Consider the following 115,343-nt stretch of genomic DNA (forward strand, 5'->3'; position numbering starts at 1 on the left):
AAGATCGAGTGCGAGAGGAGATGAGACGTGAGAGCATTTCCGAAGACGAAGCACGAACCCTCCTCAAGAAAGACGATGAGGAGCGACGCAAATGGGCCCTGAGCATATATGGCTGTGACACGGCGGATTCATCGCTCTATGACATAGTCTTGAATATCAAGACTCTCACTCAGGACATTGCCGTGGAAACCATAGTTGATATGGTGAGTCTTCCATCATTTCAAACGACTCCAGAATCACAAAGCCTTCTGGGCGACCTAGCCCTTGCAGCCCAAGTAGAATCAGCCCTGATAGACGAGTTCCCTGAGATCCGAGTGACGGCAAAGAACCATATAGTTTTCATCCATGTCAAGGTGTCGCTCAGTATGATGGGAGATGCCTTCAAGCAAAAGCATGTCATTCGCCGGATTGAAGATATTGCCCAGACCATTCAGGGGGTGAAAGAAGTAAAGGTAACTCTGGGATCAGCCGTTTAGAGGGAGGGCAGATCGGAGCCTTTGCTCCGACCGGCGTCAGGTCACCTTTGGATAGCATCATGAGACGAAGTATGGAACGGTAGAACAATGAAGGTGTGTGCCGGGTCTGGAACATGAGGTGGAATGGCCTTCCCTCATTTTCTTCGTCGGGCTTTTCGTGGTCATTGCAGCCGCGGAATCCACGGGACTTATCCAGGAGATCGCCAACGTAGTGCTTCAGGCATCACAGGGTAACCTCACCATCGCTGTAATCATGATCCTCTGGGTTTCGGCCATTGCCTCCGCGTTCATCGACAACATCCCTTTCACTGCGACCATGCTGCCCATCGTGCTGTTCCTGAGCGAGAGCTTCGGCCTGCCCAAGGACAACGTGCTGTGGTGGTCTCTATCCCTCGGGGCGTGCCTGGGCGGCAACGGCACTGTGATCGGTGCAAGCGCTAATGTGGTCACGGTGGGTGTGGCGGAAAAGGCGGGCTTCAGAATCTCATTCGTGGAATATATGAAGATGTGCTGGTGGCCCATGATGATCACTGTCACCATGTGCATGGTTTACTTGCTCATCGCGTATTGATCAAAATGCCATGCGTTGAGATTGTGTCTCTTCGGATAGTCTGTTTCCGGGAAATGAGGCAACCAGCTCAACTCATTTCTTCAGGAGTAATCATGGGATACAAAAGCGTTAGATTACTCCCATTTTACGCGAGTACCATTAGGAATCCTGTTTTTGCCGCTTCCTGCAGATTTCCGCAGCGCAATCATCGCTTTGAAGACCTAGTGTTCGGTACGGAGGTATCTGGTAGGACGGCATTGCTCAATTTAGCTTCTTTGACCACGCACATTCTTGTGGCAGCGTCTTCATGAACGTCAACAAGGATGTCTGAAGACTGAGGTAAGGGACCATGACGAGAAACCAAAAAAAGCAGAAGCCTCAACCGATTGGCCTCATCACAGGTGCAGAGTCTTTCGCTGCTCCAGCGCTCATTAAGCAACTGGCAACGCAGATGGAGACGGAACCCTTCGATCAGATAACAGCTGTAACCCTCAAAGAACTCTCGAGGATGTTTGAAAGAAAAGATGGAATTGAAGTCTTCAGGGGCACACGATCCTCGTTTGAAGAGGCACTGTCACTCGTGGCGGATATACTGGTTGACAAGACGTTGTATGAGAGGCTTGGGGACTCCTATGTCTGTCACAAAGAGCTTTTCAGCAGGCTCCTTTTCCGCGCGGCGGAAATTGCCGGGGAATTGTGTGAGCGCTGGGCTGGAGAACTGATCTCCGAATTGGATGAATTGGAGGCGCAGTATATTGAGGACATGAAGTCCCCCAACGAATGAGCGACGGCGTGCAGATTACTGTCGTTCTCAAAGTTGATCGCAATAGGAATATGGCTTCCGAGAACTTCCATCGTGAGAATTTCATAGCGTCCGGACTACCGCATGCATTCCAGTTTCCTAACGGAGAGTGGCGTACTCTGCGACCAGCAATTGATGGCACATCGACTGGTACGTCCGACAATTTTATTCTCGGAGCCTCTCGTCAACCTCCGCCCGAGAGGCAAAGGACTTCTGATTTGAGCTCGGTTTGCCCCTTATCTGACCGCACGCCTATCTGATACTTTCTCTACCTTTAGAGAACAACTAGGGCACGCCCTGTGCCTCCGGCTTGGACGGGTCCGCTCGACCCCGATCGAAGGCGATTCCGATTCCTACAGATAATACAAGTCATCAATGAAAAAGGCTCTCAGGCTTAGCCAAATCAATTCTTCCTCCCTCATATCACGAGGTTTAGCCTTTCACGTACATACTGGAAAAGTGTGAGTGACCGTCTTCTCTCAAGCTTGGGATCCCCGGACCGCCAGAAACTGTAAAAATATCTTGACAACTTCGAAACAGTAATATTACGATCATATGAAAAGTGCCACCTGATAACCAGATAGTTACGATCTGTCAAATATCTCAATGAATCACTTTGTGTTCGAAAGTGGGTATTCGGCAGGTTCCCAGGGGGAATGCTGAGGAGGATCCCCTTGACTTCCGCGGCAACGGAAGCCAAGGGCAGGCGGGAACAAGGTCTACCATCCCCGTTTCCTGCCATTTTCCATCTTCCCATAGTTCCCGTCAAGAGGTTTTTCCGGCAAACAGACTGTCCGCTGCTAAGGACGCAGCTACAAGTTAGGCCGTCTTTTGAATACGTTTGACATTTCGATCTTCCGGATCGATTGATGAAGGAGTATGTTATGATTCGTTGCGCGTTCTTTCTCTGCTTCTTCCTTCTTATAGCGAGTGCGACTGCTGGTTTTTCCCAGGGAATGCAGGGGTGTTATCCATTACCCGTTCCGGTGGTCAATCCCCGTGTTCCTCAGAGACCCGCGCCTCCCATAACGCGGACGGTGCAAGTCGATGTTCCCGTGCCCTGTGCACCCGTATATTGCGGTCCGCCGATGCCTTGTCCGCCGAATCCGTGTGCTCCACCCGTTTGTGCACCTCCGCCATGTCCGACAAGACCCGTGCAGGTGAGAGTTGATGTGGTTGTCCGCCCTGAGAATACTCAGCCGTGCGTACCACAGAGATTCTGCTGCGAAAATCCTCCTGTTTTCGAGCCATTCTTCTGTAAGGCTGCCGGGATGATCCAATCCTTGATCGCTGCACCGCTCTGTATCGGTGAGAGGTTTATGGGGCACCCAGTACCTGCCGCTTTGCCCCCGGCCACTCCCATACCTTGCTGGCGTATGTGTGCACCGATCAATCCTGCGTGTGTTCAGCCGCCGCCGGCTACTCGATGCATGCCGGTCTGCCCCCCGGTCGGCTGTGCCCCAGCAGGACCGCCAGCTAAGGTTCGACCATCATGTGTTCCGATATCGGCTCGGACGTATCCGCTGAACTATCCTTATCCAAAATGATCCTGCTGATTGGCAGAAATAAATCCCGAAGAAGAGTTTTTGGGCCACTATGATAGCTTCAAGCTTTTCAAAGATGTGGCGACGAATACTTATAAGGAACTTTTGTCATGAGAGCTTTTTCTCTTCCATATAAGAGGTTTATGATTGCGGTCTTTGCAGTCTTCGCACTAGCCGCCTCTGGGAATATCACCGCATTAGCTCAGGGAACGGAAAGCTCACGGGAGCTTGAACGCGTTGATATAAATCCCCCCGACCGTCGGCCTGCAGCCAGAGCTACATCGGAGGCGGCCCCCCGCTACACTGGGGACCAGACCAATTCTCCGGATTCGTCGTCCTCCAGTGGCCCTGAGAGTGCTGCGGTATTCGGCAATGGAAACAGCGCAGCAGCATCTACCCTTTCCTTGGTGACCGGTAAATCTACAGTGTCCATCGGTGCGCCCGCCCTGCCTGCACAGGTTCAAACGATTACTCCCCAGGACATTCAGCAGCTCAATATCTGGGGCAGAGAACCTGCGGACCTATTTATTAGGACCGCAGGAATAAATGCTTATTATTACAACCAGGGAACCTTGGGTCTGGGCATCGGCATGAGAGGTTTTGCCACTGCCAATGACATTGGGTTTTGGGTAGACGGCGTGCCACAGAACTATCCGTCGGAGGTCGGTCAAGGTAGAGTCGTGCTCCAATGGCTAACCCCTGAGGCGATCGAAAGAATCGAGGTCATCAAAGGTCCCTTTTCCGCTATGTACGGTAACTTTGCCGAGGCAGGTGTGATCAATATTGTGACCAAGAAGAGCGCCCCTTCCTCCAGCGTAACAGCGGAAGGGGGCAGTTTCGGCGCTTTTCGGGGGCTTGCAATTCTGAGTAGCCAGAACTTGGTCCCCACTCCGTTCCTGGTTCAAGACTATTATGACATTAATGGATACCGGGAAAATTCCCAGCTTAAACAGGGGACTACTTTCGATAAGTTTTCCGTCCCAATCGTGGGTGGTATTCTCTCTTTGCGATACAGCTACTTTCAGTCGGACTGGGGTGGCGCTGGATATGTGCCCGTCAATCAGGTAAAGAGTGGACAATGGCCCAGAAAACAAGCCCTCGATCCCTGGGATGGTGGTTGGGTGAGGCGATCCGAATTGGTTGCGAATTATGCTCCAGCATGCGGAGAGCGCGGGCTTTATGCTGATCTCTATATGCATAGATACGACGGTATACGGTGGAGGAAGCTTTGGCCGACCACGAACTCAGAATACGCTGTGTATGAAGGCAGGCCGTACTGGGGTGGACGAGCCTACTACAACCTTGTCTTTGGGGATGTAGCCTCGCTTACGGTAGGTGGGGATACCAGACAGGATACCGGTTCCGAACAGCGATACAACACGATCAGGAGAGTAAGATCCGCTCCCGACACGTTCGGGTACGAGCTGTCATTAACCAATTGGGGGATGTTTTTGCAAGGCCAAATCAAACCCCATGAAAAGGCGAAGATCGTCGGAGGACTCCGATGGGATTACTTTACGCAGCAGTTCGACAATCAGACTCGGCCTCAGAACTCCGGCAAACAACAGCTTTGGGTCAGTTCTCCAAAAGTCGGGTTCGTCATGACTCCGACAGAGAATTTCAACATATTCGGAAACGCGGGTATGGGATTCCGAACGCCGGCTTTTACCGAGGTTTCGCCATACCAGGCAGGAAAGAATGCGAACTTCGGATTGGAGTGTCCAGCGGTTCGAACATACGATATTGGCGCAAATGCGACACTGTTCGGTAGTTTGTACCTCGCTGCCGATTACTATCACACGTACATGGAGCGAGAACTAGTGACTATTGCTAGTGAATCGTTCAACGTCGGCAACACGGTGCGAAAGGGCTATGAACTGGAAGCGAAATATTACCCCAGCAAGAACCTTGACTTTTTCGCAAGTTATGCATGGGTGGATGCCAAGGTAGTTGACCCGACCAATCCAGGACAATTCCTCGTACCCTATATCCCGGAACACCTCATAAAGGCAGGAGTGACGATAGGAAGGGACTTCGGTCCGTACGGAAACATTCTTGCTGACCTGTACTATCAATACTTCAGTGGCCCCCCTTTATACAACGGAACTGTGACGACTCCTCTCTACGCGCCGGACTACGATGTGTACAATTTTAAGCTTCGATACACAGGAAACGGGTGGTCCTCCTTCTTTTCCGCGAGATGTCAACCGAGGGAATACTCCGCGTCGTATTTCTCGAACACTGGAGCGCTTCTGACGTACGATCCCCCACCCCAATGGGAGCTTAATGCAGGTCTCATGTACTCGTTTTATTGACAAAGCACATGCGTAAGCTGCGTGCAAAAGCACGCAGCAAGATTGCATAGGATAGCCCAACACGTGACCTTGTTGCATACGACAAATGAAAACTTTTTCTCTTCTGAGGGGTAAGTCTTTTCATTGAAGATTGCATCCGTTATGAGAGAAATAGCACCTATTGATACGACCCGGGCGATTGACCAATTGCTCGTTCACTGACTCTATGGAATACTATGGATCGATCAACTGACAAACCCATACTTGAAACGATCAATCTCTGCAAACGATTCGGTGAAACACATGCCCTTCATGAAGTTAACCTTCTCGTAAAACCGGGCGAAATTTACTGTCTTCTCGGAGCCAACGGAGCGGGCAAGACGACTCTTGTCAATGTCTTCCTTGGCTTCTTGGAACCAACCTCCGGAACAGCCTATGTCAATGGCCGCAATGTCACTCGGCATGGTCTCGAATGCAAACGGGAAATCGCCTATATTCCCGAGCAGGTAATGCTTTACGGAGTACTCTCCGGCATAGAAAATCTGGAATATTTCGCGGAGCTGGCGACAGGCGAGCGGCAGAATCGTTCGCTTCTTTTAACTCACCTGGAAGAGGTAGGGCTGGATAGGCAGGCAGCGGTACGAAGGGTTTCGACCTACTCCAAAGGGATGCGTCAGAAAGTCGGCATCGCCATTGCGTTAGCCAAGCGCGCTCGCGCCCTGCTCCTCGACGAACCGACCTCGGGGCTTGACCCCAAAGCCGCAAGTGAATTCTCCCAGCTCCTTCGAGAGGCTCGCGACAGGGGAGTGGAGATATTGACCACTACCCACGACCTGTTTCATGCAAAACAAACCAGTTCTCGGATCGGGATTATGAATCAGGGACGGCTGGTGGCAGAATTGGACAGCCACGAACTCGGCAATGCCGATCTCGAAGCTCTGTACCTCCAACACATGAGGGCCTGATCGTGATACGGAGAATTGCTTGGCGCGAATTCATCGAATTTATCCGCGACGGTCGATTGCCCTTGGTTGGCGGTTTGTTTGCAGTGCTTCTGGTAGTATTACTCGCTGTCGGCTGGCGGCAGCAGAGCAACTTGAATATGGAGCGAACCGCTGCCCAGGGCATGGACTACAACGATTGGCTCCACCAGAAAGATCGCCATCCTCATGACGCAGCCCATCAGGGGATGCATGTATTCAAACCGATACCAAGACTTTCTTTGATCGATCCCGGGATCGATCCATATGTCGGTTCGACCATCTGGCTGCGATCCCATCGCCAAAGCGAGGTCAAATTCCGTCCCGCCCAAGACGCCACGGGTCTCCAGCGTTTCGGCACCCTTTCGACTGCCTGGATGCTGCAAGTACTTGGCCCGCTATTTGTGATTGTTTTAGGGTTCAGCGCGTTTTCCGGCGAACGGGAACAAGGTACTCTTCGCCAAACGTTAAGCCTGGGGGTGGCCCCACGGCAAATCCTGTGGGGCAAAGCAACGGCACTAGCCGGAAGCCTGGCACTCTTGCTCCTTCCGGCACTGTTGCTGGCTTTGATTGGAGCCGGATCGGCATTTGAACAAGATCGTCTTGACCTCCTGATCCGTTTGATGTTGCTCGGTCTTGGATATGCCTTGTATTTAGGGATCGCAATCTTTCTCACGCTTGCCGTATCGGCTATTGCCCCCTCGTCACGGGTCTCCCTGGTGCTGTTGATCGGCCTGTGGATTACCGGTGTAATAGTGGCACCACGTATCGCCTCCGATCTGTCCAAAGACTGGCACCCCAATCCCACGGGAGTGGAGTTCAAGACCAGGTTGGACAATGAACTTGAGGATCGGTATCGACAAGTGTGGAAAGAGAAGCTCGGCACCGAAAAGCGGTGGGGCCAGGAATTGCCGCTCAACCGCTGGGGAGAGGCGCTGAAGGTGGACGACCAAGCCGGCTATGAGGTAACCGACGAGCATTTTTCCCGTCTCTGGGACACCTTTGCCCTGCAGCAACGAAGCCAGGAATGGATCGGCCTTGCCGTACCTGTGCTGGCCATCCGCGGATTCTCCATGGGAATGGCGGGCACCGATTTCTCCCATCACAGAGAATTCGCCCAGGCGGCTGAACGTCAGCGGCGGCTGATCCAGGACACGATGAGCAAAGACTTGATTGAACACGCCGATCCCTTGGGAAACCAGCACTTTGCCTACAAGGCAAGTCCCGATTTATGGGCGCGAGTACCGCCGTTTGAGTATTCGCTGCCAAAGGTGGGCTTTGCCCTGCGACAGAACAAGACAAGTTTGTCTGTTCTTCTTGCCGGATTGTTGATATGGATGGGTATTGCCCATCTGGCTATGCCGCGCCGCGCCTGATCGAGGAGATACCCCTTTGACCGATACATTTCGCACTTTCTTATTGATATTCCGACACGAGGGTCGGGTAATCCTCGCTGACCGCAGTCTGTGGCTGGTAACCGCAATTCTTGCCTCACTGATTTTCTATGCCTTGTACAACGGATTCAACGCCACAACAAGTCGCGAGCGAACGATCGCCAATCTGCGCGAGCTGCAGCAGGAGAAACAACGCAGCAATATTGCCCAGCTGGCCAGAATCATGGAAGGAAAGGAGTTACCCGACCCATTTGCCAACCCCGCCGACCCGGCATCCATCGGCAGCGACATGGGAGGTCCTTTTGCGGTCATGCCGATCCTGCCGCTTGCCCCGCTGGCATTTGGCCAGTCGGATATCCAGCCCGACTATTACCAGATAACCTATCGCAGTAAGGCAAATTTCATGTACGATACCGAGATAGAGAACCCGTGGAACCTCCTCACCGGGCACTTCGAACCATCTTTTGTGATCGTCTATGTATTGCCGCTGTTAATATTCTCACTCAGTTACAATCTGCTTTCCGCCGAGCGCGAGCATGGTACCTTGAAGATGCTGCTCTCACAGCCTGTCGACCTCTCCACGATAGTTGCCGGAAAAATTGCGGTGCGTGCATTGCCGGTTTTGGCGTGTGTGACCTTGCTGCCAGCCATGGTGCTTCTTGTTTTGCGGCCAGAACTTCTCCATATCAAAAACCTCTCCTTGCTGCTCTTGTTTATCGCGGAGACAATGGCTTATGGCTTGTTCTGGTTTGTTCTTGCTTTATTGGTCAATGCCTGGGGAGGCTCATCAGCAGCAAACGCACTTGTCCTTATCACCAGTTGGGTATTTCTGGTGTTAATTCTACCGATTATTCTCAATGTCATGGTGTCGACCCTCCAACCGGCGCCTTCCCGGATTGAACTCGCTACTCGCACCAGACTAATCGCCATCCACACTTTGAACCATTATAATGACCTTCTCTCCGCCGATTACCGTTACACCACGCAACCGGAGATATTGCTACCTAAAGACGGCAAAATTGACGTCCCCAAACGGCGTAGAGGGCTCTTTTTTCTCCAACGCGACCAGGATCAAGAACTTCAGGAGATGCTTAATCGATTCGAGACCCAGCTTGCTGCGCAACAGGCACTGGTCGATCGATTCAGCTTCCTCTCTCCGGCAATTGTCCTCAGCGAAGGCCTTACCGCGCTTGCCGGAAGCGGAACCCACCGTCACCTGCATTTCCGGGGACTCGTCGATCGTTTCCACCGTGAATGGAAGGCATATTTCGAACCTCGAATACTTAGGGGCGTGGCGATAAAGGAGGCAGATTTCCAGACGATGCCGGCCTTTACCTGGAAAGAGCAATCGTTTTCGGCTGTCGTTATCGATGCACTTGTCCGACTGTTGCAGATTCTGATTCCGACTTTTATCATGGTCTGGCTGACAAGACGTTTACTGTTCAACTATCGGGTAATTTGATTGAAAGAGCTGAGCTGTAAAGGAACTATGAAGGAATGACAAGAACCTGTGCGTTCTTCCTGGTCTGGTGCTCGGTTTATTCTCATTTGGCAGCTCTTACTAGGGAGAGTTCCGCTTGGAGCCTTCCGGACCATTTCGTATATGTTGAGGATGTTATACCCAACGTCAAGGTGGATCTCCGCTATTTTACGGACAGAAATTTCTTGGGTCGACGTGTCGATGGATATCTCAAACCTAGGCTCATACTCACAAGAGAAGCGGCTGAAGCGCTCGGCAAGGTCCGGGAGGAGCTGAATGGCTTTGGACTGGACTTAAAAATCTTCGATGGTTACCGCCCGCAAAGGGCGTTGAACGACTTCGTACGGTGGGCTAAGGATCCCAGCGATATGAAGACGCAGACGGAATATTACCCCAAGTTTGAGAAAAAGGAGGACTTGTTCAAAGAGCAGTACCTCGTCGAGAGATCGAGCCATTCCCGAGGAAGCGCTGTTGATTTGACTATTGTATTTTCCGACAGACAAGGGGGAACATCCGAGCTGGAAATGGGAACCCCGTTCGATTTTTTTGGACCAGAATCACACCCCGCTAGTGCTCTGGTGTCGGCCGAATGTCGAGCCCATCGCATGCTCCTGCAAGTAATTATAATGGGGCCAACTCTTTGACAGTTACCCTGAATAGCCGCCTTTCGAGAATTTCTCCAGTTCTTAGTGAGCAGGGAGGCGCCATGCATTCTTCCAAAACGAAATTCTTTAACTCTCAAGTCGAAGAAGAGTGGGCCGCTGTTGATTACAGTGATGAGAAAATAGTCAGGATAGACAGGATGCTGCGCTTGGCTCAGGTCCGGATGGGGATGAAGATTTTGGAACCCGGCTGTGGGACAGGGCGTCTGACTCGCATTCTGGCTGATCGAGTAGGCACAGGTGGACATATAGTGGCCATTGATATAAGCGAGAAGATGGTCGAAGCATGCCTCCGAAAGGCCAATTGGAAGGCCCATGTCGAGGTAGTGTGTGCCTCAGTGGAGGAGTATCCGCTTCCTCCACGAGAATTTGATGCGGTCATTTGCCATCAGGTGTTTCCCCATTTCAACGATAAGCTTACGGCTCTTAATGTTTTTTCCACAATTCTCAAGCCATACGGACGGTTAGCCATATTCCACTTCATCAACTCCGCTCAAATAAACGATCTGCACAGAATAGCTCATGAAGCAGTCATGGAGGACCTCATGCCGGCTGAGGATGCCATGACGAGCATGCTCGATTCAGTCGGCTTCCAAATAGATATTTTCGAGGATGACGAAAACGGTTACTTGCTGATTTCACATCTCGTTCATTGACGCAGAAATGGTGCTATCACGCGATCCAGAACTCCTTGCACTTTGGAGATTGCTATGCCGTAATTGGTGATAGCAACAGCGCGTCGCTTGCACTCGTTTATACGTCTGATCATTTCCGTGCGGTTAAGCATGCAGGCACCACAATGCACCACAAGTCGATATTTCTCCAGATCCTCGGGAAAATCGTGACCGGAAACAACATAAAAAGCTAATTCTTTTCCTGTGTACTGAGTTATCCATCGCGGGATTTTCACTCTTCCAATGTCGTCTGACTGAACATGATGCGAGCAACCCTCGCTCATGAGAATTCTGTCTCCATCCTGCAATATGTCTATCGTTGCGGCTCCCTGAAGCACTTGGGTCAAATCTCCTTTGAATCGAGCAAAAAGAGTCGAAAAGGTTGTCAGTGGCGTGTCTTTGGCCACATCGGCAGCGACTTTCAATATTACTTGGGAATCAGTTATGACTAGAGAAGGCTTTTGTTTCAGGTTTAAGAGCGCTTGTTCCAATTCCCTTTCTTTTGCGATCACGCCTACCCCATCGCAGTCCAGGATTTCTCTCAGTACCTGCACTTGAGGCAGTATCAAACGGCCTTTGGGGGCTGCCAAATCAATTGGAACCACACAGACCACCGTGTCCCCCTCACGTATCAAATCGCCGACGAGCATGGGGTCTCGTTTTAATTCAGGAGGCGTCATTGAGATCAAAGCTTCTCTCAGATCAGAGATCCCGTAGTTTGTCTTGGCTGAGATTTCGATGAATCCGATATTGTGAGAAGCGCAATACTCTTTGTCTTCGAGTCTTGGAGTCTCTAAATCAGTCTTGTTGAAGACTACGAGCAGCGGAATTTCGAGACGCTTAATTTCCCGGACAAGCTCTTTTTCCGCTTCTGTGAGCCCCTGCTCGTCAGTCACCAGCACCGCTATATCTGCCCGCCACAGAATCTTCCTGCTGGCCTTTACCCTCATTCGACCCAGTTCTCCAAAATCGTCCAGACCTGCCGTGTCGTAAAACGTCGCAGGGCCTATCGGCAATAGTTCGTAATGTTTGGCCACCGGATCTGTGGTGGTTCCGGGAACATCGGAGACTATGGACACCTCTTCTCCGATAATCGCGTTGATCAGAGAGGATTTTCCAGCATTTCTGCGTCCCAAAATGGCAATAACAAGTCTGACTCCTCTGGGGGCTTCGTTCATGATTCATTCCTTTGGCAAAAACCTTTTGAAGAAGAAGGAACGAGGCCGCATTGGTATATGATTGCCCTGACTGCTTCCACTTCTTCTCTGGCTTTAGAGAAGTTCGTGTTCTTTCCGGGATATATGGTGTAGCATGCTCTCACGGCCTCGGGAGTGATCGATGGCATGACCACATTTGCACCGGACCTAAGAGCCGTGGCTTTTCCTTCAGGATTAAGAACCGCGAGAGAACTGGTTGCAGGAATATTGGCACACGGATTTATAATTCTGAGGAGCGCAACGGTCCTGTATGAAGTCATGAGATCGCCAGGCAACTCTTTGCCCAGCGGAGTATCAGGGTGCGGAACAAAAGGACCCACTGCTATCATGTCCAATTCCAGCCGGCTAAGAGCCAGTATGTCCACAGCCAAAATATTCGTATCCATTCCCGGTAAACCGACTATAGCTCCGGACCCGATCTCATAACCGAGTTTTCTGAGACGGTACAGCCTGTCTAACCGGTCCTCGATTATTTGGCCTGATCTCATTTTTTCATGCAGCCCTTTGTCGAAAGTCTCAATCTTGAGAAGATACCGATCAGCTCCACAATCTCTCCAGTAGCGGTATTCGTCCTCCCGCCGATCTCCCAGAGACAAGGTCACTGCAACATCACAACGGCTCTTTATCTCTTGAATAATCTGTCCGATAAACTCCTTTCCATATGAGTAGTCGTCGCCGGACTGGAGAACCACCGTTCCGATGCCAAATTCGGGTAAAAGGGCTGTGGCTTTCAGGATTTCCTCTTTGGTTAGTCGATAGCGTCTCACTGCGGAATTGGGATTGCGCAGTCCGCAATAGGCACACTTCTTTACACAGTGATTCGAGAATTCGATTACTCCTCTGAGGTAAACACAGTCACCTAAGCTGGACTTTCTGATCTCGTCCGCTCGTGAAAACAAAAATCGGTCGTCAGCACCCTCGAGAAGGTCCTCGATCTCAGCCAAAAGCATCGTGTTCATGACGTTCAAACCCTAATTTGTGGAGGCGCTTGGGAGAAAAGATTCTGCTGGCCTGGTCCGCTGACAAGAAGCCTTCATCGATGGCGGCCTGAACGATTGTCTTGTCCTCAGCTTCAGCCTTTTTCACAATCCTTTCAACATTCTCATAGCCGATCAACGGGACAAGGACGGTAGCTGCTATCTTGCTGTTTTGAACTAGTCGTGTGCAGCGATCGATGACGGGTTCGATCCCCTGAACACATTTTTCTGCGAACGACCTCGTGGCTCCGCAGAGAATTGCGACGGATTCCAGCAAGCTATGGGCGAGAAGGGGCAAGAACTGATTGAGCTCCAACTGGCCCATTGCAGCCACGAGACATATGGCCTGATCGTTGGCCATCACTCTTAGCGCCACTTGAGACACCATCTCCGGGATTACCGGGTTTATTTTTCCGGCCATTATCGAAGACCCAGCCTGTCTCGCAGGCAGCTTGATTTCTCCAAATCCAGCATTCGGCCCACAACTCAGCAGCCTTATGTCAGAGGCTATCTTAAAGAGATTGCTTGCGTATGCCTTGAGCATTCCTGCAGATTCAACGAAAGAGTCCATATTCTGTGTTGCGTCCACAAGGTTTTCTGCCCGGGCAACATTCAGGCCGGTGATGTGCCGTAGGTTTTCAGCCACGCGAAAGATATAGTCTCTCGGAGCTCCCAGACCGGTTCCCACAGCAGTACCGCCAAGGTTGATCTGCTTGATCCTCTCCCGAGATTTGAAGATTCTCCACCGATCCCTGGAGAGAGCCTCCGCATAGGAGCCAAATTCCATTCCTAGCGTAATCGGAACAGCATCTTGAAGCTGAGTTCTACCCACTTTTACGACATCTCTGAATTGCTGCTCCTTAACCTGAAAGCTTTGTTGAAGGGCCGATATCTCTACCTCCAGTGTTTGTAAATCGGAGAGAGCTGCGACTCTCAAAGCAGTCGGATACACATCGTTGGTAGACTGATGCATGTTGACATCATCCAGAGGATGCACAACGGAATAATCACCTCTATGGCCTCCAAGAACTTCTATGGCTCTATTGGCTATTACTTCGTTGAGATTCATGTTGGTGGACGTTCCCGCTCCTCCTTGAAAAGCATCGACGACCACATGTTCATGGAGTCTGCCGGCCATGATCTCATCACATGCTTTAAGAATCGCGCTCCCTTTTCGTTGCTCGAGATACCCTAACTCCAGGTTGGTTAAAGCACAGGCTTTTTTGACCGCGGCAAAGGAGATGATGAACGATCGAGGAACCCTGCACCCGGACACGTCGAAGTTGCGCAAAGCCCGTAACGTATGTATTCCGTAATAAGCTTCATCGTCTATCTCCAGTTGCCCCAGTCCGTCACTTTCCCATCTCATGAAGTCTATTCCTTATCTGATCCGCGAGTGTTATCAAATCACCTACAAGGTGGTCAGGAAACTCAATGGATTCAAGAAACAGGGCAAAATTTCCGTCGAGCTCTATTCGCCATGTTGGCAGTTCCTTGCCCACCTTGTCTCCTGCAACGTACTTACGATTGTTCCCGAACAGCCTCACCAGGCGTACAGGTATCTTGTTTTTCTCCCCAAATTCTTTTAGCAGCCCGTCAATTTGCCTAGAAGTAGAGATCTCGTTCGCCATCATCAATTCTTTTCAACCTCGCCTCCACTGCGGCACACCTGGAATTATCTTCAAACCGCAGTAGCTCTCGTGATATGAGCGGTTGGCCTGATGCTCTCGTCCGGTCAGATGCATAATCATTCAAATATTCTTTAAAAGTGAGCAAAGCATTTGGTTGACAGAACTTGTTGATGAAGGAACTCTTGGCCAATCCCATGAAATGATCTCCAGTTCTCCCCAGGCGATAGCATGCGGTGCAGAAAGAAGGAATGTAGGCAAGATTTTCGGAAAGATCGAAGATAACCTCATCAAGCGATCTGGTGTCTCCAATGGTGAATTGCTGCTTGTCTGGAAGGTTGGCTCTGGAATCCCGATATGCTCCCGGATAGGTTCTGCTCCCTGCACTCATTTGAGAGACCCCGATCTTCAGCAGCTCTTTTCGGAAATCCGCGTTCTCGCGAGTAGTTAAGATGAGACCGGTATAAGGGGTCATAATCCGCAGGATGGCGACGACTTTCTTGAAATTGTAATTATCCACCGGGTTGGGGGGGGTGTAAGATATGGCAGCGCCCAATGCAGGTTCTATTCTCGGAAAAGATATGGTATGCGGACCGACGCCGAAATCCTTCTCGAGCTGTTGGGCATGCATCAGCAGTGCAAGGACTTCGAATTTGTGGTTGAACAATCCGAAGAGTGCTCCCATGGCCACGTCATCTATCCCGGCTTCCTGAGCTCTATGCAGAGCATAGAGCCGCCATAGAAAGTCCTTCTTGCGGCCTGACAGGTGTACCTTTTCATATGTGTCCCTGTGATACGTTTCCTGGAAACACTGATACGTGCCGATGCCCGAACCTTTAAGAATCCTGAAATCCTCAACGCTCAGCGGCGCGAGGTTCACATTGAGTCTCCTTATTTCACCGCTCTTGCCGGATTTGACCGAGTAAACGGTTTCCACGTCCTTGGCATAATGCTCTCCATTGAAATCGCTACGCTCACCGTACACGAGGAGCAGCCTCTTGTGTCCCAGTTCCTCAAGTGTTTGCACTTCCTCACGAATTTCCGTAGCGTTCAAGGTTTTGCGGTGTAGTTCTTTGTTACGGGCAGCGAATCCGCAGTATGAGCAAGAATTCCCGCATTCGTTACTGATGTACAGAGGAGCAAACAGGACGATTCGGTTGCCATAAATCTCCAGTTTAATCTGTCGAGCCACTTCGAATATAGCTTCATCAAGTTCTTTATCTTCGTTCTGGAGGAGAACCGCAGTCTCAAGAGTGGTAAGTCCTTTCTTCTCTCTGGCTCTTTCAAGAACCTCTTCAACCTGTTTTGCTACTGGATGTTGCGCTTGGGAGAGCTCGGACCAGATGCGGTATTCATCGATGAAACTAAACTGTTCTTTCTTCAAAGCTAATTCTGCCATGACACACCTCGCAGTATATGTGTGCATCTACACGATTTCCGAATCGTCTCTCGACAATCCAGTGCCGTCGGATGCAGTTTTTTCACGTTTACACAAGTATCGACTTGACGCGGACCTTTGGCAGCATTCCGAGTTTCCCGGTTAACGCCCCCAATTGATCCGTAGATGCTTCAACGATCAAGCCGATGACACTGATACCTCGTTCCTTGTGTGGCACTCCCATGCGGCCCACGATCAAGTCACCGAACTGACTGAGGAGTGCATTCACTCTGGCCGCACTCTCTTTTCTGTCTTCAATGATAATCCCTATGACACCGAGCCTCTGGTCCATACGTTCACCTTCGAGTTTCAACGTAGATTCCAGTCTTGTCTTCATTTCAGTAAAGGCGACCGAAAAATCCACCTCATGAGAAAAAGACAAAACTCGCTTACGCTTGCTTTTTCGTAGCGGGAGAAGCAGGACTGATTCTGTCGTCTGGCTCAGAATGGCAAGTTCTCGGGAGGCTCTGTAGAGATGGTAACGGCATGTCCTGCAGGGTAGCGGCAGAGTTCTCGTGAGAACTGGCCCTCTGGTTCAGATCGAATCCTCCCCGCAGGCTAACGAAGATTCAGTTTTCAGGGTACAGTGCCAGTTTCACACCACGCTCCTTGAGGATTTTCACTCTGGCCGAGCGGTCTGTGTAATGAGTATGCAATAATCGATGCGCCATATGTGAATTGGGATGATCCAGAAACTCAGTGTAAAGTTGTTTTACACTAGGATTGTCCTGAGATTTGCGGAACTTCATCTCTTTGTCGTGCTTGTAGATCGAACCAAGTCTGTCGGTGAGATAGGATTGGACTTTTTCCGCTGCAGCCTTGGCTTCCGAGTAAGCTGATCTTGCGAATCCCAATCCTGATACAAAAAGCCCCGTAGCAAGACCGGTAATTTGCACAAATCGACGCCTTGTGAATCTTTCCATGATTATGCGTCCTCCTCTGCCTACGCTCTCTTGAATCCGTTGAATCGATTGAATACCATTCTCAAGTGTTTCATGATGCTGGACTGCAGAGTTCCAGGAGGAAGAGGTTGTCCGCCTCCGTTCACACAGCCTCCCGGACAAGTCATCACTTCGATGAAATGGTAGGGAGACTTTTTGGCTCTGATTGCATCACACACCGGCTTGGCGTTGGCCAATCCCCAGATGACAGCGACTTTCACGTCAGTGTCGCCCACCTTGATTGTGGCTTCCTTGAAGTTTTTCTCACCCCGAACTGCCGTGAAATCGACCTTGTCGAGCTTCTTCTTGGTCACAACCTCATACGCGTACCGAAGGGCAGCCTCCATAACGCCTCCGGATGCGGCAAATATGGTTCCCGCTCCAGTGGAGGTCCCGAGCACAGCGTCCGCTTCCTGGTCAGGGAGGCTGTTAAAATCTATGCCCGCCTTCTTGATCATATACGCCAGTTCCCTTGTGGTAATGGTGGCGTCGATGTCACGGTAGCTGCTGGCAGCCAGTTCAGGTCTCAGTCCCTCGTACTTCTTGGCCACGCAAGGCATGATAGAAACGGTGTATATGTTCGCTGGAGAAGTATGCGTCTTTTCCGCCCCGTATGTCTTGGCCAACGGCCCCAGCATGCCTATTGGCGACTTGGCGGTTGAGAGATGAGGGAACAGATCGGGATAATAAGTCTCCATGAATTTAATCCATGCCGGACAGCATGAAGTGAATTGAGGCAAAGGTTGTTTGATCAGACCGGTGAGTCTTCCGACGAATTCCGTACCCTCTTCGAAAATCGTAAGGTCTGCAGTGAACTCATTGTCCCATATGTAACGGAATCCCAGTTGTCTCAGCGCTGCGAACATCTTGCCGCCAGCATAAGTACCAGGCTTGGCGCCGAAACACTCGGCTATGCCGTACCGGATTGCAGGCGCAGGCATAGCAACGACCACTCTTTTGGGATCTTTCAGCGCTGCAATGACTTCATCTACAAAAGAGACCCCCTCGTAGATCGCCTGATACGGACAGTGGTAAAGACACTGGCCGCAATTCATGCACGCGGCCGGATGGACCACTGTGTGTGGGGCGTCATCTTTTCCACCTGCTCCTTGTATTGCGCCCGTGCCGCAATATTCCAAGCAGGTATCGCAGTTTTGACACTTGGCTTGGTCCACTTGGACGAAGTATGTGGCATCTGCGTCCTGGGGACCAGGAGCATTTGTCACGGTCCACACCTTCTCAATTTCTCGCATGAAAACCTCCTTGCATGGTTAGTTTTAAGAACAGGTAAACCCGGGTAACGAACACCCCTTCTGGTCTGTTGTGCCTCGATACACGACTCAGCAGTAACTTTCTCACGGCAATGAATTGATACCACGAGACTTTCAGTTGCTCATTATCTCAACAAGCATCTTCTGCTTATCCGCTCAACGTTTCGTCAACTCGATGACTTCCTATGGATCGGGTTTGCAGGCGTTCAAAGCATTTTCATCCTTGTTTTCTGTTTTGGTTACGTAACACGATCCAGCGCATCCAACTGCTTTGCCGGAATCATCTTCATGCACATGCTCGTGGGTATGCGATTCTTCCGGCGAGTGACAATGAGTGTGCGAGTGACATTCGTCTTCGTGGCAGTGCTCGCCATGTTCTGTTTCAATATCCAAGTTTTTGATGATTGGCATATAAAATCTCTCTTTCATAATGGATTTGGGGAGATCATCTCTTTCGGAGATCCTCGCGTACGGATTGAGACCCCTTCTCAGTGCAACCTGAATTCCGAGTGACAAGTCGAATCTGAAAACACAGGATTACCTCTGAGAGAATCATCGATAACAGACAGACAAATCGAGTCATTTAATATGCTACTCTCGTCCAGGTACTTTCCCCGTGACTTCTCCACTACCTCCAGGTAATGCATAGGGTCGAATGGATGACGAATCTGTTGCTCGACGCTTCCCAGCAAACAGCGTGAAAAATCCCCAGAAATCTTCACTGATCGCAGTGCTGCCACCAGACCGTTTGAAGCATTGATCAGGCCCACGTTCAAAGAGACCCCGTCTTTCAGGTTATGAAAGTCATCCATTGGATCTGGGCGCATGATTGGTGGGTTTATCCACCAGTTGTAATGAGCCTTTTGCCAGGACTGATCGCCGAATCTTCCGAAAAAGAACAGGACCTCCTCGTCAAGGCCCAGAGCTAACGTCGCCGGCCCTTTACGAATGTCATAGATCAGTGAGAGGTCTGGATTTTTTGTCGACAGTATGAGGGTGTGGCCCCCAGTGGTGTAATTGTAATGAATCGCCTCCTCATAGCCGGTGACCCCGGGATGAAAAGGTTGCCCCACTCTAATTCGCTGCATGAGCTTCTCCTTGCGATTGCTAATCTCAGAAAAGTGCTCGGGTGATCCGCTCTCCCCCCTCCGTCTTCGCTTCCAACTGCAGTACCCGGATCACCGGTTTCATTTCTGCCCGTTGCTCCTTCTCAAGAACGGAGACGGGCTCAAACGCCTAAAAACCGCTCTGGATCGCGCGTAGCACGTTCTACCAGTTCGTACTACTTTATGCAAGAGTTTTTTCCGGTTGTTTTCTTACACTTCCAAATTCCGCAAACGAGAACACGCTTGCAGGTTTTGCGGTAGTACGATATTCCTAAAGGTGGTACTAAAGACGGTTCATTCTCCTACGCTGCCCCTGCCGGGGTATTGAATCTGTAACTTCAAAAAATCATGGTGAACAGGAGTTTGGGAAATGGGTGCTCTGCCGCAAGTAAAATATTCGGGAAAAATTCGCGAAATTAGCATGGGAAAGCCGGGCTGTGAAGTGACGGTTGGAGGAGAGACTGCGTACAACTTTTATGGTTTCGAAGGCTTGATGCCTCACGCCCCGAAGCTTGCCCTTCAGGTAGTGGATATCCAGCCCGAGGAATGGGCTCCCGATGCTCTTGAACCGTACGTCGACGTTCTTGGCGATCCGGTTGCTTGGGCCAAGAAATGTGTGGAATACGGCGCGGATATGATTTGTCTTTGGCTGGCCGGGACCGATCCAAACGGCAAAAATCTTCCGGCCGAACATGCTGCCGAAATTGCAAGGCAGGTTGCCGAGGCTATAAATGTCCCCCTCATTGTCTGGGGAGTTTCCAGCGATGAGAAGAATACGGCAGTGTTGAAAGCGGTGGCAGAATCATGCGCTGGTTTTAACTTGGTGCTGGGCCCCGTGACAGAGAGCAATTTCAAGCAGGTGGGGGCTGCGGCAATTGCGTACAAACACATTGTTGCTGCCAATTCCCCCATTGACATCAATTTAGCCAAGCAGTTGAACATACTTCTTGAAAATCTTGGGGTACCTACCGACCGAATCTTGATTGACCCTACGACAGGATCCGTAGGGTATGGCATGGAATACTGTTACTCCATCATGGAACGGATACGGCAAGCAGCCCTTACCCAGAATGATGACAAGTTGCAGTACCCAATTATCAACAACATAGCTGAGGAAGTCTGGAAAACCAAGGAAGCCAAGCTCTCTGAAAACGATGACCCAAGGCTCGGGAATGCAGGCATTCGAGGAATAAATTTGGAGGCCATTACCGCTTTGAGTGCACTTCAAGCCGGCTCGGATCTCCTCATATTGAGGCATCCCGAGACTATGCGCCACATCCGCAATTACGTAGATAACATCATGGTGAAGACTGACTTGGATTCCATGGGAGTAGATCTCTCGTTGGTAACTACGCATGAGGCGCCTCCGTTGGAAAGCAAAGCGACAGAAAGAGCCGCTGCAACTCCAAAACCATCCGTGTCCGAAATACCACAATCAAAACAACCAAAACCGTTTGCACAAGAACCCACAGGAGAGCAGGAGGCGGGCAAAGATCAGCTCTTGCCGTCTGGACCGGCATCGATGGAGCAGCCCCCGGAAGCTGTGAAACAGGACGAACCGTTGGTGATTCACAGTAAGAAAGGCACTCGAAAGGCAAAACCGGCATCTGATTCAGAAGAAGACCTTGGGCTCTCAGAAGAGGACATTGAGGCGCTGAAAGAAATGTCGGCTGCTTTCAGGGCTTTCAAGGGTCTCGTTTTGGGGCTGGCAAGACTCCTGTCAAAGTGACCGAGTGGCTATGGACTCTTTTCTCTGCTGGCGGATAGGCCGGAGTCAGCTTTTCGACGTGCCGCCTCCGGCCGGTTGAATTCCTGGACGCATCCCGTTTCAGTGGGAATGCTCATGCGCCTCCGCCTCGTGAGTTGCATGAACGTGATCATGAGCGCCATGGTCTCCCGTATGCTCGTGAGTATGAGACGATTGCTCGCGGTCATGCTCATGGGAATGCTTGTGTTCGTGGCCGTGTTCGTGGACATGAGTGTGACAATGCTCGTGAGCATGCACTCTATCTCCGTGGCGGTGCTCATGAGTGTGAGAGTGTTCGTGCTCGTGTGAATGCAAATGCTCGTGTTCGTGATTGCCTTCCATGTGTATGGACTCCTTTTTGATTATTTTTGGGTTCGTTACACAATACTCCTTGGCTTTTAAGTTAAGGCAGGCGCCCCATATTGTCAATAAAGTAACATAGTTATGTTGCACGTGATACTGGTCGGGTACGTTTGGCCGGACGGATCGTCATTCATGACACGAGCCGTTCAAAGGGTCTCAGGAGAGCGATGAGACGCGCACACATGATAAGACGACCGCCGCGTAGTGCTCAGCTCGAAAGCTACTACCATGATAATACTATTTTATTTGCATCCCCCCGCATGAAGCGGCATGCAGCCATGGGAGGTTAGTTTATCCGTGGCATGACAACAACAGGAGGAAAAGCATGAAAGTAAAGCTTCAGTTTCGAGCGGTAGTTTGAGAAGAATTTTATTTTTGGGGTTAAATGGTTCTCGCGTTCGGGTTTGAGATGGGGTATAGGCTTGGTGGGTGAAACGCTTGTTCAGGTGATGATGGGATGAGCATAAACGGTTGTCCGGTTTGTTTGGAAAAACAGCGTTGCATTGACGAGTTAAAAGAAAAGATCCAGAGCCTGGAGGCTAAACTGCGCTATCAAGAGCGCAAGGCTCAAGAAGGATACTTCGGCTCTTCCACTCCCTCATCCAAAATACCAATCAAGAGGAACAGTGAACAGAAGGAGAAAAAGCCCAAAGGTGCGCGGCAGGGACACAAAGGTTCCGGTCGCAAGAGCCACGAGTGCGAGTTTGATTATGCGGTAGAAGTGGAGGCTCCAGATATCTGTCCCGAATGCGGGGGTATTCTTGAAAAGAAAGGGGTGGAAGAGAGGAGTGTCCTGTATACGCCTTCTCAAAAACCCGAACGAATAGTATTTCGCTTACCCAAAAGGTATTGTTATTCGTTGTGAACGCACGTTTACCCCCCAGACTCCCGGAGTGCTTCCCAAGAGTCTTTACGGAAATCAACTCATTGCCAATGCCATGACGATGTATTACCTCTATGGTCTTCCCATGGGACGGATCTGTGAACAGACCGGAGTAAGCGAAGGAAGCCTGATGGAGGTATACCATCGAATGGGGCGACTTTTTGAAAGAATTCCTCAAAAGCTCATTGAAGAATATCGACAAGCTCCTGTGAAGCACGCAGATGAGACGAGCTGGCGCACTGACGGCAAGAACGGATACGTTTGGCTCTTCGCCACTCCCGATTTGAGCATTTTCCAATTTGGCAAGAGTCGCTCGTCCCAAGTAGTTCATGCAGTCCTCGGCAAAGATCGGCTACCGGGCGTTTTGGTTGTGGATCGTTACCGCGGCTACAAGAAAGCTCCATGTGAGATTCAATATTGTTACGCTCACCTTCTGCGAGATGTCCAGGATTTGGAAAAAGAGTTTCCCGAAGAAGCAGAGGTCTCAACTTTTGTGGCTGTTGTGGCTCCTTTACTTGCACTCGCTCAGGGACTTCGCAGCCAACCGATTACGGATAAGCAATTCTATCGTCGAGCGGCTAAGCTTCGGACTGAAATTAAGGCCGCTATGGAGCGACCGGCCCGCCATATGGGTATTCGCCGGATTCAAGATATCTTCCGTGAAAATGAAGAGAGGCTTTATCACTGGGCTCGAGACCGAACGATTCCGGCAGAAAACAATTTAGCCGAAAGAGATCTGAGACCCTCTGTTGTGGCAAGGAAGGTCAGCTATGGATCTATTTCTGATAACGGAGCCAAGACGCGCAGTATTCTCACAACCGTCCTCACCACCCTCAAGAAACGAGGTAACGACCCTGCAGAACAGATGAAGAAAACTCTCGATCAATTAGCAACGAATCTTAAGCTGGACCCCTATGAACTCCTCTTTCAAAGAAACGGCCCTCAAGAATAGCTATATCCATCACAATTGCTCCCGCGAATAACTGAAGCTTTACCTAGTGAACATTTTTTTACTTGACATGTTCATATTCGCATTTTAGGCTCACTCTCATTAGATCAGAATCCAGCGGCAATAGAGATAAAAGTCTAATTTGCTTAATGGGTTATTTGAGAGGCTCCTCCGATTCTATATCTTATGTGGGGAAGCTGTCCTTTACCGACTGAAATTCAAAGGGTTCCAGAGATTAAATAATTAACTGCAACTGGCTCAACAGTGCATGAGTTAGCTGAATAGTTATGTGCGTAAGACAAGTGTCTTCTGAGCTTTGTTGGCTTTTCACGATTCGACAACTTGTACCCGGTAAGTCGCATTCGTGATCTTCTCCGGTAATAGTTAGCTAAATAGTGTTAATGTGAGCGTATTGTTCGCAATGAAGTGCTTTGCTTATATTTTTCTCCCGTGGTTATAAGAGGTATAAAAATGTCAGTTCTGAGTCGTATGCGTAAGGCAAGCTTGAGCGCACGTGAGTCAGTCAAGAATTGGTGGGGCGTAAGAAACCTAGTACTGCGCCACTCTAACGATCTAATCCTTGAACCACTTGAAGATCGCATTGTCATGGACGGTGAAGTGTCTTTCTTGCAGAACCTTACTGCTGATGACGGACTGGGGGGTGATACATTCGGTAGTGCAGTATCGTCAGACGGTCAATGGTTTATTGTCGGAGCACCTCAGGACGACGACCACGGTCTGTCCTCTGGGTCCGCCTACTTGTACCGTTTCGCTGATGGCCTCTGGGGCGAGACTCAGAAGATTACAGCCTCGGATGGGGAAGAGGGAGATTTATTCGGGCGCTGGGTAGCGATAGAAGGCGATTACGCTTTGGTCGGTGCTGAACAGGACGATGATCACGGCTCAAATTCCGGGGCAGTGTATGTCTATCATCTGGAGAACGGTACCTGGGTCGAGACGCAGAAACTGACCGCCTCAGACGGCTCTTCATGGGACCGATTCGGTGGCTCTGGAGACATTTCAGGGGATTATGCTGTGATTGGAGCCGCATATGATGATGACAAAGACTTTGCCTCCGGATCAGCATATCTTTTTCATTTAGAAAATGGCAGCTGGGTAGAGGTGCAAAAGCTCATCGCTCCTGACAGTGGGAGAGGCGATCTTTTTGGAGCCTCCGTCTCTTTACAAGGAAATCACTTAATTGTAGGGGCTGCCTACAACGATCAGATCGATTCCAATGCAGGGGCAGTGTACCTTTATCGGCTGGACTCCGGGATGTGCTCGTTGGAGCAGAAGCTCGTGGCGTCTGATGGCTCTCTCGGGGATTGCTTCGGTTCTTCAGTTTCCATATTTGGGGATTATGCAATCGTTGGAGCCGCTTACGATGCTTTGGCCCAGGAGTCGGTTCAGACTATTGGGCCTGAGGCCGGATCGGCTTACATATTTCATAAAGTAGATGGAGTCTGGATTCAAGAGCAGCGTATAACTGCTTCGTATGCCGGTAATTACGATCACTTCGGTATTTCAGTCTCCTTGTCCGGCGAGTATGCTGTAGTAGGTGCGTATCAGGATGATAGTTGGGGAACGGATGCGGGAAATGTGTACCTGTTCCGTCTGCAGAATGGAGCATGGGTGGAACAAGAAATGCTCCAGCGATCCGAGGCAGGAGAGTCTGATTGGTTTTGGGTACAGCGCTTTTACGGATGGGCATCGTATCGTAGTAGGAGCGTGTCACGATGATGACAACGGTTCGAATTCCGGTTCCGCATATGTGTTCAGTCTCACTGAACCCGAAGCGATTGGTTTTACTGTCTTATCATCTGAAGACTACGTCATTCCGGTCAATTATTGGTTGTACCGAGATCCTCAAGGGGATGATGCAACTAGCCTGAAATTCACTCAGCTTCCAAGCAATATGACACTGTTCCTGGACTTTAACGATAACAACATCCTGGATGCCGGTGAAGCAATTGCAGTAGGCCAGGAGATCGGTTGGGCTGACGCAACCAGTAACAATAGGCTAAAGGTCCTTCCTAATTCCGAATGGTCCGGCTCAACTTCGCTGACATACGTAGTAAAAGCCGGTGCTGAGTGGGGCGCTGCAGCTAATGTCATTATTAATATCGATCCGGTGAATGATGCTCCCATAGCCATGAGTTTCACAGAAACCAGCACTGAGGGTATTCCGATAGTCATTGATGGCTGGGATTACACGGACGCTGAAGGAGACGCTGCGACACTCATACGAATAGCTGGATTCGGCACGGGAGGAGGCACCTTCTTTGTCGATTTCAATGGCAATAACTCCGTCGATCCTGGTGAAGAGATCTTTCAAGGTCGTGAAATAGCATGGAACGACGCGAGTGGCGGCCTGATAAAATTTCAACCCACGTATGGTTGGAACGGCTCTTTGTCTCTTTGGTACGAGGTAAAAGATACAACTGATTATGGACAAGCAGCTCTGGTCACTGTCACCGTGAGTGCACCCGAAGCTCCGCGTGCCGGAGCTTTTACCGAAATAGGTAATGAAGACACTGTGACCATCATCAACGGCTGGAATTACACGGATGCGAACGGAGATCCGGCTCTCGCGCTGAGAATCCAGAGTCTCGTTTCAGGGGGAACACTCTTCTTGGACACAGACAATGACAATGTCGTGGATTCCGGTGAAGCTATTCAATATTGGCAGGAAATAACCTGGAATGATGCAACAAGCGGCATGGTGAAATTTGCACCGTATGCGAATTGGTATGGCGGAACAATTGTCAGATACGCGGTAAATGATGCCACGGGCTATGGCCCTACGGCGATAGGGACGATTACTATCAATCCTGTCCCCGATATTCCTCAAGCAGAAGGATTTACTGAGATCAGCAACGGAGTGATCCCGGTGATAATTGATGATTGGTACTACACGGATGCGGACGGGGACACTGCGCCATTCTTGAGGATTGACAGCTTACCAGGCCATGGCACACTCTTCTTGGACAGTGATCGTGATAATCTTGTCGATTCCGGAGAAACCATCATTTCGGGACAGGAGATCAGTTGGTCTAACGCGAAGCAAGGCTTCATAAAATTCATGCCAGACCCGGGTTGGTATGGCTCTGTATCACTTGATTATGCAGTTAAGGATGCTACTACCTACAGTAATTCAGCACGCGTGATAATTTATGTGAATTCACTTCCGCAGGCGGGGGCGTTCACGGAAATCGGGAACGAAGACACCGTGTTTGTACTTGATGGATGGAACTATATCGATGCTGACGGTGGGACATCAACAGCTATACAGATAATTTCTGAACCGTATGCAGGGACACTGTTCCTGGACGTCAATGGCAATGACGAGTACGATTCAGGAGAGTACATATATTCCGGTCGTGTAATAGCATGGGCTGATGCTACAACGAACCGGATGGTGAAGTTCGCTCCCTATGAGAACTGGAATGGTTCATGTACATTCGAGTACATAGTAAAAGATTCGTCAGGAATCTACGGTCAGCCCTCAGTTGTGACCCTCGAAGTCACCCCAGTGAACGATCCGCCGATAATCTATTATCCTCGGGACTCCACGGGTTTCGAATTGTCACCAATCAGGGAGAATTATACCTGGAACAGTGGTGACATGATTGCGACGATCATTTTATCAGACTTTTCAGGGGGATTTTACGATCCGGATACACATGATTACACGGAGAGAGGTATTGCTCTTGTCGCAGTGGACAATTCTTTTGGCACGTGGGAGTACACGACTGACAATGGTGCCTCATGGAGCGCTTTCGGAGTTCTTTCCGACACCTCTGCCACCCTGTTGACGACTCAAGATCTTAACGCGAGGATACGTTTCGTCCCTAATGCCGACTGGAGTGGTACGGTCGAGCATGGGATTACTTTCCACGCATGGGACCCTCAGATCGCTGGATCCAATGGGGATACGGGAGTCAATCTGTCTACAAATCCTGCGGCTTTCAGCATTGAAACAGCTACTGCTCGGATTGTAGTGGAAGATGATGGTCCTTATAGATTAAGACAACCTGACGGATGGACAGAAACTCTTGAAGCCATTTCCACCAACCTTAGTGGTTATGGCCGATATACAGCGTTGGACGGAAATTTTGCTATGGTAGGGGCCAGGGAGGCAGTTTATATATATCATTGGAACGGTATTTCATGGGATGAGCCCCAGAGGTTGTCAGCCCCTCCGGAAGTTGAGCCCGAATCTGAATACAATTATGTCACATCGATTTCTATAGACGGTGAATTCGCCATCGTCGCGTATGAGTCCAACACGTATATGTACAAATGGAATGGTAATTCTTGGGTACAATTCCAGGAATTGACCGCATGGGATCCAACGCCACCAGACGAAGGCAATGAAGGGGATCCCGGCTATGAGGCACTGAGCGGTCCAGTCGCTATTGATGGAAATTATGCTGTAGTATCCGGACACATATATCAGTGGGATGGCACTTCCTGGATTCAGCACCAAATCTTGGAACTATTCGACGTCATAGATGTGGGATGGAGTAACACTGGGTTCGACAGCGTCTCAGTTGATGGAGAGTATATGATTTTCGGAACAACCGGAGACGATCAATGCGGACTCGATGCTGGTGCAGCTTGTATTTATCATTTGGAAAATGGCATGTGGACGCCGCAGCAGAAGATCACTCCCGCAGATGGTAGCGAAGAAGCTCTTTTCGGGATCTCGGTATCTATTGATAATGACGGATATGCAATAATTGGCGCAGCATACGATGATGATAACGGCTACAGTTCCGGCTCGGCTTATATTTTTCATTGGAACGGAACAAGTTGGGTTCAGGAGCAGAAACTCACAGCGTCTGATGGTGAATCAAGAGATACTTTTGGCGCTTCCGTGGTAATAGATGGAGAATATGCTCTTGTCGGAGCACCATGCTGGGCTGTTTCTGCCGGTGGCTCGAGTGCTTCGTGTTCGGTGTACGCGTTTCACCTGGATGGCGGTGCTTGGGTAGAAGACCAGATATTGTCGGCTGAAGACCGGTGGTGGAAACAGAATTTCGGTTGGTCCGTAGCGATGGACGGTCAGAATTTCATCATAGGATCGCCGAGCAACGATGCAGAAATATTCGGCCTCGGTGAAGCGTACATTTGCGGAGAAGGACAGCAAGTCAACGTAATGCCGGATGCAGCTATATTCTCCGAGACAGGTAACGAAGACTCAGTGCTGCTTGTCGATGGTTGGAACTATACGGACCCGGACGGTGACACAGCAACTCATATGCGAATTAACACCCTTCCAACGAACGGAGTACTCTTCCTGGACAGCAATTGCAACGACGCAGTTGACACCGGAGAAGCGATCGTTGAGGGCCAAGAGATAGCCTGGTCAGATGCCATCTCGAACATGGTGAAATTTGCTCCTGACGTCAATTGGTATGGATCGACTTCACTCAGCTATTCCGTGAAAGACGCATTTGGTTACGGATCGTCTGCTGAAGCAACGTTTTTCATAAATCCGGTGAATGATGCTCCTCAGGCTGGCACATTTACTGAAACCGGCAACGAAGACCAAGCGATTGTCGTTGATGGATGGAATTATACAGATATAGAAGGTGACCCTGCCACACTGTTGCAGATCCGGGCACTCCCGGAAAACGGTGCACTCTTCCTGGATGCTGATGGAGACAATGTGATCGATCCCGGTGAACAGATCGTTTTGGGCATGGAAATCAGTTGGGCAGACGCAACGATAAATCAGTTGGTGAAATTCCTTCCTGCTGGGAATTGGAATGGATTCTCCTCACTGAGCTACTCGGTTAGAGATGCTTCGGACTACAGCGCACCAGTTGACTGCGTGATAGCGGTCAATCCTGTCAATGATGCACCACAAGCTGGCGATTTCACGGAAACCGGCGATGAAGATACAGTCATCACTATTGACGGCTGGAATTTCTCGGACGTGGATGGTGATCAAGCCACAGCCCTAGTGATCCAAACCCTTCCGCACAATGGCACATTATTCTTGGATATAGATCAGGATAACGTGGTTGACCCCGGTGAAACGATCATGGCTGGTCAGCAAATCGGTTGGAACGATGCCACTACGAACCATCTGGTGAAATTCATTCCCGGCGCTAACTGGAACGGATCGACCGAATTAAGTTATGCAGTCAAAGATGTATCGGATTGGAGTCCCCCTGCTGAAGCGATAATCACGATTATTCCGGTAAACGATCCTCCAGACGCCGGATTCTTCATTGAGTACGGCAATGGAAAATCGGTTTTCATTGTAGATGAATGGAACTACACAGACGTAGACGGAGACAGTGCCACGGCCATAAAGATCCTCAGTCTTCCTCATAAGGGCACGCTTTTTCTCGATAGAGACGGTGATAACCGCGTTGATTGCGGGGAAGCAATTGCTGTAGGTCAAGAAATATCCTGGGCCGATGCGGTGACGAACAAATTGGTGAAATTCGCTGCTTCTCATACATCGGGTGGCTGCGGATGCTGGTGCAGCTCGGATATCGTAACGACACTTACCTACTCCGTGTCGGACGGGACGGCATACGGAACATCTGCTGAAGCCAAAATTTCCACAGGAAAGAATTCCGCTCCTACCTCCCTGTTTTTCCAGGAAACCGGGACGGAAGATACAGTTCTGGTCGTGGATGACTGGAATTTCAGAGACAAAGAAGGAGATGTCCCCGTATCTGTGACGATCTCATGCATTCCTTGCAGTGGAATCCTCTTCCTGGATATAGATCAAGACAATGTTGTAGATTGCGGTGAGAGAATCGTAAGAGGTCAGCAGATAAGCTGGGAGCAGGCATCAGCGAGTCAAATGGTGAAGTTTGCTCCGGACCCGAACTGGAACGGGTATACGGCCTTCATGTACTCAGTCAATGACAAATGGAATCAAGGTACTCTGGCCTTTGTGCTGATTTCAGTTGTAGACGATAATGCTGACGGGCCGGTGGCGATGTCCTTCAGTGAAACCGTTACAGGTCCAAACCAAGTGATGGTTGTTAATGGTTGGGATTGGGATTCGAACGGCTACTATTCAACGCCCTTTCTGGAGATCACTTCACTCCCTGAGAATGGCATTTTGTTCTATGACAGAGATAACGACAACAGAGTTGATCGATGCGAGGCCATCGCATCGGGATGGGAGATTTATCCATCGTGCCATGGGAATCTGGAACGAATAAAGTTTATGCCTGATACGGGTTGGACCGGAAGCACGACGTTTACCTATCGCATGACTGACAGATGCGAAAGCGGCCCTGAGGCACAGGTCACGTTGACCGTGCTCCAGGCCAACGATCCCCCTCAAGCAGGAACGTTCACTGAAACTCTGACACAAGGAACAGTCGTAGCCATTGACGGCTGGAATTATACGGATGCCCAAGGAGATACTGCTACAGCTATAAGGATCGATACGCTTCCTTCCAGTGGCACGCTCTTTCATGACACGAACAACAATGACATCATCGATGCCGGCGAGATAATCGCTCAGGGGCAAGTGATAAGCTGGGCTGACGCCACTGCGAACGGCCTGCTGAAGTTTGCTCCTGCTGCGGATTTTACGGGGGACTTGTCCGTAAGCTACTCTGTGAAAGATGGAACTGACTGGAGCCAAACAGCCTTGGCAACGTTCCACGTAGATCCAATCGAGACTGCGCTGATGACGGTTCTCAGCACCTCTAGTGAAGAGGTGGCATGGGACTTCGACGGTGAGGATTGGTACGTGGTCTTTATTGACGAGGATGGGACCCTACGGAGCGAGACTACCGGCGGCTATACGTATACTCCCAGCGGCGGTCGAAACGAGATCATTGTGGGATCGTCGGGTGATGACGTTATTGATTGCTCCGGTTTGGACAATCGTTACGTCATTATGGGAGGTGACGGCGCAGATGTGATTCGAGGCGGCAACAACAGCGATTACATTTTCGGCTGGGTTCCTCTGAACCGGGTAGACGTTAGTCAGTATCCTCAATTACTGGACGATATGCTGGATCAGGTGGTGGTGGAAGGAACCGTCCAGTCTCTCTACGGCAATGGAGGAAACGACTTCATCTACGGCGGGTTAAGTGATGAGACCATTTACGGCGATTCGGAAGACGGTGATAACTCAGGGAGTGACAATATCGCGGGCGGCCCTGGAGATGACACTATCTATGGAGACTCGAAATACGGCAATGGTTCCGGCTTCGACAACATCGACGGCCAAGCGGGTGACGATACCATCTTCGGAGACTCCGAGTACGGAACCGGTTCGGGTGGCGACGAGATCTGGGGCGATGATGGTGATGACGTCATGTACGGTGATTCCCGCCAGAGCAGCGGTTCAGGCTCCGACACATTCTATGGTGGCGCCGGAAATGATGTGATGTACGGCGATTCAGAGTTTGCCCTGGGCACCGGTAATGACACTATGAATGGTGGAGATGGAGACGACCTCTTTTATGGTGATTCACGGCTTGCGAATGGTTCCGGCGCGGACGAAATAGATGGAGGTGAAGGAGCTGATACTCTTTACGGGGATTCTCGCTTTGGGAGCGGATTTGGGCGTGATTCACTCTATGGCGGCGGCGGAAATGACATCTTGTACGGTGACTCTGAAGAAGGGCCGGGTTCAGGAGACGATGTCTTGATGGGTGATGAAGGAGATGACACTCTTATCGGCGATTCCTATGTCGCTCAGGGGTCCGGAAACGATGTGCTCGTTGGCGGCTTAGGTATGGATATCCTCATAGGGGACTCATATGGAGGAGTAGGCACTGGTAATGACCGGTTGGATGGTGGTTTCGACAATGATACTGTCTATGGCAACTCTGTGCTAGCCGATGGCTCCGGAAATGACATAGTGCTGGGCAGCGAAGGAGATGACACCCTTATCGGTGATTCCGATTTAGCCCTGGGCAGTGGCTCGGATTGGCTCGATGGCGGATCGGGAAACGATACGATATACGGGGATTCACGGAGCAATGGAGGGTCCGGTCATGACATGCTTATGGCCGGCGAAGGGGATGATACATTGTTCGGCGATGGAAGTGGCGAGATAGGAACCGGTCATGATACTCTCTTTGTCGGGCCTGGAACCGATGTGCCAGCAGGAGCCGGACAAGAATGGGATACGATTGTGGAAGCTGACGGCCAAACGCCCGCCTATTCCTTTGAGATAAACGGATATATGGCTCAGTATAGGCAGAACGCTGACGGTCAGGTGGAGGTCTACAATTATCGATTCGATCATTGGGATGTTGTTGGTGAGAGATACTGGGATACGGTGTACGGTGCCTGGATAACCAATTTCGGTGCCAGCGTAATGGTAGAATACTCGGATAAGACCCTCCTGTACAACAATTATGGCTCCGACATTCAGATCAGGGAGGCTGGAACCTGGCAGCCGTACAACCCTGATGATCATTACATTGTGGATTTTCGTGAAGATCCTGCAACAGGCAAGCTGCTCGTGTACAACAATGACCTGGGTACATGGGACCCCTACATGGAGGAATATCAACCAGAAGGAGCTAATTTCAAAATCCTCAATGAAGGGAACGTGATCCACATCTACTATAGCGACGGCAGCGAGCTGTGGCTTGAGAACTATGGGGACGGAGCGTGGATCAGAGCAACGGAAACCGGTGACAACTGGGTTACATTGCCGAACAATCAGGTGTATCGTGATACCACGGGCATATGGTATTCCTATGGACGCGGAATATGGTCCTACAGCATCGACACATGCGCCACGTGGACTGAAGTCCCCATGCTCCAGATGCGGATAGCGGGTGGAGCTGGTACAGTGGACGTGTTTGACGGCCATTCGTGGACTCATCAGAATGGGGCTTTGCAGTTCTTCGATACTAGATACGCCATGAGCGGATGGCACGGCATGAACGAATTTGCTGTGGAATACTACGATGGTGTTGGATACGATGGGGAGCCACTGCGTGTGGTGGATGGATGGGAAGCCGAACAGCCTCCTCCAGATCCTGACGATCCTCAACCTCCGTTCGTGCTCAATACACTGACTCTCACGGGCGTTCAAGATAATCCGCCCCCACCGGACGCTGTGATCACCGGATGGGAGACATCGGCCTACGGACAATGGAGTGGAAAGTTGTTGGCAAATTGGGAGGTCCCAAATCCATCGGCCGGTTATAACATCGGAACACAAACCACCGCAGCCACCTGTCTGAGTGTAGCCTTCATCAGCACGGATGATATTGTGGACCGACGCAGTTGCCCCCCTGATTACACAGCTGAGGATGTAGCATTAGTTCAAGCCAATATCGCTCAATATTTTGAAGATTGCTTGGCAACCGACGCCATATGCTTTTCTTTTGATAAAGAAATGACGGCAGATCGGATGCTCTACTACATGCAGGTAGCATGTGCCAGTTTGAACCAGCCGATTGAGAATCTCTTGTTTGCTCAACACGCTAACGTGGGCTACGTAAAAATGGGAGCCACCAAAATTTTGACGTCGGACTTCAAGCATTATGAGCAGTTATTCAGAGATATTGGAGAGATATTGCACCCCTCCGCCCAAATCCAGTTTTACGAGTGCAATGTAGCAGGCATTAACCCAGCATTAGGGGGCCAAGTAAACCTATCAGATCCACTGACAATGGAGTCCCTTGGAGGCCGTGCTCTGTTGACTAGCATAGCAGAAGCGACAGGTGCAATGGTTTTCGGGAGTTCGGATTTAGGCATAATTGAAGCGGACGAACACACGAAAGCAGTCAAGGGTCCTAAAGACCAATGCCTTGAATTCGGAGTTACAGCAGGCGGAATACAGGTGAATTCTGCCGACATGAGAACATGTTTAACAGACTATTTCACCGGCAAATCGTTCCAGGAATTCGATATTAATAACCCGAACACTTTCCTCCCGGATTTCGCAACCGTAATATCAACCGTAGGTGAGACTGCCCAGGCACAACCAGAAGGAGGGTGGATGAATGCAGCTGAATGGATCGAGCGAGTTTATAAGCAAAAATGACCAGTGGAGAGTGCTATGCTTAGTGTGAAACTACTTCATCTGTTAAAAGGGTCATCCAGGACCGCAGGTAACACAGATACGATGCTCGGCATTTTCGTGTGCATGATGATCGTTGTCTCGCTGTCTTGTGAACCCTCTCTCGCTGGGGAAGCTCAAAATAAGAAATTGCTCGAGGCAACTGCTCGAGGCGATTTGGCAGTGGTAGAGCACGTACTTGACAATGGTGCTGACATCGACGTACGAAACGATGCTGGCTATACTGCATTGCAAGTAGCCGTAATTAAAGGACATAAAGACATAACTGCTCTTCTCGTTTTGAGGGGAGCGAAGATAGACGCTGAACCAAAAGGAGAATCTTACAGCCGCTACTTGTTTAATACACCGCTGAGAAAACAAGGTACCGCCTTGCATATGGCATGCGCGAGTGGTCGAATGGATCTGGCCGAAATTCTCATAAACGCAGGCGCTAATGTCAATGCTAAAGTCAGCTCTCTCGGTTCGACACCTTTACATATGGCTATCTGGGGTACTTGGAAGCAAACTGATCAAGACGTCGTAGGACAGTTGGTACGATTCCTTATTAACAAGGGGGCTTGCGTCAACGCTTCGGATAATATCGGCGAGAGACCGCTGGATTATGCCTGCCGCTTCGAAATGGAAGACATTATTACTCTGCTCCTTTCTCAGGGTGCGTCTGTCGTCACTTATAAGGATGGTCAGCCTTCGTTCCAGATAGTTACTGTGATTCACTGTCCTCAAGTGACGAGAGCACTATTGAAAGAGGATACTGCTACTTTGTCGCTACTTCCGACAGTGCTTCATCTCGCAAGTTACTATGGCAAGGTGTCGGTAATCGAGCTACTCCTATCACATGGAGTGGATGTCAATGCAAGAGACAAAATCGGATTCAGGAATCTCAAGAATGAACTCGATGCGAACAGAGACCCCTATCTAGTAGCACTATCAAATTCTACGGGAGATTCAAGATCCAACGATCCGAAACTGCTCTTCGGGCTATTGGGTATGTATCGACTGGAAATTCAACGTAGACTTCGGGCAACGCGTGCACTCTGTTATTTTGCACAGAATTTCCATACCGCTGGCGGTACTGCACTTCATTGGGCAAGCGCTGGAAATCGAGCAGATGTGGCTGAATTACTTCTCTCCAAGGGAGTCGATATTCATGCGTCTGACGAAGAAGGCCACACAGCGTTGCATGTTGCTTCAGCAGTTCATAGCCCGGAAGTCGTTCGTATACTGCTCGCTCATGGAGCGGATGTTAATGCCAGAGATAATAATGATATGACGGCTTTGGCCTGGGCGAAGAGATCGGAATCGTCAGTCTCTAGCCGATATAATAGGTATCAAGACTATTGCGATTATGACAAAACTGATTATCCCAGAGTGATCGAACTCCTCAAAGCTCATGGAGCTGAAGAATGAGCTTGTCGACAAAGAACGGCAAAGTTCCACGCCAACAGATAACGTGAGCGAATCGCACGACGATTCTCCTCAATGGGATTTGGCCAATTCAATTTCGTAAAGGTAAACTTCCGGAACAATTCCGGACAATTCCGGGTACGACACTTCCGCACTTCCGCGCACTTCCAGGCAATTCCGGGTACACCATACGGAGGCACTTCCAGGCAATTCCGGGTACACCATACGGAGGCAATTCCGGGCAATTCCGTCCGGCAATTCCGGGTACACCATACGTAATTGTCAGCGTTGACCGTTAGGAGGAGTGTAGAGCGGCAATGGGACAAATCGCACGAGTGGTCGTTCCGGGCTGCCCACACCTGATTACTCAGAGAGGGAATCGCAGGCAGCAGACCTTCTTCTGCGTTGAGGACTATCGAGTTTACGTCGACATGATATCCGAATTCGTAGAAGAAGAAACAGAGCCAAACAGGAAAGGCGAAGTCTCTTATGCATAGTGCACCCTGAATCGAAGTTCATTCAGTATGGTGTACCCTGAATCTTGAATCTGCACGGCAGTGAGCTGTGGCTTGAGAACTATGGAGACGGTGCATGGATCAGAGCAACGGGAACCGGTGATAATTGGGTTACATTGCCGAGCGATCAGGTATATCGTGATACCACGGGCATATGGTATTTCTATGGACGGGGCATATGGTCCTACAGCATAGACACATGCGCCACGTGGACTGAGGTCCCCATGCTTCAGATGCGAATTGTAGGTGGAATCGGTACAGTGGACGTGTTTGACGGCCATTCATGGACTCATCAGAGCGGCGTTTTGCAGTTTCTGGACACCAGATACGCCATGAGCGGATGGCACGGCATGAACGAATTTGCTGTGGAATACTATGATGGGGTTGGATACGATGGGGAGCCACTGAGAGTGGTTGATGGGTGGGAAGCCGAACAGCCTCCGCCAGATCCTGACGATCCTCAACCTCCGTTCGTGCTGAACACGCTGACTGGCACTGGGGCTCAGGAGAATCCCCCTCCTCCAGACGCGGTCATAACTCGATGGGAAACTTATGTGTTCGGTGGATGGAGCGGGAAATTATTGACCTCTTGGGCAATAGCTAATCCATCGCCAGATTATAATCCTGATACTTATACCCAAAACACCACCGCAGACAGTGCCAGTGCAGCGAACCAACTTGCCCCATTGACCGTGGTCTGCCAGGCATCTGATTATTGGTGGGGTGAAAAAGCTGGAGGAGAAATCCAATCTAGAGTGGGAGAAAACGTCATTTGGTTTAGCTATTCGCCTACGGGTTACTCGCTTGAGAGGCTCGTTAATGATCTCAATCTTATTTATTATTGTCATAATAAAACGGAGATTGAGAATTTGGTAATTCTTAATCATAATAATCGTGGGGAATTTTGGATCGGTTCGACTCACCTCAAACCTAGCAGTTTGTGGCACCATACATTCTTTAATGATCCATCCTCTCAACACCTTAGCTCGTTTGATATGTTCAAGACTTATGGCGAATTATTTCACGACTTGGATTACATCATGAAAGATGGCGGTCAAATCCAGCATTATGGATGTCAGCCAGCCGGTTTCTATCCTTATGCTGAGACCTGCGATCCATCCTTACTAGATAGCCCCGGCAGCCCTGAATACCAATCTCTAATGGGTAGGCGTATGTTAGCAACTATAGCCCATCTGAGTAACACGTTCGTGTTTGCGAGTTCGGACAAACAAATGATGAGCATATCTAAAGATGCGTGGCCTGGCAAGGAAATCGCGGTAGGAGAATTGTGTTTGGAATTCGGAGTCAATCCACAGGGCTTTCAAGTGAATTACACTGCGTGTAACCAGAAGCCATGGAATATAGAAATGTTTACGCCCGAGGAGCTGCAGCCAAACCAGAGTACGACCTATGGTCTGCAAACCCTCTGGGATGGGGAATTCAAAGATTTGAATGAGAGAAAGGTATCTACACGAGGGGAATCGTATAACCAGAGATATGACTTTATAACTGAAAGTTAACTTTTTCGCGAGTTCGGTACCAGACGTGGTTCAATCTAAAGCTGCGGCAAAATAAGCTAGGAGAATGACAAACGACTAATCGATCACCAAAATCTAATGAACTGAATAAGAGCTGGATATGTACTTCTCCTGCGACCATCGTAAGAGGGACCTGAGATGACCAGTGAAACAGCCAAGATTCATTGGAAACGAGCAAAGAAGATCGCAATAGTAACTGCAATCTTCCTGGTGCCTAATATTATCGCTATGGCGGTCTTTGAAAAAGAAAAACTCTTGACGTTTGCGGTGCACAATGGCCTGACCCGAGTCGCGGAGATTCTCACTACCCTCGGGGCTGATATAGATGCGAAAGCCCAAGGGGGCAGTGCTCTTTTGCAGAAGGCCGCCCGAGAGGGCAATGTGGAGGAAGTGAAGTCATTGTTGACAATGGGCGCAAATGTTAATGCAAGAGATCAATCCGGCCGAACCGCCCTGCATGACGCTGTATTCGAAGGTGACCTTAAAGTACTTAAGGAATTGATTGCGGCAGGAGCAGATATCCACGCAGAAGACAACTATGGCCGCACCCGTCTAAACGAGGCTTCCCAAAGGGGTAGTGTGCAAGAAGTAAAAATACTTCTGAAGATGGGAGCTAATCCCAACAAAGAAGACAAATTTGGCAATACCGCGTTGCGATATGCCTTATTTGAGGGCTACATTGACGTGATGAAGGAACTGATCGACGGCGGAGCAGATATCGAAATACGAGATCGTGCGGATCGCACGGCTTTGCAGATTGCGGCAAAATATGGACGTGTCGAAGCTGTGAGAGTACTTCTGCAGGCTGGAGCGAACTTAAATGTTACAGATGGAAACAAATCTTCACTGCATTTGGCGATCGAATCAGGCAATTTTACAGCGATAAAGATGCTCTTAGACGGCGGAGCGAATGTAAATGTTCAAGATTCTTCAGGCAAAACTCCATTGCATTATGCAGTTGAAAAACATCGTGGCGATTTGGTAAAGCTCCTTTTGAATGCCGGGGCAAATATGCAAATTACGGATAATGATGATCAGATACCGTTGTCCGACATGAAAGGACTTGATCATGCCCAGCCAATAGAAGAACTCATAAAGAAATGGATGGCAGATTACGATCCAAAGATAACCAAGATGGGACGTCTGTGTGGTGCTGCGGATCGTGGAGATGCTGAAGTGGTAAAAGTTCTTTTGGCAGAAGGAGCAAATGTCAATGAAAAAGCGTTCCTCTCTGAATTCACGCCTTTGCATAGTGCGGCTGCCATGGGCCATGAACCGGTGGTCAGAATTCTCTTAGATGCTGGAGCCGACCCCAATGCAACAGATTTTGACGGCAAGACGCCCCTTTTCTATGCTCTAAAATTCCAGCGGCACGATGTTGCAGAGCTACTGAAAGGCTATTCTAATAGCGATTCAAGCGAAAAGAAATGACACAGCTTATCAGGCCTGAAAGGACTTGGTTCCGTGCTTGAAAAGGGCATGTTCAAGCGCAGCAGAGGGGATGCTAGATGTGTCAATTGCGAAGAGTGTCGGTAGTGCTCTCAATTTCTTTTCTGTTGGTTGGGGGATTTGCGCGAGTATGTTTTGCGAATCCGATCATTGCTCCGCGGTCCTGGGATGCGATCCTGTTGCCACTTGGGATCATAATGCTAATTGGTATTTTGTTAATAGTCTTCATCGAATCTGGTATAGTCTGTGTGGTCTTCTGGACTCCATGGCGTCTTTGGTGGCGAGTGTTAGCCGCAGTTGCATTAGTGAACCTGATCACATTCCCAACAGCGGAAGCATTATGGTGTTGGTGGAACTATGAAACCGGAGGACCGTTGCTGGGAGGTGGCATTGATGTACCTCTTTTGTTATTGGAACTGTTGGTCTGTGTTGCAGAATTCTACCTGCTGAAGTGGCAGCTGTGGAGATTGTTTCATCGTGGCTTTTTGGAGAGGCAGGTTCACAACGGTCGCATCTTCTGTGCAGTGGCGATAGCCAATATGGCAAGTTTTGTGATTGGATATTTCGTTCTGAACCAGACGAATTTCTTTGTCTCGACTACGTGGTGGCAATGACGCTGTTTTTGCGATTCGGTCACGGGTTAATTCCGCCTCCAATTCCGTCCAATTCCGAGTACACCGTGCGTAATTGTTAACGTTGAAAGTTAAGAGGAGTGTAGAGCGGAATGGGACAAATCGCACGAGTGGGCTTTTCAAAACGCATTGTCAGGCCTACCCCATAATGATTATCGGTTAAGATCGCATGCTAGGCTTACGGGATTTTCTCCGATTCTCTCCGATTTAGAGGGCAAAGGAATTGAATATGGAATTGAAAGCAAAACTGTCTGAAATCTACGCACTTATCTGTGTAGCACTTGCATTTTTTCTTGCTGAGCCAAGCGTTTGTCACTGCATGAATCCACCGAAGGAGATGACTCAGTCAGATTCAGAAAGCACTGGGCATCATATGTCAGATTCTAAGCAGTCAGTATTCAGTCCGATTGCTAATGTCAGCCGGATAGCGTTCAAAACGGACGAAATAAAACGGGAAACTATGAATGCTCTCGAGGACTGTAAATGGTTAGCAAAATCAGTCAATCAATTCGGCCTGAAAATGTACCCCAAGCTCATACGCGGAGACGAGAACCTCATATTTTCGCCCTTGAGCATATTCTTATCTCTCGCGACGGCATTTGAGGGTGCACGGGGTCAAAGCAAGGATGAGATCGGCAAACTCCTCGCAATAGGCCAAGTAGCAGCGCCTTTACATGTAATGCTCGCCGACCTGACCTATCAGCTAAGGCATTCGATTCCTGAGGAACATGGTGCTCTGTCCCTCGCCAATGGTGTCTGGATACACGAATTTCCAGATCATATTATTCATCCGACCTTTGAAAAAGTCATCGCCGATTTCTACCGCGCAACGGTTGTGACTGCCGATTTTCGAAGTTCGCCAGCCCAAGTGGCAGGACAGATGAATGATTGGATTAAGGAGATGACGCGAGGGAAAATCACTGATCTCATATCGGCTGATCGATTGCGTAGAGAGCAGACCGTGATCTCGATCCTAAACGCTTTCTATTTCAAGAACATGTGGCTTTGGCCATTTGAAACGGGAAGAACTAAAGACGAGGATTTCGTCTGCAGCGGAGGCTCACGTATAAAGGTTCGCATGATGCATTCGTCCCAGAGGTTCCGTTATATGGAAGAGCAAGACCTTCAAGGGCTTGAGCTACCCTATCAAGGCTGGGAAACGTCCATGATGGTCTTTCTCCCTCGTAAGGCTGACGGCCTCCAGGAAATGGAGAAATCGCTTACACCGGAGACCCTGGGACTATGGATTAGCAAGTTTTCTCAGTTGCCCGACGTGGATGTGTCTTTCCCTAAATTTGGCTTTAAATCCCGATATGGGCTTCTACCTACGCTCAAAGAAATGGGTATGAATATATCGTTTGGTCCCGGAGCAGACTTCTCCGGCATGCTTGAAAAGAAAAGACCTGAGTCGCCGAGCATAAGTCTCTTCATTACCAGTATGCTTCATGAAACACGGATTGACTTGAACGAGAGAGGTACTGAAGCCGCTGCTGCAACGGCACTGAGCATAAGTGCGTCGGCACCGAAACCCGAACGCAAGATTTTTCGTGCTGACCATCCTTTCATGTTCGTCATACGGCACAACCGCACAGGTTGTATTCTCCTCATGGGGCGAGTGACCAATCCCTTGGCAAATTGATTCTTGGCGGCTCTTTTCCATATACGGTTGCGGAAAGTGCTCTTACAGCATGGACACACGCGCCACATGGATAGAAATCCCATGCTGCAGATGCGGATAGGTAGGTGGAACTGGAGTCGTGGACGTGTTTGACGGCCATTCGTGAACTCGTCAGAATGGCCAATTGCAGTTTTTCGACACCAGATATGCTGTCAGCGGCCGGCATGGGATGAACGAGTTCGTTGTGGATTACTATGACGGTGTTGGATATGATGGGAAACCTTTGCAAAAATCGCCCTAAGTGGGCACCGTCATGCCGATGACAATGGGCAAGCGAATCATCAGAATTGTGTTAATATCAGTTGCTGTGGCGCTAGTTGTGGGTCTGACACCAGGCTTCAACGGATGGCTTATTCCAGATTTCAACAGATCTGTGGCAAAGATTGTCCTTCGCGCTCCCGAGACAGTAGTGAGATGTGTTCTTGCGGTAGTAGCCTTTGTCGATATTAGAAACGACAAAGGTCAAAATATCACTCACTTGGCTGCTCTCAGTAGGCGCACAGAACTCGTCCAAGCTCTTCTCGAAGCGGGAGCCGACGTCAATGCCAAAGACGCGTCGGGAAGAACCGCCTTACACTTCGCAGCAGGCCACGGCAATTCGCACATGGTAAAAGTGCTCCTACAATCCGGGGCCGATGTCAATGCCAAAGATGCGCAAGGAACCACTCCCTTGCATTGGGCGATGCGTCCGTGGGACGATTATATTATAAAACGCTTGTTAGAGAACGGTGCCGACATTAATGCTAAAGACAAAAAGGGTAGAAGTCCTTTGCATTTGTTAATTTTAAGCGGAGATGTCCTACTCGTGAAGGGGCTCTTAGAAATGGGAGCAGACGTTAACGTAAAGGACGCAACGAGATCGTCCCCTCTGCTCAGTGCGGCCGGCAAAGGTGATTTCGAAATGATGAAATTACTGCTTGCGCATGGAGCGGACCCCAATGTGAAAGATCGGCAACGTCTTACCCCACTAATGTTGGCACTGAAAAGCGGAAATCATATCCAACTTATCGCAATCGTTAAGCTGTTCTTGGATGCTCACGCAGAGCTAAACTCAAGAGATCAGGATGGCATAACGGCCCTGGCGTACGCACTGAAAAATGGCGATACTGCGGTAGCAGATCTTCTGAAAGCTCATGGAGCTCGGGAATAGCGCCCAGCAACGGATCAGTTTTTTTGCATAACTGTTAATGGATCGGACTTCATCTGACAGCGAAGAGTTACCGGACAGCAACGAGGTTGTCAGGTCGTAATCTGTCCAGCTCCTTTTCATTATCCAAATGTTTGTTTTCTAGGAAGTCTTGCATGGTAGTTTCTTCCAGACCATGCTTGTTTCAGCGCGCGCTCTTTCGGTTGATCATCGGCAGATGCATCGGGAAAAGAGTGTGTTTCGGATCGGCGGAAACACTGAAATGCCTCTGATACTCAGAGAATCAATGGCGGGAAACTGTAGAACAGATCCGATCCGAATTCTTTCAATAAGCCACCCTAAGCACCTCATTCAAATCTGAACTCATTAGGAAATTTTCGAGGCCACAACGCGACAATTCCTGATTGTGAGCAGACATAGACGGCTCTTTTCATTGCCGTAATGTTGCGGTTTTGATTGAGCCCCATTTCTGTCAACTCTGGCTGAATTCTCGGGGTATTTTCAAAAGTGTCATTTGATGCTTTTGATCTGAAATCTGAGATGATGATTTGTTTGAGGCAAGCCTGATCTCTGATGACTCGGAATGAAAGTGTAACAGTGGAGTGATTTGGCGAAACGGCGTCAGAGCTAGAATTAAACGACTTCCCAAAAACTTCCCTGAAGCCTTAACCGTAAGTATTGCCCTACAGAAGCGGGAGATGACTCTTCGGAAATGTTTTCTTTTCTCAGTCCGTACCTGCAATTTCAAGCAATTGGTTTTTTCATTGAGTCGTATTGATATCGGTACAACTGCCACAAGCATTAGTAATCATGGGTTGTCAGTCGTAATGATATAGTGACAACTCAATTTCGGCCCCTTTAAAGGAGTTCCCCCGATAAGTGTCTCTTTCCAGTGAGGTATTTAATTCAGATGTACTCATATCTATAGTTTCGCGATTCTTGCATGGTCGAGTCCGCGCGTGGAGCGCGGGCCGTTGAGTTTTTCGAACTTATTGATTCGGCTGGCTTTCGAATAAATTCTCAGCGAGAAATGACTCCTTCGAGCTGCTGCCAGCATGTCTGAAAAGGTGAACGACTTTTTCCGGCAGTACCAGGGAGCCGGGTCGGCAACGAGGTTCTTTGCAGTGACGAATTGCCCAACGAACCAAAGCACTACAAAGCAGTAGGCCCAGTAAGCAAACATAGGGGCACGGGTTACCGAGGTCTCTTTCCGACACTGAGGTTCAGCCGCACCCAGGAGGTTCTTGGTCTCTCGATTGGTCATCTCAATGCTAAAGCGTGCAGCGTAGCGCTCGATAATCTGCTGTGGTGCAGCCTGAGGGTCCGTATCGAAAAACACCATATTGGCATGGTGGCCGGCCGGGTCATGGCACAACACGATCGAAAGAGGCTGTTGCCCTGCGCTATGATACCATAGCGCCGTGAACTGATGTATCAGGAGCTTAGTTTGTTTTCCATAGCAGAAGACCCTAATCTCATTCCACCCCAGATTGGGGTCCTGGAACATCGTTTCCAGGGAGGGCAGTCGAGCGCCTCTCTTGCGAGGTCTGCCCATCACTGTAAATGGAGCAGGTTCCAGCACAGCGAACAAAGCTGCATCCTTTCTCAGCCTCCCTGTAATGTGCACATTCTTGGGTCGTGCTTTGAGGATGGTATCGCAGCAGTATCCCAGGTCGAACACAATTCTCAGTCTTTCTCCCTCTTGGAGCCATGAATGAGTCAGATTTATAAGATCCAATCCAAGTTCGGGTTTTGTCTTGTAGGGCAGGCTCTTGGGATTAAACTTGGCCTTTGGCGGCCACCAAAGGCGGGCAGCGTATGGCAGACAAAACATGCGATCGCTGATGCCGGGAAGGCGAATCGCCAGTCCTATGATGACAAAGCACACTCCATACCCCTTTTGCTTAGTATGCTTTGGGAGTGAACCATCATGCTGCCAGCCCGCGCCACAGATCTTCTTGCCAGTGTGCTTGTTCAAGGTGTCGTCAATCACCACAAGGATCTCGATCCCTTCTGCAATCAGCGTTTCTACCAACATTCTGAAGACGAAATAGGAGACAAAGTCAGTCTCCCATCGTCCCTTGCCGAGGAATCGGTAGATGCTGGCGAAGTGCTTGGATTCATGGAGTCTCATGGTCAGAATCACCTGGCTGATAGTGTGCTTGCCCATAGTGAGCACCCAACCGACCACCAGCGCAACGAAGATACGGAAACTCGGTGCGCTGAAACACGCTCTGAAATGAATCTCGTCAATCCCGAACGGATCTGGTATAGATCTCTTCAACTGGCGTTCCTCCTTCCCAGAATCTTTACACAAAACCGGGTATGTGCGGAACGCCTTATTTTTTCAAGGATTATCTCACCATCTAACCGTCCAGAATACAAAAAGGGCGAAACTATAGATTGAAGCTGGGGAACCGCTATGTTCACAGTCTATTTGGCATCTCCCCTTGGATTTTCTCCAGAATGGAAGTCATACAGGGACAAGATCAAGCAACGGTTGACTGAATTGGGCTGCACAGTTCTTGATCCTTGGGAGGGTCCTTTCCATAAGGCCATTGCGGAGGCGAGCTCCATACGAGATTGGCCAGTCCGTGTTGCCACCTTCAAGAGAATAGCTCGACAAATCGGGAAAGCGAACGAGGACATGATACGATCCTGTGACGCAATCTGGGGCGTACTGGATGGGCCAGAATTGGATTCAGGCACGGTGAGTGAAATTGGCTTTGCGGCCGGGCTGGGAAAGAAATGCTACGGATTGCGGACTGATTTCCGCAATAGTGGGGACTTTGATGGGGTTCCGATCAATTTGCAGGTTCTTTATTGGATCGAAGCCCTCGGTGGAAGGCTGTTCAGAAGGATTGAAAATATTTTCCCATAGCGCAGGAATTAGCCCGATTTGCATTGATCCCATGCGTGACGAAATGCTTGGCTCTAACAAGGGCAGTAGAAGCGATTTCCGCATGGATGACGGAAAAAATGCGGGACACTTGGTTTTCAGTGTCCCGATTTGGCCCCATTTTGTCGTATAATCCTTCAGAAATTCGGGCGGGACCGAAAACAGACCCCAGACGTTCGGGTTCAGCGCCTGCTTCCGGATTCCAAAGGAAGCCCGTCATCAAGAGACCAACCTGCTCAAACCTGTATGATGCAGGAACTGGCCAGCGGGAAGATCAGACTAATCTGATAGAGGCGAAAGAGAAAAGCTATGAGCGAACACGACGAAGACATCGATTTTTTGGAAGAGCACATCCCCGAACTTGCGGAAGCCGCAGTGACGCAGGCGTACTGGCAGACCCTTGCATCCGGGAACAGCGTGCTGGAAAGCGAAAATGGGGTGATTTACGAGGTGTTTCCGGATGGCACACGCAAGGTGGTGAAGACAGGCGAACCTCCTGTTCCGGTTGAGAAGGGCGAAAAGCGGCTCCTACCATGAGCAAAGTACCCCGCCTCCGAATGTTCGCCGGCCCCAATGGTTCGGGCAAGAGCACTATCAAATCGGTGATTCGCCCGGAACTGTTGGGCGTATATATCAACCCCGATGACATTGAGGATGAGTTTCGATTGCAGGGCTTTCTCGATCTGGAGGCCTTTGGGGTCTCCAGCACGGCAGAGGAAGTGTTGTCATTCTTTCGCCGCTCTGAATTACTGGAAAGAGCCGATTTGCTGGCTGTAACGGATTCCCTCCGCCTTGAAGGAGGGAAACTGAGCTTTCATCAGGTGGAGGTGAATTCTTACTTGGCCTCCACGACAGCGGACTTCATTCGTCACGAATTGCTGAAGAGTGGCGCATCTTTTACCTTCGAAACGGTCATGTCATCCCCAGACAAGGTGTCATTCCTGAAGAAAGCACAGGAAAGGGGCTTTCGGACGTATTTGTACTATGTGGCCACAGAAGATCCCATCATCAACATTTCACGCGTTCGAAACCGGGTAAGGCTCGGTGGACATCCTGTCCCCGAGGATAAAATCGTCTCTCGCTATGGTCGGTCCCTCAGTTTGCTTGCTGATGCCATTCGTCACACAAACCGGGCTTACATCTTCGACAACTCAAGGCGTCAGCACATCTGGCTGGCCGAGGTCACGGATGGGAAAGTCCTGGAGATGAAATCCGACAGCATGCCGGTATGGTTCAAAAGGGCCGTGTGGGACAAACTAATGCCAACTGAGATGAGGTAAAGACGGGCACAGACCATTGTATTGCCTGGCCGTCGAACGGAACAAAATCGTGTTCGGATTTTGTTCGTGGTCCCGGCGATCCGAAGGGGATCAGTCGGGATCGTGAAGGACCGAAACGGACTGAAGGGGCTTGAAATGACTGAAATATCGAGGCATGAGGTTGATATGATTGACGGGGTTCACGGCCTGTCACGCTGGAGGTCGCGAGTTCGAGTCTCGTCGCTCCCGCCACAAAGGTTAAAAATCTTAATGATTTACAGATTGCCATAACAAAACACTCCGGATAGCAAACACAATTTGCTATCCATTTGCTATCCAAACTTGACCGGAAGTGGCTGCTTCCGGTTTTTCTTTTTTCGGGGGAAGCCATATCTGAGTATCCCCGTGATCGAAGCTCATCCGGTCAATCCCTCTCAACAGATCCGCATCACTGATCATGAGATATCGTCTCGAGACATCCTTCACCTTGAACGCATGCCCCAGGATTGCCTCACGGATTTCATAATCCATGCCGGACCGCATAGCGTTAGTGCTCCACACATGCCGAATGTCATGAATACTGGGAACAGGGGAAATCTTAAGAATATACGTCTATAGAGAAAAGAGAGAGACACATCTTCCGTCGTCTACGTTCTCTTTTCCTTTTTATCCATGTGCGCAACGCTTCGGCTGTCCGCTTCGGTAAAGACAACGAGGTCTTTTGAGCATTCCCCTTCCCGAGCACTGATATGGTGGAATGCTCAAGATTTACGTCCTGCAGGTCGAGTGAGCAAACCTCATTCCTTCGCAATCCGAGATCGTGGAGCAAAAGCAATATTGCGTGATCTCTGATTCCCTTGGCATCGGTGCGTTGCTCTGCTCTCATCTGCAGTTTCCGGAATCCAGATTCACGAGGCCCGCGAGTATCACGGTATGATCGATGCTTCACATTCTCGACGGCCAGTTCCCAATTAACAAGACCTATCATCCTAGCAACCTTCAATAAGCTGCGCAATGTGGATAATCTCCGGGTTAATTGTGGCGCCCTGCGATTTCCTCTCCACGTGTTGTTTCGATAATCCAGAGCAATGGCATTGCCTCGAGCAGGTCCGCACGAAATAAACATGTGTACCGCCTCATTGTTGTCTACTACCCCGAGGAGTCCGGCGAAGTGAACCATGTCGGCCGCATACGCTCGCCGCGTCGTCTCTGTTCGGCCAGAGAGAAATACATCCACGATGTGATCATGGGTGACGGTGTGCTGTATGGTATGTGTCAGAGTAAGTGCTGTGCTCTCCATCTCTCTCCCTTTCCCGGGAAACCGGAGGGGATTGACCGTCTACACAGTCAACCCCCCTCCCGGTCCAGCTTCTTTTCTTTTTGAAAAGTGTTGCCCCTATGGGGTGGTTCGTTAAGCCTCACCAATTCCTACGAAATTTTTCGCCTTTTTTGTTGGGGCTCTGCCTCGTTTGCCATTTCTTCCGCTCCGATCTCCTCGATAATCTCGAGCGGTTCTCGTGGAATCCGTGTGACTCGCAGTCCTTCGTCTCTTAGATATTCAACTGAGTGACCGCGTCCGAGGTAAAGCCAGTTGGGGCATACGTCGAGAGTTTCCGAAAGGTGGAGCACGCTTGCGATGTCTGGTTCCGTGTTTTTATAGATCCAAGAGCGGAACTGGGTAAGAGAAATTCCCAAGCGCTCGCAAAACTGTTGGTCATTCTCACCGTTTTGATACTTGCTCTTCTTTTGTTTGAATGAGCGCAATCGTTTGATGAACGTGTCATATTTCGGGTCGTGAGCGGCTTCGTCGGTCATGGGGCTACCCCCGTGATTTGTGATCGAGTTCTAAAGCTTTCCAGGCGACACCTATCAAGATGTCCAGGTCTCTAAACATGTGTTTAACGCTTTTTAGGATGCAATATGCTTGTTCTGCGGCATCCTCTTCGTTTGCTTGACCTAGTGGCTTTACATTCGTGTAAGCCAAGCAATCCGGTCCCCCGGCCACTGAGACCACTTTTAGTTTCACCGCCGATCCCGTGGCCACCAGCGCGTTGGTGGCTGCAATGCTCGGGTGCGAGGGGGGGTTGGCCCCTGGTGCGGCCGTGTTCGATACTACGCGGATCGCGGAATGGGTTGACAGAGAAACCTGCTGGCTGTGCGCCAGCGCTTTGAGCCTGGGAAAGCACTTTTGGTGCGCTGCAAAAAAAACGGAGAGCATCCGTGGTGACAAGATTAGTGGTCATAATTCCCTGGTTTCCCTGGATCCATCCCGAAAGAGAAGCGGATCTCTTCGTTCTTTGGGTTCACCCAAAAACTCTTGATTGTATACAATAATACCTATTTTAGAGAGCACACCAGAGACCACGATACATTCAAAGTGAGCTATATGAGCCATTTCAGATTGTTTAATTGCATGCAAAATAGTTCTTGACGAGACAATTTGTGTATGCAATCCTGAAGCTGCAATGCTTCCTGACACGACGAAGCATTGCGGGGCGATGCTTGGGTGCATTGGTCCCGATGGATCGACCGGCTTTCAAATCACACAGCGTGCCGCAACCTAGATCCGGAGTTCGGGTATGGAAAAAGATGGCTTGCTCATTCTGGTGCAGGTAGACCACCTCAGTGCGGAGGATCTTTCGTGGGTGATGGAAGCGCTCTGCATTCCTGGTGTGCGCAATCGCAACCTCCTGCCGACCATCACCAAGAAGGGGCGCGTCGGCCACCTTCTGCTTCTGGACATCGATGTCAGATACGAGGCCGATATCTCGCGTTTCATTGTTGAGGTGATAGGAAGCTACGGATACCATCGGATAGAGAGCAAACACGTTTTCCAGCCAACTAGCATCGAAGAGAGAGAGCTTGTAATCAGAAACCGTGAGAAAGAGCTTTCTTGCAGGGTTCGTCTCAAGAAGCGAGGAGGAGACGAATCCGGGTTCTTCGCCATCGAGAGCGATGACCTCTATGCCATCGTGAAGCGCATCCGGGATGATCTAGGCTGCGTGGTTTCTCCCATGGGGCTCAGGCGCAAGATCGAAGGAGCAGTCGTTCCTGCTCCGTCAGGTGCTGGAGTTCAGGTTATACAGCTATAGCGGACTGGAAGCCCTGAAAAATTAGACGGTCGTGGGATATGGGCCGGAGTTTGAAGGCAGGCGGGTTCCGATAGAGAAAAGTAGAGAGACCTGGAAGCGACCCGAGGCGGTTCTCTGTCAGAGTGATAACTAAATTGAGGGGCATCGACAAAGTCCCATTAGAGTGCCGCCTCCAGCGCTTCTGGCTCAAATAGACGCATGCGGATGGAAAGAAGACGAACATCGAACATTTGAAAGCAGGCTCAACAAGTCGAACAGAGGAGGAGAGTGCATCGTGAGCAAGACAGCAGAACTAACTACTACTAAGCAGACCCCTTTGGCGGAAGCTCGGCCCGAAAGGAGCTTTGTAAATCGTTATCTTCATAGTGATCTGACTTACAACGGCCTCAGTCTCGGCATCTTTTTGGTGCTCTGGAGTCTTCTCGCCGCAATAGCCAAATCCCCGTTCGTTCCTTCACCGGCTCAGGTGTGGGACGCTTTTGTCCAACTCTATCAGGTAGGAGATGTGGAAGGCTACACCTTGAAAGAGCACATAAGCATGAGCATAGTCCGCATTCTGTCAGGTTTTGGCCTTGCAGCCGCTATGGGGATACCGCTTGGATTATTGATGGGGCTCAATCCGAAGATCTACGACCGCACGAGATCGATCATTGAGCCTATACGTTTCATCCCACCAATCGCCTGGATCCCTCTTTCTATCGTAATCCTCATGGGATTCTCGCGATACGTGTTCCTCATCTGGCTCGGAGCCTTCTTCCCGATCTGGATCAACACTCTCGTGTCAGTGCCACGAGTTAACCCCGTTTACCTCAATGTGGGTCGAGTTTTTGGCGGCGACAAATGGCTGCGGATACGGAAAGTCGTCATTCCGTCGGTATTGCCGGACATAACATCGGGCATGCGTGTAGGTCTCGGGATGGCCTGGATGTGCATAGTAGCTGCAGAGATGATCGGAGGCGAGGGTGTGGGTGTCGGTCGCCTTATCCTCAAATACGCCGAACTTCTCAGGCTGCCAGAGGTGGTCGTGGGAATGCTGATCATCGGTGTCATCGGCTTTGCCATGAACGAGATCATTTTGAGGTTTGAGAAATGGATGTTCAAGTGGAGATGGGAGGTCTCTATCTAGAATCCAACTCGAATCGGCCCGCACGGCCTACTGGCAAGAGGAAGGAAATCTACAATGGATGGAGAAAAACTCAGAGTGGAAGTCGACCAGACCTTCGGCAGCTTCCACGTCCTGGATCGTCTGAACTTTTCAGTCAAAGAGAACGAGTTTCTGTGCTTGGTCGGTCCGAGCGGGAGCGGTAAAACGGTTTTGCTGCAAGTCATTGCTGGTATCGTGCCTCCCTCTAAAGGCAAGGTCACTATGGACTCGGAGCTGGTCAATCCCAGGCATCACAAATTGGGATTTGTTTTTCAAGAGCCCTCATGCCTGCCATGGCGCACTGTCTGGGATGACGTCAAGTTCGGGCTCGAAATCAGGAATTTCGGTGAGAAAGAAATCGCGCGAAAGGTTAGCCGTGTCCTCGAAGTCGTCGGGCTGACAGGGTTTGAGAAATACTATCCTTATCAGATATCTGGTGGAATGAAGCAGAGGGTTGCTCTCGCAAGAGCGCTTGTTACCGACCCTGATCTGCTGTTGATGGACGAACCTTTTGGAGCTCTGGATGCCCAAACACGCTACTTCATGCAGATCGAGGCACAGCGGATCTGGGAAGAACTGAAAACAACCGTTGTGTTCGTCACCAATAACGTTGAAGAGGCTGTGTATCTGGGTGAACGGATACTTGTGCTCTCACCTCCTCCCGCGCAGATTCGAGCGGAAATCCCTGTTGACCTGCCGCGTCCCAGAGATTTGACTGATAAGAACTTCCTGGATTTGCGCAGGCAAGTCACCAGCTATTACGAGGTGGAGCTATGAGCGGGAACGGGTCAAAGCCTGAGGAAAAGAAAATCAAGATCAGATTCACCAACTTCACTAAGTCGTTTGGCGATCTCCTGGTTTTGGACAACATGAACTTCAGTGTCATGGAAAACGAGTTCTTATGTATAGTCGGTCCCACTGGGTGCGGGAAGACGACTCTGTGCAATCTGATCACTACGATCTATCCCCCCACCAGTGGGGAGATTGAGATCAACGGGGAGTCGGCAAATCCGAGAAGGCATAACATTAGCTTCGTTTTTCAGGAACCTTCGGCTTTTCCCTGGCGTACACTCTGGGACAACGTCAAGTTCGGTTTGGAGATCAAGGAGGGCAGTAAAAGCAAAGAAGAAATCGACGAGAGGCTAAGCGAAATATTCCGCATGGTCAAGCTGAAAGGCTTCGAGGAATACTACCCTCATCAGATTTCCATGGGCATGAGTCAGAGGGTTGCCATCGCACGCGCGTTCGTGACGCGGCCCGATCTGCTGCTAATGGACGAACCTTTCGGCCAATTGGACATCAAGACAAGATTCCACATGATGGACGAAATCCTGAGACTGTGGCGTGAGATCAAGGCCACAATCATCTACGTGACCCACAACCTCGAGGAAGCGGTATACCTCGGTCAAAATATCCTGGTGCTTACTCAAAAGCCCACGCATATAAAGGAAACGGTTGAGGTAAACCTACCGCATCCCCGTGATTATGCCAGTCCAGAGTTTATCGACATCAGGAAGCGTGTCACCGAGCTTGTTAAATGGTGGTAGGTGGGGTGGGCCCCTGACGCGGGTCAGACCGGATGGTGCATGAGTTTGACAAATCGAGAAAGGAAATGGATATGAGAAAAGAGGGATTTCTAGGGTTGTTTGTAAAGCTGTTCCTTTTGAGTGCGGTCATCATCGGAGGAATCGGCCAGATCACGGAGACGTACGCCGCAGACGCTAAAATGCAGAAGGTGAGGATTGGATATCTTGTGGGCGATCAGTTGCACCAGCCCGTGCTGCCCATTGGAGAGGCCAAGGGTTACTTCAAGGAAGAAGGCCTTCAGGTTGAGGCGTTGCAGTACAAGGGATCGGGCATTCTGCTGCAGCATTTCGGTGCAAATGAGTGCGACTTTGGCTTGGTGGGGATCTCGGCGGCAATAGCCGGGAAAACTACCGGTGCTGATGTTGTCATTGTCGATAGCCTGAATCACGGAGGATCGGCCATGGTGGTTGATCCGAGTATCAATAAGTTCGAGGATCTCAGAGACCAGCCAGTTGGCACTCCTAGTGTTGGAGGCAATCAGCACACTCTGTTGACCATTCTGGAGAAAAAGCATTCTTGCCCGGTGAAGAAGGTTACCGTCAGTCCTACAGACAGCGCCGTCTTTGCGCGAAATAAAGAGGTAAAGGCAATATTCTCGTACGAGCCCTGGCCGACCAAAGTGGCGGAGTCGGCTGGCTTCAAACTCTTGTATAAATCCGATGATGTCCTGGAAGACCAGCAGTGCTGCCTTATACTCACCCATCGAAGCTATATCAAGGCGCACCCCGATGTGGTAGAAAAGATGGTGAGAATCAATGCCAAAGCCACAAAATACATGAGAGACCACCCGGATGAGGCCATTAAGATTCTGGCCCAGGCTTCGGGCCATGACGTTAACCTCCTGACGAAGGCTTTCAAGAACATGAGCTATCCTTGGCCGCCGGTAGTCTCGGAGAAATCGTCCAAGATAATTCTGCAGGAACTCATCGACACAGGTAAGGTCAAGGCCGAGGCCATCAAACCTGATCTCGACACGTGGTGGAATGAGCTCTATGACAAGACCTTCGAAAAGAAACTGGTCGAGTCCGGCTACATACAGAAGCTCGAGAAAGAAGGAGTCCCCAAATAGAGCGGGCGTAGCTCTGAGACGATTGTGAGGAGACTCTATCGTCTGCCGGCATGGAAGAGGCCGCCAGCACTCCAGCGGCGGCCTCAAAAGGGTAGGAAGTAGTCTGAGAAGGTTCATTCATTATGACCGAAAAAGAAAGCATCTTCTCACTATCAACTTTGAATTTTTCCAGCACTAGGGTGCAGATATGGGCTTGCACTGCAAGAACTTGATGAGGTTCATAAATGAATTTGAGTAGTTCCCACACTGCCAATGAGTTTTCCCGGTTTAATTCGACCACTTCACTGGAGGGCAACTGAGATGCCAGATCAAAAATCCAAAAACCGGCAGTCAAATAGTGTGCAGCACGGAACCTCACAGCAGCGCGTCTATCAAGAAATCAGGAAATCTATCGTCGACGGCACAATCGCTTTCGGCCAACGTCTCTCCGAAGATTCGCTCGCGAAGATGTTTCAAGTAAGCCGGACGCCTGTACGGGAAGCCATCTTTCAACTGACTCAGGAAGGCCTGATTTCAAAGAAGAACAACAGCCACTTTTATGTAAGGAGGCCTTCGGAAGAGGAATTGGAGGATCTCTTCGATCTGCGCATAGTCCTCAACAACCTACTTATAGACAAGCTGATGGCTCATCGCGACGAGCACGTCATAGAGGCACTGGAAAGAAACGTAGAGAAGTGCAAATCACTTGACGAGAGTGATACCGTAAGCCTGAATTATGCACTCTCCGAATTTCACAGTACCATGTGTGCCGGGGCCAGAAGCCCATACGTTGAGCGGTTTTTGTCTGGCATGATGGACCACATGCTGATGAGTAGGGCGATAGCCTTAGAAATCCCGGGAGTCCGCTCAATGCTCATCTCGGACCACGAGAAAATCGTGGCAGCCATCAAGGCAGGAAACAAAGCCGAGGCGAAAAGGAGAATCCGAGAACATACTGCCAACACGAAAAAGAAAATTCTGCAGGTAGTTCTGAAAGATAGATTGAGAGAGATTGTCAACGAAGAGAGTCAGTAAGCTCTGCCAGTACTGACTCTCTAAATCCGGACCAGATATGGAATAAGCAATCTGACAACATGCCTGTGGGACTCAGGCGATTTGGCCATGTCGCTTTGTCGACAGCGCTTTGAATACCTACTGACCATATAGTCAGGCGTCAGCTAGCTATTGAGAGCCTGAGTCCTTGTCAAGGTCGTTTCCGGGTGTTGAGTGATTCCAATAGTCGGGTGGTATAACTGCGCTCAACTCAACAGAATTGGCTTACGATCGAAAAGACTGTCAGACATCTGGTTATCAGCTCTATTATTTGTCGGAAAGGAGAAAAACCTTGCCACAGGAGGTTGTCATTATAGGCTCGGTTTCAATGGGGCCAAAGGCGGCGGCTAGATTCAAGAGGCTTGAGCTCGATTCTAAAGTGACTCTGCTCGATCAAGAGACATTGATATCATATGCTTGTGGAGGCATCTCTTACTTGGTGGGTGGCGATCTCATGGGAGCCCACATTCTCAGGCAAACAAACTTTCAGGTGCTTCGAGACGAGAAATACTACCGTGAAGTCCTGGGCGTGACAATGCGGACGAACACGCGAGCACTCAGCATTGATCGACGAGACAAAAAGGTACTGATCGAAAACACCGCAACAGGCGAACGCGAGTTGCTGCCTTACGACAAGCTGGTACTCGCTACCGGAAAGCGCCCTAAACCATTTTCTGTTCCGGGGGCCGACCTGAAAGGCGTATTCGATGTTTACAGTCTGAAAAGCGCCGAAAGGGTTAGAGAGTGGATTGTCAATCCTGGAGCAAGCAAGGCTGTGATTATCGGCGGAGGACTGACAGGTCTGGAACTCGTGCCGGCTCTGTCAGATATGTGGGACATAGAGGTCAGTATTGTGGAGCAGTCTTCTCAACTGTTGCCCGAGCACATTGGTCCCAGCTTAGCTATGATGGTTAAACACCACCTCGAAGAGAAAGGGGCCGCAGTCTATCTGAAGGAAAGCATAGTTCGGTTGGAAGGGAACGGCACAGTACAAAGGGTGGTCACCGACAAAAGGATTTTGGAAACAGATCTGGTCATAGTGGCCACAGGCGTTGAACCCAATTCCGACCTGGCAAAAGAGGCCGGTCTGGACATATCGTCCGGTGGCGCCATCATGGTGAATAATAATATGCAGACATCGGACCCCTTGATCTACGCGGGCGGTGACTGTGTGGAGGTGACCAACCTGATTACCCGCAAACCAGGTTACTTCCCCTGGCCTTCCATAGCTCAGCGACAGGGTCGAGTCATAGGAACTAATCTTGCTGCCGGGAATGCGGAATTCAAGGGAGCGGTCGGCAACTATGCAGCGAAGTTTTTCGACCTGACCATTGCCTGTGCAGGGCTGAACATTCATGCGGCTCGAAGGGAAGGATTTGATGCCGTCACTGCCATGGTCTCGCAAATCGAACGAGCCCATTTCTTTCATCAAAAAGATCACTTGTACCTGGAGCTTGTGGTCGAAAAAACGAGCGGTCGAGTACTGGGGATCCAGGGCATTTCAGATGCCGGGGATGGACTCGTCGGCCGTGTCAACACGATTGCAGCCCTCCTTGAGTATGGGCCGTCTGCCAGTGAGGTAGGGAATCTGGAAATTGCTTACGCTCCGCAATTTTCAGCGGCCATGGACGTCGTTAACACACTGGGAAACTCTGCCGAAAACGTTCTTTTTGGGCGAGGTCGCACTATGGATCCCATTGAGTTCAAGTCCTTGTGGCCGGAGATGGGCAAAAACGGATGGATTGTATTGGATACCCGTTTCACCCACGAGGCTGAACCGTTCGTGAAGAGATATCCTGACAGATGGAAACATATCTCGACCACGGAGCTACTTGCAAGAAAGCACGAAGTCCCGAGGGACAAGAAGCTGATAGTTCTGTGCAAAACCGGCGAGCGTTCATACGATTCACACGTAATCCTGAATGACATGGATTTAGAAGACAATCGAAACCTGCAAGGAGGACTCATGTACCTGATGCAGTGCGGGATGATCTCACCAGACCTCACGGAAGTGATTGAACACGAGATGCTCGTGCAGAATTCAGAGAGCCTGGGACCGGAAGACGAAAAGGAGGACCTATTGTTTACTGCGATGCGACAAGGATGAAAGATTGAAGATGACGAGATGTTCCAACCATCTGCAATCAAGTCGGGACGGACTGAGAGAGTCTTATCGTTCGTAATATGCTTTCAAGGAGGTTGTTGAGTTGACTAGGCTGCTAAAAGGGTCCGATGTGGCTATCAGTGTGGGTGTCAACGAGACTGAAAAATGTGTTGGTGGAAAGCCTATTCCTTGGGAGGATGTGGCCTTTCAAGCGGAAACTGAGTTGACGAGCGCCACTACTCCGGTAAGTCACGATATCGGAGCAGCCACGATCTCGATACTAATGAATAATAGCGTACGAGCAAGCAAAACGCCAAGAATTGCGGATGAGCGGCTACTTAAGATCCTGTCAAGTGTCAGATCCGGAGAGATTTGTGTCGAAGAGGCATACGAGACCCTGAAAGATATGCCTTTCGAGGACCTCACGCATACCAAGATCGATCATCATCGTGCTGTCCGCAAAGGGCTTCACGAGGTGATTTTCGGCCAGGGGAAAACGGTCGATCAGATGACAGATATCATTCGCGCGATGCGTCAGAAGAATCTGGACGTACTTGTGACAAGGGTTAGAACAGATGCAGGTGAGGCTCTGCTTTCCCGTTTCCCTGAAGGAGTCTTCTCAAAGGACGCTGGTTGCTTCTTCATACGGAAAGACCTGACTGTTAAGGGCAAAGGCACAATTCTGGTCATATCGGCAGGGACTAGCGACATCAAGGTAGCTGAGGAAGCCTATATCACGTCCACCTTTTTTGGAAATACGACAGAAAAGTTGTATGACGTCGGCGTGGCGGGTATTCACAGGCTCTTTCAGCACCTAGAGACACTCAAAAAAGCCCGTGTGATCATTGTTGCAGCGGGCATGGAAGGCGCTCTTCCCTCTGTTGTGGCGGGTGTAGTAAGCGCACCGGTGATAGCTGTTCCGACGAGCGTGGGCTACGGCGCCAGCTTCGGCGGCCTGACAGCACTTCTGGCCATGCTCAACTCATGCGCCACTGTCTCCGTGATGAACATAGACAATGGATTTGGCGCTTCCTATTTCGCCACTTTAATCAATAGGCTGTGAAGATATGAGAACATTGCATATAGACCCTATTTTCGGCATAAGCGGCGACATGATGATAAGTGCCCTGATAGACGCTGGAATGCCCATCGAATTTCTCCTGAAGCCCCTAACAGGGGTGCAGGCCGAGCTTCCTTCCATAGTCCCTGTCAGAAAGCAGCAAGGGACAATCCAAGGAATTCACCTTGAGATTGGCGCCTGCCAGCTCCATCTGTCAGTGCATGACATGGAGACGCTGATCCGTGCGACCGACGCAGACAACGAGGTCAAGGCAGATGCCCTTGCAATGTTGGAGATCATCCTTGAGGCAGAAGCCAAAGTCCACGGTACGACACGCGACGAGGTGCACCTCCATGAGCTTGCCCACGTGGACACTTTGATCGACCTACTCGGAGTTGCGACAGGCATCCGCTACTTTGGGATACAACGGGTCTACTGCGGCACCATCCCTCATGGACGCGGTTTCATCAAGACGGCTCATGGCATGCTCCCCAACCCACCCCCGGTCACCTTGGAGATTCTGTCAGACTTTCCTGCCTTCTTCTGCGACGAAGCACTTGAGATGACAACGCCAACAGGCGCTGCAATAGTCCGTCACTACGTAAAGGAGAAAATGTTGATTCCTCCTCTCGAAGTCGAACGGATCGGCTATGGTTTTGGATCTTACAAGACCGAGAAGCCCGATGTTCTGAGGCTGATGATTGGTGCCACCAGGAATCCGCCATGGCAGGACCCCTGAAGACAGAGATGTGCGCATATAGGCAGAATAGCCTGCCTCGCGGCGAAGAGTCTCGGCTTGGCTGCATTTGCCTCGCATTAGATTTCTCCGCACTTGGAGAAAAACGATACCAACGACGGAGACAGGTTGTGAATACGGAACGAGCTCATAAACGGAGGCATATTATGAACAAAGAAGTAATTGCCGCGGTGATGGCGGCATCCTCGGACTTGAATCTTATGACGCTGGATCGGATAGAGGCGTGCACCAAAGGACATGGTTCCCTTAACATGGCAGTATTGGGGATCACTAATGTTGTGGCAGAGGAACTGCAAAAAGGTGCCGACATTGCAGTTAAATTTGCGGATTCGACTGAGATTCCTGTCGACCACGTATTGTCCCGCGCCATCGTCGCCGCACGAGAGGCCGGAGCAGACGCGGCCAATGCTGCGTTGCTGAGTGCTGCGGTGTTGTTGATGGCTGGCAGCAACGCTCAGGCAGGGGTGCCGGCTGGTAGCCGCAAACTGGGAGGCATGGCCCGGATCCTGGCCGGAGCAGACCGCTGTGGCGTTGCAGCATTGCCCAGCATCAAGAGAGGTAACAAGGTATCCGGCTTTGCAGCGGTTCAGGCCATTTACCAAGCACTGGCGGAGGGAAAGCTCACGAGGATCCAAGGCTCGCGCATGCCGAGGGGGCTTGGGCCTGTTTTCGGCCACGGTGCGCTGGGGGAAGAGATAGTCATCCCCGAATTGGCCAGCAACGCTGCCAAGGTTGGAACGATCGCCATGCTGAACGCTATGTCTGGAGCAGGCATTGATCCGGATCCGCTGTCTGCCGCTCTGCTCGGATCTGCAGCAGCCCTCGAGATCGTCCATCCCGATGCCTGGATACCGAACGAAGAAGGCGACTTTCATCGGGGAGCAGCCTATCCCGTTGGTAAAGCCGCTTCAGAAGCAGCCGGACTTCCCAAAAAACTACATGTTTATGGGACTGATGAAGAATACGATACCGCCCAGTTGGTCGGCGACGTCGGCCTCATTCTCAAAGATGTAGGCGGAGTCTCACTCATCGGCATGGTAGCTCTCCACGATGTATTGAACATTTTCAAAGAGGCACCCTTCATGCTTACCCAGGCTGCTCGCTCTAACGCTCATCATAGCGAAGATGCGATGCTTGCCCTCAAAACTCTGCAGTGGTGCAAGTTTGATTTCGACCGGGCCGTGGAGATCTTTTCCAAGCGTGGGGAACACTCCATGGACCCTGAGACCACTATGGTTGCAGTGAACACGGTTGCGAGAAAGGCCGAGCAGGTCCGTCGTGGGCCCATAACAAAAATGATGATCGCTGCCTCGGAACCGATACGAACAAAGGCTCTTTACGACCGAGCCAAACGTGCTAGCCGTGAGCTTGCTGACGGTGCAACCTTGACATCAGTGGTGGAAGGCCTGGACCGTGACCGCCAGGCACTGGTCGAACAGAGGACTTCCCAGATGATGTCCAACGCAATGGGAAAAGCGGTCTCCATCCGCATGGTAAAAGCCTACTCTCGTAACACGAAGGGAAAATTGAGCCGATGGTGGGGACTGGACGGTGATGCCGATATGGAAGTCGCAGTCGACGGCAAGACCGTTTTGCTGGAAAAAGTCGTTTCCGAACTTACTGTAAAAGTGGCGGAGAGCGACGATCCGGAACTTCGATCGCTACTTTTCATCGCAGGGCGACCTCTTAGGGAACTGCTTCTCGGGGGCAACATCATCCTCAACATCACAGTCCCGACAGCGGTTGCGGTGATCAGGGCCAGAGGAAGCGCCAAAGAACTTGCTCAGATTGCAGAAAGAGCAGCGTACATTACGGCAGGAATCCCGGGGGCTCGACAGAAAGCGGTGGAAGTGGCCCATTTGGCGGAGCGAATCGCCCAAATGCTCGATTCTGATGATCATTAATGCCAACACCCGTGGCGAAGTGAGCCACAACGGGCAAATGGAGCCCCGATAGGAGAATCATCTGTCTTGACCGAGTGACGTCATGGTCATCGTGGGAATACGCTCTTGATGTTGCGAAATCTGGGGCCCCTGGGAGTTCTGAACAAGAGGGGCCCCTTGATTTTCCTTCTTTGATTGCGAATTGTCAAAAGCCATAATTCTGGCACTCAGCCGCCCCTGTTTCAAAAGGCCGCAACCTTAGTTGCCTTTAAATGATCCTTGAATACGGTTCTGATGCTTGTCTGTAAATTGGAGACATAATATGACAACCGAAGGTTCGGTAGTTGCTTCCCACGCTAAAGATCGGTTGTTCTACGGCTATATCATAGTCGCTGCCGGCTTCTGTATTTGGATGGCGTCTTGGGGTGCCGACCAGTGTTTTGGAATCTTCTACAAATCAATAATGCTCGAGTTCGGATGGACTCGCGCAGAAACCGTTCTAGCTTTCTCTTTAAGTTTCATCGTACAGGCTGTCCTGGCAATTTACATGGGCTGGTTGACCGACCGACTGGGACCTAGAATAGTCGTTACTGTCTTTGGCTCATGCTTGGGGATTTCCTATCTGTTGCTCTCTCGAATGACTTCCCTCTGGCAATTCAACATCTATTATTCCATCCTTGGAGCGATAGGACTAGGGGGAACTATTGTGCCGGTCATGGCGACCGTCGCTCGGTGGTTCGACAGAAGACGGGGGCTGATGGTCGCTATCGTGCAGACCGGAGTCGGAATTGGAGGATCCATTTTTGCTCCTCTCAGCGGATGGCTGATTGTGAAATATGGCTGGCGCTCGGCCTATGATGCCCTGGCGGTCATAGTTCTCACAGTAATAATTGTGTCTGGTTTGCTGCTCAAACGTGATCCACAATCCGTCGGCCAGTTACCAGATGGCTTCTCTCTTGTCATGCCGGCGCCCAATGAAACCAAAGCTATCGTGAATAGTGCGGGCCTCTCGTTACGACAAGCCTTGCGCACCCATCAATTCTGGATTGTCGTCGGGATCTTTTTCTGTTTCGGTTATAGCAGGTCAGCATTCCTGCCCCACATTGCCAATCATGTTCAAGATCTGGGATTCACAATCACTGATGGTGCCCATGTCATGGCCGTGCTCACTGCATCCAGCATTGCAGGGCGGTTTTGGCTGGGATGGGTGGACAACAAACACGCTTTCATGATCAGCTTCGCCGTCACGGCAGCTTCTTTGGTCTGGGCCTTAATCACCAGGGACATGCGGGGCCTTTACTTGTTTGTGGTTCTTTTCGGACTTGGCTGGGGTGCCCAGGCAGTCCTTCGGTTGACCGTAGCCTCAGAGATCTTTGGTCTGCTTTCCATCGGCTTGTTGTTAGGGGTATTTGGATTCTCTGAGGCGATCGCCAGTGCTTTGGGAGCATGCCTCTCCGGGTTAATTTTTGATCTAACGGGTAGCTATCAACTGGCCTTTTTGATTGGTATTCCAGTGTCCGTTGCTGGCATTCTACTGTCATTCGCACTTAAGCCAGTCAGTCTGGAGGACAGTAAACATGCGACCAAGCGTATCTGGATTTCGAACTGATGAATGGGCCTCGAGTTAGAATCCGCCTTGCCTTGCATACCACAGTGAAAGAATGGAGCCACATGAACGATCTATACCTCTGATTTGAACGAGAGGTCTGGTTCTTCCGTTTTATAGCCCTGCGATCTTGCCCCGCGAGGCATGCGGAGTACGAAGACCCGGGCGAATGTTGGATTTCAAATTAGACCGTCCAATTCTTGCTGATTATCTGAGACTGATAGACGGCGATGCCAACGAGTGGTTGCTGGGAAAAAAACAGCAGATTTGAATGTTATTTCAAATCCGCCGTCATACCAATGTGCGTTCAAAGAAGTAATCTCGCCACCGGCGGGAGCAAATCCAGTCCCGGCAAATAACAGGTTTTCTCAATATTCCCTCTATGAAAGCACATTGGTATCAGGCCAAAAATATTCCTGATTAGACGCACAATTGCTCGGCTGCCAAAACAGCGGATTCTTCTTATACCGTTGTTCCGAAAACCTCTTTTATTGCAGACCAAAGGGATCAAGCTACGCCGTAAATTTTTACATCGGGGTCTGCTGACCATAAAGGCTTAAGGCCGATAAAGACATCATTTTTGAACATCTCACTGTCCAAATAGGACTTTGCATTTTCGACACTATCAAATCCGTGAAGCACCTGAACATCCTCATCACGGATGAGCAGTTCTTTGGAAACCGCTCCTTTGATTTGTGTCAAGAAAGGCTGACGGTATTCCGCATAGATCTTAGCCGCAGCCGGACGGTTGGCGTTGTCAATAACCATTGTGATTTCCAGGTATGCTTTTGCACTCATAGTACATTCCTCCATATAATGAACTTTGTATGGTTTAACCATCACTGAAGGATAATAGAGCTGCTTATGCGAGTCAATATACTGGTAATTTAATTAGTAACTATGTTTTTAAAGAGTTAAGCATCATAGTTGGTCACAACTTCTGCACGAAGGTAATTTTTTGTCTAAGTCCTCTTTCGCATGTTTCCTCGACCATTCACAAATGCTTTGGAGAATTGGAAGTACCGATCTTCCAATTTCAGTAAGAGCATATTCTACTCGGGGTGGGATTTCATTATATTGCTTGCGATTGATCATTTCATCTGCAATCAACTCTTTGAGCATTGCAGCAAGTACCGCGTCAGTAATATTGCGGAGGTCTTTCTTGATTTCATTGTACCGCATTACATTATTGACAGATAACACACAGATAATCCTCGATTTCCATTTGCCACCAAAAATGCCAATCCCATGCTCGATAGGACACATAATTTCTTTCTCAAGTTTTGGCTCATATTTCATTGCTGCCTTCTCCCACTTTCGCTATATTACTAGTAGCAACTATACTAGATATGAGTAACTATGTTAACTGACAGGAAAGGCCTGGTATTGTGCTGGTCTGGTCTGCCAGTCAATGGGCAACACTCGATTCTCTGTTAAAATCGTATGATCCCTCGAACAAATATCCGTTCGTCCGCCACACGACTGAGGACGAATTCTGCGTGGACAACCTCGGCCGGCTCAAGTATAGTACTCTATGTAAGCAGAAAGCTCCGATCGGAAAGCTACCGCTCGATCAAATGGATAATAGCGTGGCAGATAAAGTTTATATTAGAGAATCACATGAACTCCGGACCAAAGGGTTCGGTCGCACAAGTAATATTGAATCATGGTCATCACTTTGATGCTTTGCGATAGGAGGGGGAGCGTGAATATCTGCGATCTAACTCGACGAACGAGACGGCAATTGGGAATGCCCTCACCTTATGACTTCTTCTGCTGGGCCCTGATGATCGGTATTCTCTTGTTCATGGTTTCGGGATGCGGGAGGTATAAAGAGGAGCTCGAAAGCGCCAGGCAGCAGATTGAAAAGCTCAACTCCGACGTCAAGAAATTGACTGAGGAGACTGCCAGCCTGAACCGAGAAAAAAGTCGTCTAATTGACGACGTGAACGCTCTTTCAGACAAAAATACGCGAATGCAGCGGGAATTGGACGACTTGAATAAAACTAAAGCAGCTCTCTCTGGGGAAAACAAAGAGCTTAAAAAGAAATATGGTGCAGTTGAGGAGGAAATCTCTTCTCTAAAAACCGAAAAGGCCAAGCTGACTCAAGAAGTAGAGGAGCTCAAGAAACGTGCGGCCAACATGGTGCCATCGCCAGGACCACTTGCCGCCATGCCGACCGAAGTCACTCCAGAGAAGGCAAAACAGCCGGAAGAACTTAGTCCCTGTGATGCGGTACTTGCTTTCATGAAAGCAAGTGAGAGGGTTGTCCGTCAGCAAAAGGGAGGAGAGCGCACAAAAGCCCTTGAACAGGTAAAACAGCAGTACGCTCCGAAAATGAAAGGAGCGCCTGAGAAGGCCAGAAAAGCGGCACAAGATTGGGTCAAAGAAGGAACCAAATTCTGGGACAAGTCTTCTGACGAGTCGTCGTTTCGACTTCTCCAACTGAGGAATACTGTTTTGGAAACCTGTGGGAAATCAGCAAGGGAAGCCGGCTTCTAGCAACGCCGGCGCTGCATTTCCAGTAAGCCTTATAACTGATCTGCTATTTGATTGATCAATGTGTCACTTGGCTCTCACGCAATGTATCGGCCAATTGCGCGAGAGAGCGGCTCATATCCATAATGTGTCCGTTGGCGACCTTTGCCGAATCCAGAATGTTTAAGTAAAGGGCAGAAGCTTTAGGAAAACACAGCCCTTCGAGCAAGCGATCCCTATGGGCGAGGGCAAAATCCAGCGTCATCTGGTTGAATGTCTCACCTTTCGATATCACATAGTCCAGAAGTTCTCTGTCTCGATTAACTAGGACTGTTCTGAAGTTCGACAGGATGTCCAGAAACGTTTTATGCAATCGGGCTAATTCCTCGTGGGCTTTTTCGCTGAAGTATATTCCGTCCCGTGCTTTAGCGGATGCCACCTCAATGATACGTTCCAACATGTCTCCGATCCTTCCGAAATGTCCGGGAAACAGCACGAGCGTCCGCAGAACCTCTCCAGTGGTTGAGGGCGAACACACCAGATCGCCTGTCAAACCCTTCTCTTTTTCATGAATTTCCTCAGCCAGCTCACCGAATTTGACCAGCTTGTCCCTGTCCACTTCGATCATACATTTGTGCATCAAGGTAGTCATTTCGATAAGCTTATCGAGCATAATCAGGAGGCCTTCCTCCAGGCACGTCATCTCGGTCGCTTTCACGGCATGTGATTCATCGACTCTCATTGCCTCAGCGTCTAGCTTCGGGCTGATAATTCTGAAGGGATTAACAAAAAACCGTTTACTTTTCATGTACATTGTCTCCCACAATATAAAATAATCTTAATTCCAGCGAGGGTGAAATCCAATAATTCGCTTCAATGACTCCGCTGCCAATATGCAAAAGCCACTGCAACGGCACAGGAAGCAAGCCGAGCTTCAGCCGAATCCGCCCGGCTGGTCAGAATGATGGGGACGCGCGCCCCCAGAACAATGCCGGCCGAATCGGCTCTGCCCAGATAGGCAAGCTGTTTGGCGAGCATATTGCCGGCTTCCAGATCGGGCGCCAGCAGAATGTCCGCCTCACCAGCCACAGGGGAATGGATGCCCTTAATCAGGGCGGCTTCCTTGCTGATGGCATTGTCAAAGGCCAAAGGACCGTCGATGATGGCTCCTTCAATTTGTCCGCGATCCGCCATTTTGCATAAGGCAGCCGCTTCGATTGTGGCTGGAATTTTAGGGTTCACCGTCTCCACTGCCGACAGAATAGCTACCTTCGGTTGCGGAATGTTCAAAGCGTGGGCCAGTTGAATCGCATTCTTGAGAATATCCACCTTGTCTTCCAGGGTAGGGTAGATGTTGATGGCCGCATCGGTGATGAACAACGGTCGCGGATAAGTAGGCACGTCCATCGCGAAAACGTGGCTGATCCGTCTCTCGGTGCGCAGCCCGGTGGCCGACGGAACTACCGCACCCATCAGTTCGTCCGTGTGCAGGCTGCCCTTCATGAGCGCTTCGGCCTCGCCCGATCGACACAATGCCACGGCTTTGGCCGCTGCATCATGACTGTGTAGGGCGTCAACCAAACGATAGGGACTGATTTCCAGATTCAGGCTCTCGGCCAAAGCGCGGATTTTAGTCTCCGGTCCCACAAGGATCGGATCGATCAGATTCGTCTTGGCCGCATTGATAGGGCCTTCCAGCGCCTCTTTGCTACAAGGATGGCAGACTGCCGTGGGAATCCGCTCCCAGTCTTTGACATGATCGATCAGCCTTTTGAAAGCGGTTTTGCGGTGCAGTTGCATGGTAGCGTAAGGTGATCCCAAATCTGCCGGTTTCTTGGCGGGGGCCTTTACTTTGGCAACGCCGGTGATAATTTCCTGCTCTCGTTGATTGACCACCCGGCAATCAAACAGCACACTGCCGTCTGTGGCATCCTTGGATTTTGCTGTCACGGTGATGGTGAGGATGTCACCGAGTTCCACCACATTGTGGAATTCAAAATTCTGGGATTGATAGACCGTGCCTGGCCCTGGCAGCTCATTTCCCAGGAGACTCGAGACCAGGGCCCCGCCCCACATGCTGTGGCCTACCAGCTTGTGGCGCTCCAGCAGCATTCGCGCGTATTCGTCGCTGAAATGCGTCGGGTTCATGTCCCCTGACAAAAGCCCGAACAAATCGATCTCCTGTTTGGTCAAAGTACGCTGCATTCGGGCAGTGTCACCGATTTGAATTTCATCGAATGTCTTATTGGTTATCATCTGGGTGAACCTCCCTTGGCAACGCCTGCAAGTGCGGGCCTGGACGCTCAATTGGATGGTGGGCAGCGAACAGTCCCTCCACTTGCGCGAGACGTCTCTGCCCTTCCTCATGCAGCGGCCCACCCGCGGTGACGACCCTTCGGATGTGTTCCAGTAGTCGTGCCGCGTCGTCTTCATGACCTCTGAGCAACTCGGGGATCAGCTCTACTGCCCTGTTTTCGTCCAGCCGGAGCATATAATACTGTTCTCGAACCTCTTGCTTGAACTCGGCCAGGCTTTTTTCCGAGCCTTGTTCCGCTCTGATCCTACGGAGCATCTCGAAAGCCCGTTCATCAGCCGCGTTTTCCGGCATGCGGATATAGATCATCGCGCGAATCGCCGCTTCATGCGGCCCTCCCTTGTCCATGTTGGCTCGCAACTCTTCGATCCGGCGTTCGACAAAGGCCAAGTGATCGCTGTCCAAACCTGGACGTTGCCTTGGCGGAGCATCCTCTGCCCGGAGGCCAAGCAAAGCCTGCAACCAGGGTTGTCCATAGATTCCGAAAAACATGCGCTCCGTAAGAAAGTCTCGCCAATCCCGAAACGCATCCAGGCTCCACGTCATCCAGTCCGAGAAGATTTTCTCCCACTGCAAGAATATGTTGTCCGCTGCGACCGGTAGACGGCTCTTCCGCACCATTTGGGCCACCGACGCCAGCGGCTGCACTGCCGGGTTACGGTCAGAGAAAAGCTCGTAACCTAGCCTTAGTGGATGCATGCGACGCAGCCATTCGGCACTCTGTTCAGTTGCCAGGGAGCGAACAAACGGCTGTGCTGTGGTACGGTAGAGTCCGTGGTTCACCTCAGACAGCCGGGCCACGGCTGCAAAGCAGCGCTCTTCGTCGAGAGTGTTACCACCAAGAGCGCGAATGTCCTCGAGGCTTCGTCTCTCGAAACGTGAGATGTAGTCTCCGGTTGCCAGCTCTATATGTGCCGCATCCGGTGTTTTTCTCTGGATGACTGCTTCGTAGAGACCGGGAGGCAGACAGTCGATGAGATCGATGTTGCTGGCGAACTCCTGATGCTCTTTCTTGGCAACACCGGCCGAAACGAAGATCCCCAGATGGCCTATCGTTTCGTGCACCACGTAGACAATCGTCTGACCGGAAGCCAGAACGTCTTCATCGCTGCGGTACAAGTCGAGTATCCAACCGAGCGCTTGTTGCGGAGGAGTGATGTTGTCGCCCTTGGAACACAAACAAACAACGGGTGAGCGGATCTTTCGCAGATCCAGCCGTACACCGTCGGCAGTCACCATCTCGGAGCTGCTGAGCTTGTTGCCGACGAAGAGATTGTCCACGATATATTGCATCTCATCCCCGGACAAAACCACGTGTCCTCCCCACCAGCGTTCGAAGCCCAGATAGCGAGGGGCTTCCGTATCAATGTTGGCGTACAGGTTGTATTGTTTGGACCAAAAGGTATTGGCCGGGTTAAGATTCTCGAAGTTTTGCACTAGCCAAGCACCGTCGAATTTGCCATTCCCTAGATCGCTAACCAGCGCAGTCAGCCAGCTCCCGCCGAGAAGGCCGCCTGTATAGCGCATTGGATTGACTCCGCGAACGCCAGCCCAGTAAGACAGCGGTGACCCCGCCGTGATAATCGGCCCGCATAGTTCGGGATACTTTGCTGCCAGCATCATCAGTGCCCACCCAGCCTGGCAGTTGCCTATCACTACCGGTTTTCCCTCGGCCTCAGAGTGCAGATCGGACACCCGCTGCAGGAAAACAGCCCAGGCCTCGATCACCGCTTCGATTGTCTGTCCCGGTTCGGGTAACGGTGCGAACCCGATGAAATAACAGGGATGTCCCGCTCGCATGGCTTCGCCGATCTCGCTTTCGGCCTTGAAACCTCCGATGCCTGGTCCGTGGCCCGCTCGAGGATCGATTACCACAAAAGGCCGTTTAAGATCGTCAATGACTGCCCCTCGTGGTGGACGAATTCTAATGATACCGTAATTAACAGGCTTGGGCAGGGTCCTTCCGTCCAGGATCGACTCATAATCGAATTGCAGTACATGGGGTACAGTTTTGGCCATTTGCTCGAGGTACTGATTGCCCCGCTGGCGAATGGCATCCCAGAATAGCACCGTTCGCTGTCCGGCATCGATCAGATATTCGATCAGCGGTTGATTGCCAAGAATGGGGTTGACACTGGTCTCTATCATCTGTCGTTCCTTTCGTCTGAACAGCTCGACAGGCCGGATTGCCTTTTTGGAGCAGCCAATCCATTTTCAGTTTCAGGATAGTCCGACCATGCCTTAGGCCATTATGTTGATGCCTCCATCGACATACATGGTCTGACCCGTAAGGCGCCGCCCGTAAGGCGTCGCGAGAAAGGCGCAGGCAAAGCCGACATCCATGATATCTACCACCTCTCCGACCGGTGAGCGCTCTACCGCATCATTCAACAACCGGTCGAAGTCTTTTAGCCCCGAAGCTGCCCGTGTCTTGAGCGGACCAGGCGAGATCGCATGTACACGGATCTTCTGGTGGCCGAGTTCGTAAGCCAGATAGCGGCAGACCGCCTCCAGGGCCGCCTTGACCGGCCCCATGACGTTATAGTTGGGGACCACCTTTTGCGCGCCGTGGTAACTCATGGCAAACATGGTCCCGCCATCCTTCATAAGAGGTGCCGCCAGGCGTGCCATGCGGATAAAGGAGTGGCAAGAGATGTCCATGGCTAGCGAGAAGCCGCTGGCAGAGCAGGTCAGCAGCCCGCCCTGCAGGTCCTCTTTAGGAGCGAATGCGATGGAATGCACCAAGATATCCAGATGCCCCCATTCCCGCTCGATGCGTTCGAACACTGCTTCCAATTCACCGGGTTTAGAGACATCCAGAGGCAGGAACATCGCTGCCCCCAGTTCGTTCGCCAGAGGCTCGACATAAGGTTTGGCCTTCTCGTTGAGGTAGGTGATCGCCACTTCAGCACCCACCTCACGGAAAGCCGTGGCGCAACCGTAGGCAATGGAGTGCTCGTTTGCAATCCCGACCACTAGCGCTTTTTTGTCTTTAAGAGCCGGTCGTGGAATCTCTATTTTCATTTTCAAGCTCCCGATGCCTCAAGCAGGCGGAGGGTGTGACGCGCAATCATCAATTCTTCGTAGAGACTCGTTTTTCACAATTCCTCTTCATCATTTTCGAGGCTTACAGGCACTGGGCTTACCTTCCAGATTTCGTCGCAGTATTGTCGAATCGTACGATCGGATGAAAACTTTCCCATTCGAGCTGCATTGAGGATGGACATTCGTGCCCAGGCGTCTTGATCTCTGTATGTTTGGCTGACACGGACCTGACAGTCCACGTATGATTGATAATCCGCGAACAGCAGGTACTCGTCATGATAAAGCAGCGAATCCACAAGAGGTTTGAACAATTCGGCGTCCCCTGGAGAGAAATGTCCGGACGCGATTAGATCGATGACAACCTTCAATCGATCATTCCCTTCGTATAGAGCACGTGCCTGATAACCCCGAGATTTAAGGTCATATACCTCCTCGGCTGTCAGCCCGAATAGGAAGAAATTCTCAGGACCGACTTCTTCTCTGATCTCCACATTGGCACCGTCCAAAGTGCCAATGGTGAGCGCTCCATTCATCGAAAATTTCATGTTACCAGTTCCTGAAGCCTCCTTGCCGGCAGTGGAGATTTGTTCGGAGAGATCTGCCGCAGGGTAGATCAACCGGGAATTCTTCACGTTGAAATTGGGGAAGAACACCACCTTGATGCGATCTCGTACGTCCGGATCGTTGTTCACCACATCCGCTACTGCGGTGATAAGTCTGACGATCAACTTTGCCATAAAGTATCCGGGTGCAGCCTTTCCTCCGAAAATAAAGGTTCGTGGCACAATATCTATGTCCGGATTCCGTTTGAAAAGGCTGTACAGTGTGAGGATATGCAGCACGTTAAGGTGTTGTCGTTTGTATTCATGTAGACGTTTCACCTGGATATCGAAAAGCGAGGCCGGATCCACGACAATTCCGGTATGATTACGGATCGCATTGGCTAAATCAGTTTTGTTAAGCCTTTTGACGTGACTCCACTCTGTCTTGAAGTCTTTGTCATCTACATAAGCCTCAAGTTTTCGGAGTTGATCCAGGTTCTTGATCCAGGTATCTCCAATGCTTCGGGTAATCAAATCTGCCAGTCTCGGATTGCTCAACACAAGAAAACGTCTCGGGGTTACGCCATTGGTCTTGTTGCTGAACTTTTCCGGGAAGAATTCGTAGAAATCACGGAGCACATCCTTTTTCAGCAACTCCGTATGGAGCTCTGCCACACCATTTATAGCGAAACTGCCGACAGACGCGAGGTTCGCCATACGGACGTATTTTTCTCCGCTCTCATCGATTAAGGACATCCGGGCCGCACGATCTTCATCTCCTACGTATCTCGCTCGAACTTTTTCCAGAAATCGGTGATTGATCTCAAAAATGATTTCCACGTGCCGGGGAAAAAGCGAGCGGAACAATGGTAAAGGCCATTTCTCCAACGCTTCGGGCAGCAGTGTGTGATTAGTATACCCGAACGTCTTCCGGGTGACCTCCCATGCCTCGTCCCATTCGGTTCCGTGTTCATCGATGAGGAGGCGCATGAGTTCGGGTACCGCCAAAGTGGGATGCGTGTCATTTAACTGGACTGAAAAAATTTCGTGAAATCGTGTCGCTGACACATTCCCCATGGAACATATTCTGAGCATGTCCTGCAAGGAGCAGGACACAAAGAAATACTGTTGTTCCAGACGGAGTTGCTTGCCTTGCGCAGGTTCGTCGTTCGGATAGAGCACTTTCGTAAGGTTTTCCGAATGGACCTTCTCTTCAACTGCGCGGTAGTAATCTCCTACGTTGAACGCTTGAAAATCAAAAGATTCTGCAGCTTCTGCCTTCCAGAGGCGCAACGTGTTACAAGTGTTTACCTTGTAGCCCAGCACAGGAGTGTCGTACGCCACTCCTCTCACCACGTGACTTGGCACCCATCGAATCCTAAGACGCCCGTCCTGGTCCTGAAAGTGCTCTGTATGACCACCGAGCTTCACTTCGTATGCGATTTCCGGCCTATGGCTTTCCCATGGATTTCCCAAAGACAGCCATTTATCGGTGGTCTCGATCTGTTTGCCGTCCTGAATGGTTTGCGAGAAGATCCCAAATTCGTACCGTATCCCGTATCCTATGGAGGGGATCTGCAGAGTGGCAAGGGAATCCAGAAAGCACGCAGCAAGTCGGCCGAGTCCGCCGTTTCCTAGCCCGGGTTCGGGTTCATGCTCCAGGAGGGCGTTCCAATCCCCGCCCGCTGCTTCGAAGGTTTCCCGAACTTCTTCGTAAATCCCCAAGTTGATCAGATTGTTGGCAAGCTGTGGCCCCAGAAGGAATTCCGCGGAAAGATAGCTGACAGCGCGAAGACGGCCTTTCATGTAGGTCTCGGCACTCCGAATCCAACGATGGAGAAGCCGGTCTTTCACAGTGTAAGCGAGGGCCATGTACTGGTCGTTCAGCGTGGCTATTTTGGGGATTCTCCCCTGCGAATACCTGAGATGGTCCAAAAATCCGCGTTTGAGAGCGTCAAGACTCAATCCCCTCCGACTTCCCCACAGATCCTGTTTCTGCTGCCCATTGTCGACTTTCTTATCCATCACAACGCCCTCAATTTCCATGGAATCCAAACTCGGTCTTCTCCAGGGACGAGGTTCGCAGCGTCCTGGTACAGGATAAAGGCTCGTGCTAAATCGAGCAAGGCTAGATTCTAAAGTTCTTAGAAGTATGACATTCCTGGCCTTGGAAAAGACGGGCTCGTGAAGATTTACAGTTTCTAAACGGCATCCTTCCTTTATTGAGAAAGTGGTATTCCTTCAATTATCAACGGAGATGAGACGCTCGGGGACATGTCATTGCGAGGAGCAGAGCGACGTGGCAATCTCCTGATACATCCTGTACCTTCAAGGGATTGCTTCGCTTCGCTCGCAATGACAGGTATTCAGATGCTCTGGCATCAACGATGCGGTTCGCTTCGCTCACCGGCTCCTTGTATGGGCCGTTTGCTTGACCGGGACACCTTTGATGAGGTAGGCTCACTAAGTTCAATGGAGAGCCGTATTAACTGGATAAAATGGCTTCGTTTCCATCTTTGACTAATTGCGGCAACAAGGGGTAGATGTGCGCCCGTTTTCCGGTCCGGCTTCCCTCCAAGACATGATTTACTCACGTTCAGGATCATAATGGGTATTGCAACCGACATAATCATCCTCGTCGTTGTCGCTTTCTTCTGCGGATTATTGCTGCAGAGACTCGGCCAACCATTAATTCTAGGCTATATCGCAGCGGGCGTAATTCTGGGACCACATACAGATGGTGTTACCGTATCGAATGTGCATCAAATCGAATTGCTTGCTGAAATCGGGATTGCCCTTCTGCTGTTCGCTCTCGGCTTGGAGTTTTCTCTCAAGGACCTGAAACCGGTCAAGAAGATAGCTTTGATAGGGACGCCAATCCAAATTGCCCTAACAATTGGCCTTGGCAGTGGCATAGGACATTTTATGGGGTGGGATTGGAAATCGTCACTGTGGCTAGGAGCGCTCATCTCTCTTTCGAGCACCATGGTGATTCTCAAAACGCTGATGAATCAGGGTTGGCTGGGCACTCTCTCAAGCAAAGTGATGATAGGAATGCTTATCGTCCAGGATTTGGCCGTGATCCCAATGATGGTAATTCTCCCCCAGCTTAACAATCCTGCCCTTGGACTTCCTGCGCTCGGTCTGGCTGCATTAAAAGCAGCGGGCTTTATAGCCGGGATGATTTTGCTGGGGAGCAGGTTGTTGCCTGGAATAATGGCGCATATCGCAAAGCTCGGTTCGAGAGAACTCTTTTTGCTAGGAATCACGGCAATCGGTCTAGGAGTGGGATATCTGACATATCTGGTCGGGCTCTCGTTTGCCTTTGGTGCATTTGTTGCCGGTATGGTGCTGAATGAATCGGACTACGGACATCAAGCCCTCAGTGACATTATTCCTCTTCGAGATCTTTTTGGTTTATTGTTTTTTACATCTGTAGGGATGCTTTTGGATCCCGCGTTCATAATGGAACATCTCGGATCTTTGGCTCTCTTGGTGCTTGTTGTGGGCATAGGCAAGGGACTGATATTCGCCTTCATTGCCAGACTCTTCAGATATAGTAATGTGATTCCTTTGGCACTCGGATTGGGTTTGTTTCAAGTGGGAGAATTCTCTTTCGTTTTGGCTCAAGTAGGCGTGTCTACCAACTCCATTGATAAAGACGTATATTCGTTCGTAATGAGCGCCGCAATATTGACTATGGTGCTTACACCTCTCGTATCGGGTCAGACGGCAAGACTCTACGCTCTCAAAAAACGCCGGTTTCGCCATGAAGCCCTGGAATCTTCAAACATACCAGTTGGCGGACTTCGCGGACACGTGATTATTGCAGGTGGGGGTAGGGTAGGTTTCCAGATAGCACAGGTGTTGAAGCGGTTAGGTCTGCAATTTGTGATTGTCGAGCTCGATCACCGACGGGTAGAGCAAGCTAAAGAAGCCGGAATGACAGTGGTTTATGGGGACGTTAGTCAGGAAATTGTCTTGGATGCAGCAGGAATCAAAGATGCTTCCCAACTAATTGTAACAATTCCTGGAATTGTAGAAGCAAGAGCGACGATTATTCAGGCGCAACGTTTGAACAATAAAATCGAAATCATCGCAAGAACGTCCAGCTCGGAATATTTCGATCTCTTGAAAAATCTTGGGGTTTCAGTCGTTATACTTCCAGAATTTGAAGCCAGTCTGGAGATTACCCACCAATCTCTTCTTCGTCTTCAGGTGCCATCAAGTGAAGTCCAGCGCTACACCGATACTGTACGCCAGGAGCTCTATGCTGATTGGTTTAGCAATAACGATGATTACCGAATCTTGTCTCACCTCCGCGGCGCCGAGAAGCAGTTCGATCTGCAGTGGATTCTCTTGTCCCCAGAAAGCCCGATCGTTGACAAATCGATAGGTGAAATTGGAGTTCGGAAGAAAACGGGAGCTTCAGTAGTAGGTGTAATCAGAGAGGAAAGACTCAACGCAAATCCTGATGCTGATTTTGTTTTCCGGCCCAATGATTGGGTCGCTATCATAGGGAGTGAGAGTAATAGAGAATCCTTTGCCAAAATGGCATCTCCAGTTAACTAAGGACTGATCCCGACCTACTCAATCTTAACGGGGGTAACAAATCCTTCGGGTTTGACCGTGAGCACTGAGCACTTTAATTGCGGAATGACCTCTTCAGCAGTACTCCTGATAAAAGATCCGGCAAATCCCAGAATAGTCAAGGGTGCCCATTATAACAAGGCTCACACGGTGCCGGGCTGCAATTTCCGGAATTATAGTCAGTGCCAAAAATTCTGTCGTTTATAGCTGTTATCGAAAGTCTTGACGGAATCCAATGCCTGCAATGGGAAGAATCAGTAGCGCCGGCGTCCCTGCCGGCGATAACTTATTGCTTTGTTTGGTGAATTGTTCGCCGGCACGGAGGCCGGCGCTACCAATTGCTGGGAACTGCTCTTCACAATCCGTGATTACTTTCGAGAATCGGTATATCCCTCGTGTGAATTACAGGATATTGGTAGGGACCGGTGTCCCTGCCGGTCCATTCTATCGATATCATTGATCATATTTAAGATGTGCCGGCACGGAGGCACGGCACCCACCAATGCTCAAATCAGCAGGACTGTGGTTCGAGTTGTGCTGTTGGGAGAATTATCTCGATGGGCAAACTCTGGACGAGAATGGTTTCGATGGGCAGTCTCCGGAAAGGTCGCACTCGAATGGGTGAATAATAGCCGGGATAGAGAAGCGCCCCTTGTTGAGCGCTGACTTCCAATAGCCATTTCAAACGAGGAGGATTTTGCGCCCATGCTGGGCATCGTTTGGTCTAAGAGGTGGTGAAAAAGGGAAACCTCGGAAGCGGAACTGGAAAGGGAGGTAGACAGGCCGTATTCTACAATGGCATCGGCGTTATAATCAAAGCATAAGACCAGGCTCGGTTGAATCATACTCACAATCAGGAAGCATACCAGCACCTGAACCCAGGTTTTGAAAATCCTTGGACGCCACATCATTACGATGGTCCCTTAACTCCCAATCGACGACTTCATTACATTTAGGAGCGATTCACTCCTATCGAAAGACGTCATGATGAACGTTAACCGGCTCCAATCGGATTGTCAAGTTGTCTTAGATTTGTCTGTATCAGCGACAGCTAAGTAGCAGCTTCAGTCCCAGCCGCAGAATGGTTGGGAACATCGGCAACCTGCCGCTTCCGAAGACGCATGTTGAGCATTTCTACACCAACAGAAAAAGCCATGGCGAAGTAGATGTACCCTTTCGGGACGTGGTGATCAAAACCATCACATATCAAGACAATGCCTACAACCACCAGGAATGACAGTGCCAGCATCTTGATTGTGTGATGAGTGCTGACAAACCGTCCGATCTGTGTTGCAAAAGCCATCATCAAGGCAACGGACGCGACAACAGCCGCGATCATGACTGCAAGATTGTCTACCATCCCGACAGCCGTAATTATTGAATCAAATGAAAAAACCAGGTCAATTAGCATGATCTGAATGATCACTCCAGAGAAGGCGGCCGTCAATTGACTGGGAGTTCCTTCCTTCTCTCCTTCCAAAAGGTGATGGATCTCTTTGGTGCTTTTCCAGAGTAAGAAGAGACCACCAGAGATAAGAATCAGATCTCTGCCCGAGATCTCTTGGCCCATTAAGATGAACAACGGTGCAGTCAGTCCTATTAGCCATGATAGCGTAGTGAGCAAGCCGATGCGCATGAACATGGCCAGAAACAAACCGAGACGTCTCCCCACCTCACGCCTCTTCTCAGGCAGTCTGTCCACTAGAATCGAGATGAAGATGATGTTGTCGATTCCCAAGATGAGTTCCAGTGCTGTTAGAGTGCAGAAGGCCAGCCACGCGTCGGCACTCGTTAATAGGTCTAGCATTCTCAGCCTCGCAGTCGCATGATTCTTATCTGACCATGCCTTTTGTCGTTTCTTAGACTCCCTACCAATAAAGAGCAGTCAACGCCAAGAGTTCCACCGTCGAGTTGCCTCAGTGTTTGCATTTCTTCCGTAATCTTCAAGACTCTGTTCCAAAACAAAAAAGACCTTTGGCACTGAGCCAAAGGTCTTGTTACGCAAATTTGCGGGCGATGCCAGACTTTACAGCCAGGATGTTGACATCGGCCTTGTTAACTACTCCCCTTTGATCGTCAAATAGCTTAGTAGACAAAGCCTTTGTTGTCAATCTGAAAATACTTGAAGACGTAAAGCTTCAGTTATTCGCGGGAGCAATTGTGATGGATATAGCTATTCTTGAGGGCCGTTTCTTTGAAAGAGGAGTTCATAGGGGTCCAGCTTAAGATTCGTTGCTAATTGATCGAGAGTTTTCTTCATCTGTTCTGCAGGGTCGTTACCTCGTTTCTTGAGGGTGGTGAGGACGGTTGTGAGAATACTGCGCGTCTTGGCTCCGTTATCAGAAATAGATCCATAGCTGACCTTCCTTGCCACAACAGAGGGTCTCAGATCTCTTTCGGCTAAATTGTTTTCTGCCGGAATCGTTCGGTCTCGAGCCCAGTGATAAAGCCTCTCTTCATTTTCACGGAAGATATCTTGAATCCGGCGAATACCCATATGGCGGGCCGGTCGCTCCATAGCGGCCTTAATTTCAGTCCGAAGCTTAGCCGCTCGACGATAGAATTGCTTATCCGTAATCGGTTGGCTGCGAAGTCCCTGAGCGAGTGCAAGTAAAGGAGCCACAACAGCCACAAAAGTTGAGACCTCTGCTTCTTCGGGAAACTCTTTTTCCAAATCCTGGACATCTCGCAGAAGGTGAGCGTAACAATATTGAATCTCACATGGAGCTTTCTTGTAGCCGCGGTAACGATCCACAACCAAAACGCCCGGTAGCCGATCTTTGCCGAGGACTGCATGAACTACTTGGGACGAGCGACTCTTGCCAAATTGGAAAATGCTCAAATCGGGAGTGGCGAAGAGCCAAACGTATCCGTTCTTGCCGTCAGTGCGCCAGCTCGTCTCATCTGCGTGCTTCACAGGAGCTTGTCGATATTCTTCAATGAGCTTTTGAGGAATTCTTTCAAAAAGTCGCCCCATTCGATGGTATACCTCCATCAGGCTTCCTTCGCTTACTCCGGTCTGTTCACAGATCCGTCCCATGGGAAGACCATAGAGGTAATACATCGTCATGGCATTGGCAATGAGTTGATTTCCGTAAAGACTCTTGGGAAGCACTCCGGGAGTCTGGGGGGTAAACGTGCGTTCACAACGATAACAATACCTTTTGGGTAAGCGAAATACTATTCGTTCGGGTTTTTGAGAAGGCGTATACAGGACACTCCTCTCTTCCACCCCTTTCTTTTCAAGAATACCCCCGCATTCGGGACAGATATCTGGAGCCTCCACTTCTACCGCATAATCAAACTCGCACTCGTGGCTCTTGCGACCGGAACCTTTGTGTCCCTGCCGCGCACCTTTGGGCTTTTTCTCCTTCTGTTCACTGTTCCTCTTGATTGGTATTTTGGATGAGGGAGTGGAAGAGCCGAAGTATCCTTCTTGAGCCTTGCGCTCTTGATAGCGCAGTTTAGCCTCCAGGCTCTGGATCTTTTCTTTTAACTCGTCAATGCAACGCTGTTTTTCCAAACAAACCGGACAACCGTTTATGCTCATCCCATCATCACCTGAACAAGCGTTTCACCCACCAAGCCTATACCCCATCTCAAACCCGAACGCGAGAACCATTTAACCCCAAAAATAAAATTCTTCTCAAACTACCGCTCGAAACTGAAGCTTTACTTGAAGACAACGTTTCTCAAACAGCCGTCATCACCCACCCCGCCATGCGATACCAGCGGGAAATCAGTGGCGTTTGAGATCGTTATGGCAACTCTTGCGTAAAGAACAGAGCACAGGTAGGATTGTTGTCTGAAATTACGTATGGACAGGAGGATAGAAGGTGAATTGCCCCGTGTGCGCAGTAGAACTCAGGATGGCTGAGAGACAAGGAGTTGAAATTGATTATTGTCCCAAGTGCCGTGGTGTTTGGCTCGATCGTGGTGAATTGGACAAAATCATAGAAAAATCATCCCCTGAACAGAACTCCCTCAGCGAGACCCATTATGGGAACGAACGCAAGTCTTATGCAGACAGATCAGAACAGCATCGCTCCTCATATCAAGATGAGAGGTCGGATCATTATCATGGGAAAAAGAAGAAGTCCTTCTGTCTTTAGATGGCGTTTCCGTTCGGGAACAGGGAAACCGCGGCCTTCAGTATAGCGGCATATTCGATTGCTCCCATTTTTATGAACCCGGCCAAGGCTTCGTCCCAAAGGATGCCGGTGCTGTTCCAGAAGAATTGCTGATGTCCACCGTTACAGACTTCGTATTCGTACCATATGCAAGCATAAATAACCCGCTGACCTAGCGTAGTTCCTTTCATAGTCTGCTGTAAAACTGCCTCTCCTTCATGGAACTCGATGTACTCGTCCAGATTGGTGGCGATCACCCATGCCAATTCATCGTCTGTTTCGGGTCTGTCGATCCGATAATCCTCTTTGGGCCTTTTATTGCTTTCAGTCGCACTCTCCATTGGCGGTAACTCCTCACGTAAGGAGAAATGAAGTCTTTCACAATGCGCTCTCAGAGCCTCTCCGATTCCTCAATCGCTGAAAGTCATATAGTCATTGCCTAAATGTAACACTCACTTCATGCAAATGCCACGTTGGTCATGGAGGCAAGAAGAAATCCTTACAGAGTCTTTACCTTCCTCTCAGCGACGACGATCTGATCAAGGCCATTGATATGATGAAGTTCGATATTGGGGAGACGGACATGAGGTAGGAAAGTGATGGCCGCTGATTGATGATCAGAGATTGTCGAAGAAATCTTGGGGGGGATACTCCGGCTTGTTTCAGAATACCGCGTAGTGTTCCGACCGCAAGTTCCCGGTGCAAAGGGACCACGCACCCAATCTCGGCTTCCGGCAATTTTTTCAGGACGACATGACTCCCACGCTGTCTGACTTGCACAAAGCCCAGACGCTCCAACGTTCGAATAACGGTCTTTCCTGAAACGCGCTTCAGTTCAACCATATGTCGCTTCAAACGTAGTCATGATCACTCGGGAAGTTTTCGGATGTGGAAATTCCTCAAGGTATAGCTCGGTGGCCTCCTTGAGATTGGCAACGGCTTCCTCCAGAGTGTAGCCTTGGCTAACCGTGCCTACCTCAGGGCATTCGGCAACGAACAGGTCATCTTCCTTGTGAACAACCGCGGTAAATGTTCGTTCAGACATGGTATCGTTACTCCTCCAAATATCATATACACAATCTGCTGTGGTTTCAATTCGAAACCAACGGTTCATAGCTGCGCACTGCTGGTTCACGCATGCGATGCGCAGCGGGGTTCCCGGATACAAAGCTGACGCCATTGTAGGGCACGGGAACAAGAAGAAGTCCTTACAGGCCCTTTATCTGAATATTTCTGATCAGCAGCGCTTGGATGCGGTAGATATGATGAAGTTTGATACGGGGAGACAGATATACGTGTGAGGAAGTGAGCGCGAGCGGTAGTCTGACTAAAGCCAGGCGATCCAAAGCAGCTTTTGACCTCATTTTAATCTTGCTGCAATTTCGTCCCAAGAAATATCAGGGTTGTCAACATAGCGGCTTGTGCGGCGAATACTTCAGTATCATACGGCTGATTGTTAAATAACCATGAGATCTTATCCCAGTAGAAATTAATTCCCAGAATGGCGAGTCCCAAAATATATAATACACCAAGTCCGAAGTATTTTACGGCGTTCAAAGTCATTGTCCTTCTTGCGGAATTCGCAATCTTTGAAGACATCGGCTGATTCGCAGCTTCGACAGCTTTCCGAAAACTCTTGAGTAATTCTGTATCGCCTAAAACGGGCTTAATTCTCTCCATATACTCATCGACTTCTTCTTGGATCTGCTCCTTTACTTGGTCGATCAAGATGTCTCGCAAGAAGTCGGGTTTCTTGTGACGCCCCTTGGCTCTTCTTTGGGTTCTGTATAGAACCATAGTTACGAGCCTATCGTCTTTCTTTAGTTTGAACTCCCTGTCTAGGGTATTCCTGAGGGTTATCAATAGAGGACCGGTCCATCCTGGGTCCACAGTCGTCGAAATATGGGAAAGTCCTTTAGAGACCAATGAAACTCTGGAATGAAGAGTCCCCCCGATTCTGCTGGAAACCCAGACGGACTCTTTTGTCAAGATCTGAATAGTGCTGCGAGGAGGCAGAGTATAGACTCCATTCTCAGGTCGGAGCAACCTCATGTCCAGAGCATAAACAAAATCTCCCACCCTGAGGTCATACCCCATGGGCATTAGGCAGTTTTCTGAAAAGGGTTCAATTATGATGTCTTTTCCAAGAAGCCTAGCAATGGAGGTATCGGTGAGTAGAGGCATTTATACCTTCGCGGTCGGAAAATCTTTATATTACGAAAATTCCAGAAAAAAGCTCGTCTGGGAAGCTTCGAGCATGGAACCCGCCTCGATCAACTTGGCCCATGAACTTCGCCAGCGACTTCGTTTGCTTTCGTTCGCCACATCGAGTTCAGCTACTCCATCTGCCGCCTGCAAAAGCGTCCTCGTGCCACACTACAAGATCTTGGTAGTGTTCGAATCGCCGAGTCCACTCCTCCACGTCAGTATACCGGACACAAGTTGGGATAATCGTTGTATATTTTTTCCATGTACTAATTTGAGGTGGTCTTGCAAGTACACCGAAAGAGTTGGTAACCTGTTCCCCAGGAGCCAGTACAGGGATTTTGGTGGAGAAACACCGTCGGACGTCCTGTACCAGACAGTCGTTCTTACCCCCAGTTAATACTTCATCAAGTAGCCCTTCACGCACGCTCAAGCACACGTCTCTTGCCGCACGATTACCAGTATTCTGAATCACTAACTCGAATGCCGTTGCCTCTGATCCGTCCTTACAGACTCTTACTCGCGCGGTGATTATTGGCCTGAAGTTCTCATTAGCACTCTTTCGGGCAGACTCGGAGGAACGGTACGCAAAAAAGGCCGAAAGACAGGCAACCACTACAGCTCCGACGCTTATCACAGATTGGATGTCCACTTCATAACTCCCAGCGATATTGGATAAACTCTGTTCTTCCTAACCATCCCCGTTCCATATTTCTCCATTAAATTCCCGATCTGTTTGGGCCCTCAACGGCCTCTAAATTCAGCCCCAAACAAAAACAGGGAAGTTGGAGTTGCCCAACTTCCCTGTCCGCATGGTATACTATTTTGGCGTCCCCAAGGGGATTCGAACCCCTGTCGCCGGCATGAATACACATGTCGGATTCTAAGGCTGACGCAGCAAAAAGCCCTATGATTTCTGTGACCTTCGGTCCTACTCGTCATGGAACTTGCGGTCCACATGCCCTTTAGGGCCTATCAAAAGACTCGGCCAGGGCGCGCTCGCTTTCCTGCGGCAGGTCTATTGCTACAAAATACTTCCCGGGATAGAGGTAGTCTTCCCCGCTTTCGTCGATTATGCGCAAGTCCCCGTCTCGCTCCGCATCCTTATCCGGGACCACGCGATAAACCTTGTGGATCTCCAGGGAGGCGGGGAACTCGGTGTTGTCAACACACACGGCAAAACGAGCGCTCATGAGTTTAGTCCAGATAACGTTTGCGTTTGAATTCCTTTTTCCCGATTCCGTGAGCTTCATACCAGTGTAATTCGGCTAACCGTGTGCGACCGCTCGGAAGGCGAACCGTGGCGATTCCTTTCAGTTTTCGCCAACGGCTCTCACCATACTGTTTCCGTAGTCGCCCAATCTCCCGAATGGCAGAGCCGACAGCAATGACTTCGATATCCGTGATGTCGCCAACGATCTCGAATGATTGCGTGCCCGGCTCTTGGGCCGACTCAGGGGCGGCTAGGCGGCCTGGGATCCCTTTGGGTCCTGAGCGGGCCCTGTATTCGGCGCTAAACGAAAACAGGGAAGTCGAGATGTTGCCCAACTTCCCTGTCCACATGGTATAATATTTTGGCGTCCCCAAGGGGATTCGAACCCCTGTCGCCGGCGTGAAAGGGCGATAGGGCCATACTAGAATAAACGCTCTAAGCACTTTTCCCTAATGATTCTCGTCAAATAACGTCCTGATTCGACTGCACCAAAACTGAGCAATCCGAACCAATCCACCCAAAAAGGGTAACTTTTGGGAAACTTCGCTCTATCAGAGCGTTTCAGAAGCATGGGGATTGGTGAGGCTACCAAGGCCAGAAATGCCCACCTGCACTATCGTCTTTTACGACAGCCAATGAATCATCTGTTTTCCAGAAATTGTGTCGGGATTGAATACCGGTGTCGTCTGATTTCTCCAGAGGCACGGTGTCAGGATTAAAAGCACTCGTAAAATTGCCTACTGGTGCGAGGTACTCGATTTTTCTCTGCCAGAACCGAACTTCTTCCTGGAGCTTCGCCAATTCCTTGGCTTCATTGGCCCGTCTATCAGATTGTTTCCTCATGGTCCGCACATCGTCTTGAATCGACCGCACATCGGCGACAGCCCGCTGTAATTTCTGAATCGCTGTATCAATCATGGTTGTTTCCTTCCCTGTATCAGCTTTCACAATCTGAAACGGTATTTGATTTGCCCCTTTGGGCACGAGGCTGATAAACTCAACGTCGATTCCCGTTAGTTTGTTGACTGGGACCCATTTTTCGACCCATTCGACAGTTTTAATCGCCATTTCGCCACCTTAACTCGCCTTGCGACCCGTTTTCTCAGAAATGGGGGTTAGGTGGGCTCTGGGATCGCGAGAACCAAGAGGAGCCAAAAGCGCTTCCCAGGTCAAATCGTAATTTGTCAGGCGAGCAAAGAAACGTTCGTACAGCTCCACGACATATCCCTTGTATTTCTCGCGTCGCGGTCTATTCGCCTCGATAGACATGACCAATTCCAGAGTGATCGGGACGTGCAATGGCTCCGGATTCGCCTTCAACCATTTTTGCATGACGGCGAAACTAGACACAGATTGCTTCCAAATCTTATAATCGTTGGGTGAGAGAACAGCTTTCGCAAATGAATCTTGCGATTCCCGCCATGCTTTGCGTTGTTCCGACAAATCCGTTTTGGCAAACTGGCTCAATGCAGACCTGAAATCCTCGACACTCCATCCTTGCTCTTGCCTGATTTTTTGGAGTAGACAGATTCCCCGGTAATTGCGACCGCGATTAATGTCTCTGGAGTGCTGCACAGTAAATGCCGCGCCTATGAGCGCTTGTAATTGCGGTGCTGGCATTGCGTCCATAAGCTCAACACATTGGCGAAAACCGCGGTCTAAAAGGTGGTATCGCACCTCGTAAATATCGGTAGAGTATGCCTGAATCGAATTCGAGTTTTCCATAATGTATGCCTTTCCTGAGATATCCGTTATTTCAATTGTTCAAAAATGAGCGTGCGGTGGTTGTCTCTACCATTTAGAGCGCGACCCGCGTCTATTCGCAATACTTGGCCTATCGTTAATGGTGGTTGTCATACCTAACGCACGCGCTACGAACTCACGAGTCAATGCGGAAATAGACATAGCACGTTCATTCGCCATGTTCAGTAATGCATTGTGCATACTCTGAGGGAGCTTGAATGTCACAATGGACGTGATAGGCTCGATTTGAACGTCATTATGGAATTGATTCATATTGCATCTCCTATAAATTGAGCAGGAACTTCCTGCGTACCGTCTCAGCCTGAACTGTAGTATTTCGGCTGATTTCATAATTATGGCGCTGCAATCATCCTGTACCAATTCCATGCAGCAATGGTGGTATACCCTAGATAGAGAGCAGTGGCAACATATATTCGATGCGAAACAGTCACATACTCACCCTGAAAATTTGCTGCGCATTGGCGGGCGTTTCGCGACCGGTGGCCATAGCCGCACATTTCCAAAAAATTTAGGATCCATACCCAGGTGGGGGGTAGCACTCCCAGCGTTTAACCTACTGACATAACTACCGAAACGCCAATCGTGCTACGCAGACCCCCTATGCACCGACCATGTTTTTGTACACAACTGCGGTCCCGATTATGTACAGAATCATCGCACGGTTGCGAAAGATGATATCATTCAGGCACTTTACAACTATTATCGCAAGTATCGCACTTTGCTATTGACTGATTATGACATTCGTGCGAAACTTGCGATAGATAAGAAACAGGGAGAACGGATATGAAGAGAGCAGGACGTAAAGAACAGGCAAGAGGAAAAGCAAATCCGAATACTGCAATTATCTATTGTCGGGTGAGCACTCAGAAACAAGCAAGCAAAGGGATTTCTCTTGATATGCAGCTTGCCAGGTGCACAGAGTATGCGGCTAACCGTGGTCTGAAAGTCCTGGATATCATCATTGATGCCGGTATTTCTGCAAAGGACGTGGAACACCGACCCGGTATGCGCAGAATAATAGATATGGCCAAGAATCGCACCGTTGCGCATATCCTCTCTTTCAAACTTGACAGGCTATTCAGGAACACTCAGGACACGCTGAACGCAATGGAGATGTTCACGAGATACGGTGTCAAGGTCCACCTTGTGTCCGAATGTAGGATAGTGCAGACCGAGAGTGCCGATGATGAGTGTATGCTGGGTTTTCAGGCTGTAATATCCACTCACGAACGGAAACGCATCGGAGAGCGCACCCGTGCAGCACTGGCGAGAAAACGAGAGCTTGGCGAATTCACCGGTGGACGTGCACCATACGGGTATAGATATGCGAACGGTGGATTTGTCGTGGACGCGACCGAACAGGATATCATTCGCAAGATGCGCACATTTCGGAATCACGGTTACTCTCTGCGTAAAGTGGCCGTATGTCTGAAACAGGACGGAATCACGAATCGGTCTGGTGGAATGTTTCACCCGAATCAAATCCAGAAATTGTTGGGTTAGTATTGACGGTACGAATAAGGCGATTGTTCGCAATTGTGCGAACATCGCACCTTTGATAATATTCGCAAGAATAGGAAGGAAGGGTTGATTATGAGTTATGAGGTTAAGCCGAGCGCTAAAGAGCGTATCATGGAATTGAAAAAGGCTGGCAAGAGCTATGCCGAGATTACCGAGACACTGAACCACGAGGGTTATTTGAACTCCAAAAGCGCACCGTGGACGGTGGGTGCTGTTCAGATGACCCATGACCGGGAAAAGAAGAGGCTCGAAAAAGAGGGTAAAGAGGCGAAGCCTGCGAATGATGCGCAAATAGTAGGGGCGTCTGAAACGTCGCAAGATGCGCATGTATCGCACACTGAATCGGTGGCTGACGAGACTATGGATAATGGCGAAACGTGCGAGACTTGCGAGACTAGACAGCAGGACGAACCGGTGAATACTACCCCCACAATTGCAGAGCTGACAATCGCAGACTTGCGAAACTTGATACGAAAGGAAATGAAAACCATGATTGATGCGATTGGTGCGAACCATGCGAATACTGCGACCGTTGCGAATACTGCGCAAATTACCGAATCGGATATCCCGCCCGCTATACCCAAGGTGGCGAAGACGAAGAGATTTCAGGGTGAAAGAGCTACATTACCCGGGTGCAGAATAGACAAAGTGCTTGCCGACCTATTCGAGGACGAACGGAAAGAGGCGAGAATAAGCGCATCAGAGCTGATGCAGCGCATTTTGTGGAATCGGTATGGACATCCGAAACTGAGTTTTGAAGAGTAGGAAGACGAGCAGGAGACACTTCGAGAAGAATTAGAGGCCAAGGCCAAGTGACATCGTAAAACTTCTTGACTCCGGTACGCGTTTTGATATGACCCAAGGCACGGGAGGTAGAGAAACATAAAACCTTGGATGCACCTGCACATTCAAGGGAAAAAGAGGGTTATGTCATGACGCGATTGGAATGTATGAGGCGACTGTTAGGCTTAACGCAGCTCGAATTAGCCGACCGTATTGGTTATGGGTGCTCCACACCGATTTCAGTTGTAGAGAGGGGTTCGACCCCATCGCGACCAGTTGTTACAGTGCGATTCAAAAAATTGTTAGAGCAGTATTTCGATGTTCCGTTTCCCAAATTGGCTGAAAAACTCGATTTATCCAAGCTCTTGACGCAGTAATTAGCAGTAATTCGTCGTATCTCTCCCCCCCTGTTTCCAGGCGTGTATGACAAGCTACGTGCTCGTGTATGACACCTGGAAAAAATAAAACCCATCTGGTGAGGATGGGTTCCTGGAGAGATTCCGATGGAAAAAATGATGTGATGACCATTTATTTATTCAAAAACTCCCCATTTATCAAGCATTTTTGTCGAATTCGACACGAAAAAAATCGCGTTGGTGCACATACATCTGCGCACTGCGCGTTCGTTCATTGTGCAATTGTTCAATTTAGGAGGTTTGTTATGGAAACTAATACTGCGGAATCTTACATTGAGACCGTACCTGATGTTCACGATACCCCCGTTGAAAAGGAATTCGAGATTTTATTATGGAACGAAGCGGCTTATAGGCTACGCTGTGCAATCGATATAATTCCGTGGACCCGAGAGAATTACCCGGAACTCTGCCGAGCTGACGGAACATTCCAGTGCAGTGGGTGCAGTGGGGATATGGTCCCGGAATCGACCCTAGCCACCTGTCCGGACGCTATCCCTTCATCGTTTAATTGCAAAGGTTCGTGTGGCGAGAAATCGCGAAACAAAGAATCGTTCAACATCAAAGCAGATATGGAACACACCCCATTAAGCGTTGCTATGCACTCTCTGGCCGCCGAATATTTGAATGCCGCAATATCCGACGGTGAAGGACAGGAAAGCGTTAAAAGGCAGGGGTCACTGATTCAGGCCGCATTTTTTTACGCTGACAAAGGCTGGCAAGTTCACGATATTTTTGAAATGAACCGCAAAAACCAATGTTCCTGCGGGAATCCCAAATGCGAATCACAGGGTAAGCACCCGCGGCGGGACCGCTGGCAAGAGCGCGCGACCACGGATAAAAAGAAGATTTTGGCAATGTGGAGCGGAAGAAATTGTCATTCTAATATTGGAATTCGGACAGGGAAAGAATCAAATCTTTGCGTCGTGGACGTGGACGGTGAGGCAGGCCGTGAGAATTTCGATGAACTGAAACAGAGGGTGGATATCCCGGACACCTTCCGGGTAATAACCGGTTCCGGAGGATTTCACTACTATTTCACCAAACCCGCAGACATGGAATATTTCACCGGTGGAACTGACGTTTTCGCAGACAAAATCGACTTCCGGTGCGACGGAAACTATGTGCTGGCCCCCCCGTCAAACCACGAATCAGGCAATCAATACGAGTGGGATCCTGATTGCATATCGTCCGGTGTACAGATAGCAGAGCTTCCGCTGGGTTTGCTGGAAATTGCGAGACAGCAAAAAGCATCTGGCAGTGGGAAAATTGAAGGTAACGGGAAAAGCAAACCGAAAGGGGATGCGGTCTCACCGACCGGGAAAAAGCGTTTTGAGATTCCAGAGAACGCGCCAGACGGGACACGCAATGAGACACTGTTTCGATTAATCCGAAGCTACAAAGGGAAGGGCTTTTCCGAAAAAGAGACACACTTCAATGCTTTCAATTTCAATCGAGACCGCTGCATACCTCCGAAAACAGACGATGAATTCGAGAAGATTTTTACACACGCATGGTCGTATCAAAATTCTGCTAAATCCAAATTTTATCATGAGGACAGAATCGTACGTGAACCGGACAAGATACTGTTTTTTTCGGAAAAAGAGACAGTCGACCTTTTTGCACCGCACGCTTGTGCTACTGGCTTGGTAGGTGGATATGCCAACGCGACCGGGACCGAAAAATTGCCCGGAAGCATGCAGGGGGACGAACGGAAAATCTTTATTTTCCTGGAATCACAAGACCCCGCCGACGTTGCTGGTTCCCAAAAACTCGCATCAGGACTCGCTGAAAATAATAAGTTTTTGAAAATTGTCGACCTCGCACCGTTTTTTGACGGTAAAAGCCTGAAATCATTATTTGAAAAAAAGGGTTTTGACCACGTGAAGCAAGTCCTGACCGATGCTGCTGAGAAGTCGGAATGGTATGCACCGCCTATCCTTCAGACGTCGCAAGGCAGGGTTATCGAGATATCAAACTATGTGGACCTTTTGCAGAAAGAAATTCCCGAACAAGATTGGATTATTCAGGAATTCGTCCGTGAAAGCAATTTAGTGATTTTGGCCGGTCCCCCGAAAGTCGGAAAAAGCTTAATAACACTTGGCTGGTGTCTCGAAGTGGCATCCGGTGGTTATGCGTTCGACAGGTTCAAATGTGCGCAAGGGAAAACATTGAACGTCGCACTCGAAGACCCCGAGCGCAGATTACAAACTCGTTTGCGCAAAATCTCACGGGGGAAGCCGATGCCGCCCGGAGGATTATTTACTAGAGATTGGCCGTTGCTCCCCGAGGGCACAACTATGCTGGAGCGCTGGTTAGATGCGAATGAGGGGGTTAAGCTGGTTGTCCTGGATACTCTGCAAAAATTGAAACCTGCAAAGGACAGGCACGGGACTGAATACGAGTTGGATTACCGGACAATGGGAGGACTCCAAAAAATTGCGATTGAACGGAGTCTTTCTATAGTCGTGGTGCACCATTTGAACAAAGGGAAGAATAACGAGGGCGGAGACCTTTACGCCAGGGTACTGGGAAGCACAGCGCTTACGGGGGCTGCTGACAGCATTTTGATTTTGGAACGGGACCGCTTGTCGACAGAGGGGACCATATTTGTCTCGGGACGGGACATTGAGGAAAAGAAGCATAGCGTGGCTTTTGACGTGGAAAGTCTCACATGGAGTTATTTAGGAGAAGCATCGGACGTGAAGCGCTCAAGTGAGGCTAACGAGGTTAGGGACATTTTGAGAGCTTCCGAGGGTAAGCCTATGTCAGTTGCTCAGATTGCAGAGAAGACGAATCCGAGGGTCAGAAGCGACACCATACGGAAGCGTCTTGACCGGATGGCGAAACGCGGAGAAGTCTTAAAAGCAGCGGGGATGTTCGGGAAATACGTTTTGCCACCGGACGACTTGCATTACGGTGGTTCGCCTGAATATGGTGGGCGTTTCTAGTAAAAGAACCTGTCCGAGTGTCCGAATATATATGAAAGAGTAATGATTACTTATATATATATTAGGACACCCCTATTGTCCTAGGGTGTCCGAGGTGTCCGAATTTATGCATGAAGACGTTTTTAACCAGCTCTCTTTTATATCCGGACATGCACGGACACCCTCGGACACCCCCCCTGTCCGAAATATGTTACTGGATTTACAAATTAAAAGACGGATTCGGACACCTGGACATATATATAGAGTTTTTGTCCGAATCGTTTTGATTGCTGACGAGATTGATTAACCTGGAATTTTTGCCAGGACGAACGTGAATTATTATCGGAAGGACAGAATTATGAATCGCTTGATTGCTGGTGACGAGCAGACGACGTATGGGCCCTATCGACTGACACGCGAGACGGTGGACAGGTGGCCATTATTGGTGAACTGCTACAGCGAAAAGATGCGAGACGCGATGCTGAGAGCATCCATTATGGGATACTTCGTCAATCCATTCCCAAAGGTGAAATCGCCTTATTACCGATGGTGCTCCAATGTGCTCATTCCGTTCATTGGATTTACTCCGCGGAGAACCAGAGCAAGCATTTTGGTCGATCTGCTTCCAATGTGTGCGGAGTTTCCGGAAAATGCTCTTGACGAGCTGGCAGAAATATTACGGCCTCATGCGGGACGGAATAGTTTTGCAGTGGGGATTGCATCATACGTCGACCATGTGCGGGTGCGAGATATTGACGCGTTGGGTAAGAGGCTGGTGGAGTTCGTTCAGGCCAATGCGACGTATCGAGAGCCAGAGAGAAGCGAATTTGAGCAACGGCTGGGAGTTGTCAGGCCAGCAGCATTGACGTGCTAAGTTGCGCGGGGATTCAGCGTGGTAATTCGTGCTGATTCCCCCACGTCCAGCAATCGGGACATGCCAGAGATTGACGTGCGGGTGAGACAGCACTAACTTAATTCGACGCGGCTAACAATGACATATAACAAAAATAAAGGCTTAATCATTTCGAGCACTTGCGCGTCATGAAAAATGGTGCGAGTGCAGGGAATAAATGGTTACAGTTTTTCGATGCAGAATCAGTGTGCTGAGATCAAGATACGCGCGGAGCGGAAAGCGGGTGAGATGTTGGAAAAGATAGAGAAAGATAATAGGGGACGTCCCCTAAAAAACCCGTCGCACGATGAAACAGGTTTTTCCCCAAAACTTTCAGACTTCGGAATCTCTCGCTCCTCTTCCTCCCGCTGGCAATCGGTCGCGGCTATACCGGAAGAACAGTTTGAACAGCTGCGTTAATGGTGCGCAAAGTTTGCGTAGGATAAAAAGGTATTGACAGGCTTCACTGATTTTCGATATCAGGTGGACCACTATCAACAGAGCGTAACAAATTGATTGCTGTCAATTCCCAGAATTGGCAGAGAACGGGATTTCCCATAGTATTGAGGGTAATTGCTTGCGATGCGCGTAATTGGATGTCCGGTCTGTGTAGCTTCCCTGCTGCACCCTATCGTCTCTGAGAAGGGTACGCTGATTATGGTGCTACCCTGAGACAAGTTGCATCCTTCAGGATGTGCCCTGCACTAGACAGGGATTAACGCGAGGTGAAATATGATTGAATCACCTAAACGAGAGCGCAACAGAAGGGCCATTTGAGCATTCGACTGACGAGCTGACGAATTCCACAAATCCCATCCCCCAGCTATTAACCCCAAAGGAAGCAGCTACCCTACTGCGCATAAGCATCAAAGCGCTTAACGCGTTGGCTCATGCTGGTAAAATCGGTTACGTCTGGAAAAATAATCGAGAGCGTGGATATTTCCACGAGCATTTGAGGCAATACCTCGCGGCAAGAGAAGTGGTTGCGACCCTATCTTGTGCGAGGAAGAGGGGACCGGTTGTACCGGTAGAACCGTGCAAATCGGTTGACAATCGCGTCTCTGAGTCTTTACGATTCCGCCCGAAAGGTGGTGGTGACAGTAGGACGCGACGAGAATCAGAAAGAGGGAAGGTGTTTAGAGCACAGCTTCGAGAGGAGATGTGCAAATGGTAACACGGAGAACCAATAAACAGGGTATTCAGGATAGTGTCTGGACAGTCTACTTTAAGCCATTTCGGGACCGTAAAATCGGTCTGAAACTTGAGACCACGAGCAAACGTGAGGCTATGGCGATTGAAGCAGCGATATTGAGAGCGTGCAGAAGTGCGGATTATTCCATCCTTGACGGTGAGGCGCGCGAGGCATGTGCCCGTATGTTCAGAAATCAGGGCTGGGAATTGCCAGAATGTCTCGGTGGTACGACGGTTCCCGTGGAAGAACTGACATTGTGGCGTGCGATTCAGACGACACTCAGTTACCCAGACATTCGAGACAGCTCGAATCGACAGAGGATGCAAGAGGGATTCGCGCATCTGGTCGAATTTTTCAGTAAAGGTTTTGCGGTAAAAGAACTCTGGATACACCATATAAAGGAGTATCAGAGAGCGCGACAGGCTGAACATGCAGCACATAGCACGATAAACAAAGAGATTGCCGCACTGTCGAAACTCTTCCAGGTGCTCATTGAGTTGCGAGAGATTCAGGTTAATCCGTGCAGGTCTGTGAAGCCATTGACAGAGAAGAACGATAAACGACAGGTCTACATAAGCCATGCGGATTATCAACGCATCATTTCCGCTTTGCCTGACTGGTACGTCCCCATCGTTCAGACTGCCTACTATACTGGTATGCGAAGAGGCGAAATACTTGGGCTGACGTGGAATCGAGTCAATCTGAAATCACGGATCGTCTATCTAGGACCGGATGACGTGAAGGAACGAAACTTCAAGCGTGTTCCGATTCATCAAGACCTACTCCCCATTTTGGACCGGTTGCGTAAACAGATAGTCGGCGCCGAACACGTCTTTCATCGTGAAGGCGACCCGATTACGCACAAATATCAGGTCCGGTGGCCTTGGGATAGGATAGTCTCGAAACTGGAAGGGTTGAATCCTACTCCGCACTTTCATGACCTGAGACATACGTGGAAGACGAATGCCAGACGTAGCGGTATGGACATGGAACTTCGCGAAAGTATTCTTGGGCATGCGACCCGAGGAAAGAGCATCAGCGAGGGTTATGGCGTTATCAGTGACGCTGAACTCATTCAGGCAATCGACCGGATGACGTTCGACCACGGGGAAACAATGATATGGGTTCCGAGTGCCAAAAGAAAAAGCAGACAGGGAGTAGCTGTCTGCAATTTTGGGTAACTTTCAGGAAACTCAAAGCTAGATTTTTTCTAGCAAATATATCTAAGTATTGGCGTCCCCAAGGGGATTCGAACCCCTGTCGCCGGCGTGAAAGGCCGGTGTCCTAGGCCGGGCTAGACGATGGGGACGAAGAATCACTGCTTTGCATAGTAGCTCGGATCGAAAACTCTATTTTATTCGTTCCGTGGTGGGCCGTGCTGGACTCGAACCAGCGACTCTCTGCTTAAAAGGCAGATACTCTACCGTCTGAGTTAACGGCCCTCAACCTCAGCCGGAAACAATCACCTGGATGCTGTACTCGTATAAGCGTCCCGTATAGGCGCCCAAGCTTCCCTGTGACGTCGGCCCCAACAGAATTCAACCATTAAAGCATAACCCATGTACTTCTGTCAAGTACCTCGGACCGATGTTCGTGCAGGGTGATACAAAAGTGTACAAAAATAGCTATTTTCAGACAGTTACAACTCCGGACTTGTCAGATCCGCCACACCCCATTGTTCGATGCGGTGTCGGTTCAAGGTCAGAAAAGCAGAAAGCGGGGCGTACATATTGCACTGAGAACAGATTTCCGGAATATCGCCCGCGTCCCACGCAGCACGGATTTTCCGAATCGTATCCCCTTTCCAAATGCGATCGATGGAATCCCTCTGCACATTGCCGACCAGCAGTTCCCCTTGCATGTCAACACAGCAGCAAAGGTTCACATCTCCGTTAACATATACCTGAAGGCCGTAATAAAGCTGCTCGCAAGGTTCCCGCCTGTCATGGATACGACGAAACCTGTTTCCTGCAGGGAGGTCCTCTTCACGAATCGACCCGGTCCAATTGACATAGTCGTCATCAATAACGCTTATGTAGCTGCCGAGAAGCTCTACCGCTCGACGATAATCGGGAGACGCAAAAACCGCGCGATACGGCTTTGCACATCTCAAGCCGACAGAAATCGCAACAGGACGGCCGAGCTGATTGTTGGTCTCGAGCAGATCGAACAGATTCGCCATGACCCGTTCATACCTGTCGACCCCGTACACGGATCGATACATGTCTTTGCTACCGATACTCGTGCTTACAAATATCCAGTTTACACCGGAGGTCAACAGGTTTTTCGCACCGTGAAGATCGAGTGCGATCAAATTCGTCGCGAAGCTGATTTCCTTTATGGACGACTCCGAGCGTGCTCGCTGGATCTTTGCGATGAGTCCTTTGTCCACGAGGGGATCTCCTACCAGAGGCGTCAAGCTCAGATCACCACCACCGTAAGCGACATATCGATCGAGCAGCATGGAGAAGAAGTCCGAAGTCATCACTTGAGGCGGTCTTTTGCGGAATCGATATGCGCAAAACGAGCACCTGGCGTTACAGATGTTGGTCGTTTCCACATCGAGTATGGTGAGTCGGGATTCCAGAATCCGCTTGAGACGGCGAGCGACATCCGGATCCATCTTCTGTGTCCTGATACCGGAAAACCGCTTCTTTACGGACTTGACCATGGGCGCGATGAAGGGAATAAGCCGGGGATAACGTGCTAAAATTTTCGATACGAACGCTCTCATTGCAGCTCGATCCGACTAAGACTTTTCAACAAAAGTAGTCACTGATTTGAGTAACCTACCTGATTCTTGTGAATCGATCAAGCGATCACTTTTCAGGTCCGACCTGCTCCTGTGAATGCCGATGGAGCACTTCCCAGGGACCGATTGAACGCACCAGCCTGAAATGCTCTTGAATAAGATTTTTCGTCAGGGGGAATTGATCGAGCATATCCAATCCCAGCCATGCACATTTTTCCAGGACTATAACTTCTACGCCATTCCGTTTCAGGTCGGAAGCGATCCATCGGTCGAGCAAGGGTTCTCCCTTTGCAGAGTAGGTTACGCCGGGGTGGAACCAACAGATCGGTTGAGGATTCGGCTTACCCACTATACCATATAGCATGGTGAAGTCCGGAAACACAAAGAAAGGCTTGCCCTGGGCTGTCAAATGACTGACGAGATCGACCACTTCGTTACCAGTCAATTGCCACGTGCGTATCGTAGTCGGCTCGCCCCATTTCAGAGTGCTCAGACCCTGTATCGGCAAAGAACGGAAGATCGAGGTGGAAAAAAGCAGATCTCTCCGGTTCCACGAGAGATCGCAACCGACGAAGGTCAACCCGAAACCCATACACAGGAATACTACCGAGATTACCAGCGGCTTAATTCTCACGAGCGGCAACAAGAATTCCTGTGCCAATCCAAAGGATAAAGCAACGATAATCCCTGTAAACGGGACCATATATATTACCGCATTATTCATGGTCGGGATCATCAGGCTCTGTACAGTCAACAGCAGCAGTAAGAGAGTAAATGCTATTTTGCTGCGCGGGGTCTTCTGCAAATTATACTGCATTAAGAACGCTGCAGCTACACATATCCAAATTACAGCCGAACCGTAGAGAGCAATCCTCAACATGGGGTGTTCATAAGGGATAAGCATACGCTTCAGCCCGACCGTTAACGACTGAGCCCGTGATAAGCCAAGCTCGAATGGCACTTCCAGGAAGTAATGATTAAAGAGCGACAAGTCGGAATACCGGTGAACCCATAGCACAAAAGTTGCGAGGGTTGTGAATAACCCGATCGCGAACGTTCCCACAAGCGACCAATCGCGGCGACTTGCTTCTTTCCAGCAGCACGACGCAAAGATCAACCCAAAGCAGGCCGCGGCAATAAGAACACCGGCATTCTGCTTACTCAAGATCGCCAGAGCTGAAAGTATACCGCATGCGAGAATGATGAGATTCCTTGCCAATTGTCCTGTACTTGTGGACACAAGAACATACACAATGAGCGCCAAGGCGAAAAAGCCGAGGAAGAACGCAGTATGCTCGAGATACGGCGTTCCGAAAGATGGATAAAACCAGACAGCAGTCAAAACACCTGATGAGATTGCGAGATATGTTCGTCCGGGAAAAAGAGTCCTGATGACAGAGATCGCGCATAAAGCAGCGACTGCATTGGCCGTGCACGAATGGAGTAAGTAGGAAGAAAAAGAGACTCCAAAAATCCAAAAAAAAGCAGCTTGAGCCAAGAAAGGAATCGGACCGATGGGACTCACAAAGTCTTTGAACGGTACTTGACCGGTAAGAAGGCGGTACCCACCATCGAAAACGATGGATTGATCAGAAGAAAAGAGACCTCGCTGGCCGCAGATCCAACAAAAGAAGAAGGCGAAGACTGCCACTGCGATATACGAAAAAGTCATTCCCCACGTAAGAGTGCTACGCGGAAGAAGCTCCTTATCAGTATTGCTTTCGCTACTCTTTTCCAGCGTTCGTGTAGTCGTATGAATCGGCATGCCCCTCCACGGCACAGGCGCTAACTTTGCGGGCAATTCTTTGTCCCGCAGGGACCAAAGAAAATAGCCCGGTAATTCATTGCCGGGATTTTGAGTATCAGTCGTCTCTCCGGGACTCGAAAATCATTGGGTTTTTCCTTAACCGGCGATGAATCGCCGGCCTATTGTCAGTTGTTCCTCCGGAACAAACGACCAAAAACGCCATAAGTTAGCGCCTATACCCCTCCACGGCAACCGGACGAAGTTGGCGCTGTCACATCCATGTGGTCGGTTGCCCGTGTGAAGAGTCGATTCTACAATAATTCTCGACTGGCAGCGAAGCTAAAAGGACATTAACTCAATCAATTCTTCTCTGGAGAAATGCTTCAGCAACATTTGATCGTCCTGCTTGACAACGCTCTCCATAAGTCGCCGTTTTCGGCTAATTATCAAATCGATCTTCTCTTCAAGAGTATTCTCGGTCACCAGTTTGAACACCTGGACTCCGCGGCTCTGGCCGATTCTGTGAACCCTATCCGTAGCTTGATCTTCACGAGCAGAATTCCACCAGCGATCGTAATGAATAACAACAGATCCTCCAGTCAGATCGATTCCCAAACCCGAAGCTCTCAAAGAAGCACTGAATACCATGCAATCCGAGTCATGATTGAACCGTCGGACAGGTTCCGCTCTGTTACGTGTGTGTCCTTTAATAGTGGCAAATTCTATCTTCCTGTCCCGGAGATACGCTTCGATGAGTTCAAGCATTTTCACATATTGACTGAATACAACCACCTTTTGTCCAGACCCGAGGCTTTCGTCCAGAAGCTCTACAAACAAGTCCCACTTTCCCGATGCATATTTCTCGTAATTTGTTGAGTCTCCTTCCAACAAAGCCGGATGGTTGCAGATCTGCTTGAGATAGTTCAGTACAGCGAAAACGTGCATGTAAGGAACAGTCTTATCCGGATCCTTGAGTGTTTGAACAAGCGCGCGACCCTGGTTTTCCACGATGTCCCGGTAGAACCGAATCTGATCGTCACTGAGACCGCATCGCCGAATATCTTCTATTTTAGGAGGCAATTCTTTGAGAACCTGCTCTTTTTTTCGGCGCAGCGTAAAAGGCTGAATCATCCGGGAAAGCTTTTCCTTAGCAGCGTGATCGTTTGTCTCCTCAATTAACTGACGAAAATGCGTTTCAAACAGAGAATCAGTCATAAGATATCCGGGCAGTATGACGTCGAAAAGTGATTTCAAATCCGTAACACTGTTCTCGATGGGCGTACCGGTAAGGCCGATAGTGCATACGGATTCCAAAGCTCTGATTGCCGCGTACGTCTTGGTGGATTTATTCTTTATCGCTTGTACTTCATCCAGCACGATCAGATCGAAACGGAATTCGGCCAACATTTCTACATCCCTGAGTGCGATACCGTACGAAGTTATAATCAGGAGATGTTCTTCAAACGCCTGGTGAAAAGACCGATCAGTCCCGTGATAAATATAAGGATCGAGGAAAGGACAATATTCCATGAGCTTGTCCTTCCAGTGGCTCAAGACTGTGGTCGGGCACACCACGAGAAAACGCAATCTATCGCTCTTGCGGGTTTGTCGCGACAGAATTCCTGTCATGAGCGCCATAATCTGATGGGTCTTTCCTAACCCCATATCGTCGCACAACAGACCGGAAAAACCGTTTTCATAAAGAAACCAAAGCCATCCAAAACCGTTTTTCTGATACCCGCGCAGTTTGCCTTTCATCGTTCGGGTCGAAGGAATGCGCCCTGCTGGTTTCAGCAATTCGAAGCCTTGGAACCAGTCACGGATCTTGGTCGATGAAAAGCGCTTTTCGACTCGATCGTGCAAAGCCAGAAAACGTAAGTACTCGGTACGGCCAATGGAAATGGAATCACCAGTATCGAGAAGTTTCTCATCCAAACCATCCATCCAGGCGAATTCCCGGGAACTGGTGTCTATCCACTTGTCATCGCAAATCAAAAACCTTTTCTTGTCCTTGCGGGATTGGAAAATATCTCTGAACGGGACAACGAATCCTCCGAAATCATAGGTGATCTGAAGAGACAAGTTGTCGCGGCCGAAATCCTTGTGATCCACCAGAACCTGCTGATATGTTTCCAGAGTCTCATGATCTACAAGATCGCCATCCATGAGGATGGAGGATTCCGTCTTGAGCACTTCTCCGTGTTCCTGGAGAAACGCATTGATTTTGTCCGCGGGTATTACAGTCCGTTTCTGAGCAGAGAAATACTCGGCCGGCAAATTCGTAGGGTTAACCGCGATCTGAAAGAAGCCCCAATCCGGAAAAAAGTAGTATGCGCCGAACAGTTGCTGTTCCAGCTTAGTACGATCCAGGTATTCCTGTCCCGGCTCTGCATCCGGATCGGGATTTTCCACCACGGGTGTGACGTGGAGCGCCGATGATTCCGCCATTTCAATACGATAGCCTGTTTTCAGCATGTGTGGATGAATGAGCAGATCCGACCCGATCGCTCCCTTCTTGTGCGCTACCTCCATCACGGACCCGATCAGATTTCGCGGTGGTATGAGCCTCAGAATAACAGTGTCACTTTCGTCAAATGCTTCTACACACAACTCCTGTTTGTGCTCGAGGAATCGGAAATGAAAATTTCCGCCTCCGCGACCGCACACGAGAAATCCCACTTTGGCAATGCGATGCCAAATGCTGTCTTCCATGTATTGGCGAACAGACTTCATACCACGGCGGTTGATCTCATGCTCCGATTCGGAGTATTGCCAGGGTCTTCGCCTGAGAGAAGGGACATTCGGGTCTTTTAGCTTTCGCCCGTACATTCGTCGGAAGAGGGTGGAGTCTATGTCTCTACGAATCAAATCAAAAAACTCGTGGAGGAATTCCTCTACCAGCCTTTCTCCAGGCATGAAAGCCATTATTTCATTCTGATTCCTGTCTGAAAAACTGATTCTCAGCCCTTCACCCCCGTGATTTACCTGAACTTTGAATCCCAGCAGCGAATCGCCGAAATTCTTGAATCCGAACGAGCTGATCTCATGCCAGAAACTGTCCTGAAAATCTTCGTCAAGTGTACGGAGTCGACCGGTTTCAGGATCAGGTCGCAGAATGTATCGCACAAACGAAACAATATGATGGCAGTACGTTCGAGTAGACGAGCGAAAGCATCCGCACGCTGCTCTGGTAAGAACTTTTGTGTCCGGATCAAGTGAGATGTGAACGTTCACTCCCTTTTCGGAGGAATCACTCACCAGTCCAAAATACGATTCTCTTCCGAAGTTAATATGCGAAATTCGCGAGGTTTCCGCCAGCCGTAGGCCGCGATCCAGAACTTCTGAATTAAACTGCTTTGTTATCTCGGAGGGTAATTCAGCCCCCCGCCCGGTCCCAGAGGCGTTCTTTCTCAATTGTATCACTTTTCCAAACACTTAAAACTCCTTTACTAACCCTGGCAACCTACATTCCACGACCCGTCGATATCACAATAGAATTGGGGTGTCAATTATTAAATTAGAAAATGAGAAACCTCAGACAATGTTTCTAATGTTAGGGGAAATTCGGCTAATTGGTAACTGGAAAGGTTAATTGCTGGTTAGACCGCATCCATCCTCGCGAAAAACACTAATGATCGTTGTAGTAACAGGATGGCGGTTATGTGTCCGTTCGCTCGGACGTTCAAAGTACTGGCAGCGGCCACATTACGAATGTATAGTGTCATACCTGAATCCGTTCTGAGATTCAGGACTTCGCTCGCCAAGCGAGGTTTGCATTCTATTCTTCTTCGCTACAGGAAATCCTCATGGATGGAGCCTCTTTCCTGTTCCGGTTCGAGAAAATGTACTCGGAGATAAGTATCTTCACATGGCAAAGAAAATAGTCCCTATTATCGCAATACTGTTGCTGCTCGGCGCGGCAGTGTGGTTTTTCAAATTGCGATCCGAAAACGGTAAGCATCGCGGCATATTCGTGAGTGGGAACATCGAAGCCGTGGAAGTGGATTTGTCGTTTCGCATCTCGGGTCAAATCAAAAGTCTGCCGATTGAGGAAGGCGACCGAGTCGAGAAGAACCAAACAGTAGCTGCTCTGGACACTGACACGCTCCTGGCTCAGAAAGGAGCGGCAGAAGCTGAGTTGGCAAATGCGCGCGCTGTACTCGACGAACTGGAAGAGGGAACTCGATCCGAACAGATCGAACGCTCCCGAGCCGCGTTGAAAGCGGCTGAGAGTAGGTTCTCGTTTGCGAAAGACGAACACGAACGCTACAAGTCTCTCTACAAAGAAAAAGCCATTTCGGCATCGACCTTCGACACGAAAGAAACCGCGCTGAAAGTTGCAAGCGAGGAGCTGAGAAACGCCGCACAGCTCGTCCAGGAATTGGAGAAAGGTCCCAGAGAACAGCAAATCAGGGCGGCACGCGCCAAATTGACCAGAGTCGAATGGGATCTGAAGCGCATCGAACTCGATATCGAGCACTCCTATCTGATAACACCCGTTTCTGGTGTAGTTCTCGTTAAGTCCAACGAGATGGGAGAGGTGATACTTCCGGGAGCGACTGTTACCACTGTGGCGGCATTGGATGAAGTGTGGCTCAAAGGTTATATTGGCGAAATCGATCTGGGAAAAGTCAAATTGAAACAAAAGGCAATTATAACCACGGACAGCTATCCTGATAAGGTATATGAAGGAGTGGTAACGTACATTTCTTCTCGAGCCGAATTTACGCCCAAGAACGTGCAAACCAAGGAAGAACGCATCAAACAGGTGTACCGAGTCAAGATAACCATCAAAAATCCTAACCAGGAACTGAAAATAGGAATGCCCGCTGAAGGCTATATTCTCGTGGATCCCGCGGAACAGAAAAACGAGAGCCAACATGTCGGAAAACCATGATGCGCAAAACGATCTAGCGATCCGTACAGAAAAACTCTCGCGCAGATTTGATGAAGTACAGGCCGTTCAGGATCTCGATCTGACCGTGAGACGAGGTGAACTGTTCGGATTGGTGGGCCCTGATGGGGCGGGCAAGACCACGACTATGCGCATGCTGGCGGGGATTCTCGAGCCCACGTCCGGGGATGCCTGGATTGATGGTGTCTCGGTTGTGAAAGATCCTGAGGGAATCAAGACACATTTGGCCTACATGCCGCAGCGATTCGGTCTGTACCAGGACCTCACCGTAATAGAAAATCTCCATTTCTATGCTGATTTGTTCAGAGTTCCGAGGCGCATCAGGGCTCAACGGATTGAGGAACTCTTCGGGTTCAGCCGTTTGGGACCTTTCAAGGATCGATTGGCTGGTGCGCTTTCCGGCGGAATGAAGCAGAAGCTGGGGTTGGCCTGCGCACTTATTCACGAACCACGGGTGCTCCTGCTCGACGAGCCGACCAATGGTGTAGATCCTGTGTCCAGGAGGGATTTTTGGAAGATTCTCTATGAACTCTTGAAGGAGAGAATCTCCATACTCGTTTCTACGGCATATTTGGATGAGGCAGAACGAACGAACCGCGTCGGCCTCATGCATAACGGTTCACTGATTCGTGTTGGAGAACCCCAGGAGATGAAGACGAGATTACCGGGCTTCATGGTCGAACTTACCACGTCGGATCGATCGAAGGCCCGGGAAGTCTTGGCCCGAATGTCCGGACTGCTCGACATCAACACGTTTGGGGACGGTCTCCACGTGAGAATTTCACAGGAATCCGATCAAGAAGCTATGAGGAATCGTCTCGAGGAAGCAGGCATCGAAATTCGCTCGCTCAGGAGCATCTCGCCCTCTATTGAGGACACCTTTCTTCATCTGATCACGCGAGCACAGAAAAAGCGGGGAGATGTCGCTTGAACCAAAATGGCAAAGAAATAGCCGTGTTTGCACAAGACCTCACCAGGATATTCGGTGAGTTCGTTGCTGTAGATCATATTGCCTTCGAGGTGGAGAAAGGAGAGATCTTCGGTTTTCTTGGGCCGAATGGTGCCGGAAAGACGACCACTATCAAGATTCTGTGCGGACTGCTCACCCCAACTTCGGGTGTCGCTCGCGTCTCAGGGTGGGATGTGGCCACCCAATACGAGGAAATTAAGAAACACATCGGATACATGTCTCAGCGGTTCTCCTTGTACGAAGACTTGACTGTCCAAGAGAATATCGAATTTTTTGGAGGCATTTACGGGCTTGCGAGCGGCAAGAGGGCAGAACGCTATAAATGGGTGCTCGAGATGTCGGGATTGACTGACAAGAAAGACACCTTGACCAGCGACTTGGCCCTGGGATGGAAGCAAAGGCTGGCGCTCGGATGCGCGGTGCTCCACGAGCCTCCGGTTCTTTTCCTCGACGAGCCCACTTCGGGGGTCGACCCGTTGTCCAGGAGGACTTTCTGGGATCTGATCAATGATATGGCTCGTGAGGGCATAACCGTATTCGTGACCACTCACTATATGGAAGAGGCCGAATACTGCAACAGGCTTGCCTTGATGAATCGTGGCCGGATAGTCGCGCTGGGAACTCCGGGCCAACTCAAGACGGAGTGGATGCCCGAATCGGTTCTGGATCTGGAATGCGATGAACTGATGCCTGCATGGGAACTGTTGCAGCGAGAGGATCTCTTCAGTGAAGTCGCAGTCTTTGGAAACATGCTTCACATCGTTACGAAAAATCCTGAAATCGCCGAAGATAAGGCTCGGGAAATACTGCGAAACGCGGGAATACGCGTTTCTCGTATCGAACCTATTACTCCCAGTCTCGAGGATGTTTTCGTAACACTCACTGCCAAGGACATCAATACGGGTTGTACAAATGGGCGTTCAAAGAAGTAACGCCTAGCAAATCCGGTCCCGGCATGTCTCCGAAGCGAAGTCAGTCGGTGCCGTTCGTAGCCAAGGAGATTTGCCGGGACCGGCAAATAGCAGGTTTCTCAATATTCTTTCTATGAAAGCACTTTGGCATTAATCAGCGCAATGAACATTCCACGAACATTGGCAGTAGCCCGAAAGGAGACGCGGCAGATTGTGCGGGATTCCCGTTCATTGTACCTGGCGCTCGGAATCCCTGTTCTGCTCATGGTGCTTTTCGGATACGCGCTGTCTCTCGATGTAGACGATATCCCTATTGCGGTTTGGGACCAGGATCGCTCCCCCGAATCCCGAGAGTTCCTGGATCGTCTCACGAGTTCCGGATATTTTCGCGTAGTTTTCGCTACCGATCGTTACAGTCGCATTGTACATGCGATTGATGACAATGCCATAACAGTGGGAATCACCATACCCTACAATTTCAGCGAACATATGAAAACGGGCCAGCCAATCACCATTCAAGCATTGATGGATGGTTCCGATTCAACTCGTGCGGGAATTGCGCTGGAATATCTCAAGGTAATTATAGCCGTATATGAGGGGGATTATCAGTTCCGGGAATTGGACAGGCAGGCGGTGAAGTCACGTATAAAAGTGCCTGTGGAGTCGCGGATTCGCATTTTGTACAATCCGGAGCTTGTGAGCAGAAACAATATTGTCCCCGGTTTGATAGCAATCATCATGATGGTCATAGCTGCACTTCTTACATCCCTGACCATTGTGCGTGAACGGGAGACGGGCACGATGGAGCAGCTCATATCCACGCCGGTCAAACCCAACGAGCTGATTATCGGGAAGCTGATTCCGTACTTTGTGCTGGGATACGTCGACCTAATAATAGTCTATCTTATGGGAGAATACGTCTTCCATGTTCCGTTCAAAGGCAATTTGCTGCTCATGTTCGGGTGTTCCTGTGTCTTTCTCATCGGAGCGCTTGCATTGGGTTTTCTTATCTCCGTTACTGCCCGAAACCAGTTTTTCGCTACTCAATTCGCTCTGCTTTCAACATTTCTTCCGACGTTCTTGCTGTCCGGGTTTGTTTTTCCCATATCCAACATGCCTGATTGGCTTCAGGTAATCACTTACATAGTGCCTGCACGACATCTCATAACGATTCTTCGAGCCATTTACCTCAAAGGCGCAGGCATCGAGATTATTGCCTTTCCTCTACTTATGCTGGTGGTGATCAGCGGGTTCGTAGTGCTCATTGCAGTGAAAAAATTAAGGAAGACCATCGCATGAGCCAATTCGCAGACGGCACAGCCAGGAAACGCGCCAACACAAACGGCTCGAAATGGCCGACGCGAGAGTCCGTAAAAGCCAGCCTGCAACGAATCAGTCACCTGATACGAAAAGAGTTCATCCACATTATCAGGAGCAAACAAAATTTCCGAATGCTGCTCATTGCACCCCTGGTCCAACTTGTAGTCTTCGGGTACGCTTCTCGTCTGGATGTGAAGGATGTTGACACAGTCATTGCAGATCTGGATCACAGCACCATGAGCCGACAGATAACGGACGCATTCTCCCGGTCGGGCTATTTCAGGATAGTGGCACACGTAAATTCCTATGATGCGGTTGACGATTATATGCTGAGGGGCAAAGCTGCGGTGGCCATTCTCATCCCGCCGGATCTTGAGCGTCAAATACAAGGATTTCGGACCGTTCTGGTAGGGGTGTTAATCGACGGAGTCGATACAACCACTGCTGGAACAGTATCGGGCTATGCGCAATCCATATTGCAGCAATTCTCCACAGATCTTATCGTGGCACGCATGAACCAGATGCAGGGATTGCTGTACACCACGGCAAATCCCCGGATCATCTCACCCGGCGTAACTGATGCAGGCCGCGCCTGGTTCAACCCGAATCTCAATTCGAAAAATTTCTTTGTGCCCGGAGTTGTCGTCCTCATAATCTTGGCAATGAGTATTGTCCTCACGTCTGCGATAATTGTACGGGAAAAAGAAATCGGCACGATAGAGCAATTGATGGTCACGCCCATATCGCGTTTCGAGCTGATCCTGGGCAAAACCATTCCTTCTTTCATATTGGAATTCACCACGTTAACCGTCATCACACCGCTCGCGTTTCTTATGTTCGATATACCGTTCAAAGGATCTGTGTGGTTTTTTTACGTTACGTCCATAATTTTTCTCATTACCACCTCCGGAATCGGAATAACCATCTCCGCATTCTGTAAAACGCAGCAGCAGGCTGTGCTCACATCGTTCATGTTTCTTCAGCCATCGGTTCTTCTCTCCGGGTACGCATTTCCCATAGAGAATATGCCCGTAATTATTCAATATGTTACGTATTTAAATCCTCTCAGATATTTTATCACCATCATGAGAGGCGTCTTTCTCAAAGGAACGGGATGGGAAATCTTGTGGCCGCAAGTGATTCCTATGATTGTCATGGCTATTTTTTATGTAGCATTGGCTTCATTTTTATTTAAGAAGAGAGTCGATTAATTACAGCACGTTATCTCTGGAAGATGCAGAAGCTTCTCCTATGGCTGCGAAGCGAAGGGGATTGCTCTTGAAGTGAAAGTGTCCAAATAATAGACCAGGGTTTAAAGGAGGTATTTTTTCTTATGCCTGAAAAAAAGGAATTCACGAAAAAGACTTCTTTTTCGGTCATATATATTCTCTTGGCGTTTCTGGTGTTTTCATTGCTGCAATTTTGGCTTGCACCCGAACGCGATAGTATCTCGTATTCCCAATTTAAGAAGTATATTGCCGATGGCAAAATCAATGCCGTGGTTGTTTCACAGCGGTTTCTCAAAGGATATGAGAAAATCCAAGGCGGCACCAAGACTGAGCCCTTGTTTCCCACAAAAATGTATGTGACCCCACGCGTTGACGATCGGAATCTGATCAATTTTCTCGAAGAGAATAATGCCGAAATCATTGCGGAAAATGAAAATACGCTTTTGATGACCGTCCTTTCCTGGGTTCTTCCGGCTTTGATCTTCGTAGGAATTTGGTTGTGGGCAATGAGGAGGATGGGGCAGAGTTCGGGAATAATGACGCTGGGAAAGAGCAAAGCCCGCATCGTGGCTCAGACGGATCTCGGGGTGACTTTCAAAGACGTTGCCGGCCAGGACGAAGCAATCCAGGAGCTCCAGGAAATCCTGGAATTCCTACGAACTCCGGATAAATTCACCAAGTTGGGAGCAAAGGTCCCGAAAGGTATTCTCCTGGTGGGCCCGCCGGGAACCGGAAAAACGCTTCTGGCTAAGGCAGTCGCGGGGGAAGCCGGTGTGCCGTTCTTCAACATCAGCGGTTCGGATTTTATCGAAATGTTTGTAGGCCTCGGTGCTGCCCGGGTGAGAGATCTATTCGAACAGGCTGCAAAACAGGCTCCCTGCCTCGTCTTCATAGACGAGTTGGACGCGCTCGGAAAAGCTCGCGGCGCGGGCAACATCGCAGGACATGATGAGCGAGAGCAAACGCTCAATCAGCTTCTCGTGGAAATGGACGGATTTCAGGCAAATCAGGGGGTCGTCATCCTGGCCGCAACCAACAGGCCGGAAATTCTCGATCCCGCGCTGCTAAGGCCCGGCAGATTCGACCGCCATATACTCGTGGACAGGCCTGACCTGGCGGGCCGCATAGCCATTCTTAAAGTTCATACGCGCACTGTTGTTTTGTCCCGAGATGTGGATCTGGAGATCATTGCACGAAGAACTCCTGGTTTTACGGGCGCAGACCTTGCCAATCTGGTGAATGAGGCTGCTCTGCTTGCTGCCAGAAAAGAACAAAAAGAGGTTACGTCACGCGAGTTTGAAGAAGCCATAGACAGAATCATTGCAGGCCTGGAAAAGAAGAACCGTGTCCTCAATGAAAAAGAAAAGAAGACAGTTGCCTATCATGAAACAGGTCACGCGCTTGTAGCCGCGTTTCGTCCCACAGCAGAAAAAGTGCACAAGATCTCGATCATTCCCAGGGGAATCGGGGCGCTCGGCTTCACGCTGCAATTGCCGACCGAAGATCGCTATCTCATGTCAAAGCAAGAGCTGCTCGAGAAAATCGATGTTCTCCTGGGAGGACGTGCAGCGGAGTCGATCGTTTTCAAAGAGATAACCACAGGTGCACAAAACGATCTGCAGCGAGCCACCGATATAGCGCGCAGCATGGTGACTCTGTACGGAATGACGGACAATCTCGGCGCGGTTACTTACAGGCCTACTCCAAATCCTTTTCTACAGCAGTCGTACTTTCCGCAGGAACGGGAGATCAGCGATGAAACCGCACGCCTCATAGACAGCGAAATAAGGAATATCGTAGACGCCAGAATGCAGGAAGTGGTCGGCACACTGCAGGCAAACGAGCTTCTGCTCCACAAAGTGGCACAAAGACTCCTGCAAAAAGAAACCATCGAAGCTGACGAATTTTTCGAGCTGATCGGGAAAGAAGTACCTGAAGAACCGGAGGATAAGACGCTTATCAAAGCTGCCGACGTGAGAAATATCTAGAAAAGATTCTTGAGCCGGAAGAGTGCCATTATTGTAAAGAGAAACTGCCATTCTGGAAAGGTCGTCGCGTCATTTGGTTTCTAATGAAGAAAAACGCAGTCCGGTGAAGATTGTTGGGATCATTCTCGCCGCAGGGTTGTCTAACCGTTTCGGTTCTTCTAAGCTGAGCCAACAAGTATCAGGTTTGCCTATTGTATCTCACGTCCTGATCGCTGCATTGAAATCGGAACTCGACCGTGTCGTGCTGGTGGTCAATCCCGCGACACGCGATATAGCCGTTCCCCAGGAGTTTCTTTCTACTGAAAAACTCATTAAAGTAGAGAATCGGCAGCCGCAGCTCGGAATGTCTTCTTCGATGAAAACCGGCCTCGTCCACGTCACGAAAGAGACAACGGCCGCGCTCATATTGCTTGGCGATCAGCCCGGGATAACGTGTTCCGCCATTGATAGAATGATCGGGGCATCTCGTTTACATAAGGAAAAAATTGTGATTCCCACGATCGACGGCCGCCGAACCACTCCTGTTCTGTTTCCTGCGCGCTTGTTTCCGGAACTCCTGTCGGTCTCCGGTGATGTGGGCGGACGAGAGGTAATCATGCGATATCCTGAAATGACTATCCAGGTCGAACTGGCTGACGTGTACGACGATTCTGACGTCGATACCCCGGAAGATCTGGAAAAAATGAGACGAGCTGCTTTGGAAAGGATTGGATAACGTGTTCGTTGCAGGTCGATACGCATGAAGATTCGTCTCGCCAAAACCGCGGGTTTTTGCATGGGAGTTCGCCGCGCGGTAGACATGGTTCTCGATCTGCAAAGGGCCGCTCCGCCTTTGCCCATCGTCACGTACGGTCCCTTGATACACAATCCTCAGACGCTGAATCTGCTGCAGTCGCGAGGCATCCAGGAGGTGAAGTCCCTGGACGAGATTACCGGTGGAACAGTGGTAATTCGAGCTCACGGCATCTCGCCGCAGGAAAAACAGATCCTCGCGTCAAAAGGCGTCGGAATTATTGACGCTACCTGCCCTCGAGTCGCCCGGGTTCAGGCATTCATACGGAAACACGCGGCCCGAGGACATTTTTGTGTAATAGTTGGAGATGAAGATCACCCGGAAGTTCGCGGCCTGATGGGATTCGCAAGCGCGGGTGGCCTCGTTGTTCCCTCTGCGGACTGCAATGGACTTATCGATTCCATTCCGACGGATCGAGGAATTTGCCTTGTCGCACAGACGACCCAGGAGATTGAAGTCTTTGAAAGCGTTGGTGAGTTGCTGCGAAACCGCTGCTCGGAACTGCACGAGTACAACACCATATGCGATTCCACAAAACGGCGGCAAATAGAAATCAGCCGACTGGCAAGACAGGTTGAGATGGTCGTAGTGGTAGGGGGGAAAGGGTCCGGAAATACGCAGCGTCTCGTAAAGGTGGCCCAGGCTCAAGGAGTTCCGGCCCTGCACGTTGAAACCGACGAAGAGCTTCCCTCAGATGCTCTCACCGGTGTCCGGACGGTCGGAGTGACCGCGGGCGCAAGCACTCCCAACTGGCAGATTCGGCAAGTAACCGACCGGCTGAAAGAAATCGGAATGAGCCGGGGATATAGTCCCTGGAAACGAATCCGTCGGTACGCGGACATTTTCGTCATGGTCTACGGCTGGGCCGCTCTGGCCGGAGGCGGGCTTACCGCAACCGCGCTGGTGCTCGAGGGGCGTCCCGTCACATGGCTGCCTCTCGTGGTTACCATGCTGTTCGTGTACTCCATGCATCTGTTGAACCGCATTCAGGAGAGGGCGGGCGCGGTGCGTTTCAATACGCCCGAGATTGCACAATTCTACATTCGGCATCGAAAGCTTCTGACATTTTCGGGCTTTTGTTCTTCCGCAGCCGCATTGGCACTGAGTTTCAGCATGAGCATATACGCAGGTTGCGTACTTTTGGGAATGCTCATTGCCGGAAGCCTGTACATGGTTCCTATTCCGGGGTTGAATCGGTTTCCCCGCACAAAGTGGAGAAGCCTCAAGGATCTTCCCGGCTCGAAGACACCTCTCGTAGCTCTTGGGTGGGCCACAGCCGCAAGCCTTTTGCCGGTGATGGGAGACATATCGGATCTGTGGAACCCCGGAGTGGCGATTGCGTTCGTTTTCGCGGCAGGGACAGTGTTTTGGCGCACTGCATTGTCGGATTTACTGGACATCCAGGGAGATAGGATCGTAGGAAGGGAAACCATTCCCATTCTCATCGGGGTGAAAAATACGCGAACCTTGCTCCTTGCGCTTTTGGTCTTCCTCGGTTTATTCGTGACATGCGCGTCGACTCTTGGCTGGATCCCCTCGATTGGTCCTTTGCTGGTGATCAACACTCTTGTGTTCGGGATCGCTTTTCTCGTGTACAAACGGCGCCACTTGGTTGACCGGCTGGCATTTGAGGGAATTCTGGACGGGAATTTTCTTCTCAGTGGTCTTCTGAGCGTTCTGTACAGTGGTTCCTAATTGTTAGGTATCGATGAATTAACCGCGGCGAGGAAAATTCCTATTGACAGGGATAGCGAGGTGTGTTAAAAAAAATACTTTTATAGAGGAACCGTTTGCTGGCGTAGCTCAACCGGTAGAGCAGCTGATTTGTAATCAGCAGGTTGCGGGTTCGAGTCCCATCGCCAGCTCCAGATATGGAGGGGTTCCCGAGCGGCCAAAGGGGGCAGACTGTAAATCTGTTGGCTCAGCCTTCGGAGGTTCGAATCCTCCCCCCTCCACCATAAGCCCTCTGAGGCTGAAGATTTCGCGGGAATAGCTCAGTTGGTAGAGCGTCAGCCTTCCAAGCTGAATGTCGCGGGTTCGAATCCCGTTTCCCGCTCCAAAATTGATGGATGTTCCGCCGATCTCCAAAAGAAAAAGGAGAGTCGGTGGAGTCTCGCTTTTCTGAGCCCACGTAGCTCAGTCGGTAGAGCACTTCCTTGGTAAGGAAGAGGTTCACCGGTTCGATCCCGGTCGTGGGCTCCACAAACCGTACTCCGACCTCCGGTACACGGAGTGAATGCAGGGAAGCCCGATCATTTTTCCGGTCCCTGCGAAAGAAATGCCATTGCTGGTGTCTTAAATTAAGGAGGAGCCCATGGGCAAGGCGAAATTTGAGCGAACGAAGCCACACGTAAACGTTGGAACGATAGGACACATCGACCACGGCAAGACCACGCTAACAGCGGCAATCACGCGGGTGCTAGCGAAGAAGGGTCTGGCTTCGTACATACCGTTCGAGGAGATAGACAAGGCTCCTGAAGAGAAGGAGCGCGGGATAACGATAGCGACTGCACACGTGGAGTATCAGACGGACAAGCGCCACTATGCACACGTGGACTGCCCCGGCCACGCAGACTATATCAAGAACATGATAACCGGAGCCGCTCAGATGGACGGAGCGATCCTGGTTGTTGGAGCCAATGACGGTCCAATGCCCCAGACACGAGAGCACATCCTTTTGGCCCGTCAGGTCGGCGTTCCCTATATAGTAGTGTTTTTGAACAAGGTAGACATGGTAGACGATCCGGAGCTGATCGAGCTGGTAGAGCTTGAGCTCCGCGAGCTTCTGACTTCGTACGAATTCCCCGGTGACGATATTCCGATCATCCGTGGAAGCGCTTTGAAGGCCCTTGAGGCCGGCGATCCGAAGCATCCGGATGCTCAGTGCATCATCGAGCTTATGAATGCGGTTGACGAGTATGTGCCTGTACCGATTCGCGAGACTGAGAAACCGTTCCTTATGCCTGTCGAGGACGTGTTCAGCATCTCCGGACGTGGAACGGTGGTGACGGGTCGAGTGGAGCGAGGCCGGGTAAAGGTGAACGAAGAAGTAGAGATCGTGGGTATTCGCGACACCCGCAAGACAGTGTGCACGGGCGTGGAAATGTTCCGTAAGGTGCTGGATGTGGGCGAGGCCGGTGACAATGTAGGCTTGCTGCTTCGTGGCATCAAACGCGACGACGTGGAACGCGGCCAGGTTGTTGCCCATCCGGGAACGATCACTCCCCACACCCACTTCAAGGCAGAGACCTATATTCTGGCTAAAGAGGAAGGTGGACGCCACACTCCGTTTTTCAACGGTTATCGGCCTCAGTTTTACTTCCGTACCACAGACGTTACCGGCGTGATCACGCTTCCGGAAGGCGTAGAGATGGTAATGCCCGGTGACAACGTATCCCTGGAAGGCAAACTGATCACTCCCATAGCAATGGAAAAAGAACTCCGCTTCGCCATCCGGGAAGGCGGCCGAACCGTCGGTGCAGGAGTTATCTCGGAAATTATCGAGTAGCAGCCTGAGGCTGATCGACGCCTATCGGAGGCATCCATGAGAGACATCATTACGCTCGCCTGCACCGAATGCAAGCGGAAGAATTACACGACGACAAAGAACAAGAAGAATACTCCGGACAAGCTGCAGTTCAACAAGTACTGCAAGTTTTGCCGCTGCCACACTCCTCACAAGGAGACAAAATAGGTGGCAAACCGAGTAGGCCAGTAGCTCAACGGCTAGAGCACCGGTCTCCAAAACCGGGGGTTGGGGGTTCGAATCCCTTCTGGCCTGCCAAATCTGAATCGATGATTTTCCGCGAAGCAAACTTCGAGGAAAGATGGACAGATGGACAAAGTCAAGGAATTCTGGCAACTAACAGTTCAGTTCTTCAGAGAAGTCAAAGTAGAGCTCCAGAAGGTGACGTTTCCTACTCGGCAGGAAACCATGGGATCTACGATTGTTGTCCTGGTGTTGACGATAATCATGGCAATTTACCTGGGGCTCAGCGATTGGGTGCTGGCCCGGATTGTCCAAATGCTGCTGCAGGTGGGTTAGTGATAATTGAAGGCAAAGAGGAGGCGATCCGGTGGCTCTGAGATGGTATGTCGTTCACACGTATTCGGGCTATGAGAATCGTGTAAGGACTGCATTGCAGGAAAAGGTCCGGAGCATGGGACTGGAGGATCGGATCACAGATGTGCTCATTCCGAGCGAGTCCGTCGTGGAACTGGTCAAAGGTGAAAGAAAGACCTCCAATCGAAAGTTCTTCCCCGGATACATTCTGGTGCAGATGGAATTGGATGATACGACCTGGCATATAGTGAAGAGCACGCCGAAAGTAACCGGATTTATCGGCTCCCGAACGGAACCTGCGGTGATTCCGGATGATGAAGTCGACAAAATAAAAAGCCAAATGGCTGAAGGACAGGATAAACCCAGACCGAAATATTCCTTTGAGAAAGGTGACTCGGTTCGGGTTGTGGACGGCCCGTTCATCAACTTTAACGGAACCGTGGAAGAGGTAAGGCCCGATAAAGGCAAGCTCAGAGTGCTCGTCAGTATATTCGGCAGGCCGACCCCGGTTGAACTCGATTTTATTCAGGTGACCAAGAACTGAGTTGACGGCAGTGAGCAGGCACGGTCATGTTCCGGTCGTCATGATGGAAGTTTTCGTGCCTGGGGAGAGGATACACATTCATGGCTAAGAAAATAACAGCTACCGTTAAGCTTCAAATTTCCGGAGGCGAAGCGAAACCGTCTCCGCCAGTGGGGCCTGCTCTCGGCCAGCACGGCGTGAACATCATGGAATTCTGCAAGGCCTTTAACGCCCAGACGCAGAATCAGCAAGGCGTTATCATTCCGGTGTTGATCACGATTTATGCGGATCGGTCTTTCACCTTCGTTCTCAAGACTCCCCCGGCTTCATACTTGATAAAGAAGGCCGCTGGTGTCGATAAGGGCTCGCCGGAACCGAATCGGAATAAAATCGGTAAGCTGACCATGGCGCAGGTCGAAGAAATCGCGCGATTGAAAATGTCCGATCTTAATGCCAAAGACATGGAAGGGGCGATGAACACCATCATGGGTTCAGCTCGCAGTCTTGGCATTGAAATCGTTTAGAGGAGCAACATGTCTGCCATCCCCAAGAAAAAAGAGAGTGCGCGGGAAAAAATCGATCGCGCCAGGAAGTACACGGTAGATGAGGGATTGGACGCAGTTCTCTCCACATCTTATGCAAAATTCGATGAATCTGTTGACGTGGCAGTCAAACTCGGAGTAGACCCGAGGCACGCGGATCAGATGGTCCGAGGGACGTGTGTTCTGCCTCACGGAACCGGGAAGTCCGTGCGGGTTCTCGTGTTCGCGAAGGGGGAGAAGGAAAAGGAAGCGCTCGACGCGGGTGCAGATTATGCCGGTGGCGACGAGTTGGCCAAGAAAGTTCAAGAAGGCTGGCTGGATTTCGACAAGGCAGTTGCAACCCCCGATATGATGGGCGTGGTCGGTAAGCTCGGAAAAATTCTCGGTCCCAGAGGCATGATGCCGAACCCGAAGGTGGGGACCGTAACCTTTGATGTGGGTCGTGCAGTAACGGAATTGAAGGGCGGCAAAGTCGAATTCCGTGTAGAAAAAGCCGGTATTGTCCATGTCCCCGTTGGACGGGTTTCCTTCGGAAAGGACAAGTTGGCGGAAAATCTCAGGACCCTCATGGAAAGTATCGTTCGTCTGAAACCCTCTACGTCCAAGGGGGTCTATCTAAAGGGAATGTCTATTTCAACGACCATGGGACCAGGCGTGAAAATAGATCCTCAAGAAGTACGAAATCTCGTTAAGTAGATACTTGTATTAGGAGTACTGGATAGCAGATTTCAACAGTTTTCCGTTTTCAAGGCCAAGTCGGAGACAGCGGGCGTGCGCTAGCACTTAATCAAGAGCCAGCCTAGACGGAGGCCAGAAAGGGGTGCAAGAAGATTTCCACCCGATTCGCCTCGATTCGCTGTTTCCCTCCGACCAAAAGGGGGAAATCCTAGTTTGAAAAGAGAAGAAAAAGAAAAACAGGTAGCTTGGCTCCGTGAGGAATTACAGGAAGCAAAAGCTCTTTTCCTCACGAATTATCAGGGCCTGAGTGTTTCAGAGATGAATTCGCTCAGGAGTGAGCTGAGAAGTAAGGGGATCAAGTTCAAGGTTTTGAAGAATACCCTGACACGCCGTGCGTATCAGGATACGGAGATATCCGCTGTCGGCCCGGATCTCGCGGGTCCCCGCGCTGCCGCGTGGACGAACACGGAAGATGCCGTTCCGGCTATGGCAAAAGTGCTTTTCGATTTTGCCAAAACCCATCAGAACCTACAACTGGTCCGTGGTGTGCTCAAGGGAAAGTTGGTTCAACCTTCCGAAATTGAGACACTTTCCAAGCTTCCTTCCAGGGAGGAACTTGTGGGTCGC

At 50.1% G+C, this 115,343-nt stretch carries 93 protein-coding genes, 7 tRNA genes and 2 pseudogenes (2 of these 102 only partly in view); 62 read left to right on the plus strand and 40 right to left on the minus strand.

Annotation, left to right across the window (positions count from 1 at the left end):
* The 9 genes from DESTI_RS25510 to DESTI_RS25555 all read left to right on the plus strand — a co-directional run.
* Window positions 1–476, plus strand: the 3' portion of a protein-coding gene (locus DESTI_RS25510) for a cytidylate kinase-like family protein (protein WP_014812847.1). Its footprint begins 340 nt before the window's first position; the window shows 476 of its 816 coding nt (coding positions 341–816); the start codon falls outside the window, past its left edge; the stop codon is at window positions 474–476.
* A 97-nt stretch (window positions 477–573) separates the two neighbouring features.
* Window positions 574–1,047, plus strand: coding sequence for a sodium:proton antiporter (locus tag DESTI_RS25515; RefSeq protein WP_041286495.1), 474 nt, complete (start codon window positions 574–576; stop codon window positions 1,045–1,047).
* A gap of 328 nt (window positions 1,048–1,375) precedes the next feature.
* On the plus strand, window positions 1,376–1,810 hold the full coding sequence (locus tag DESTI_RS25520; protein ID WP_014812850.1) for a hypothetical protein: 435 nt from the start codon (window positions 1,376–1,378) through the stop codon (window positions 1,808–1,810).
* A gap of 1,672 nt (window positions 1,811–3,482) precedes the next feature.
* The gene (locus DESTI_RS25530; RefSeq protein WP_014812853.1) at window positions 3,483–5,687 is read left to right on the plus strand and encodes a TonB-dependent receptor; all 2,205 of its coding nucleotides are present in this window, start codon (window positions 3,483–3,485) and stop codon (window positions 5,685–5,687) included.
* A gap of 215 nt (window positions 5,688–5,902) precedes the next feature.
* Entirely contained in the window at window positions 5,903–6,631 is a 729-nt protein-coding gene (locus DESTI_RS25535; RefSeq protein WP_014812854.1) for an ABC transporter ATP-binding protein, read from the plus strand.
* Window positions 6,632–6,633: 2 nt separating this feature from the next.
* Complete coding sequence (locus DESTI_RS25540; RefSeq protein ID WP_014812855.1) at window positions 6,634–8,022, plus strand: ABC transporter permease subunit; 1,389 nt, start codon at window positions 6,634–6,636, stop codon at window positions 8,020–8,022.
* 16 nt (window positions 8,023–8,038) lie between these two features.
* Window positions 8,039–9,502 (plus strand): DUF3526 domain-containing protein, encoded by a 1,464-nt coding sequence (locus tag DESTI_RS25545; RefSeq protein WP_014812856.1) that lies wholly within the window; start codon window positions 8,039–8,041, stop codon window positions 9,500–9,502.
* Between the two features lie 35 nt (window positions 9,503–9,537).
* Window positions 9,538–10,164 (plus strand): M15 family metallopeptidase, encoded by a 627-nt coding sequence (locus DESTI_RS25550; RefSeq protein WP_014812857.1) that lies wholly within the window; start codon window positions 9,538–9,540, stop codon window positions 10,162–10,164.
* Window positions 10,165–10,226: 62 nt separating this feature from the next.
* On the plus strand, window positions 10,227–10,838 hold the full coding sequence (locus DESTI_RS25555; RefSeq protein WP_014812858.1) for a class I SAM-dependent methyltransferase: 612 nt from the start codon (window positions 10,227–10,229) through the stop codon (window positions 10,836–10,838).
* Here DESTI_RS25555 and hydF read toward each other — a convergent pair.
* The 10 genes from hydF to DESTI_RS25605 all read right to left on the minus strand — a co-directional run bounded on the left by hydF (window position 10,832) and on the right by DESTI_RS25605 (window position 19,416).
* The gene (gene hydF / locus DESTI_RS25560) at window positions 10,832–12,034 is read right to left on the minus strand and encodes a [FeFe] hydrogenase H-cluster maturation GTPase HydF (protein ID WP_014812859.1); all 1,203 of its coding nucleotides are present in this window, start codon (window positions 12,032–12,034) and stop codon (window positions 10,832–10,834) included. The genes DESTI_RS25555 and hydF overlap by 7 nt on opposite strands.
* The gene (hydE, locus tag DESTI_RS25565) at window positions 12,031–13,032 is read right to left on the minus strand and encodes a [FeFe] hydrogenase H-cluster radical SAM maturase HydE (RefSeq protein ID WP_014812860.1); all 1,002 of its coding nucleotides are present in this window, start codon (window positions 13,030–13,032) and stop codon (window positions 12,031–12,033) included. Before hydE ends, hydF begins: the two co-directional genes overlap by 4 nt.
* A complete protein-coding gene (locus DESTI_RS25570) occupies window positions 13,010–14,419 on the minus strand; it encodes an aspartate ammonia-lyase (RefSeq protein WP_014812861.1) in 1,410 nt (469 codons plus the stop codon). Before DESTI_RS25570 ends, hydE begins: the two co-directional genes overlap by 23 nt.
* The gene (locus tag DESTI_RS25575) at window positions 14,403–14,684 is read right to left on the minus strand and encodes a hypothetical protein (protein ID WP_041286499.1); all 282 of its coding nucleotides are present in this window, start codon (window positions 14,682–14,684) and stop codon (window positions 14,403–14,405) included. The genes DESTI_RS25570 and DESTI_RS25575 overlap by 17 nt, the downstream gene beginning before the upstream one ends.
* Complete coding sequence (gene hydG, locus DESTI_RS25580; protein ID WP_014812863.1) at window positions 14,656–16,077, minus strand: [FeFe] hydrogenase H-cluster radical SAM maturase HydG; 1,422 nt, start codon at window positions 16,075–16,077, stop codon at window positions 14,656–14,658. The genes DESTI_RS25575 and hydG overlap by 29 nt, the downstream gene beginning before the upstream one ends.
* 88 nt (window positions 16,078–16,165) lie before the next feature.
* Window positions 16,166–16,408: a TM1266 family iron-only hydrogenase system putative regulator gene (locus tag DESTI_RS25585; RefSeq protein WP_041287627.1), complete on the minus strand. Its 243-nt coding sequence runs from the start codon at window positions 16,406–16,408 to the stop codon at window positions 16,166–16,168.
* 277 nt (window positions 16,409–16,685) lie between these two features.
* Entirely contained in the window at window positions 16,686–17,039 is a 354-nt protein-coding gene (locus DESTI_RS25590) for an iron hydrogenase small subunit (RefSeq protein ID WP_014812865.1), read from the minus strand.
* Window positions 17,040–17,059: 20 nt separating this feature from the next.
* Window positions 17,060–18,310: a [FeFe] hydrogenase, group A gene (locus DESTI_RS25595; RefSeq protein WP_014812866.1), complete on the minus strand. Its 1,251-nt coding sequence runs from the start codon at window positions 18,308–18,310 to the stop codon at window positions 17,060–17,062.
* A gap of 201 nt (window positions 18,311–18,511) precedes the next feature.
* A complete protein-coding gene (locus DESTI_RS25600) occupies window positions 18,512–18,739 on the minus strand; it encodes a hypothetical protein (RefSeq protein ID WP_157212278.1) in 228 nt (75 codons plus the stop codon).
* Window positions 18,740–18,816: 77 nt separating this feature from the next.
* Window positions 18,817–19,416 carry a hypothetical protein gene (locus DESTI_RS25605; RefSeq protein WP_014812868.1) on the minus strand — a complete coding sequence of 200 codons (600 nt, stop codon included), beginning with the start codon at window positions 19,414–19,416 and terminating at the stop codon, window positions 18,817–18,819.
* A gap of 388 nt (window positions 19,417–19,804) precedes the next feature.
* On the opposite strand from DESTI_RS25605, the gene DESTI_RS25610 reads away from it, so the two are divergent.
* The 11 genes and pseudogenes from DESTI_RS25610 (at window position 19,805) to DESTI_RS25675 (ending at window position 42,783) form a co-directional block, all read left to right on the plus strand.
* Window positions 19,805–21,163: an acetyl-CoA decarbonylase/synthase complex subunit delta gene (locus DESTI_RS25610; protein ID WP_014812869.1), complete on the plus strand. Its 1,359-nt coding sequence runs from the start codon at window positions 19,805–19,807 to the stop codon at window positions 21,161–21,163.
* A gap of 114 nt (window positions 21,164–21,277) precedes the next feature.
* Complete coding sequence (locus DESTI_RS25615) at window positions 21,278–21,490, plus strand: hypothetical protein (protein WP_014812870.1); 213 nt, start codon at window positions 21,278–21,280, stop codon at window positions 21,488–21,490.
* Window positions 21,491–22,001: 511 nt separating this feature from the next.
* Window positions 22,002–23,379 (plus strand): annotated as a pseudogene (gene tnpC, locus DESTI_RS30345) (IS66 family transposase).
* Window positions 23,380–23,847: 468 nt separating this feature from the next.
* Entirely contained in the window at window positions 23,848–25,116 is a 1,269-nt protein-coding gene (locus tag DESTI_RS25630; protein WP_014812871.1) for an FG-GAP repeat protein, read from the plus strand.
* Window positions 24,998–34,381, plus strand: a complete 9,384-nt coding sequence (locus DESTI_RS31495; RefSeq protein WP_237671509.1) for a tandem-95 repeat protein — start codon at window positions 24,998–25,000, stop codon at window positions 34,379–34,381. Before DESTI_RS25630 ends, DESTI_RS31495 begins: the two co-directional genes overlap by 119 nt.
* 15 nt (window positions 34,382–34,396) lie before the next feature.
* The gene (locus tag DESTI_RS25640; protein WP_014812873.1) at window positions 34,397–35,824 is read left to right on the plus strand and encodes an ankyrin repeat domain-containing protein; all 1,428 of its coding nucleotides are present in this window, start codon (window positions 34,397–34,399) and stop codon (window positions 35,822–35,824) included.
* A 736-nt stretch (window positions 35,825–36,560) separates the two neighbouring features.
* Complete coding sequence (locus DESTI_RS25655; protein WP_014812875.1) at window positions 36,561–37,856, plus strand: hypothetical protein; 1,296 nt, start codon at window positions 36,561–36,563, stop codon at window positions 37,854–37,856.
* Window positions 37,857–38,012: 156 nt separating this feature from the next.
* Window positions 38,013–39,305 (plus strand): ankyrin repeat domain-containing protein, encoded by a 1,293-nt coding sequence (locus DESTI_RS25660; protein ID WP_014812876.1) that lies wholly within the window; start codon window positions 38,013–38,015, stop codon window positions 39,303–39,305.
* A 77-nt stretch (window positions 39,306–39,382) separates the two neighbouring features.
* Window positions 39,383–39,937 (plus strand): hypothetical protein, encoded by a 555-nt coding sequence (locus tag DESTI_RS25665; RefSeq protein WP_014812877.1) that lies wholly within the window; start codon window positions 39,383–39,385, stop codon window positions 39,935–39,937.
* Between the two features lie 391 nt (window positions 39,938–40,328).
* Window positions 40,329–41,594, plus strand: a complete 1,266-nt coding sequence (locus DESTI_RS25670; RefSeq protein WP_157212279.1) for a serpin family protein — start codon at window positions 40,329–40,331, stop codon at window positions 41,592–41,594.
* 292 nt (window positions 41,595–41,886) lie between these two features.
* Complete coding sequence (locus tag DESTI_RS25675) at window positions 41,887–42,783, plus strand: ankyrin repeat domain-containing protein (RefSeq protein WP_014812879.1); 897 nt, start codon at window positions 41,887–41,889, stop codon at window positions 42,781–42,783.
* 919 nt (window positions 42,784–43,702) lie between these two features.
* On the opposite strand, the gene DESTI_RS25685 is transcribed toward DESTI_RS25675, so the two are convergent.
* Window positions 43,703–45,064, minus strand: a complete 1,362-nt coding sequence (locus DESTI_RS25685; protein WP_014808181.1) for an IS701 family transposase — start codon at window positions 45,062–45,064, stop codon at window positions 43,703–43,705.
* A gap of 138 nt (window positions 45,065–45,202) precedes the next feature.
* Here DESTI_RS25685 and DESTI_RS25690 point away from each other — a divergent pair, with 138 nt between their 5' ends.
* The gene (locus DESTI_RS25690) at window positions 45,203–45,661 is read left to right on the plus strand and encodes a nucleoside 2-deoxyribosyltransferase (RefSeq protein ID WP_014812880.1); all 459 of its coding nucleotides are present in this window, start codon (window positions 45,203–45,205) and stop codon (window positions 45,659–45,661) included.
* Here DESTI_RS25690 and DESTI_RS31165 read toward each other — a convergent pair.
* Window positions 45,633–45,899, minus strand: a complete 267-nt coding sequence (locus DESTI_RS31165; protein WP_014812881.1) for a hypothetical protein — start codon at window positions 45,897–45,899, stop codon at window positions 45,633–45,635. The genes DESTI_RS25690 and DESTI_RS31165 overlap by 29 nt on opposite strands.
* Window positions 45,900–45,988: 89 nt before the next feature.
* On the opposite strand from DESTI_RS31165, the gene DESTI_RS25700 reads away from it, so the two are divergent.
* Complete coding sequence (locus DESTI_RS25700) at window positions 45,989–46,216, plus strand: hypothetical protein (RefSeq protein ID WP_014812882.1); 228 nt, start codon at window positions 45,989–45,991, stop codon at window positions 46,214–46,216.
* A complete protein-coding gene (locus tag DESTI_RS25705; RefSeq protein WP_014812883.1) occupies window positions 46,213–46,959 on the plus strand; it encodes an ATPase in 747 nt (248 codons plus the stop codon). Before DESTI_RS25700 ends, DESTI_RS25705 begins: the two co-directional genes overlap by 4 nt.
* 300 nt (window positions 46,960–47,259) lie before the next feature.
* On the opposite strand, the gene DESTI_RS25710 is transcribed toward DESTI_RS25705, so the two are convergent.
* The 3 genes from DESTI_RS25710 to DESTI_RS25720 all read right to left on the minus strand — a co-directional run bounded on the left by DESTI_RS25710 (window position 47,260) and on the right by DESTI_RS25720 (window position 48,753).
* A complete protein-coding gene (locus DESTI_RS25710) occupies window positions 47,260–47,481 on the minus strand; it encodes a hypothetical protein (RefSeq protein ID WP_014812885.1) in 222 nt (73 codons plus the stop codon).
* A 55-nt stretch (window positions 47,482–47,536) separates the two neighbouring features.
* Window positions 47,537–48,238, minus strand: coding sequence for a tyrosine-type recombinase/integrase (locus DESTI_RS29485; RefSeq protein WP_052316108.1), 702 nt, complete (start codon window positions 48,236–48,238; stop codon window positions 47,537–47,539).
* Between the two features lie 128 nt (window positions 48,239–48,366).
* A complete protein-coding gene (locus tag DESTI_RS25720; RefSeq protein ID WP_014812886.1) occupies window positions 48,367–48,753 on the minus strand; it encodes a hypothetical protein in 387 nt (128 codons plus the stop codon).
* A gap of 764 nt (window positions 48,754–49,517) precedes the next feature.
* On the opposite strand from DESTI_RS25720, the gene larC (DESTI_RS25730) reads away from it, so the two are divergent.
* The 11 genes from larC (DESTI_RS25730) (at window position 49,518) to DESTI_RS25780 (ending at window position 62,275) form a co-directional block, all read left to right on the plus strand.
* On the plus strand, window positions 49,518–50,030 hold the full coding sequence (gene larC / locus DESTI_RS25730) for a nickel insertion protein (RefSeq protein ID WP_041286506.1): 513 nt from the start codon (window positions 49,518–49,520) through the stop codon (window positions 50,028–50,030).
* Window positions 50,031–50,304: 274 nt separating this feature from the next.
* Complete coding sequence (locus DESTI_RS25735; protein WP_014812888.1) at window positions 50,305–51,156, plus strand: ABC transporter permease; 852 nt, start codon at window positions 50,305–50,307, stop codon at window positions 51,154–51,156.
* 54 nt (window positions 51,157–51,210) lie between these two features.
* Window positions 51,211–51,951, plus strand: coding sequence for an ABC transporter ATP-binding protein (locus tag DESTI_RS25740; protein WP_014812889.1), 741 nt, complete (start codon window positions 51,211–51,213; stop codon window positions 51,949–51,951).
* The gene (locus DESTI_RS25745; RefSeq protein WP_014812890.1) at window positions 51,948–52,721 is read left to right on the plus strand and encodes an ABC transporter ATP-binding protein; all 774 of its coding nucleotides are present in this window, start codon (window positions 51,948–51,950) and stop codon (window positions 52,719–52,721) included. The genes DESTI_RS25740 and DESTI_RS25745 overlap by 4 nt, the downstream gene beginning before the upstream one ends.
* 71 nt (window positions 52,722–52,792) lie before the next feature.
* Complete coding sequence (locus tag DESTI_RS25750; RefSeq protein ID WP_014812891.1) at window positions 52,793–53,830, plus strand: ABC transporter substrate-binding protein; 1,038 nt, start codon at window positions 52,793–52,795, stop codon at window positions 53,828–53,830.
* Between the two features lie 300 nt (window positions 53,831–54,130).
* Window positions 54,131–54,844 carry a GntR family transcriptional regulator gene (locus DESTI_RS29490; RefSeq protein ID WP_014812892.1) on the plus strand — a complete coding sequence of 238 codons (714 nt, stop codon included), beginning with the start codon at window positions 54,131–54,133 and terminating at the stop codon, window positions 54,842–54,844.
* Window positions 54,845–55,154: 310 nt separating this feature from the next.
* The gene (locus DESTI_RS25760) at window positions 55,155–56,969 is read left to right on the plus strand and encodes an FAD-dependent oxidoreductase (protein ID WP_014812893.1); all 1,815 of its coding nucleotides are present in this window, start codon (window positions 55,155–55,157) and stop codon (window positions 56,967–56,969) included.
* A gap of 100 nt (window positions 56,970–57,069) precedes the next feature.
* Window positions 57,070–58,029 carry a nickel pincer cofactor biosynthesis protein LarB gene (gene larB, locus DESTI_RS25765; protein ID WP_014812894.1) on the plus strand — a complete coding sequence of 320 codons (960 nt, stop codon included), beginning with the start codon at window positions 57,070–57,072 and terminating at the stop codon, window positions 58,027–58,029.
* A 4-nt stretch (window positions 58,030–58,033) separates the two neighbouring features.
* Window positions 58,034–58,765, plus strand: a complete 732-nt coding sequence (gene larC / locus DESTI_RS25770) for a nickel pincer cofactor biosynthesis protein LarC (RefSeq protein WP_014812895.1) — start codon at window positions 58,034–58,036, stop codon at window positions 58,763–58,765.
* A gap of 164 nt (window positions 58,766–58,929) precedes the next feature.
* Window positions 58,930–60,687, plus strand: coding sequence for a hypothetical protein (locus tag DESTI_RS25775; protein WP_041287635.1), 1,758 nt, complete (start codon window positions 58,930–58,932; stop codon window positions 60,685–60,687).
* Window positions 60,688–60,988: 301 nt separating this feature from the next.
* Window positions 60,989–62,275, plus strand: a complete 1,287-nt coding sequence (locus DESTI_RS25780) for an MFS transporter (protein ID WP_014812897.1) — start codon at window positions 60,989–60,991, stop codon at window positions 62,273–62,275.
* 504 nt (window positions 62,276–62,779) lie between these two features.
* Here DESTI_RS25780 and DESTI_RS25785 read toward each other — a convergent pair.
* Together DESTI_RS25785 and DESTI_RS25790 are read right to left on the minus strand one after the other, a co-directional pair.
* Entirely contained in the window at window positions 62,780–63,070 is a 291-nt protein-coding gene (locus DESTI_RS25785) for a hypothetical protein (protein ID WP_014812898.1), read from the minus strand.
* A 123-nt stretch (window positions 63,071–63,193) separates the two neighbouring features.
* Window positions 63,194–63,571 carry a winged helix-turn-helix transcriptional regulator gene (locus DESTI_RS25790; protein WP_014812899.1) on the minus strand — a complete coding sequence of 126 codons (378 nt, stop codon included), beginning with the start codon at window positions 63,569–63,571 and terminating at the stop codon, window positions 63,194–63,196.
* A 688-nt stretch (window positions 63,572–64,259) separates the two neighbouring features.
* On the opposite strand from DESTI_RS25790, the gene DESTI_RS31015 reads away from it, so the two are divergent.
* On the plus strand, window positions 64,260–64,775 hold the full coding sequence (locus DESTI_RS31015; RefSeq protein ID WP_157212280.1) for a hypothetical protein: 516 nt from the start codon (window positions 64,260–64,262) through the stop codon (window positions 64,773–64,775).
* Window positions 64,776–64,830: 55 nt separating this feature from the next.
* Here the strand turns inward: DESTI_RS31015 and DESTI_RS25805 are convergent, their stop codons facing one another.
* The 5 genes from DESTI_RS25805 to DESTI_RS25825 form a co-directional block, all read right to left on the minus strand.
* Window positions 64,831–65,559: a Na/Pi cotransporter family protein gene (locus DESTI_RS25805; RefSeq protein WP_041286508.1), complete on the minus strand. Its 729-nt coding sequence runs from the start codon at window positions 65,557–65,559 to the stop codon at window positions 64,831–64,833.
* 65 nt (window positions 65,560–65,624) lie between these two features.
* Window positions 65,625–67,007, minus strand: a complete 1,383-nt coding sequence (locus DESTI_RS25810; RefSeq protein ID WP_014812902.1) for a bifunctional enoyl-CoA hydratase/phosphate acetyltransferase — start codon at window positions 67,005–67,007, stop codon at window positions 65,625–65,627.
* Window positions 66,994–69,213, minus strand: a complete 2,220-nt coding sequence (locus DESTI_RS25815; protein ID WP_014812903.1) for a DUF3141 domain-containing protein — start codon at window positions 69,211–69,213, stop codon at window positions 66,994–66,996. Before DESTI_RS25815 ends, DESTI_RS25810 begins: the two co-directional genes overlap by 14 nt.
* Before the next feature lie 93 nt (window positions 69,214–69,306).
* On the minus strand, window positions 69,307–70,089 hold the full coding sequence (gene fabI / locus DESTI_RS25820; RefSeq protein ID WP_014812904.1) for an enoyl-ACP reductase FabI: 783 nt from the start codon (window positions 70,087–70,089) through the stop codon (window positions 69,307–69,309).
* A gap of 74 nt (window positions 70,090–70,163) precedes the next feature.
* On the minus strand, window positions 70,164–72,677 hold the full coding sequence (locus DESTI_RS25825) for a glycogen/starch/alpha-glucan phosphorylase (protein ID WP_014812905.1): 2,514 nt from the start codon (window positions 72,675–72,677) through the stop codon (window positions 70,164–70,166).
* Window positions 72,678–73,259: 582 nt separating this feature from the next.
* Between DESTI_RS25825 and DESTI_RS25830 the strand changes: the two genes are divergently transcribed.
* Window positions 73,260–75,224, plus strand: a complete 1,965-nt coding sequence (locus DESTI_RS25830) for a monovalent cation:proton antiporter family protein (protein WP_014812906.1) — start codon at window positions 73,260–73,262, stop codon at window positions 75,222–75,224.
* Between the two features lie 1,069 nt (window positions 75,225–76,293).
* Here DESTI_RS25830 and DESTI_RS25835 read toward each other — a convergent pair.
* Together DESTI_RS25835 and tnpC (DESTI_RS25840) are read right to left on the minus strand one after the other, a co-directional pair.
* The gene (locus tag DESTI_RS25835; RefSeq protein WP_014812907.1) at window positions 76,294–77,049 is read right to left on the minus strand and encodes a TerC family protein; all 756 of its coding nucleotides are present in this window, start codon (window positions 77,047–77,049) and stop codon (window positions 76,294–76,296) included.
* Between the two features lie 366 nt (window positions 77,050–77,415).
* On the minus strand, window positions 77,416–78,792 hold the full coding sequence (tnpC, locus tag DESTI_RS25840) for an IS66 family transposase (RefSeq protein ID WP_014811267.1): 1,377 nt from the start codon (window positions 78,790–78,792) through the stop codon (window positions 77,416–77,418).
* A 286-nt stretch (window positions 78,793–79,078) separates the two neighbouring features.
* Between tnpC (DESTI_RS25840) and DESTI_RS31850 the strand changes: the two genes are divergently transcribed.
* Complete coding sequence (locus DESTI_RS31850) at window positions 79,079–79,354, plus strand: TFIIB-type zinc ribbon-containing protein (RefSeq protein ID WP_014812908.1); 276 nt, start codon at window positions 79,079–79,081, stop codon at window positions 79,352–79,354.
* On the opposite strand, the gene DESTI_RS29495 is transcribed toward DESTI_RS31850, so the two are convergent.
* From DESTI_RS29495 to DESTI_RS25900, 11 genes and pseudogenes are all read right to left on the minus strand, one after another.
* Window positions 79,351–79,713 carry a DMP19 family protein gene (locus DESTI_RS29495; protein ID WP_014812909.1) on the minus strand — a complete coding sequence of 121 codons (363 nt, stop codon included), beginning with the start codon at window positions 79,711–79,713 and terminating at the stop codon, window positions 79,351–79,353. The two genes, DESTI_RS31850 and DESTI_RS29495, sit on opposite strands and share 4 nt — an antisense overlap.
* A 289-nt stretch (window positions 79,714–80,002) precedes the next feature.
* Window positions 80,003–80,215: pseudogene (locus tag DESTI_RS31855) on the minus strand (type II toxin-antitoxin system HicA family toxin); the annotation flags it as partial.
* On the minus strand, window positions 80,208–80,417 hold the full coding sequence (locus DESTI_RS25860; protein WP_014812910.1) for a type II toxin-antitoxin system HicB family antitoxin: 210 nt from the start codon (window positions 80,415–80,417) through the stop codon (window positions 80,208–80,210). The pseudogene DESTI_RS31855 and the gene DESTI_RS25860, both read right to left, overlap by 8 nt.
* A 320-nt stretch (window positions 80,418–80,737) precedes the next feature.
* Window positions 80,738–81,556 (minus strand): dCTP deaminase, encoded by an 819-nt coding sequence (locus DESTI_RS29500; protein WP_014812911.1) that lies wholly within the window; start codon window positions 81,554–81,556, stop codon window positions 80,738–80,740.
* Window positions 81,557–81,586: 30 nt separating this feature from the next.
* The gene (locus DESTI_RS31020) at window positions 81,587–81,730 is read right to left on the minus strand and encodes a hypothetical protein (RefSeq protein ID WP_157212281.1); all 144 of its coding nucleotides are present in this window, start codon (window positions 81,728–81,730) and stop codon (window positions 81,587–81,589) included.
* Window positions 81,705–82,229, minus strand: a complete 525-nt coding sequence (locus DESTI_RS31920) for a DUF8453 domain-containing protein (RefSeq protein WP_014812912.1) — start codon at window positions 82,227–82,229, stop codon at window positions 81,705–81,707. The genes DESTI_RS31020 and DESTI_RS31920 overlap by 26 nt, the downstream gene beginning before the upstream one ends.
* Window positions 82,230–82,542: 313 nt before the next feature.
* Window positions 82,543–82,770, minus strand: a complete 228-nt coding sequence (locus DESTI_RS25880; protein WP_014812913.1) for a hypothetical protein — start codon at window positions 82,768–82,770, stop codon at window positions 82,543–82,545.
* A gap of 4 nt (window positions 82,771–82,774) precedes the next feature.
* Entirely contained in the window at window positions 82,775–83,056 is a 282-nt protein-coding gene (locus DESTI_RS25885) for a hypothetical protein (RefSeq protein ID WP_052316156.1), read from the minus strand.
* 319 nt (window positions 83,057–83,375) lie between these two features.
* Window positions 83,376–83,858, minus strand: coding sequence for a hypothetical protein (locus DESTI_RS25890; RefSeq protein ID WP_014812915.1), 483 nt, complete (start codon window positions 83,856–83,858; stop codon window positions 83,376–83,378).
* Between the two features lie 9 nt (window positions 83,859–83,867).
* Window positions 83,868–84,515 carry a hypothetical protein gene (locus DESTI_RS25895; protein WP_014812916.1) on the minus strand — a complete coding sequence of 216 codons (648 nt, stop codon included), beginning with the start codon at window positions 84,513–84,515 and terminating at the stop codon, window positions 83,868–83,870.
* A 66-nt stretch (window positions 84,516–84,581) separates the two neighbouring features.
* Window positions 84,582–84,806, minus strand: a complete 225-nt coding sequence (locus DESTI_RS25900) for a hypothetical protein (protein ID WP_014812917.1) — start codon at window positions 84,804–84,806, stop codon at window positions 84,582–84,584.
* Between the two features lie 531 nt (window positions 84,807–85,337).
* On the opposite strand from DESTI_RS25900, the gene DESTI_RS25905 reads away from it, so the two are divergent.
* The 5 genes from DESTI_RS25905 to DESTI_RS25935 all read left to right on the plus strand — a co-directional run bounded on the left by DESTI_RS25905 (window position 85,338) and on the right by DESTI_RS25935 (window position 93,466).
* Window positions 85,338–86,057: a recombinase family protein gene (locus DESTI_RS25905; protein WP_014812918.1), complete on the plus strand. Its 720-nt coding sequence runs from the start codon at window positions 85,338–85,340 to the stop codon at window positions 86,055–86,057.
* Between the two features lie 90 nt (window positions 86,058–86,147).
* On the plus strand, window positions 86,148–86,840 hold the full coding sequence (locus tag DESTI_RS25910; protein ID WP_014812919.1) for a hypothetical protein: 693 nt from the start codon (window positions 86,148–86,150) through the stop codon (window positions 86,838–86,840).
* 679 nt (window positions 86,841–87,519) lie between these two features.
* Window positions 87,520–90,222 carry a bifunctional DNA primase/polymerase gene (locus tag DESTI_RS25915; RefSeq protein ID WP_014812921.1) on the plus strand — a complete coding sequence of 901 codons (2,703 nt, stop codon included), beginning with the start codon at window positions 87,520–87,522 and terminating at the stop codon, window positions 90,220–90,222.
* 337 nt (window positions 90,223–90,559) lie between these two features.
* A complete protein-coding gene (locus DESTI_RS25920; protein ID WP_014812922.1) occupies window positions 90,560–91,075 on the plus strand; it encodes a hypothetical protein in 516 nt (171 codons plus the stop codon).
* 1,185 nt (window positions 91,076–92,260) lie between these two features.
* Complete coding sequence (locus DESTI_RS25935) at window positions 92,261–93,466, plus strand: tyrosine-type recombinase/integrase (RefSeq protein ID WP_014812924.1); 1,206 nt, start codon at window positions 92,261–92,263, stop codon at window positions 93,464–93,466.
* 50 nt (window positions 93,467–93,516) lie between these two features.
* Here DESTI_RS25935 and DESTI_RS25940 read toward each other — a convergent pair.
* From DESTI_RS25940 to DESTI_RS29505, 5 genes are all read right to left on the minus strand, one after another.
* Window positions 93,517–93,594 (minus strand) — tRNA-Glu (locus tag DESTI_RS25940).
* A gap of 57 nt (window positions 93,595–93,651) precedes the next feature.
* Window positions 93,652–93,727: transfer RNA gene (locus DESTI_RS25945), tRNA-Lys, on the minus strand.
* 197 nt (window positions 93,728–93,924) lie between these two features.
* Complete coding sequence (locus DESTI_RS25950; RefSeq protein WP_014812925.1) at window positions 93,925–95,019, minus strand: radical SAM/SPASM domain-containing protein; 1,095 nt, start codon at window positions 95,017–95,019, stop codon at window positions 93,925–93,927.
* Window positions 95,020–95,104: 85 nt separating this feature from the next.
* Window positions 95,105–96,802 carry an ArnT family glycosyltransferase gene (locus tag DESTI_RS25955; protein ID WP_014812926.1) on the minus strand — a complete coding sequence of 566 codons (1,698 nt, stop codon included), beginning with the start codon at window positions 96,800–96,802 and terminating at the stop codon, window positions 95,105–95,107.
* 321 nt (window positions 96,803–97,123) lie between these two features.
* Complete coding sequence (locus DESTI_RS29505; protein WP_014812927.1) at window positions 97,124–100,219, minus strand: DEAD/DEAH box helicase; 3,096 nt, start codon at window positions 100,217–100,219, stop codon at window positions 97,124–97,126.
* Between the two features lie 433 nt (window positions 100,220–100,652).
* Here DESTI_RS29505 and DESTI_RS25965 point away from each other — a divergent pair, with 433 nt between their 5' ends.
* From DESTI_RS25965 to rplJ, 20 genes are all read left to right on the plus strand, one after another.
* Window positions 100,653–101,681: an HlyD family secretion protein gene (locus DESTI_RS25965; protein ID WP_014812928.1), complete on the plus strand. Its 1,029-nt coding sequence runs from the start codon at window positions 100,653–100,655 to the stop codon at window positions 101,679–101,681.
* Entirely contained in the window at window positions 101,665–102,630 is a 966-nt protein-coding gene (locus DESTI_RS25970) for an ABC transporter ATP-binding protein (RefSeq protein ID WP_014812929.1), read from the plus strand. The genes DESTI_RS25965 and DESTI_RS25970 overlap by 17 nt, the downstream gene beginning before the upstream one ends.
* Window positions 102,627–103,601, plus strand: a complete 975-nt coding sequence (locus DESTI_RS25975; protein WP_014812930.1) for an ABC transporter ATP-binding protein — start codon at window positions 102,627–102,629, stop codon at window positions 103,599–103,601. Before DESTI_RS25970 ends, DESTI_RS25975 begins: the two co-directional genes overlap by 4 nt.
* A gap of 123 nt (window positions 103,602–103,724) precedes the next feature.
* Window positions 103,725–104,879, plus strand: a complete 1,155-nt coding sequence (locus tag DESTI_RS25980) for an ABC transporter permease (RefSeq protein WP_052316111.1) — start codon at window positions 103,725–103,727, stop codon at window positions 104,877–104,879.
* Window positions 104,876–106,111 carry an ABC transporter permease gene (locus DESTI_RS25985; protein WP_014812932.1) on the plus strand — a complete coding sequence of 412 codons (1,236 nt, stop codon included), beginning with the start codon at window positions 104,876–104,878 and terminating at the stop codon, window positions 106,109–106,111. The genes DESTI_RS25980 and DESTI_RS25985 overlap by 4 nt, the downstream gene beginning before the upstream one ends.
* Window positions 106,112–106,233: 122 nt before the next feature.
* Window positions 106,234–108,117, plus strand: a complete 1,884-nt coding sequence (gene ftsH / locus DESTI_RS25990; protein WP_014812933.1) for an ATP-dependent zinc metalloprotease FtsH — start codon at window positions 106,234–106,236, stop codon at window positions 108,115–108,117.
* Window positions 108,118–108,220: 103 nt separating this feature from the next.
* The gene (locus DESTI_RS25995; RefSeq protein WP_157212282.1) at window positions 108,221–108,832 is read left to right on the plus strand and encodes a nucleotidyltransferase family protein; all 612 of its coding nucleotides are present in this window, start codon (window positions 108,221–108,223) and stop codon (window positions 108,830–108,832) included.
* 24 nt (window positions 108,833–108,856) lie between these two features.
* Window positions 108,857–110,605 carry a 4-hydroxy-3-methylbut-2-enyl diphosphate reductase gene (gene ispH / locus DESTI_RS29510; protein WP_014812935.1) on the plus strand — a complete coding sequence of 583 codons (1,749 nt, stop codon included), beginning with the start codon at window positions 108,857–108,859 and terminating at the stop codon, window positions 110,603–110,605.
* A 97-nt stretch (window positions 110,606–110,702) separates the two neighbouring features.
* Window positions 110,703–110,778, plus strand: a tRNA-Thr gene (locus DESTI_RS26005).
* 5 nt (window positions 110,779–110,783) lie between these two features.
* Window positions 110,784–110,868, plus strand: a tRNA-Tyr gene (locus DESTI_RS26010).
* 25 nt (window positions 110,869–110,893) lie between these two features.
* A tRNA-Gly gene (locus DESTI_RS26015) sits at window positions 110,894–110,969 on the plus strand.
* A gap of 66 nt (window positions 110,970–111,035) precedes the next feature.
* Window positions 111,036–111,112, plus strand: a tRNA-Thr gene (locus DESTI_RS26020).
* 112 nt (window positions 111,113–111,224) lie between these two features.
* Window positions 111,225–112,418, plus strand: a complete 1,194-nt coding sequence (tuf, locus tag DESTI_RS26025) for an elongation factor Tu (RefSeq protein WP_014812936.1) — start codon at window positions 111,225–111,227, stop codon at window positions 112,416–112,418.
* 36 nt (window positions 112,419–112,454) lie between these two features.
* Window positions 112,455–112,604 (plus strand): 50S ribosomal protein L33, encoded by a 150-nt coding sequence (rpmG, locus tag DESTI_RS26030; RefSeq protein WP_014812937.1) that lies wholly within the window; start codon window positions 112,455–112,457, stop codon window positions 112,602–112,604.
* Window positions 112,605–112,618: 14 nt separating this feature from the next.
* A tRNA-Trp gene (locus tag DESTI_RS26035) sits at window positions 112,619–112,694 on the plus strand.
* Between the two features lie 51 nt (window positions 112,695–112,745).
* A complete protein-coding gene (secE, locus tag DESTI_RS26040) occupies window positions 112,746–112,955 on the plus strand; it encodes a preprotein translocase subunit SecE (protein WP_014812938.1) in 210 nt (69 codons plus the stop codon).
* A 31-nt stretch (window positions 112,956–112,986) separates the two neighbouring features.
* The gene (gene nusG, locus DESTI_RS26045) at window positions 112,987–113,517 is read left to right on the plus strand and encodes a transcription termination/antitermination protein NusG (protein WP_014812939.1); all 531 of its coding nucleotides are present in this window, start codon (window positions 112,987–112,989) and stop codon (window positions 113,515–113,517) included.
* A gap of 80 nt (window positions 113,518–113,597) precedes the next feature.
* Entirely contained in the window at window positions 113,598–114,020 is a 423-nt protein-coding gene (gene rplK / locus DESTI_RS26050; protein WP_014812940.1) for a 50S ribosomal protein L11, read from the plus strand.
* A gap of 9 nt (window positions 114,021–114,029) precedes the next feature.
* The gene (rplA, locus tag DESTI_RS26055; protein ID WP_014812941.1) at window positions 114,030–114,734 is read left to right on the plus strand and encodes a 50S ribosomal protein L1; all 705 of its coding nucleotides are present in this window, start codon (window positions 114,030–114,032) and stop codon (window positions 114,732–114,734) included.
* Window positions 114,735–114,929: 195 nt separating this feature from the next.
* Window positions 114,930–115,343: the 5' portion of a 50S ribosomal protein L10 gene (rplJ, locus tag DESTI_RS26060; protein ID WP_014812942.1), read on the plus strand. The gene runs 117 nt beyond the window's last position; the window shows 414 of its 531 coding nt (coding positions 1–414); it begins with the start codon at window positions 114,930–114,932; its stop codon lies beyond the right edge, outside the window.

It is taken from the genome of Desulfomonile tiedjei DSM 6799 (genome assembly GCF_000266945.1).
Classification (GTDB): Bacteria; Desulfobacterota; Desulfomonilia; order Desulfomonilales; family Desulfomonilaceae; genus Desulfomonile; species Desulfomonile tiedjei.

Coding starts and splice junctions, on each gene's coding strand:
- fabI (WP_014812904.1), bottom strand. CDS start 70,089: ATGAAAATAGAGATTCCACGACCGGCTCTTAAAGACAAAAAAGCGCTA.
- DESTI_RS25740 (WP_014812889.1), top strand. CDS start 51,211: ATGGATGGAGAAAAACTCAGAGTGGAAGTCGACCAGACCTTCGGCAGC.
- hydF (WP_014812859.1), bottom strand. CDS start 12,034: ATGAACGAAGCCCCCAGAGGAGTCAGACTTGTTATTGCCATTTTGGGA.
- DESTI_RS29485 (WP_052316108.1), bottom strand. CDS start 48,238: ATGGAGAGCACAGCACTTACTCTGACACATACCATACAGCACACCGTC.
- DESTI_RS25700 (WP_014812882.1), top strand. CDS start 45,989: ATGAGCGAACACGACGAAGACATCGATTTTTTGGAAGAGCACATCCCC.
- DESTI_RS25750 (WP_014812891.1), top strand. CDS start 52,793: ATGAGAAAAGAGGGATTTCTAGGGTTGTTTGTAAAGCTGTTCCTTTTG.
- rplK (WP_014812940.1), top strand. CDS start 113,598: ATGGCTAAGAAAATAACAGCTACCGTTAAGCTTCAAATTTCCGGAGGC.
- DESTI_RS25535 (WP_014812854.1), top strand. CDS start 5,903: ATGGATCGATCAACTGACAAACCCATACTTGAAACGATCAATCTCTGC.
- DESTI_RS31165 (WP_014812881.1), bottom strand. CDS start 45,899: ATGACGGGCTTCCTTTGGAATCCGGAAGCAGGCGCTGAACCCGAACGT.
- DESTI_RS25790 (WP_014812899.1), bottom strand. CDS start 63,571: ATGAAATATGAGCCAAAACTTGAGAAAGAAATTATGTGTCCTATCGAG.
- larC (WP_041286506.1), top strand. CDS start 49,518: ATGGAAAAAGATGGCTTGCTCATTCTGGTGCAGGTAGACCACCTCAGT.
- DESTI_RS25965 (WP_014812928.1), top strand. CDS start 100,653: ATGGCAAAGAAAATAGTCCCTATTATCGCAATACTGTTGCTGCTCGGC.
- DESTI_RS25600 (WP_157212278.1), bottom strand. CDS start 18,739: ATGCCAATCATCAAAAACTTGGATATTGAAACAGAACATGGCGAGCAC.
- DESTI_RS25835 (WP_014812907.1), bottom strand. CDS start 77,049: ATGCTAGACCTATTAACGAGTGCCGACGCGTGGCTGGCCTTCTGCACT.
- DESTI_RS25745 (WP_014812890.1), top strand. CDS start 51,948: ATGAGCGGGAACGGGTCAAAGCCTGAGGAAAAGAAAATCAAGATCAGA.
- DESTI_RS29500 (WP_014812911.1), bottom strand. CDS start 81,556: ATGCCTCTACTCACCGATACCTCCATTGCTAGGCTTCTTGGAAAAGAC.
- DESTI_RS25520 (WP_014812850.1), top strand. CDS start 1,376: ATGACGAGAAACCAAAAAAAGCAGAAGCCTCAACCGATTGGCCTCATC.
- secE (WP_014812938.1), top strand. CDS start 112,746: ATGGACAAAGTCAAGGAATTCTGGCAACTAACAGTTCAGTTCTTCAGA.
- DESTI_RS25720 (WP_014812886.1), bottom strand. CDS start 48,753: ATGACCGACGAAGCCGCTCACGACCCGAAATATGACACGTTCATCAAA.
- DESTI_RS25895 (WP_014812916.1), bottom strand. CDS start 84,515: ATGGAAAACTCGAATTCGATTCAGGCATACTCTACCGATATTTACGAG.
- tuf (WP_014812936.1), top strand. CDS start 111,225: ATGGGCAAGGCGAAATTTGAGCGAACGAAGCCACACGTAAACGTTGGA.
- DESTI_RS25970 (WP_014812929.1), top strand. CDS start 101,665: ATGTCGGAAAACCATGATGCGCAAAACGATCTAGCGATCCGTACAGAA.
- DESTI_RS25780 (WP_014812897.1), top strand. CDS start 60,989: ATGACAACCGAAGGTTCGGTAGTTGCTTCCCACGCTAAAGATCGGTTG.
- DESTI_RS25810 (WP_014812902.1), bottom strand. CDS start 67,007: ATGATAACCAATAAGACATTCGATGAAATTCAAATCGGTGACACTGCC.
- DESTI_RS25615 (WP_014812870.1), top strand. CDS start 21,278: ATGCGCCTCCGCCTCGTGAGTTGCATGAACGTGATCATGAGCGCCATG.
- DESTI_RS25585 (WP_041287627.1), bottom strand. CDS start 16,408: ATGGACCAGAGGCTCGGTGTCATAGGGATTATCATTGAAGACAGAAAA.
- DESTI_RS25915 (WP_014812921.1), top strand. CDS start 87,520: ATGGAAACTAATACTGCGGAATCTTACATTGAGACCGTACCTGATGTT.
- larC (WP_014812895.1), top strand. CDS start 58,034: ATGAGAACATTGCATATAGACCCTATTTTCGGCATAAGCGGCGACATG.
- DESTI_RS25640 (WP_014812873.1), top strand. CDS start 34,397: ATGCTTAGTGTGAAACTACTTCATCTGTTAAAAGGGTCATCCAGGACC.
- hydG (WP_014812863.1), bottom strand. CDS start 16,077: ATGGCAGAATTAGCTTTGAAGAAAGAACAGTTTAGTTTCATCGATGAA.
- DESTI_RS25985 (WP_014812932.1), top strand. CDS start 104,876: ATGAGCCAATTCGCAGACGGCACAGCCAGGAAACGCGCCAACACAAAC.
- DESTI_RS25910 (WP_014812919.1), top strand. CDS start 86,148: ATGAGTTATGAGGTTAAGCCGAGCGCTAAAGAGCGTATCATGGAATTG.
- DESTI_RS25705 (WP_014812883.1), top strand. CDS start 46,213: ATGAGCAAAGTACCCCGCCTCCGAATGTTCGCCGGCCCCAATGGTTCG.
- DESTI_RS25660 (WP_014812876.1), top strand. CDS start 38,013: ATGACCAGTGAAACAGCCAAGATTCATTGGAAACGAGCAAAGAAGATC.
- DESTI_RS25590 (WP_014812865.1), bottom strand. CDS start 17,039: ATGGAAAGATTCACAAGGCGTCGATTTGTGCAAATTACCGGTCTTGCT.
- DESTI_RS25575 (WP_041286499.1), bottom strand. CDS start 14,684: ATGATGGCGAACGAGATCTCTACTTCTAGGCAAATTGACGGGCTGCTA.
- rplA (WP_014812941.1), top strand. CDS start 114,030: ATGTCTGCCATCCCCAAGAAAAAAGAGAGTGCGCGGGAAAAAATCGAT.
- DESTI_RS25905 (WP_014812918.1), top strand. CDS start 85,338: ATGAAGAGAGCAGGACGTAAAGAACAGGCAAGAGGAAAAGCAAATCCG.
- ftsH (WP_014812933.1), top strand. CDS start 106,234: ATGCCTGAAAAAAAGGAATTCACGAAAAAGACTTCTTTTTCGGTCATA.
- DESTI_RS25550 (WP_014812857.1), top strand. CDS start 9,538: ATGACAAGAACCTGTGCGTTCTTCCTGGTCTGGTGCTCGGTTTATTCT.
- DESTI_RS25805 (WP_041286508.1), bottom strand. CDS start 65,559: ATGAAAAGTAAACGGTTTTTTGTTAATCCCTTCAGAATTATCAGCCCG.
- DESTI_RS25955 (WP_014812926.1), bottom strand. CDS start 96,802: ATGCCGATTCATACGACTACACGAACGCTGGAAAAGAGTAGCGAAAGC.
- DESTI_RS25900 (WP_014812917.1), bottom strand. CDS start 84,806: ATGAATCAATTCCATAATGACGTTCAAATCGAGCCTATCACGTCCATT.
- tnpC (WP_014811267.1), bottom strand. CDS start 78,792: ATGAGCATAAACGGTTGTCCGGTTTGTTTGGAAAAACAGCGTTGCATT.
- DESTI_RS25595 (WP_014812866.1), bottom strand. CDS start 18,310: ATGCGAGAAATTGAGAAGGTGTGGACCGTGACAAATGCTCCTGGTCCC.
- DESTI_RS25630 (WP_014812871.1), top strand. CDS start 23,848: ATGTCAGTTCTGAGTCGTATGCGTAAGGCAAGCTTGAGCGCACGTGAG.
- DESTI_RS25710 (WP_014812885.1), bottom strand. CDS start 47,481: ATGCGGTCCGGCATGGATTATGAAATCCGTGAGGCAATCCTGGGGCAT.
- DESTI_RS25860 (WP_014812910.1), bottom strand. CDS start 80,417: ATGTCTGAACGAACATTTACCGCGGTTGTTCACAAGGAAGATGACCTG.
- DESTI_RS25690 (WP_014812880.1), top strand. CDS start 45,203: ATGTTCACAGTCTATTTGGCATCTCCCCTTGGATTTTCTCCAGAATGG.
- DESTI_RS25950 (WP_014812925.1), bottom strand. CDS start 95,019: ATGAGAGCGTTCGTATCGAAAATTTTAGCACGTTATCCCCGGCTTATT.
- DESTI_RS25815 (WP_014812903.1), bottom strand. CDS start 69,213: ATGATAGAGACCAGTGTCAACCCCATTCTTGGCAATCAACCGCTGATC.
- DESTI_RS25890 (WP_014812915.1), bottom strand. CDS start 83,858: ATGGCGATTAAAACTGTCGAATGGGTCGAAAAATGGGTCCCAGTCAAC.
- DESTI_RS25675 (WP_014812879.1), top strand. CDS start 41,887: ATGCCGATGACAATGGGCAAGCGAATCATCAGAATTGTGTTAATATCA.
- ispH (WP_014812935.1), top strand. CDS start 108,857: ATGAAGATTCGTCTCGCCAAAACCGCGGGTTTTTGCATGGGAGTTCGC.
- DESTI_RS25570 (WP_014812861.1), bottom strand. CDS start 14,419: ATGAGATGGGAAAGTGACGGACTGGGGCAACTGGAGATAGACGATGAA.
- DESTI_RS25605 (WP_014812868.1), bottom strand. CDS start 19,416: ATGCAGCGAATTAGAGTGGGGCAACCTTTTCATCCCGGGGTCACCGGC.
- rpmG (WP_014812937.1), top strand. CDS start 112,455: ATGAGAGACATCATTACGCTCGCCTGCACCGAATGCAAGCGGAAGAAT.
- DESTI_RS25665 (WP_014812877.1), top strand. CDS start 39,383: ATGTGTCAATTGCGAAGAGTGTCGGTAGTGCTCTCAATTTCTTTTCTG.
- DESTI_RS29490 (WP_014812892.1), top strand. CDS start 54,131: ATGCCAGATCAAAAATCCAAAAACCGGCAGTCAAATAGTGTGCAGCAC.
- DESTI_RS25655 (WP_014812875.1), top strand. CDS start 36,561: ATGCTTCAGATGCGAATTGTAGGTGGAATCGGTACAGTGGACGTGTTT.
- DESTI_RS25670 (WP_157212279.1), top strand. CDS start 40,329: ATGTCAGATTCTAAGCAGTCAGTATTCAGTCCGATTGCTAATGTCAGC.
- DESTI_RS31495 (WP_237671509.1), top strand. CDS start 24,998: ATGGAGCATGGGTGGAACAAGAAATGCTCCAGCGATCCGAGGCAGGAG.
- DESTI_RS25825 (WP_014812905.1), bottom strand. CDS start 72,677: ATGGATAAGAAAGTCGACAATGGGCAGCAGAAACAGGATCTGTGGGGA.
- DESTI_RS25830 (WP_014812906.1), top strand. CDS start 73,260: ATGGGTATTGCAACCGACATAATCATCCTCGTCGTTGTCGCTTTCTTC.
- DESTI_RS25785 (WP_014812898.1), bottom strand. CDS start 63,070: ATGAGTGCAAAAGCATACCTGGAAATCACAATGGTTATTGACAACGCC.
- DESTI_RS25935 (WP_014812924.1), top strand. CDS start 92,261: ATGGTAACACGGAGAACCAATAAACAGGGTATTCAGGATAGTGTCTGG.
- DESTI_RS25555 (WP_014812858.1), top strand. CDS start 10,227: ATGCATTCTTCCAAAACGAAATTCTTTAACTCTCAAGTCGAAGAAGAG.
- DESTI_RS25920 (WP_014812922.1), top strand. CDS start 90,560: ATGAATCGCTTGATTGCTGGTGACGAGCAGACGACGTATGGGCCCTAT.
- DESTI_RS25775 (WP_041287635.1), top strand. CDS start 58,930: ATGAACAAAGAAGTAATTGCCGCGGTGATGGCGGCATCCTCGGACTTG.
- DESTI_RS29495 (WP_014812909.1), bottom strand. CDS start 79,713: ATGGAGAGTGCGACTGAAAGCAATAAAAGGCCCAAAGAGGATTATCGG.
- DESTI_RS25610 (WP_014812869.1), top strand. CDS start 19,805: ATGGGTGCTCTGCCGCAAGTAAAATATTCGGGAAAAATTCGCGAAATT.
- hydE (WP_014812860.1), bottom strand. CDS start 13,032: ATGAACACGATGCTTTTGGCTGAGATCGAGGACCTTCTCGAGGGTGCT.
- DESTI_RS25880 (WP_014812913.1), bottom strand. CDS start 82,770: ATGAGCGCTCGTTTTGCCGTGTGTGTTGACAACACCGAGTTCCCCGCC.
- DESTI_RS25530 (WP_014812853.1), top strand. CDS start 3,483: ATGAGAGCTTTTTCTCTTCCATATAAGAGGTTTATGATTGCGGTCTTT.